This window comes from Pseudomonas sp. GV085 (assembly GCF_003050925.1).
Taxonomy (GTDB): domain Bacteria; phylum Pseudomonadota; class Gammaproteobacteria; order Pseudomonadales; family Pseudomonadaceae; genus Aquipseudomonas.
Window position 1 is genome coordinate 1 of the sequence record NZ_QAOV01000007.1, and the last position, 115343, is coordinate 115343.

A 115343-nucleotide genomic window follows, 5' to 3' on the forward strand; every position below is an offset into this window, starting at 1 on the left:
GGCTATGCCGGTCTGGACAACGAGCTGTTCTACCTGGACAAGACCATGATGGTGTTCGGTGACGCCAAGAAGGTCATCGAAGACATGGTCAAGGCCGTCGAGTAAAACCTGCCCAGCCCTTCCCCAAAACCCCGGCCATTGACAGGACGGGGTTAATGGGAGGGTGAAGCCCATCCACTCACCAGTGAAGTCTGCTCGACGACGCTTGCTATAAAAACCGCCGATCCCTCATTGCGGCCATTGTTCGAGCAGTATTGAAACGAATTTCTCCGCTGCGGGGGATAGTGATGCCCCCCGACGGTAAACCAATCCCAGCGATCGATTCACCACAGGCTCTATCAAAGGGACGCTTACCAGCGTTGGGTGATCCCCGGCAGGCATTGCCAGACTTGGCATCGCCGATACGCCGAGCCCAGCCTCTACCAGGCCCAGAGAAGTGGACAAGTGCTGTACCTCGTAGAACCACTGTGGGCGCCAGCTCAAGCCTGATAAAGCGTGATCCAGCAGCATACGGTTTCCGCTCAGGCGACCCACGCCGATAAGACGATAATCGCTGAGTTCAGACCAGGTCACCGAGCTACGTTCAGCCAACTCATGATCACGCCTGCAGGCCAACACAAAAGGTTCATTCACTAATGGCACGAACTCGATATCCGGGTGCTGGCCGCTCATCATATTGATGCCGAAATCGGCTTCGCCCCGCAGGACTGCCTCAAGGCCTTCATTCGCACTAAGGTCCAGCAATCGGATTCGAATTTTAGGATAGCGCTCGTTGTACAGGCGGATCACCGAAGGCAGAAAGTAGAATGCGGCAGTCGGAATACACGCCAGGGTCACCCTGCCAATTTGACGTTCCGCGAGCTCGCGGATATTGAGAATCGACTCATCGAAATCGTCCAGTAATCGCCGTGCCTTAGGCAGAAAATCTCTACCTACGCTGGTCAGGCTGACCTTGCGCGTTGTGCGATCGAGCAATGAGGTTCCCAACCCTTCTTCCAGCTTTTTGATTCGCCGGCTCAAGGCTGGCTGAGACAGATGCAGGGCATCAGCCGCTTCGTGAAAACTGCCCAGTTCGGCAATCTTCACGAAAGATCGTATGTCATTAAGCTCGTAGTCCATTTTTTGTCACGCCAGCAACGAGGATGGATAGCAATCTACCTCACTTTAATCATTCGTCAAACGCAATAATAGCGACGATATTTGCATTGGAAACATTTTTTAAAGCCTGACACTCTTGCCTCAAGAACATCAATTACCCCGATTGATCACCAAGAGTCTGTGTCATGCAAAGAATTCCCTGTGTGCTAATGCGTGGTGGTACCTCCAAAGGCCCGGTATTTCTCGCTTGGGATTTACCTGTAGCCATCGAAGCCCGTGACGAGCTGCTGCTCAACCTGATGGGCTCAGGTCATGAGCTGGAAATCGACGGCATCGGCGGCGGCAGCCCGCAAACCAGCAAAGTGGCTATTGTCAGCCCTTCGTTGCACCCAGATGCGGATGTCGACTATCTGTTCGTACAAGTGATGGTTTCACAACGTCGGGTGGATACCGCTCCCAACTGCGGCAACATGCTGTGCGCCGTGGGTCCATTTGCTATTGAACAGGGTCTGGTCAAGGCGTCCCGCGAGCGTACTCGCGTGCGCATTCGCAATTTGAACACAGGGACATTTGTCAATTCCGAAGTGCAGACCCCGGATGGCAAGGTCAGTTACGAGGGAGAGACTGCAATCGACGGCGTGCCGGGTACCGCTGCACCGGTGCAACTGACCTTCCTCGATGCCGCCGGCAGTAAGACTGGCAAACTCTTCCCTACAGGAAACACACAGGATGTGATCGATAACGTTCCTGTGACCTGCATCGACATGGCAATGCCAATGCTTCTTGTCGAAGCTGGCCAGTTGGGCAAACGTGGAGATGAAAGCCCGGCCGAACTGGACGCCGACAAGGAATTTTTGCGGCGCCTGGAGTCGTTGCGACTTCAAGCAGGCCTCGCAATGGGTCTGGGTGATGTCAGCGACAAGGTCATTCCCAAACCCGTATTGGTATCACCGGCCAAAGCCGGTGGCACGATTCAGGTTCGCTACTTCATGCCGCACAACTGCCACCGTGCCCTTGCCATTACTGGCTCCATCGGCCTGGCCACCGCTTGCGTCACTGAAGGCAGCGTAGTCGCGCAGATGCTGGGTGGAATCAGTACCCCTCGTCTGGAAAATGTTCGAATCGAGCATCCAAGCGGCGCAATTGACGTCGTGTTGTCCTACACCGGTGCCAAGGGTGAGACCATTCGCGCCTCAGTCGTACGCACGGCACGCAGGCTATTCGCCGGTTACGTTTACGCCACTGCCTCTGCGCGACTTGCCGGATAGACCCGGTAGTCGTTGGCATTTTTGCATCAGCACAATTCTAAAAATGGGTGATGCCATGAAAGTTGTTAAATCGCTCTATTTCCAGATTCTCTGCGCTGTCCTGCTGGGCGTAATCGTCGGGCATTTCTGGGCTCAGCAAGCTATCGCTCTCAAACCGCTCGGTGATGCCTTCATCAAGCTGATCAAGATGATGATTGCACCTGTCGTGTTCTGCACCATCGTTACTGGCATTGCCGGGATGAGTGACAAGCGTTCACTCGGTCGCTTGCTCAGCAAGACCATGTTGCTGTTTCTTGGGTTGACGGTGATCAGCCTGATCATCGGCCTGGTCGCGGTCTATGTGTTCAAGCCTGGCGCCGGCATGAACATTGATCCGAGTCAGTTGAGCACCAAGGGATTGACTCAATACACCGAGTCGGCTGCACAGCTTGGGGTGGTCGAGTTTTTCATGCACATCATCCCCGATACCTTTATCGGTGCATTCAGCAAGGGTGAAGTACTGCCGGTGCTGTTCATTGCGGTGTTGTCTGGCTTTGCCCTGTCCTCGCTTGGCGAGCGCGGCAAGCCGGTGCTTGACGTTCTTGAAGCAGCGTCGCACATGGTCTTCAAGATTTTCTCTTACCTGATGCGTTTTGCACCCATCGGCGCTTTCGGCGCGTTGGCGTTCACGGTAGGGCAGTACGGCATCACTTCGCTTGGTTCGCTGGCGAAATTGATCATGACGTTGTACATCGCCTGCGGTTTCTTTGTTTTCGTGGTGTTGGGAAGCATTTGTCGCGCTAATGGCTTCAGTCTCTGGAAGCTGTTGCGATACTTCCGTGAGGAGTTTCTGGTGGTGCTGGGGACTTCTTCCACTGAACCTGTGATGCCACGCATGCTGGAAAAACTCGAAGCCTTGGGTTGCAGGAAAGGCGTGGTGGGTCTGGTGCTGCCGACTGGTTATTCGTTCAACCTGGATGGCACTGCCATCTATCTGTCGCTGGCCGCCATTTTTATTGCCCAAGCCTGCAACATCGACCTCACCCTCACCCAGACCATCACCATGTTGGCGATCATGCTGTTGTCCTCAAAAGGAGCCGCCGGCGTGACCGGCAGCGGTTTTGTCGCACTGGCATCTACGCTGACCGTGATGCACGACATTCCGTTGGCCGGCTTGGCCTTGCTGATTGGCATCGATCGTTTCATGTCTGAGGCACGTGCACTGACCAGCCTGGCCAGCAATGCTGTGGCAACTGTCGTGATCTCTATCTCGGAAAATGCTTGCAACCGGGAAACGCTGATACAGACCCTGGACGGAAAACCTGTTCCGGCTGAGGCGCTGGCCAAGAAAGAATCCTGGGAAGACCTGGAAGTCGTCAAGAACGCCAAGATCGGATAGTTCCTACCCTACTCCTGACTTTACTCAAAACCCACCCGCCAGGCACCGTTGATCGTGTCGCTTAGCGGGTTGGGGGGCGTATGCCTCGGCGTCAGCCACTCTAACGATAACAACAAGAGAATCGTCCTATGCTCGCTTTCCTTGGCTTAGCCATGGTGGTCGTATTCACCTTCCTCATAATGACTAAGCGTTTGTCGCCCATTGTCGCACTGACTGTTGTGCCCATCGTATTTGCCGTCATTGGCGGATTTGGCGGTACCACCGGCAAGATGATGCTCGACGGCCTGAAAATGGTCGCCCCTTCAGCCGCACTCCTTTTATTCGCAATCCTGTTCTTTGGCTTGATGATCGACGCCGGCTTGTTCGATCCACTGATTCGCAAAATTTTGAAGCGAGTCAATGGTGACCCAATGAAGATCGCTGTTGGCACTGCCCTCCTCTCCTTGCTTGTAGCCTTGGACGGTGACGGCACAACCACGTACATGATTACTTGCGCGGCAATGCTGCCGCTGTACAAGCGCATCGGCATGAACCCGATGATATTAGCGACCATCGCTATGTTGTCACTTAGCATTATGAGTGGCATGACGCCATGGGGCGGCCCCGCGACTCGCGCGATCGCGGCATTGGGCCTGGATGCGGGTAAATACTTCGTGCCTTTGCTACCGACCATGATTGGTGGTGCGATGTGGGTAGTCTTTACCGCGTTTTTGCTGGGCCGTGCCGAGCGTAAGCGTATCGGCAATGTTCAGCTGCAAAGTGGTGGCGGCGATTGCTACATCGAGGCGATTCTTGAGGACACACCGCACAAGCGTCCCAAGCTTGCGTACATCAACCTGCTACTCGTAGCTGCAGTGATGGCGGCTCTCGTGATGGGGCTGATGCACTCCGCGATTCTGTTCCTGATCGGCTTCGTTCTGGCGCTGATGATCAACTATCCACAATTGGACATTCAGAAAGAACGCATCCTTGCCCATTCGGGCAACGCCATGACCGTCGTGTTACTGGTGTTTGCAGCCGGGATTTTTGCCGGGATTTTTTCGGGTACAAAAATGGTCGACGCCTTGGCCCAAACCCTCGTCGACTGGATTCCGCCGTCCTGGGGGCACCTGTTCCCACTGGTCGTTGCGATCACCAGCATGCCGCTGACTTTCGTGCTGTCTAACGACGCCTACTATTTTGGCGTATTGCCGATCCTGGCCAATGCGGCCGCAGCTTATGGCATTGATCCCGTGGAGATCGCCCGGGCGTCGATCCTCGGACAGCCTGTACACCTGATGAGCCCACTGGTCGCGTCTACTCTGTTGCTGGTGGGAATGGTCGACCGCGATATTGGCGACTTCCAGAAAGCCACCGTCAAATGGGCGGTGCTCACCTCCCTGGTGGTTACTGCACTGGCCTTGTTAACCGGGGCAATCAGCCTGTTCACCTGATTCACCCAAATCTTATGCCGTCGTCCAACGTGCCTCACCAGCGAGGCTCGCGCTGTCCTGCACTCTAAAAAACAACAATGAGTAATTTGCCATGAGCTTTTTGTATTCCCGTCAGGCTTTGTTTTGCGTTTTAGGTTTGTTGCCAATGGCCGGTGCCAGCGCCGAAGGCTTTATCGATGACAGCAAACTTAAACTGCAACTACGAAATGTGTATTTCAACGAAAACTTTCGTGACGAACACGGCATGAGCACACGAGCCGCGAGAACCGCAAAAAGTGAGCGAACCGAGTGGGCTCAAGGATTCTTGCTGGACTATCAGTCAGGATTTACACAAGGGACGATGGGGTTTGGCATTGATGCCCTTGGTCTGTTTGGGGTCAAGCTCGACTCAGGCCGTGGCCGCAGCGGTACCGGACTATTGCCGGTTCATGATGACGGTCGGGCGGCCGACGAGTTTGCCAGTGCCGGTGTTACAGCAAAAGCACGGCTTGCAAAGACCACCGTCAAATACGGCACCTTGCTGCCCAAGACCCCTGTGCTGATTTACAACGATGCGAGATTGTTGCCACAGACCTATCAAGGCACCCAAATAAGCAGCAGCGACATAGAAAACCTTACCGTCACCGGAGGATACCTGGACCGTTTCAAACTCCGGGACTCTACCGACAGCATGCCGATCGTACCTGACGGTTTCAGTGGGGATAAATCAGGAGATTTCAGCTACGCCGGTGCCGAATATAAATTGGGCAAGGACATCCGTCTGAGCTATTTCTATGGCGAGCTCGATAACTTTTATCGCCAGAACTTCGCAGGCATCCAACACGACCTGCCTTTGGCCGGTGGAGTGCTCACCAGTGACTTGCGCTACTTCCATAGCGCTGATACCGGATCTGCCTTCGACGGCAAAATCGACAACGACATGCTCAGTGGCCAACTATCGTATGCCATCGCGGGCCATACGATGGGGGGTGGCTATCAGACCCTTAGCGGCGATGCAGGCTTACCCTTCATCAGTGGTGCTACCGTCTATTCATTCAGTAACGCTGGCATTGGCAAATTCATTGAGGAAGACGAGAAGACCTGGATGCTTAATTACGGCTACAACTTCGCGGCCGCAGGCGTGCCTGGTTTGACCTTTTCCACGCGCTACCTGAGCGGCAATGACGGTAAATCCGACACCACCGTCAAGGAATGGGAGCGTGATACCGAGCTGGCTTACGTCGTTCAAGGAGGTTCTTTCAACGGCCTGGGCGTGCGCCTTCGCAACTATGTCTACCGCTCGGATTATTCCCGGGGGCGTGACAGCAACCGGATCTACCTTACCTACGACATTGTCCTTTGGTAGGACACGGATCACGACCGGATACCAAGGCTCGGGGTCGCGATCACGAGCCAATCCATTTGAACGAGCGATAAAAAGAACCTGCGCCTGAGGCCATTCGAACGATGGCTTGCGGATCTCCCCCCGACGCCGCAAAGCACAAAGCACAAAGCACAAAGCACAAAGCACCGCTCGTGGTAACCGACATCGTTGGCGGGGGAAGCATTTTTTTTGGTTCTTCACGCAATCCCGGGAAGAACCAAAAAAAAGTGGGCACGCTCCCTTGTAGGAGCTGCGGTGCGGCGATGGTCGATAACGATAACGCGTGTGAACCGGATAAACGCGGCGTACTTGAGTCCATCGCCGGCAAGCCGGCTCCTACAGTTTCCCGGAGTTCCGTGAAGAACCAAAAGAAACCCGCCATGCATGTCCCATAAAGAGCGGGTCGTGCCACCTCAAAAGCGGATAGATATCGCCTCGAATCCGGATAGATGCACCCCACAAAAAGGCTTTCAATCGGGGGGAGCCTAAAAACTACAAAAGGGTGTACCTGATGAACAACTCGAGAAGCATTGCCCAGTGGCAAGAATACATCCAGGGCTGCCTGGATTTCCGTCCGGCCGAAGGCATTTACCGCATCGCCCGTGACATGTTCACAGAGCCGGAACTGTTCGACCTGGAGATGGAACTGATCTTCGAGAAGAACTGGATCTACGCCTGCCACGAGAGTGAAATCGCCAACCCCAATGATTTCCTGACGATGCGTGCGGGTCGTCAGCCCATGATCATCACCCGCGATGGCAACCATCAGCTTCACGCGCTGATCAATGCTTGTCAGCATCGGGGCGCGACGCTGACTCGCGTCAGCAAAGGCAACCAGTCCACCTTCACCTGCCCGTTCCACGCCTGGTGTTACAAAAGTGACGGCCGCCTGGTCAAGGTCAAGGCCCCGGGGGAATACCCGGAAGGCTTCGACAAGGCCACCCGCGGCCTGAAGAAAGCCCGGATCGAAAGCTACAAGGGCTTCGTCTTCATCAGCCTGGACGTCAACGGCAGCGACTCGCTGGAAGACTACCTCGGCGATGCCAAAGTGTTCTTCGACATGATGGTCGCCCAGTCTCCTACCGGCGAGTTGGAAATACTGCCCGGCAAGTCGACCTATAGCTACGACGGCAACTGGAAACTGCAGCACGAAAATGGTCTGGACGGCTATCACGTCAGCACCGTGCACTACAACTACGTCTCCACGGTGCAACATCGCCAGCAAGTCAATGCCGCCAATGGCGGCGGCTCCGACACGCTGGACTACAGCAAACTGGGCGCCGGCGATGCCGAAACCGACGATGGCTGGTTCTCGTTCAAGAATGGCCACAGCCTCTTGTTCAGCGACATGCCCAACCCGACTGTGCGCGCCGGTTATGCCAGCGTCATGCCGCGCCTGGTCGAGGAATACGGCCAGCAGCAGGCTGAGTGGATGATGCACCGTCTGCGCAACCTAAACATCTACCCAAGCCTGTTCTTTATGGATCAGATCAGCTCGCAGCTGCGTATCGTGCGCCCGGTAGCCTGGAACAAGACAGAAATCACCAGCCAGTGCATCGGCGTCAAAGGTGAGTCCGACGCGGACCGGGAAAACCGCATTCGTCAGTTCGAAGACTTCTTCAACGTTTCTGGTATGGGAACCCCCGACGACCTGGTGGAGTTTCGTGAAGCCCAGCGCGGCTTCCAGGCACGCCTTGAGCGCTGGAACGAAGTGTCCCGCGGCAGTGAAAAATGGGTCGAAGGCCCTACTCCCAACAGCGAGGTCCTGGGCATCAACCCGGTATTGACCGGCACCGAGTTCACCCATGAGGGGCTCTACATCAATCAGCATGGATCCTGGCAGCGTTTCCTTCTGCAAGGTCTGGAACAAAAAGCCCTGAAGTTGAAGGAGGTGTGAAATGAGCGCACTACAACATTCCATCGAGCAATTCCTCTACCGCAAAGCCGAACTGTGCGATCAGCAGGATTGGGACGCCTACATCGCCCTCTTCGATGAGCAGAGTGAATTCCACCTGCCGCAATGGGAGTCGGAGCATGTGTACACCACCGACCCCAAGCGCGGCATGTCGCTGATTTACTACTCGAACCGCTCCGGCCTTGAAGACCGGGTGTTTCGTCTGCGCACGGGTAAATCGGCGGCGTCAAACCCGATGCCGCGCACCCTGCATCAGATCAGCAATGTGCGAATCAAGGAGCTCGATAACGGCTTGCTCGAGGTCAAGGCAGCCTGGGTCACCCTGTATACCCGACAGGGGTTGTCCGAGCAGTTCTACGGCCATGTGACTTACCACCTTAAAGCGGTCGCAGACAGCTGGAAGATCACTCGCAAGCACATCGTGCTGCTCAACGACACCATCAACTCAGTGCTTGATTTCTATCACCTGTGACCTGCGGAGCACGCTGTCATGAACCATAAAGTCGCTTTCAGCTTCGCCGACGGCAAGACCTCGTTCTTCGAGGTCAAGCCAAACGAGTTGTTGCTCGACGCTGCGCTACGCAATGGCGTGAACCTCCCGCTGGATTGTCGCGAAGGTGTCTGCGGCACCTGTCAGGGGCGCTGCGAATCAGGTCAATACACTCAAGATTATGTCGATGACGAGGCGTTGTCCGAACACGATCTGGAGCAACGCAAGATGCTCTCTTGCCAGACCCGAGTGCAATCGGATGCGTCGTTCTATTTCGATTTCGATTCGAGCTTGTGCAACGCTGGGGCAACTCAATTGTTGCAAGCGGTGATTACCCGTGTGGAGCAGGTTTCAGCCACTACCGCGATCCTTCATATCGACGCTAGCGCCAGCCCGCTGCAACTGGATTTTCTTCCGGGGCAATACGCACGACTGCATGTGCCTGGAACCAGTGAGTGGCGCTCCTATTCTTTTGCCAACCGACCCCATCCCACTAACCAGCTTCAATTTCTCATCCGCCTCCTGCCAGACGGCGTGATGAGCAACTTCATTCGTGAGCATTGCCAACCCGGTCAAATCATCGAGTTCGAAGCCCCCTTGGGTAGCTTTTATCTACGCCAGGTGACCAAGCCTCTGGTGCTGGTCGCAGGAGGAACCGGCCTGTCGGCTTTCCTTGGGATGCTGGATAACATCGCGGAAAAGGGTGGTTGTGGGCACCCGATCCAACTGTTCTATGGTGTCACTCAGGACAATGACCTGTGCGAAACCCAACGGCTGGCGGACTATCGCGAACGTATCGTGGATTTCGACTACCACCTCATCGTGTCGAAGCCATCGGAGCAGTGGAAAGGGAAAACCGGATGGATTCCTGATCACTTTGACCGAAATGCGTTTGAGGCTGATCCATTCGATATTTACCTGTGCGGCCCTCCGCCAATGGTGGAAGCGGTCAAGACCTGGTTCATCGAGCAGCGAATCGAAAAATTCCAGATGTTTTACGAGAAGTTCATCGAGAGCAACTCAAAACATTAAGAACCATGGGGAGTATCTGGAATCGACCAGGTACTCCCCCGTTTTTTATGGTTCTTCACGGAATCCCGGGGAACACCGATACCTGTAGAAGCTGCGGTGCGGCGATCCGACTTACCAGCGATGGCGACCTTACGGCCGAGCATTTTCTTCCTGGTGTACATATCCATTGCTGCGGTAACGGCCACTTAGGGTTCCGCCCTGACGGCGGGTCACTTGGAAAAACGGAACGCCGCCCGGCCTGTAGGAGCGAGCTTGCTCGCGATGGAGGTCAACGATGACGCGGGGAGCCTGACACCCCGCGGTGCTCTCAGGTTTTTCGCGAGCAAGCTCGCTCCTACAGGGCCCGCCGCCATCGGCCATCCATGGCCGGCGGCGGCTAACCCGGCATCCATGCCGGGTTGCCCACTGCGCAGAACCTGCGCTCGGCCTCACGAGGGGGCGTGCACCGCAACAGCACCGCGAGGCGAGCTAACGCTCGACCTCGTTGTTTGGTGGTGCACGCGTTCCCCTGTAGGAGCTGCCGAAGGCTGCGATCTTTTGATAACGCCTCGGTCTAGATCCTTACGCTGGCAAACGTCGACTCATTGCGCGCCTGGCTCAGCGCCGACAACGGTCCGGACAACGGCGACAGCACCAGCGCTTGCGGCAGCGGCGTCATCGCGACTTGTTGGGTGGTGTTGGACCCTACGCGCTCGTCACGCGGCGGAATACCGTAGTACTCGCGGTAGCACTTGGAGAAGTGCGGCGTGGACACGAAACCACAGACCGACGCCACTTCGATGATCGACATCGGCGTTTGCTTGAGCAATTGCCGCGCGCGGATCAGACGCAGCTTGAGGTAATAGCGCGACGGTGAGCAGTGCAGGTACTTCTGGAATAGCCGCTCCAGCTGACGTCGCGAAACGGCGACGTACACCGCCAGTTCGTCGAGGTCGATCGGCTCTTCAAGGTTGGCATCCATCAGCGCGACGATTTCCTGCAACTTCGGCTGGTTGGTGCCGAGCATGTGCTTGAGTGGCACACGCTGGTGATCCTGCTCGTTGCGGATGCGCTCGTAGACGAACATTTCCGAAATGGCGGCCGACAGTTCACGCCCATGATCACGGCTGATCAGGTGCAGCATCATGTCCAGCGGCGCAGTGCCGCCCGAGCTGGTGAAGCGGTTCCGGTCGAGGGTGAACAGCCGGGTGCTCATGGTCACCCGAGGAAAGGCTTCCTGCATCGCCGCCAGGCATTCCCAGTGCACACTGCAGTCGAACCCGTCCAGCAGGCCGGCACCAGCCAGCGCCCAACTGCCGGTGCACACCGCGCCCAGGCGTTTGGACTGACGTGCCTGGCTCTGCAGCCACGACACGTGCGCGCGGGTCACCGTGCGTTGAATGCCGATCCCGCCACAGACAATCACAATGTCGAGCGGCGGCGCTTTGTGCATGGCGGCGTCAGGCGTGATCTGCAGACCGTCACTGGCCCAGACTTGACCGCCATCGACGGTGAGCGTGGTCCAGCGATACAGCTCGCGGCCGGATAACTGATTCGCCATGCGCAGGGGTTCCACTGCGGACGCCAGGGAAATCAGCGTGAAATTGTCCAGCAGCAGAAAGCCGATGGATTGAGGCGCACGGTTCTGGGGTTGGGCCCCGGAGTTGAACGTCGTCATCGCGGTATCTCCTCACACAAAGCGGGTAAACGGCCTCAGGCGCAGGCTCTTTTTATTGCTCGTCCAGCGAGCTATCTGTATTTACCTGCAAAACTCACACCTGACTTCAATGAATCCTTCCATGCGTTCAAAAAACGACACTCCGATGTCTCTATCCCGATGGTCGCAAGGGGTAAGGTTAAAAGCGAAGGCGATGTGGTCAACCGCTCTACTCATTGGCAGTGAGCAATAAGGTAGCGTTTTTGGGAGGGAATGGCCGAAAACGGCAACTTGCTTGTTACCGACATGCACAGGTCGGTTTTCGAAAGGAACAGTGGGCGATGACGTTAGTGATTGCAGCAAGCTGAAGCATGCGCCGCGATGGTGCATGGCGACCTATACCCGGTCACGCCGCAGGTCCAAGGCATACCCGGGAACGCTTGTAATCAACCCTTTCCTGCAACTAACTGTTTTCAAGGGCTCATTACCGCCGATGACGGAGAGCAAGACCTTCTTGCACATTTTATAACGTATTCGAGATGATGGCTTTGAGATACTATCTAAAGGTCAGAGAGTCTTGCGACCGCATTGGAGTGGCGTATTTTACAATGACCATTTTTTACGGAAAGCAATGGTCTGAGCCCGCTCGTCCAATTTCAATATCAGGAATGATTGCGAACCAATATGCCCAAAAAACAATCGTCTTTAAAAATGAGTGGCCCAGGAGAAATCAGCACGAGTCCATTTCGCAGTCTCCCGCAAGTAGTTGATTTCATAGGTGGTTCCTCGCAAAGGGTATTCCAGAAAGCAGGCCTGAGTTTAGAGCAATTCGTCAGTGAAGACCGGCACCTCACCTATATGGACGCTGCTCACCTATTCAAAGCTGCATTCGAACACACCGATTGCCCCCATATTGGCTTACTGATAGGTGAGCGTTGTGCACTGGATGATTTGGGTCCGGTGGGCCAGCTCATGCGCCTCGCGACTTCACCAGGCGATGCATTAAACGACCTGGTCGGGCATGCAAGTCTCTATGATCGTGGCGCGACCCCACTCCTGCTTCCCTTGGCGGGCCAACACAGTCTGTTGGGATATGTCATTTATCGCCACGACCTGCCCAATCAATCATTACTTGTCGACACTGCCGTCATGGTTGGCCTGCAAATGTTGCGGACATTGTTAGGCGCTAACTGGACACCCGTTCGTGTGCAGTTTTCATATCGCAAGCCATCAGATATCACCCCGTACGTCAGAAAATTTCGCTGTGACATTCAGTTCAATGCAAGTATCTCCGGGCTTGTAATAAACAATCAGCAACTGCGGCAAATTCAATGCACGGCGAATCCACGCTTACACCATCTGCTTAAACTGGCTATTGCGACCGCCACGTCACCTTTGACGATGTCAGAACAAATAAAGAGCCAGGCATACGCTCTATTATTGAAAGGCCAGGCAAACTCCAAGTACATCGCCAGTCAATTCTCATTGAATGAAAGAACGCTGCGACGCCGGCTGGATGCGGAAGGTTCTCACCTTAAAGAACTGATCACCGATTCCAGAAGCAACTTCGCGCGGCAGCTCTTGAAAGATACGGATTTGCCGATATCCACAATCTCTCAGACCCTTCAATACCAGGATCCAAACGCCTTCTCCCGTGCATTCAAAACGTGGACCAATACGTCACCACAGCATTGGAGAGATGGACTGGAGTAGCCTCCATTGAGGGGGGATTCAACAATTTCCGTACCCCCGCGATACCGCGCGCACTGTCCGAAAATGCAAGGTGCCTTTCTGATGATTGCCGTAAAGTGAACGCAACAACGGGCTGATTGCAAAGCTGATCTTCGGTTTTTTGTGCTGTTCATGAGGCTGGCGATTAGTTGCACCTGCGGGTGGAGTTCCGCGCAGACACTCAAGAAGGCCACACGAGTAAAAGACGATGCCCTGGCCTTGGGGCGATCCAAGCGATATCGATTGAGTGATCTGGTAGAGAGGGATTTCATGCCGTTAAATAGAAGTGTGTTGTCGATTACTGTTCTTGGTGCGCTGACACTCTTGACCAGTGGCCGCAGTGTTGCCGGTGGCCTGATGTTGTACGAAATCGCCACCGACAACGTCGGACTGGCCAATGCCGGTGCAGCGGCCCGGGCACAAGGCCCTTCGACCATCGCCAGCAACCCCGCTGGCTTGAGCTACCTCAGCGGAACACAGATCTCCGCTGGCGCTCAGGTTCTTTTTGGTGACTTATCGTTCGATCGGGACAGTGAAACCAATACGCCGGGCGCTGGCAGCGGTAACGCGCTCGATCCCATACCGGGTGGCAGTTTCTTCATCAGCCATCAACTGGATGATCGGTGGTCCGTCGGTTTCGGCTCCTATGGCGATTTCGGCCTCGCTGAAAACTACGACAATGACTGGTCCGGCCGTTATTTCGTGCAGAACGCGAGCATTGCGGGACTGTCACTGGTACCCAGTGTCGCCTATCGCTTCAACGATCAATGGTCCGTCGGCGTCGGACTCAAAGCCATGTACGGGATGCTGAAGAGCGAAGCCGCCATCGATCAGGCGCCGCTCGGACTGACACAACGGGGTGACGGCCAATACAAATACCGGGACAGCACATGGGGTTATGGCGCCAATGCAGGCGTGATTTATGCCCCAAAGCCCGGCACACGGATTGGCCTGGCTTACACCAGTCAGGTTGACCTCGACTTCGAGGATCGCCTGGATGTGCAGAGCAGTGCTCCGTTGGTGAGCCGCCTCAACAACCTCAACACCAAAATCGACCTGAAAGTACCGCAAACGGCGACCCTCAGCCTGTACCAGCAACTGGATACGCAGTGGTCTATGCTGGCCACAGTCAATTGGCAGGATTGGTCGAAATTCGGCGACATCGGCATTGACGTAGACACTTCCAGAACCGGTTCAAGGGCCGCCTCAATCGATGCGCATTACAAGGACACGTATCAATTGGCGCTTGGCGCTCAATACCAGATGAACCAGGACTGGGCCTGGGATTTCGGTATCGCCTATGACACGTCCGCTGTGTCCGATGGTGATCGGACGCTCACCGTGCCAATGGGCGCCGCCTGGCGCTTCGCCACAGGCTTTACTTATTCGCTGAATAAAGAGACAGACGTGAGTTTCAGTTGGGTCACGGTGTGGATGGGGGACATGTCAGTCGATCAGCAAAAAACGCTGTCTGGCAATCGAGTATCAGGCGAGTTCGACAACGCCTGGATTCAAGCCCTGACCGCCAACATGACTTGGCGCTACTGAGAAAAATCCAAGAGTGCTTCAAGTGTCATGTCTGGTATTTAACCGTGGACATGAACACTCACGACGCCAGCTTGCACAAAACCAACGAGGTGAAAATGAACAGGATGTCAAACAAGGGCTGGACAATGGCGGCGGCGGTCGTCGTCGTGGGTTCAACGCTTTTCGCGGGGTGTGCGGGCAAGAACGATCCGATCGCGCAGGCCGACAAGGCGGATGTGGCCAAGGGCGTACCGGCACCGAGTCTGGAGCAGACCAAGGCGATCGCCGAGGAAGGCTTTATCTACGGCTTGCCGCTAGTCATGAACTACGCCGTGATGAACGAATTCGCGGCGGACCCCAAATCCAGCCAGTTCAAGGCCCCTTTCAATCAACTGCACAACGAGCATCGGGTCGCGACCCCCGCTGACACCGCCGTCATTACGCCCAACAGCGACACGCCGTACTCGATACTCTGGGCCGACCTGCGCGCCGAGCCGCTCGTGATCATCGTGCCGACCGTCTCCAAAAAGCGCTACTACTCGGTGCAACTGATCGACGGCAACACCTATAACTACGGTTACATCGGCAGCCGGGCAACCGCCAGCGCACCCGGGAGCTATCTGATTGCGGGCCCCGACTGGAAGGGTGCGACCCCTCCTGGCATCGACAAGGTGTTCAGCTCCACGACCCCTTTCGCACTGACGTTGATCCGCACCCAGTTGTTCAATCCAGCCGACATGCCGAATGTCGAGAAGCTGCAGGCGGGTTACAAGGTCCAGCCACTGTCCGCTTTCCTCCATCAACCCGCGCCGCCCGCTGCGCCGAAGATTGCTTTCGTGCCGGCCACGACAGAGGGCATCAAGGCCAACTTCTTCGAGTACCTGTCGGCCGCGTTGGAGTATGTGCCGCCATCGGCTGAGGACAAGGAGATCCGTGCCCGGCTGGCCAGCATCGGCGTAGGCCCCGGTCGCAGCTTCGAATTCAAAGACCTCTCGCTCGAGCACAAGGCCGTGGTCCTGCTCGGGATGAAGGCCGGCGACGAGAAGGTCGACAAGTTCCTCTCGAGCGGCTTGAAAAATATCAACGGCTGGAGCATCGGCGCGTTCTTCGGCGACCAGGCGTTCTACAAAGGCGACTGGCTGATGCGGGCTGGCGCCGCGAAGGCGGGTCTGTACGGTAATGACGCCACCGAGGCGATGTACCCCATTACGCGTACCGATGGCAACGGCCAGACGTTGAATACCGGCAAGCACAACTACACGCTCACCTTCCCCGCCGGCAAACTGCCGCCAGTCAATGCCTTCTGGTCGGTGACCATGTACGACGGCAAGAGCCAGCTGCTGATCAAGAACCCGATCAACCGCTACCTGATCAATTCGCCGATGCTGTCGACGATGAAGAAGAACGCGGATGGCTCACTGACCCTGTACATCCAGAAGGATTCGCCGGGCAAGGCCAAGGAGGCCAACTGGTTGCCGGCGCCTGACGACACGGCCTATCTGGTGATGCGCCTCTATTGGCCGAAGGCCACGGCGCCTTCGATTCTTCCCGCCGGCAGCGGCAGCTGGCAGCCGCCGGCAGTGATGGCGTCGAAGTAACGCGAATTTGCGGCTGCTTGCAGTTGGCAAGCAGTCGTTCGATTGCTCAGGCAGAGATCCAGCGGGCCTTATTGCCGAAAGGGCTGAGGCCACAGGGTCTGGCCTTGAATAAAAGACACCCAGGAACACATCCCTCAAGGAGTACCGTTACATGAACTTTTCGCACAAATGGATAACGGGTGCCGCACTGAGCAGCTTGTTATTGACCGGTTGCGTATCGAAAGTTACCGAGCAACAACAGTACTCCGGCTTTTTGAAGAGTTATGGCGGCCTGCAGGAAACCACCTCGCCAAGTGGCGTGGAGGTACTGCGCTGGGTGGCACCAGGATTCAAGCCTGCGGATTATTCCACGGTGGTCTTCGAGCGTTTGGAACTGTATCCGACGCCCAAGCCGGATGAACGCGTGGACCTGAAAACATTACAGGAATTGCAGGCCTACACCACTGAAAGCGCCAAGCAGGCATTGTCCCAGAATTACGTGGTCGTTCCAGACTCCAGAGATGTTCGCAAAGGCGAGCGAGCGCTGATCCTGCAGGCGGCAATCACTGGCGTGACAGCCACCAACGAAGGCATGAAATGGTACGAAGTGGTGCCGGTCGCGGCAGTCATAGGTGCAACTCAGGCCGCCACGGGGCATCGCGACCAGAATACCGAGCTGTACATCGAGGCGGACTTGATCGACGCCAAAACCGGTGCACCGGTCGCAAAAGCCGTGCGTAAAGTGTTTGGCGAGAACCTGAAGAACGCCAGCCAGAAAATCACCGCGAATGACTTCAAAGCGGCCATCAAGGGAATGACCAGCGACATGCAGACGTTACTCAAGTAATTGTCACTGCAGGTGCTCAAGCAGTTTCTGCCTATCGTTAGCGGGCTCCCCTTGATCGTCGAGGAGCCCGTGGCGATCCGCATTCAAGGATTTCAACATGTACAAGCGCATTGAACGGCTTTTGCTCGCACTTTCGGCTTTCGGTATATCCGTTTCCAGTCAGGCTGACGATCAGGCGGAACTGGCTAAACAGTCATTGAATCCAGTCGCTGCACTGTACAGCTTGCCCATCCAATACAACTGGAACCAGAAAATGGGGCCCTCCGGTAATGGAATCCAGAGCGTCACCAATATCCAGCCGGTATTACCCTTCACACTCAATGACGATTGGAATCTGATCTCTCGCACGATCCTCCCGGTCATTGATCAGCATGGACTGGCACCGAGGGGCATCGCCGATAAAAGCGGAGTGGGCGACACCTCGCAAAGCTTCTTTTTCTCTCCCAAAAAGCCCACCGAGGACGGTTGGATCTGGGGTGCAGGCCCCGCGCTGCTGTTACCGACCGGTAGTGATGAGCTACTGAGTAGCGAACAATGGGGGATTGGACCGACAGCGGTGGCGTTGAAGCAGGCCAACGGCTGGACGACCGGTATTCTGGCGAACCACATCTGGTCGCTGGACAACAACCCGGCCAATGACAAGGAGAAGGTCAATCAGACGTATCTGCAACCCTTTCTGGTCTACACCACAGCGTCGTACACCAGTATTGGCATCAATACAGAATCCACTTACGACTGGGAAGCCAGGGAGTGGAATGTGCCGATCAACCTGTTCGTGACGCAATTGTTCAAAGTCGGCAAGCAGCCCATGAGCCTTCAGGTGGGGCCGCGATACTGGGCGGACAGCCCTGAGGATGGTGCACACGGTTGGGGCTTTCGAGTGGCGTACACGCTACTCTTTCCCAAGTGAAGCGATCCGTAAGATGTGCGTTTAGCGCTCGAATGATTGATCGCCTGCGATTCGGTGAAATTCGAGAAGTTGCCTCCTTGATGGGCACAGATATGCATCAAGATCGTCAGGGGTTCCTGCCTTTGGGGAATATCGCCTGATTAGCAGTTAGCTGACCGACACCCCCATCTAATGCGAAAAATGGAGTTTCACATTCATGATAACCACACTACCGAGAACATTTGGCTGTGCGATGGTATTGCTCGCGTCCTTTGGATTGACGCACGCCCAGGCAGCGGACATCACTCCCACTGAGACGAAAGCCATCGCCGAGGAAGGCTACATCTACGGTCTGCCCATCGTGATGAACTACGCGATCATGTACGACTATGCCGTGGACAAGAGCTCCGGCCAGTACAAGGCGCCGTTCAACCACATTCACAGCATGCACAATGTCTTTAGTTACAAGGACACGGCCATCGTCTCGCCGAACAGCGACACGCCGTATTCCTTGATGTTCATGGACCTGCGTAGCGAGCCGATCGTGCTCTCGGTACCGACGGTGGAGAAACCGCGGTACTACTCGGTGCAGCTCATTGACAACAGCACCAACAACTTCGGTTACATCGGCAGCCGTACCACCGGCAGCGAAGCCGGCGATTACATGTTGGTCGGCCCAGACTGGAAGGGCGTGACCCCGCCAGGCATCAAGAGGGTGTTTCGTTCCAGCACACAACTCCCCTTCGTGATCTTTCGCACCCAGCTCTTCAATCCGGCGGACATGCCAAACGTCGAAAAGATCCAGTCCGGTTATGCGGCCCGGCCGTTATCGGCTTATCTCAAGCAACCCGCGCCGCCTGCCGCACCGGCGATCGACTTCCCGAAGATCGACAAGGCCCTGGTGAAGACCGATTTCTTCAAATATCTGGGCGTTGTGATGCAGCTTGCCCCTGCTACACCAGAGGAAGCGGCGATCCGCGCGAAGCTGGCCCGTCTGGGCATTGGCGCCGGCAAGGACTTCAACTTCCAGGATCTGTCCGCCGAGCAAAAGGCCGCAATGGTTGAGGGCATGCAGGCTGGGCATGCGAAGGTCCAGGATGCAGTCAATCATCTCGGCACGCAGGTCAATGGCTGGAACATCGTGAGCTCCGGCGGTAATGCCGCGTTCTATAAGGGTGATTGGCTAAAGCGCGCCGCCATCGCACAAGCGGGCATCTACGCCAACGACGCCGAAGAGGCCACGTATCCGATGGCCAAGATCCTGTCCGATGGTACGCCGCTTGACGGCAGCAAACACAACTACACCATCACCTTTCCCGCTGGACAGCTTCCGCCGGTCAATGCTTTCTGGTCGGTGACGATGTACGACGGCAAGAGCCAACTGCTGATCAAGAATCCGATCAATCGCTACCTCATCAACTCGCCGATGCTACCTGAAATGAAGAAAAATGCGGACGGCTCGCTGACGCTCTACGTCCAGAAGGACTCGCCCGGCGCGGACAAGGAAAGCAACTGGCTGCCCGCACCGAATGATCTGATCTACATGGTGATGCGCCTGTATTGGCCGAAGACGGAAAACCCTTCCGTCCTGCCTCCTGGCAAAGGCACCTGGGCTCCACCTGCGATCGTTAAAATCAATTGAGCAGCTAACGACCGGTTGCAGCGGACGGCGCTCGGGCGCCGCCGCTTAACCGGGACGTCAGGGTTTCGCAGAGACCCTGACGTCTGCTGTGATGATCCAAAGGCCGGCGGTGGCCGCAAACCGTAGATGTTGTTGTTTTGGCGTTATTTGCACGGCACTCCGTATGCCGCGATTCAACGCAAGTGGGTGGATACCCCTCCTCAAGAGGGGGGCGGTGTGAGCACAGCCTGTTCACGATGCTCTCGACGCACCGTGTAAATCCTTCCACCGTCCAACAGAGAACAACAAGCATGTTTTATGAAAACATCGACACCTCGTCCATCAACGACGAGGACCTGCCGTGGGTTCCGTTCGCACCTTACAGCGATGAAATCTTCATCAAATACATCAAATGCGACCCGGTTCGCGGGGAAACCATCACCCTGCTCAAGGCCCCGGCCGGGTCTTCTCTGCCCAAGCACCATCACTCCGGCACGGTCATCGTTTACACCGTCAAGGGTGGCTGGAAATACCTGGAGCACGACTGGATCTCAAAACCGGGCGGCGTGGTGTTCGAAACCGCAGGTTCCAGCCATACGCCGATCGTGCTGACTGAATATGGCGATGAACTGATCACCTTGAACATCACCCAGGGCGACCTGCTGTATTACGACGATAACAACAACATCGTGGCCGTCGAGAACTGGAAATCCAGCGTGGATCGTTACCTGGCGTTCTGCAAGGCCAACGATATCGAGCCCAAAGACATCACCAGCTTTGCGGTCTGACCAGCCCTCCAATCTCTCAGCCGTCCGGTGTTCGACCGGGCGGCTGCGCCGTTGCAATGAATAAAAAACGGAGACACCCATGTCCCAGAAGCTGCAACCCGCCGGACGTTTCACCCTGAAACTCTGCGCACTGTTGGCCAGCTCGGTCGCATCCGCACAAGACTCACTGCCCTTCCCGCCGACGCCTTCGGCCAGTGACGCCAAACCGACGCTGCAAGAATCGAAGCACCAGAAACGTCAGCATCAATCTCAGCTTCCTGCCGAGGCCCCCAATATTCTGGTGATCATGCTCGATGACGCCGGCTTCGCGCAGTCCGACACCGTCGGCGGTGCAGTCCATACGCCGACCCTGAGTCGAGTCGCCGACAGCGGCGTGCGCTACAACGCTTTTCATACCGCTGCCATCAGCTCCGCTACTCGCGCCGCATTGCTTACCGGACGCAACCATCACCGGGTTGGCAACGGCGTCATCGCAGAGCTGGCCACCGATTGGGAAGGCTACACCGGCAAGATACCCAAGAGCTCGGCGACCATGGCCGAGGTGCTCAAGCAATATGGCTACAGCACCGCCGCATTCGGCAAATGGCATAACACACCACCCCTGGACACCACGGCGGCCGGTCCTTTCGATACATGGCCGACGGCCTACGGCTTTGAACATTTCTACGGTTTCCTGGCCGGCGAAACCTCTCAGTACGAACCGCGTCTGTACCGCGACACAACGCCAATCGAACCGGCGCGAGATCCGAAATATCACCTCAGCGAAGATCTCGCCAATCAGGCCGTAAACTGGCTGCAAGACCATCAGACCTACGCGCCGGAAAAACCATTTTTCATGTATTGGACACCGGGTGCCGTACATGGCCCGCACCAGGTTAATGCGCAATGGGCCGATAAATACAAAGGCAAGTTCGACGGTGGCTGGGACGCCTATCGTGAGCAGACATTTGCTCGCCAGAAAGCGCTGGGCTTTATCCCGCAGGACGCCGTCCTCACCTCACGCCCGGCGGAGCTCCCAGCCTGGGACAGCTTGTCTTCCGAACAGAAGCAGTATCAGGCACGGTTGATGGAGGTGTACGCCGGCTTCCTGGAACATGCCGACACACAGGCTGGCAAGATCCTCGACGAACTGGAGCGTGAAGGTCAGCGCGACAACACGCTGATCTTTTATGTCTTCAGCGACAACGGCGCTTCTTCCGAGGGGATGGAAGGCACGATTAACGAGTTGCTGGCCCAAAACGGGATTCCAGTTCCCAAAGAGCAGCAGTTGAAAGTCCTCGACGAGATGTATGGCGGCTTGTCCGCGCTCGGCGGGCCCAAACTTGAAAGCATGTACAACGCCGCGTGGGCCTGGGCAGGTTCAGGGCCATTCACAGGCACTAAACTGGTCGCCGGCTACTTCGGCGGTACGCGCACGCCGCTGGCCGTTTCCTGGCCGAAACAGATCAAGGCCGACGCCAGGGTTCGCGCACAATTCCACCATGTCAACGACATTGCCCCGACGGTCTACGACGTGCTGTCGATCACGCCACCCAAAGAGGTCAACGGTATCGCTCAGGACCCAATGGATGGAGTCAGCCTGCGCTACACCTTCAACGACGCTCAGGTGAAGTCAAAAAAACCGGCGCAGTACTTCGAAGTCTTAGGCAGTCGCGGCGTCTACAAGGATGGCTGGATGGCCTCGGTTTTTGGCCCGCGCAAACCCTGGGTGCAAGGCTTTGCGCAGTTCATGGGCTGGAATCCGGCGAATGATCGATGGTCGCTCTACAACCTGCAAGACGACTACTCCCAGGCCAACGATGTAGCTGCGAGTAATCCGGAAAAACTTGCGGAGCTGAAGGCGGAGTTTGACGTGCAAGCCAAGGCTAACCATGTCTATCCGATTGGTGCCGGCCTCTACCCCTTCCTCGACCCGACTGCACGAATCTCCAGCAGCCAACGCGAATGGCATTTCAGTGATCGCGTCCATCGCTTTCCGGAATTTGCGGCCCCCAACCTGCGCAATCAGAACAGCAAAGTCGTCGTCGACGCCGACGTTCCAGCTAACGCCACCGGCGTGTTGTATGCCTTGGGCGGTATCGGTGGCGGGGTCAGCCTGTACATGGATGACGGTTTCCTGGTCTACGAGTACAACGCGCTGGCGATCTCTCGAGTCAAACTGCGTTCGGCCGAACGAGTACCCGCAGGCAAAGTCAGTATCGAAGTGCTGACGACCCTGTCGTCAGCCAAGCCCGGAGCGCCGGCCAATCTGAGCCTGCGACTTGACGGGCAGGAAGTCGCCCAAGGGGTGACGCCGTTTACTCCGGCACTGACGTTCACCGCCAGCGAAACCTTCGACGTCGCTCAAGACCTCGGTTCCCCCGTCACCCTGGACTATTTCGAGCGTGCGCCCTTCGCATTCAATGGCAAGGTCAAGGATGTACACGTGACGTATTTGCCTTGACCCTCAATGCCGCCCGGATAACCGGGCGGCAGATTGATGACTCCCGGACCCTGCCCCCATGCCTACCCACGAAACCCCGCCCCAGGGCTTGCATCTCATGGCCAAACCCGTCGGGCCGATCTGCAACCTCGATTGCAGTTACTGTTTCTACCTCGAAAAAGAACAGCTTTACCCGCCTCGGGAACGCTTCAGCATGACCGACGAGGTGCTGCGTCTGTATGTGCAGCGCTACATCGAGGCCCAGCCCACGCCTGAAGTCGAATTTACCTGGCAAGGCGGCGAACCGACTTTGCTGGGGTTGGATTTTTTCCAGCGCGCGGTCCTGTATCAACGCCAGTTCGCGGGCAACAAAGTCATTCGCAATACGTTGCAGACCAATGGCACGTTACTCAATGACGACTGGTGCGCATTCCTCGCCCGTGAACGATTCATGGTGGGGATCAGTCTCGATGGCCCGCGATTCGTCCACGACCTCTATCGCCCCGACAAGCGCGGACACTCCAGTTTCGATGACGTGATGCGCGGTCTGGAACTGCTCAAGCAGCATGGCGTCGACTTCAATGTGTTGGTGACCGTGGCGCGCGATGTCGCCAGATTTCCCCTGGAAATCTATCGATTCCTCAAGTCTGAAGGCGTTCGTCATATTCAGTTCAACCCCGTGGTGGAACGCGAGCCCAGCGCCTCACAGGTCAGTCTGGGTCTGCATTTCGCTATCCCGCCGGAGTTACGCTTGCACGTGGTGCCGGAGCCCGCGAAGGTGACGGAGCAAACGGTTGCCCCCGAGGCTTATGGCGATTTTCTCATCACGATTTTTGACGAGTGGGTGCGCCAGGATGTCGGGGAGGTTCATGTCATGAACTTCGAATGGGCACTGGCCTCATGGTGCCAGCTGCCGGCCTCGGTGTGCCTGTTCAGCCCGCGCTGCGGCAAAGCGGCGATCGTGGAACACGACGGCAACGTCTACTCCTGCGATCACTATATGTATCCCGAGTATTTGCTGGGCAACCTGAAGACCGATGATCCTGCCGTGCTACTCGCCTCTGCTGAGCAACAAGCCTTTGGCGCCGCCAAGGAAGAGACACTGCCGACGTATTGCCAGCAATGCGATTACCGTTTCGCCTGCCATGGCGAATGCCCGAAAAACCGCTTCATGAATGCGCCCGACGGCGAGCCGGGCCTGAACTACCTGTGTCCGAGCTACAAGAAATACTTTCGTCACCTGACGCCCTACATGAACGCCATGGCCCAACTGGTCAGCCACCAGCAACCCGTGGCATTGATCATGCAGGCCTTCGCCGGCCCGCTGATCGTGCCACTGGGTAAATAGCCTTTCAGGGTTGATCAAGGAGCACGACGGAGCAGGAAATGCGAGAGTGCCGGGATCAGCACCAGGGCGCCGACCATGTTCCAGATGAACATGAAGGTCAGCAGGATGCCCATGTCGGCCTGGAACTTGATCGGCGACCACGCCCAGGTGATCACGCCCGCCGCCAGGGTGATGCCGACCAGCGCCACCACTTTGCCGGTGAACGCCACGGAGTTTTTGTAGGCTTCGGTCAACGACAGACCGGCACGCTGCTGAGCCAACTGAACGCTGAGCAGGTACAGCGCGTAATCGACGCCAATGCCGACACCCAAGGCAATCACCGGCAAGGTCGCGACCTTCACGCCCATGCCCAGCCAGACCATCAACGCCTCGCAGAGAATCGACGTCAGCATCAACGGCACGACCGCCACCACCACCGCCCGCCAGCTGCGGAAGGTGATGAAGCACAGCACGATCACCGCGCCATACACGTAGAACAACATGGTGCGATTGGCGTCGCGCACGACGATATTGGTCGCCGCTTCGATCCCGGCGCTACCGGCGGCGAGCATGAACTGCCGATCGTCATTGCTGTGTTCGCGGGCGAACTGGTCGGCCACTTTCACCACGTGATCGAGGGTTTCGGCCTTGTGGTCGGAGAGATAAGCGATCACCGGCATCATCGAACAATCACTGTCGAACAGTTCCGGGTTGTTCACTGAGGCCTGTTGCGCGCCGTAGTTCAGCACATTCTGGTTGCGTGCGACGGTCAGCATTTTCGGGTTGCCTTCATAGGAACCCGCCGTGATCTGGCGCACAGCGTTGACCAGCGACACGGTCGTCTGCACGCCCGGTTGCTGTTGCAGCAGCCAGCCGAGACGATCGGCTTCCACCAGGGTTTCGTACTTCAGGCAACCTTCGCTGGCGGTTTTGACCATGACCGCAAACTGGTCGCTGGACAGCGAATAGTTGGCAGTGATGTAGGCGTTGTCGCGGTTGTAACGTGAGTCGGCGCGCAGTTCGGGTGCGCCCGGATCGAGATCACCGATCTTCAAATGCGTGCTGACCATGAAGCCACTTACCGCCAGCAACCCGGCCACCACCACCGCCACCGTCGCCCAACGACGCTCGGTAAAGCGGTCAAGCAGGCTCCACACATTGCCCAGCCCTGCCCCCTTCAGCTCCTGCCTTTCCTGGCGCAGGCTGCGCGCCGCCGCCTTGGGGCTGACACCCCAATAAGACAGCAGCACTGGCAGCAGCACCAGGTTGGTAAAGATCAAGACCGCCACACCAATGCTCGCGGTGACGGCCAGGTCCTGGATCACCGGAATGTCGATCAGCATCAGTACCGCAAAACCCACGGCATCGGCCAGCAATGCGGTCAGTCCGGCCAGGAACAGACGGCGGAAGGTGTAACGCGCGGCGATCAACTGATGGGTGCCGCGTCCGACGTCCTGCATGATCCCGTTCATTTTCTGCGCACCGTGGGACACGCCGATGGCGAACACCAGAAACGGCACCAGAATCGAAAACGGGTCGAGTACATAACCGAACAAGGTGATCAGGCCCAGTTGCCAGACCACCGCAACCACCGAGCACAGAATCACCAGCGCGGTGCTGCGCACGCAACGGGTAAAGCCAAAGATGATGGCAGTGGCAATCAGCGCGGCGGCGCCGAAGTACATCATGATCAGCATCAGGCCATCGATCAGATCGCCCACCAATTTGGCGAAACCGATCACGCGGATCTTGATCGGGCCTTTGCCCTCTTCACCGGCAAGGTGTACCGCGCTGCTGCCGGCAAACTCAAACTTGTTGCGCAGCTGCTCTTCAAGCGTCCGCGAAAAATGGTGATAGTCGATAGCGGCGCCCGTGACCGGATCCTTCTCCAGCAGCGGCACCACAATCATGCTCGATTTGAAATTATTGCCGACGAGACTGCCGATGATCCCGGAACGGGCGATGTTCAAGCGCAGTTGCTCGACCCCGCTGGCCGAGCCGTCGTAGGAGTCCGGCATGACCGGGCCACCACGGAAGCCCTCCTCCGTGACCTCGGTCCAGCGCACGGCAGGCGTCCACAATGACTTTATCCAGGCCCGGTCCACGCCCGGGGTCAGGAACAAGGTGTCATTGACCTGCTTGAGCACCTCCAGGTATTTCGGGTCGTAGATGTCGTCGTCGGTGTTTTCCACCACCACCCGAACCGTATTGCCCAGCCCGCGTAACGACTGGCGATTCTCAAGGTAGTTTTTGATGTACGGCTGACTCTGCGGAATCATCTTTTCGAAGCTGGCATTGAGCGTCAGCCCAGTGGCCGCGAAATAGCTCAGCACTACCGTCACGATCAGGCAGGTCAGCACCACCAGCAGGCGATGGTTGAAAATCAGGCGTTCAAGGACATTGCCGGAGCGTGCATCGAAGCCCTTCAGCTCTCGGATCACCGGCATCGTATCGAGGTTGTAGTTACCCATGAAGTGGCTCGTCTCTTTTTATTATGTGGGGTGGGCTCATTCGAAGGGCAACTGGCGCAAGCCCCGTGCGCCTGCGACCACCACGACGCCTGATGCGATGGCCTGCGCCGCAGCGGCGGGCCCCAGGCGGTCTTGTGGCTTTAGCGTGAAACTTGCGCCGTCGTCGGTGCTGACAAGCACATGCCCGGCCTGGCTGACCAGGATGATTCGGCCGTCGGCGGTGATCGTGCTCGCGGTGATGCTCGAGGACAGACCCAGTTCAACCTTGTCCCAGTTCGCGCCGTGATCGACGCTGCGATAGACATTGCCTCGCAGGCCATAAACGAGCACCGAGCCCGGCTTGCCGGTGATGCCGAAGTAGCTGCCGCTGTAGGGCGTCGGGATATTGATGAAGCGTTGCGTTGCCGGGTCCAGTTTCAATACCAGGCCTTGCTCGCCGACAATGAACAGGTCATCGCCGATTGCACGCATCCCGTAGAAATTCAGCGCCCCCGGATTGTCGGTGCGATCCATCAACGGAACCCAGCTCCGGCCGCCGTCTTCGGTGCGGAAAATCAGATTGAACGCGCCGACGATATATCCGGTTTTATCATTGGCGAACCAAACGTCCAGAAAAGGTTTGTCAGCCCCTTCATCGACCATTCGTTGAGCCTCAGCCAATAACGCATCATCGGGCGGTTGCCCTGCTTGCCTCTGATAATGTTCGAGCATGATCTGCCCCACCTGACGGCCATCGAGCTGACGCTTCCAGGTTTCACCATTGTTGTCGCTGTGCAACACAATGCCGTCGTGCCCGACCGCCCACCCCTGCGTCGGGCTCGGAAACTGCACGGCCACCAGATCGGAACTCACCGGCACTTGTGCCTGGTGCCAGCGGACGCCGTTATCATCGGAATAGAAAATATGGCCGCGTTGGCCCACGGCGACCAGGCGCTGACCTGCACGGGCCAACCCGGTGAACATCCCGCTGATCGCCTTTTCACTCTGAATCGCGGGGCTCGACAGCACGTCGACAAAATCGGCAGCGACGACGGCCCTGGTGAATGGCACAGCCAACGCCACAGTCAGCGCAGCGAGCGTAATCCATCTAAATGTATTCATGAGGTCTACTCGGCAAAAAAAGCCGCCGAACAGTGCGGTACACACTGTCGACGACAAAGAAAACACCTGCGTCATGGCTCAGCGAATACCCGTGCCGGCCAATGACTCAGGCGCCCATTGCGCTTTCGAAAGCGGGTCGATGTACTTGACGCCGCCATACGGGCCGTAGATGCCGGTGATGTTGTAGCTGCCAGAGACCAGGTCATAAATCATGTGGTTATCGGAGTTCGGCGCCTGCACGTCATAGCTGTATGCCAGGTGTGCAAAGGATCCGCGGTATAGCTTGCCGCTGGCGTCATACTCATCCGAAGCCAGGGCAATCCAGCTGTCTTCGTCGAGGTAGAAGGTGCGCTTGCTGTAGATGTGGCGTTTGCCCGGTTTCAGCGTGGCTTCGACCACCCACACGCGGTGCAACTCCCAGCGCATCAGGTCCGGATTGACGTGATGCGGCGTGGTGATATCCGCAGCGTCCTTGTGATAGTTCAACTTGTAAGTGTTGTAAGGAACGATCATTTCCTTCTTGCCGACGAGCTTGAAGTCGTAACGGTCCAGTGCACCGTTGAATACCCAGGCATCGTCATAGGTCGAAGCACCGGCCGAGCCAGGGTTTGGCGTGTCGTAGGCGATATCCGGTGCGAGTTTCACGCGGCGCTGACCTGGCAGGTATTGCCAGCCACGACGCTCCATTTTCAGAGGGTTGACGGCATCCTGCACCAGGATGGCTTCGCCTGCGCGACGGGCCGGGGCCTGGTAATAGAGTTTGGTCTTGAAGAACAGATCCGTCTCTTTCGCCGGTTCCGTACGCTTCGGATCGTACAGCGGGTACTCCAGATAGCCATTACCGGTCGTGGCCAGAATAGCCCGGCCGGAACTGTCGACGTTCCAGGAGTCATATTTGATATTGGTGGCATACCCCTGATAACGCAGCAGGTGATTCCACATGGCCTCATAGCCATCTTTCGGGATCGGGAACGGAACGCCCGGCAACGCGTTTTCCAGTGCTACCCCGCCTTCGAGTGTTTTGGTGCCGACGGCATTTTTTGCGGTGTTATCCAGCAACCGTTGAGGCAGCGCAACGCTGCGATGGGTCGGAAACACATCGACCCGAAACGTCGGGTAACGCTTGAGCAGCTCTTGCGTGGTCGCGGTCAGTTTGTCGGTGTATTGACTGACGTTTTTGCCATCGACGACGACGCGTGGCTTGTCGGCCTCGTAAGGGTCCGGACGGAACGAACTGCCCGGTTGAAAACTGGCCGGCGCCGTGGTGAGACCGCCGGTGTAGGACGGAATGGTGTTGTCGGCATTGCCGGCCTTTTCAGCGCCGACGCCTGTCAGGCTGTTGCCGAGTTTGCCCGCTTCATCGGGGGACACGGCTGCGTGTGCCGCACCCGCGATGGCAACGGTCAATGCAGTGAACAAAAGCGTGTTGACGATCTTCATGGAGTGACTCCTGCTATCAAGCAAAGACTTCGATCAAATGGTCGTTTTGAAGGTAAAAGTGACCATGCCCCGATCCTTGAGCTGAGGCTGAGTACCGCCGAAAGCAGTGGTCTGCCCCGGTACGCAGTTGTATTGGCCGTTCGCCCCTGGTGCGGCGCCCTGGCCCTGTGCACCTGCACCACCGGCTGAACCGCAGGTGTCGAACGGACCAAAGTTGTCCACGTACTTCAGGTCAAACCGGTACTGGTTGTGCACATCCATGCCTACGCCCACCGAGTAACTGCCGGAGTCCTTGTTACCCCCGAGCTGAACCGACGAGTTGCCCGCAAGGCCGACGCTGTAGTTGGCCGGCAGGTACATATCGATGCCGGGGAACACCTGATACCAGGTCGGGTTGAAGTTGACGCCCAGGACGTAGTTGTCCTTGGTGACCTTGTCGACACCGCGATACCAGTCTTCGCCTTTGAACAGCTGCTTGTTCTCGGTGACGTCCAGCCAGCGGCTGTAGGCGAGTTCAACCAGCAAGGTCGAGCTGTCCCAGACCGGTGTCGCACCGAACGTGGTCAAGCCGTTGAGCACCGCGTGCACGGTGTTGCCTCGGGCCACGCCGTTGTCACCATCAAAGCTGCTGCTGAAACCAGGCAAACCGGCAGCACCGGCGGCCGGACTGACCGTTGCCGGCACGCTGGCCAGCGGCATGTTGTGGCGATAGTTCAGGTCGAGACCGACGCTGACACCTTCGATGCTTTTCGACAGGCTGATGCCGTAGATATCGATGTCGTCGACATAGAACTGGTTGTAGCTGCCGGCATTGCCGGAGATCAGTTGTGCAGGGCCGACCGCCGTTGGCTGCAACACCAGGTTGGGCAGAATGTCGGAGGTTTTGCGGTAGTAGAAACCCAGCGTACCCTGCAGCCATTCCGGGCTCCACTTGGCCATCAGGCCGAAGTCGCCTTGATTGTCCGGGGTAAACGTATGCCCGTTGGTCAACCGTAAAAACTGGTTGGCTCCCAGTGGGCCCGGTGTGCCGAACAGCGGGTTTCGGCCGCCGATCAACGACAGGTTGTGCCCGCCATTTTGAATGCCGTCGTTGAACCCCAGATAAGTGCCCGACTCCGGCAACCGCGCGGCGTCCCAGTCCAGGAAGTACTGCGCGGCGAGGGTCAGTTCCGGGTTGATCGTGAAGCTGGTGGACAACTGATTACGCGGAATGAACAGTTCTTTGGCTTCTGTTCCCGGGACCGCCAGCGACTTGGAAATATCCAGGCCGGACTGGCCATAACTGTTGCCATGGGCAAAGGCGAGGATGCTTTCGCCCCAGTAAACGGTGTGCCTGCCGAGCTTGCCGCTGAGCAGTGATTCATCGCCGACTTCAGTGCTGCCAAACACGAAGGCATCAAGGATTTCCGAAGAAGGACCGTTGTAATACCGATCGGCGTAACCACTCTGGTGCCGGGAATCCGGCCGGCCGCTGTTGAGCTGGTTGGTCGAGGCGTTGTCGCTGCCAATATCGTCGTAGGCGTGGTCGTACCAGGTGTTGGCGCTGACACGGAATCCGGCTTTTTCTTTGTAAACCACGTCCAGTTCGGTCAGCACATCCAGTCGTTGAGAAACGGGACTGCCGGAGGAAAAGTTGCGATCCCCGTCATTGTTGTTCCATGAATTGGCCAACTTACTGTTGGGGGCTTCCACGCGCTGGGCATAGTTGAACTTCAGCGTGTTGTCGAAGCGAACCGCAAAGTCTTCATTCCCCGTATTGATCTCGACAGCCCCCACGGGCGCGATGCCCAGGCCGGTGAGAACGGCGGAGGCCAACAACCCTTTGCGAAGGTTTGCATGGCAGATCTTATTATTTTTGTTCATCTAGCTTGCCACCTGCTCTATGGTTTACGAAAAGTCATGGGTTGAATCACGGCGTAATGAGCCTCCTCTCAGGTGCGCTGCAAAAGGGTGACCGACACCGCCCGGCCCAGGGCGGTGCTATGTTGCAAAGCCGTGCGGGCACCAGCGATTTGCCTGCCGTCGGCCATGTCGCGCAGTTGCCAGACCAACTCGACCAGTTGCGCCAACCCGGTGGCACCCGGGGCGTGACCACGTCCCAGCAAGCCACCCGATGGGCACACCGCATTCATCTGTCCTTTCAGGCGGTGTCCTTGCTGCACGAATCGATCGATCTCGTCCTCCCGGCAAAAACCCAGTGCGGCGCTATTGATCATGAAGTCGCCGACGCTCTGGTCGTGCAGCTCAACCACGTCGATGTCTTCCGCACCGAGGCCCGCCTGCTGATAGGCCAGTTGCGCGACTCGCCGGGTGGTCACCCGACCGAGCACATCCAGCACGCACCCCGCTTCCTGCTCTGAAGCGCTGTCACTGCCCCTGACACTGGCCAGCACAGTGACGTCCGCCCGAGCGCCGAAGCGCAGGGCGAAGGCCGGGGTACAGAGCAGGATGGCCGCCGCACCGCAGGCGGGCGGGCACAGATAAGGCGCGAGACAGCCGTCGCGATCCGGCACGCGGTTCAACACGGCGTAGGGATTGCGCCCGGCCTGGGCCCGTGCCCGCTCAAGCACTTGATCGAAGCTGCTTTGAGCAATGCCCATGCGTGTCAATAACCAGCTGGTTTGGGCAGCGAACAGCAGCGCCGGTTGTTGTCGACGCTCGATGAAGCCGATGGGGTTCTCACCCTGCCCGACCTTTGCCGACTCATCGCGAGCGAGATCTTTCAAACCGAAAAACTCACGATTGGAAATGCCTGCCGGCATGCACTCGACACCCACCAACAGGACACATTCAGCCTGACCGCACAGCAGGCTATTGCGGGCCAACTGGAAAGCACTACTGGCCGACGCACAGCCATCGCCCAAGCTGAAAATCGGCATGCCCGAGTAGCCAATCTGCGACAACATCTGCTCGGCGATACCGGCTTCACCGTATACGCAGGAAGTAAACACCTGGTCGACCAGGTCATAGTCGATCCGCGCATCGGCCAGCGCCGCACGGATGGCTTGCCCCGCCAACGCCGCATGACTGTCAGAACCACCCAGCGGTAGAAACGGCACCATTGCTGCACCGGCGATCAGCACTTTTACAGACATGAACCTGCTCCCACTCGCCGATACGTCGGCGCTTTTGTGGGGTCAGACTATTGCGAAGTCGAAAAGCGCACCCCCCCATTGACTGGGGGGGCGATTGGATATCGGATGTGGGGGGGGATTGAAGGATGATCCGAACGGATCATCTCGGGTGGCGGGTTGGCATTAGCCCGCTGTCTCGAGAATTCCCAGCATGTATGCACGCGCGACTACATGCTGTCTTGTGCCGGCCTGGAATTTTCCAAACAGGTTTTTCAGGTGCCACTTCACGGTTTCCTCGCCGACATTCAGCGCCAGGGCGATTTGCTTGTTGGACAGGTTGCGAGCCAATAGCTGCAACACCTCGCGTTCCTTGGGCGTCAAGAGACGACTCGGGGACACGCTCAATGGAGTGGATTCGGGTCGCGCAACAGGTGCGGGCGTAGAGGTCGCCGCAAACAATGGGACCGTTTCACCCTGGAGCGTCTGCTCCCATTTGATCAGGTCCGGATGGGTGTCCTGCACCACGCGTAACATACCGTTTTCTTGCGCGAGGCTGACAGCCTCCAGCAAATGGTCAGTGCCGCCCTGTCCGGTTGCCCTGAGTGCCAGTGCCTTGAGCAGCTTGATCTGCACGATGTCTCGCCCACGACGCAGGTATTCGGCTGTTTCACTGACCTTGTCCAGCACCGCCAGCATAGCCTCCCAATCACGTTGGGCCAGTAAGGCATAAGCGTTGGCTACCCCGGCGAGCAAGTCCAGCTCCGGCCCCAGCAACCCTGCTCGCTCACGGGCAATGACCGGCGTGAAACTGTCCAGTCGTCGCCATAATGCCTGACAGGTATCGCTGCGTCCCTGCAAGGCATGCAGGCGTATTTGCTCTCCCAGGGAGGCAATGCAGAATCGTGGAATATTTCGCTCTTCTCCAAGGGCGAATAACGCCTCGAGCAGATCCTGCCCGCGATGCCCCTGCCCCTGGAGTGAGGCCAGTCGAGCGGCGGCGAGGAAACCCTGCACAATGGCATCGGGGGACGCCAATCGCTCAACGATATCCAGCCTGTTCGCCAGCACCATAGCGGATTCCTGAATTGCCCCCTGTTCCAGCAACACCGTCGCCAGAGCGCTCGCTAGAATGACCGCCACCGGACTACGCCGACCGATGTCCCGTTCGGCATGCAACAGGCTATCGTGCAGCGCAGTGCGCGCCGACACTATTCGACCCTCGTATAAATAAGCGAGACCGACCACCCACTCGCCATACCCGCGTATGGCATCAAGGCCAGGACTACCCGCGTAAATCGCTGCTCGCTGAAAGATTCGCCGGGCTTTCTCCGGTTGTCCCTGCAACAGCGTCAGCCGGGCGATCAGGTTCGCGACCAAGGCTTGCACCGTCATTGAGAATGAAGGCAATCGATCGACCCAAGGCATGATGAGCTCATGCGATTGATCCGGACGGTCCGCAAAGAAGGCGGCGGTGGCGGCGATGGCGGCCGCTTCACAACGTGTCGCCTCGTCGGCGGACGGATGCTGTTCAATCGCAGCAATCAATTGCGCCGCTTCTGCCTGACGCGCTCCCATTGCCAAAGTCCAGGCCGCCGCCAGGCAGATCCGCGGATGCGCCAACACGTCAGCGGAGCCAAGCTCCTCGACCCACTCCAGCACCCGGCTGAATTGCCCTTGCAACGCGACTTCGTACAGGCATTTGCCAATCAACGTATAGGCCGGCTGGGGCATGTCGGCCAACAGATATTGCCGGGCGGCCTGTTCCAGGAAACCGTGTTGTTCCAGCCACACGGCGCCGCGCCGGTGATAACCCTGACGTTCCTCCAACGGCAAGTCGGCAAAACGGCCGAGCAGAAATTCCCGCGCCAATGGATGGATGCGCACCCAGTCACTGTCGATACTTTCAACAAAAATCGGTGTCGAGGCACACAATTCCTTCAGCAATTCACCCGAGCGAGCGTTGCCCGTCAGTGCCTCGCATAACAGGGGCTGGACCATTTCCAACAAGGCAATGCCGGTCAGAAACCGAACCTGCTCCTCCCGAAGATGTGCGAGCAGACCGTCGACGAAATAGCGCTGGATATCACCCAGACAAGTCGACAATCCTTCGACTGCCGCACTCCGATTCGGGCTCTTCTCCAACGCCGAAATCGCTAATTGCAAGCCAAGCGGCCAGCCTTCGGTTATCTCGTGCAGGCGCATGCAGAGGTCGGCATCGACCCTTGCGCCGAAACGATCATTGAGGATGGCGACCGCCTCCTCCACATTCAGTCGTAAAGCCGCTGTCATGATCGTCGTGAAAAGCCCTCTTGCCGCGAGGTCCGCCACTTGCAGATTCAACCGTGTGCGAGAGGCCATGATGATGCGCAAATTGGCCGGCGCGTTGTGCAACAGGTACGTCAGGGAGTAACGGATCGTCAGCTCGGGCAGGGTATCCACTTCATCCAGAATCAATACGGTTTCGCTACCCAGATCGGCCACTTCCGCCAACCACTGCGTCAGCCCTTCCTGTTCGTCACGCCCCAATCCCGCAATAGGCTCGAATGCGCGGGCAAACGACGGCCGACCGCTGCCAATGGCCATGGCAACTCCCAGCCCCTGGACAAAACGCGCACCATCATCCTGTTCATCCAGCGTCATCCAGGCCACCACGGCGCCGTGAGACAAACATTCACGGCGCCATTGGGTCAGCAGAAAGGTTTTGCCGAAGCCTGCCGGCGCTTGAACGGCGATCACCACTTTGTCTGTCAGTTCCTGGGTATGAATACCCAGGCGGCTTCGCATCCGTGCTGATTTCTGACTACGCGGCGGCGTCGTTTTGAGGATCAGTTGGGGCTCTATGCAGTCCATTGTTTCAGACCTGAGTGGTTGAGAGACGCTTACCCAAGGAGCGTCTGAAGGTCCCTGGATACAGTTCCAAACGGCCGAACACTACCATGGAATAGTCCGAGGGCTTGAACTCCCGGTGCAATCCAACGCAAGCCGCTTGCGTACTTTCGGTGCAGTGACCTGCTCGCCACGCCAAAGCTCCGCTACCTTCCAGCCAGGGCTCTGTATTCGGCCGGTGTACTGGCGTGCGCAACCTTGAACGCTGCCGTCAGGTGGCTCTGAGAACTGAAGCCACACTCCAGTGCCACATGCAAAATAGGTAGATCGGTCTGCATGAGCAAATCACGTGCATGTTCCAGTCGTACATTCATCACATAGCGATGGGGCGGCATGCCCATGGCGCGCTGAAACAGCCGTCGGAAATGAGCCGGGCTGACACCCGCCTGGCCAGCCAGTGTGCTGATCGAGAGTTCCTGCCCCAGATGCTCGCGAATGAAGACCAGGACTGTATGCAGGCGCGCCAGATGAATATGCGGCGGATAAATACCTCTGCTCGCGTCAACGCGTAGCGCACGATACACCTGCTCAAGCATGACCATGGCCAACCTTGCCATGAACCCCTGATCAGCCCCTTTCCCAAGACTTAGCTCATCCATCAATTGCCGGGCCGCTGCGCTCACCAAACCATCACTGACGGGCAATGGTGCCTGCGCGCCAGCGCATAGCTCACGCAATTGTCGAAACACGCCATCAGTGCGCTCGGGCAGATAAAAAACCGCGAAATCAATGCTGCCGGAATAGTGCCATTGAGTGGCACAACCTGCAGGCAGCAGCATTGACAAGCGCGGCATCGATGTTGAGCGCAACTCGCCCCCTGCCCCCTCATCCGCCCGCGAGCCACCGAACTGGGTCAGCAGGGCCATGAAGTCAACGGGCGGGACGGTTAGATCAGTCGTATGCAGGAAATAGCGCTCCGCATACAAGGGGATGTCACTGCACACCAGGCCGCCCAGCAAGGGCAATCCCAGTGTTTCATGGACCTGTTGTTGCGGATTCATGGGCATCTCGGGATGAGCATATTTTGACAAATATGACCGCTTTTCAGGTGAGTTGTCGATGTCGGAAAGAACAATAATCAACCGAATTTCCGCCGCTCGCATCAGTGCGAGGCAGATCGATCACAACGCCAGGTGAGGCCTTCACAATGATCACATTGCACGAAACCCTGCGATTGCCTGCCGTCGGTCTGACTGGCTTTGAAACGCCGCTGACTGAAGAAGAGCGCGCCATACAGCAGGCGGTGCATCAGTTTGCCAAGCACGTACTACGCCCCATCGGCCACGAGCTCGACAAAATGAGTGCCGCCGACGTGTGCGCACCAGACTCACCATTCTGGTCGGTGTTTCAAGAGGCCGCCAAGCTCGGTATCGAGCCAACTTTCTTCTCTCAGTTCGAACCCCAGACCGCTGTTCGTCTTGAGTCACTGATCGGCGAGGAAATGGGCTGGGGCGATGCCGGCCTGGGGATTTCACTGGTTGTCTGCGGTGCGCCCTTGCAGATGGCCATGGCCGCCGGTAATCAGGAGCTCGTAGAGCTCTGCACCAACAAGATCGGCTGCTGGATGGTTACTCATCCAGACAAAGGCAGCGATCTGATGATCTACGACATGAAGCGCGAATGGCCGCCCGGGCAGGAAGGCAACAAGGGCAGCCTCTGCGCCAAAGTCGGCAAGGACGAGATCGTTATCAATGGCCAATGTTCGGCCTGGGTTTCAAACGGTGCCGTGGCGCAAGTCGCGCTGGCTCACATCACCGCTGACTATGGTGACGGCTACTTCGATGCCGATGGCCGACCCCACGGCGTCGCTGTGATCATCCCGCTCGACCTGCCCGGTATTTCACGCGGCAAGCCGCTGGACAAAATCGGCCAGCGCGCCCTGCCACAGGGTGAAATCTATTTCAGCAACGTGAAAATACCACGCCGCTTTGCCGTCGCCCTGAAAGATCAATATTACGGCAACCAATCCTCGGCCTGGTCCTACGCCGGTACGCACATGTCGCAGGTGTTCACCGGCGTTGCCCGCTCGGCCTTCGAAATGGCTTTGCAGTATTGCCATGAACGTAAACAGGGCGGCCAGTTGCTGATCGACCATCAGCTCACGCGCTACCGCCTGGGCGACATGATGCGACGCGTCGAACTGGCACGCGGCGTCGCTCGGCGGTCACTGGCCTATGCGCGTTTGTCACCGTGCGCGCACCCCTACGCGACAGCTTCAGCAAAGGTGACGGTCACCGAAGAGTGCATGAAGGTTGCCAACGAGGCGCTGCAGCTGTTCGGTGGCGCAGGTACCTCACGTGAGTACCCGATTGAAAAGATCTTCCGCGATGCCCGTTCTGCACTGATCGAGGATGGTGAGAACACCATCATCACGATGCGCGTTGGCCTCTTGTGCCAACAGCTCTATGCCGAAGGCTGGTCACAGAATTGATGTTTGCAGCTATCCAATAACCAAAAAACAAGAGACGCAAAAATGGCTAAATTCCCCGTAGTTGTCTATGGCGCCAGTGGCTACACCGGCATGCTGACCATGGACTGGCTGATCGACCAGAACATCCCCTTCACCGCTGTGGCGCGCGATGCCAAGCGTGCCCAGGAAATGATGGCGCAACGTGTGGTACGCCTGGAGTCCGCGACCTATGAAATCATCGAGGCCGAGCACAACGTCGAGTCGCTGAGCGCCGCCTTCAAGGGGGCCAAGGTTGTCTGCAACACCGTTGGGCCCTTCGTCAACTTCGGTCTGACCACCGTCGAGGCCGCGCTCAAGGCCGGCTGCCACCACATAGATACCACCGGCGAGCAAAGCTACGTACGTCAGGTTCGCGAGCAATTTGGCGAGCTCTATCGTCAGGCTGGCCTGCTGGTTTCGCCATCGCTGTCCTACATGTTCAGCTTCTCCGAGATCGCCGCCGAACTGGCGCTGGAAACCCCCGGCATCGACGTGCTGGAAACCGCCGCCCTGTGCCGCGGCCCGCGTGATGTCGCAGGGGTCAGCCTGGGCTCGGCGGCCTCGATTTTCGAATTGTTCCACAGGGAGCAGTTCTACCTGTGGGAAAACAAGCTGGTGCAGCACCCCGCTACCGCTTCGTTCAACATTGTCGACCCTAACTTCATGCAGCCGGTTTTCTGCCTGCCTTGGGGGGGAACCTCGCTGCCGATTTACTTCGAGCATGATCCGCGCGTGCGCGCCTGCACCTCCGCGGTCGGTTTCTACGACAACAACGTGATGCCGATGGTGCATGGTCTGAGCCAGAAGTGGGAAGCGGAATACAAGCACCTGTCCAAGGAGCAGCAGGACGCAGTGGTGAGGAGCCTGGTGGAGGCCACCACGCCGAGCATGCCGCCCCGCGAACGCACCACCTTGCAGCGCAGCGTCGACATCGCTATCGGCCGCGGCCACATGACTGCGGTGCGCGCTACCGTGCATGGCGTCACACCCTATATTTCCACCGGAGCCCTACAGGCCGCGGCGGCGGTCAAGCTGCTCGATGGCGACACCAACAAGGTCGGCTTCGCTTCCGGCTCCAAAGCTTTTGGACACCGCTATCTGCTCGGTTTCCTGGAAGAGCGCGGCCTGGCCCGTGCCACCGTTACCAAACTCTGATAACCGGCACAGGAACCACTTATGGCCATCATCGACTTTTACGACCGCGGCTGGGGCATCAACCCTGCCGGGGTCGCCTACATCCAGGGCGAGCGCTCTTACACCTTCAACGAAATCGGCGAGCTCTCGTGTCGCATCGCCAACAAGCTGCTCGCACTGGGCTTGCCGAAGGAAACCAAGGGTGCCGTCTGGTCAGGTAACGACGTCACCGCCTGGGCCTGCACACTGGGTCTATGGCGCGCCAACATGACCTGGATTCCAGTCAACGCGCGCAACTCCAGCGAAGAGAATCACTACATCCTCGACGCATTCGACTGCGAGGTGATGTTCTACCAGAACGACTTCGCGCCAATCATCACCGAACTACGGCCCAGGCTGCCGAAGATCAAACACTGGATCTGTATCGATGCCGATGCTGTCGATGCACCTTCGCTGGAGCTATGGAGCGCCGGTCAGCCGGCGAGCCGTCCCGAAGTCGCCTATGACATGGACGACGTGGTGGCGGTCTCGCCCACTGGTGGCACTACGGGCACGCCAAAGGGAGTGATGAACACCCACCGCAGCGTGCAGACGTTCATTGCCCACTTCATGCTGACCTGTGCTTATCGCAATGGTGAAAAGCCGGTGAATATGGCCGCTGCACCGATGACCCACACTGCCGGCCTGTTGGCCGTACCCTGCACGGCGCAAGGCGGCACTGTCGTGGTTATTACCAAACCCGATCCGGCATTGATGTTGAACGCCATTGCGCAGCACAAGGTCAGCGAGCTCTTTCTGCCGCCAACGGTGATCTACAGGCTGTTGGAAATTCCCGGTATCGAGAAACTGGACTTCTCCTCGGTGAAGTACCTGATGTATGGCGCTGCTCCGATGTCGGTAGACAAGCTGAAGAAAACTATCGAGATTTTCGGCCCGGTCATGACCGGCGGCTATGGTCAGACCGAAGCACCGGCCAGCATCGCCAACTTTCGTCCCGACGAGCATCTGGTGGGTGACCAATTCGCCGACGATGAACGCCTGTCCTCGGTCGGCCGCCCCAACCCGCTGGTGCGCGTCGAAGTGATGAGCGACACCCACCAGATCCTGGCGCGCGGTGAAACCGGTGAAATATGCGTGCGTGGCGACCTGATCATGAAGGGTTACTACAAGCAGCCGGAGAAGACCGCCGAGACCATCGTCGACGGTTGGCTGCATACCGGCGACATCGGCCATATCGATGCCGAAGGCTATCTGCACCTCACCGATCGCAAGAAGGACATGATCATTTCCGGCGGCTTCAACGTCTATCCCAGCCAGGTCGAGCAAGTGCTGTGGGGACATCCGGCCGTTCAGGACTGCGCCGTGATTGGCGTGCCCGATGAGAAATGGGGCGAGGCCGTCAAGGCCGTGGTCGAGCTCAACCCAGGCCAGGAAACCACCGAGCAGGAGCTTATCGAGCTGTGCAAAGCCAGGCTGGGCAGCGTGATGGCACCGAAGTCTGTCGACTTCACTACCAGCCTGCCACGCAGTCCGGTGGGCAAGGTGCTGAAAAAAGAACTGCGTCAGCCGTATTGGGAAAACGCAGCTCGCAAGATCTGACACAACCGGAGGGGTGCGAACTGGACACCGACCAACTGAATATAAGGAATTTTCAATGAGCAATATCTATATCGCCGGCATCGCCATGACCGTCTTCGGTCGCCACACCGAACGCAGCCTCGACGACTTGGCACGCGAAGCTTTCCAGGGCGCATTGAAGGACGCCCACTGCAGTGCCGCCGATCTCGATATCGCATTTTATGCCGGCATGACCAATGGCCCATTGCAAGGCCAGCTCTCGATCCCCGGTCAAGTCGTGTTCAGCAAGATCGGTATTCAAGGCATTCCTATCTATAACGTCGAGAATGCCTGCGCTTCGGGTAGCTCAGCCTTCAATCTGGCCGTGCAAAGTCTCAAGGCCGGTACGGCCAGTATCGCGCTGGCGTTGGGTGCGGAAAAGATGAACATCCCGGATAAACTGAAAGCCCTCTCGCTGTTCGAGGCTGGATGGGATGTTTCTCGCGCCGAAGAGAATTACCAGATATTGGTGAAAATGGGCGAAGGCGTGGTGCCGCCCGCCGGGTCGGAATCGGACAAGCCTTACAGCAAATTCATGGCCATCTATGCCGCATTATGCCGTCAGCATATGAAAACCTACGGCACCACGCAGCGTCAGATCGCAGCGGTGTCGGCGAAAAACCACACCCACTCGGTCCATAACCCTTACTCGCAATTTCGCAAAGCCTTCGGTATCGACGAAATCCTTGCCGCCCCTCCGATCACCTACCCACTGACCCTGCCGATGTGCGCGCCTCTGTCGGACGGTGCGGCAGCAGCCATCCTGTGCACCGAGGAAGGACTCGCACGCATCGGTGCCGACAGGAGCCGCTGCATCAAGGTAGCGGCCAGCGTCATCCGTAGCTTCAGCCACCGTCGGCTCGATCAGCCGGAACTGAACGTCGGTCACCTGGCAGCTAACCTGGCTTATGAACAGGCGGGCCTGGGGCCGCAAGACATGCATGTCGCCGAAGTCCATGACGCCTCGGCGATGGGCGAAATCATTCAGGTCGAAAACCTGGGCCTGGTCCCGTTCGGTCAGGGCGGACCTGCGGCTGAACGTGGCGAATTCACGCTGGGCGGGCGCATCCCTGTCAATACCTCAGGTGGCCTGGAATCGAAAGGACATCCACTCGGCGCTACCGGGATCGGCCAGCTCTACGAACTGGTGACGCAACTGCGCGGGGAGGCTGGCGCACGCCAGGTACATGGTGCACGCCACGCAATCCAGGAGAACGGCGGCGGTTTGCAGGGCATTGAGGAGGCAGCCGTCGCGATCCACATTCTCAGCAAATAGTGCTTGTCAGAAAAAATGTGTAGCGGCGAAACCAATCAAAACAAAAAGGATAAAAACATGTTCCAAGACAAAGTAGTCGTCATCACTGGCGCAGGATCCGGCATTGGTCGGGAGTTGGCTATCCAGATGGCGCAAGCTGGCGCACATGTCGCCCTGTCGGACATCAACCAGGTGGGTCTCGACAAAACCATGAAGCTATTGCCTGACGCCAGCAACGCGAAAGGTTACCTCCTGGACGTATCGTCCTGGGACGCCTTCCAGGCCCATGCTGACGAGGTGAAGCGCGATTTTGGCACGGCGCACTTCGTCATCAATAACGCAGGCGCCGCAGTCATCGGGACAGTTGCCAACACCTCCATCGATGAGTACGAGTGGCAACTCGGTATCAACCTGTGGGGCGTGTTGTACGGTACCAAAGCGTTCCTGCCGATGATGCAGGCCCAGCGAGAAGGCTGCATCGTCAACATTTCCAGCGTATTTGGCCTGGTGGGTTTCCCGATGCAAAGCGCCTACAACATGTCGAAGTTCGCCGTACGTGGTCTGACCGAAGCATTATGGTCGGAACTCGAAGGTAGCGGTGTACGCGCCGTGTGTGTGCACCCCGGAGGAATCCGAACCAATATCGAGAAGTCCGGACGACGTTGTAAAGCCGCCGGTAGTACAGAAGAAAAGTTCAAAGCGCTTGCCGACAAGATGCTGCTGACGCCGCCGCAGGATTGTGCCGGCGACATCATCAGGGGGCTGCGCAACGGAACCAAACGCATTATCACAGGGAACAAGTCGAGCACCTTGTTCTGGATAAGCAGGCTGTTCCCCAATAGCTATCCGGCATTGCTCAAGCTGCTTGGCTGAGACCCAAAAGTTGCAGGATGTCTCTGCGTGATGCGAGGCGTCACCACCTCTCAGGAACGATCCCATGACCGACAGTTATACCCGCAAGCTGTTTATTTCTGCCGCTTGTTTCAACGTACTCGCGGGCCTTCCACTACTCGTAGCCCTACAACCGGTAGCTGCACTGTTGGGGCTGCAAATTACCCCCACCTCAACCCTCTTCATTCAACTCACCACGTGCCTGGTTATCATATTCGGCTGGGCCTATTGGATGATCGCTCGCGATCCGCTGCACTATCGCCCCTACATCCTGCTCGGGATAATCCTGAAAGTACTGTTTGTCGTGGTGGTTTATGGCCACTGGCTGGCGGGCAGCATCCCGTGGCCATTGCCAGTAGCGGCATCGGGTGACATCGTCTATGCATTACTGTTCTGGCGCTATTACCAGCATGCCGAGCGTTGAACGGTTGCGGTAGGGACGGCAGTTACCTGCCGCCCCCCCGCTCAGATCCGTACGTGCGGAACTTACGTGCGGAACTACCGCATACGGCTCCTGCCTCGTGTATGTGACGCGGCTTCATCATCGACGCAAGTTACGAGGATGTCTGGCTATCCCACCTTGCGCGATCACACGACGTAACCGCACGTAGTCCGCTTCGGCATGTCGAATGGCGTAGCCTATGTTCTGAAATGGGTCGTATGGTCAATGAGTCGTTTAGGAGCTGTTCCCGTTGAAATCCGATTTAATTGACCCAGACACAAAGTATGCAAGCGCGGCAGACCCTGCCCTCGGCCATATTCCGAACGATCTGATAGCGGCTATCCAGAATGTGTACAAGCCGGCGGGAATGCAATTGACGGATCAGGCTCTGCGCGAGGCTGAGAGTGCCGAGTATGGTGCCTCCCGCTTTGGCCTCGACGGACACTCCATTGTCTTCCGTGTGGCTAAAACAACGCCGACGAAGATTGGACAGTTCGTCACAATATGGAAGCGCCCGACGTCAGGCAGCACCATTGCGCCTCTCGATGTCGATGACGGCGTAGCCTTTGTTGTGGTGAGTGTGTTCGATGCAACGCATCGCGGACAGTTTGTTTTCGACCAGAAGATACTGGTATCAAAGGGCATCATGGCGATTAACGGTAAAGGCGGTAAACGCGCCATCCGCGTTTATCCACCTTGGGTCAAACCCGTCGCCAAAGAGGCCGTTAGGACACAACAATGGCAACTACGATACTTCCTTCCTCTTGAACAAAGCGCAAGCGCCGATCCCGTGCAGGTGCGTCGGCTATTTGAAGTTCAAGATCCTTATCCGTCATTACCGGCAAAGGAGCAGTCATACCCGCAGGAATTACAGCACCCTGGGTCGGAGAAGACTGGGGGGCGCGCGTCATCCGTCGGCTAGTGCTCACCGGTAGCCGACCAACGCCATTGCGAATAGCTCGGAAATCAAACGGCTGCTTGCAATTGGCAAGCAGCCGCAAGTTCGCGTTACTTCGATGCCACCACTGCCGGTGGCTGCCAGCTACCGCTGCCTGCGGGAAGAATCGAAGGCGCCGTGGCCTTCGGCCAATAGAGGCGCATCACCAGATAGACCGTGTCGTCAGGCGCCGGCAACCAGTTGGCCTCCTTGGCCTTGCCCGGCGAATCCTTCTGGATGTACAGGGTCAGCGAGCCATCCGCGTTCTTCTTCATCGCCGACAGCATCGGCGAATTGATCAGGTAGCGGTTGAGCGGGTTCTTGATCAGCAGCTGGCTCTTGCCGTCGTACATGGTCACCGACCAGAAGGCATTGACCGGCGGCAGTTTGCCGGCCGGGAAGGTCAGCGTGTAGTTGCGCTTGCCGGTATCGAGCGTCTGGCCGCTGCCGTCGGTGCGCGTGTAGGGGTACGTCGCCTCGGTGGCGTCGTTGCCGTACAGACCGCCCTTCGCGGCGCCAGCCCGCATCAGCCAGTCGCTTTTGTAGAACGCCTGGTCGCCGAAGAACGCGCCGACGTTCCAGCCGTTGATGTTCTTCATGCCGCTCGCGAGGAACTTGTCGACCTGCTCGTCGCCGGCCTTCATCCCCAGCAGGATCGCGGCCTTGTGCTCGAGCGAGAGGTCCTTGAATTCGAAGCTGCGACCGGGGCCTACGCCGATGCTGGCCAGCTTCGCCCGGATCGCCTTGTCCTCAGCCGATGGCGGCACATACTCCAATGCGGCCGACAGGTACTCAAAGAAGTTGGCCTTGATGCCCTCCGTGGTGGCCGGCACGAAAGCGATTTTCGGCGCAGCGGGCGGCGCGGGTTGATGGAGGAAGGCGGACAGCGGCTGGATCTTGTAACCCGCCTGCAACTTCACGACATTCGGCATGTCGGCCGGATTGAACAGCTGGGTGCGGATCAGCGTCAGTGCGAAGGGCGTCGTGGAGCTGAACACCTTGTCGATGCCTGGCGGTGTCGCCCCCTTCCAGTCGGGACCTGCGATCAGATAGCTCCCGGCCGCGCTGGCCGTCGCCCGGCTGCCGATGTAACCGTAGTTATAGGTGTTGCCGTCGATCAACTGCACCGAGTAGTAACGTTTTTTGGAGACGGCCGGCACCGTGATCACCAGCGGCTCGGCGCGCAGGTCGGCCCAGAGTATCGAGTACGGGGTGTCGCTGTTGGGCGTAATGACGGCCGTATCGGCGGGAGTAGAAACCCGATGCTCGTTGTACAGCTGGTTGAAGGGGGCCTTGAACTGGCTGGAGCTGGCGTCCACCGCGAATTCGTTCATCACGGCGTAGTTCATGACCAGCGGCAAGCCGTAGATAAAGCCTTCCTCGGCGATCGCCTTGGTCTGCTCCAGACTCGGCGCGGCCACGCCCTTGGCCACATCCGCCTTGTCGGCCTGCGCGATCGGATCGTTCTTGCCCGCACACCCCGCGAAAAGCGTTGAACCCACGACGACGACCGCCGCAGCCATGGTCCAGCCCCTGTTAAACTTCCTGTTCATTTTCACCTCAATAGCCATGGGCGCATTGCTGTCGTGAGTAGTCATGTGGTCATGGCTTCGCTTATTGATATTTTTAATTCTTTAGCGTAAAGCGGCTTGTACCTGGGCCTCTCTTGATGGACCCATGTTTAAATACCGAGGCGTCTGCAAAACCCGAAGTGATTCGCACCGACCAGAGTTGCGCAGAAGCCCCAAATAACCTTAACTGCCTTGCGGTACTACTCGGGCATCATTGCCAGAACCTTCGATGTAAACGTTCATGCCTTTACCCAAGGACGGATTGATCGGCTGAGTCACCGATACCAACACGCCGTTTCTTACTCGCACGATGATCTGTTGTGCCTCTATCGGTTGGTCATACTTTTTCTTTTCTGCGTAATTACCGCCCGCAGCACCGGCGAGTGCACCGGCAACCATGGCGACATCACGGCCGGTGCCATGACCAATCAAGCTGCCGATAGCGAGACCACCGAGGCCGCCGAGTACGGCGCCGACGCCACTGTCATGATTGGTCTGCATCTGCGCCAACGATATCTGCTCGATCTTGCCTGAGCGGATCTCGGTTTCACCGGCACCGCCATCGGTTGATCCTACGACGGAGCAGGCACTGACCAGCACAGTCATCAACGTGACCGTCAACCTGAACAGGATTGATTTCATTGCGGTATACCTCGTTATTGGTGTTTAACTTGCGAAGTTGAATCGTTTCCATGTCACGAACCCACTGATCGTCCGGGCATCGACAGATGCACAAGCGCTTAACGCAAGTACACTGGCGAGCGATGCAAAAAGTAACGGTCTTTGCAATCTAAAGGGTCGAAGCGATGAATAGCGGCCCATGTCAGCAATCCTGTGCTTGAGCACTTTTGAACCGCCAATGGCTATTGGCGATTCAAACGAAACTTAACTGCGGATGAACGCCCAAAGATCGACGTTCAATTTGTCGATTGCAGCCTTGAAGTCCTTGGCGGTGACCTGCTGGCTTTCGTTTTCCAGTGTCGTGCCAAACACCTTGCGCACCATTTTGGCCACGGTCTGGTTGGTTTTCGCATCGATGAGCTCGGCCTCGATGAACAGGTTGGTGTCTTGGTCGCGGTGACCGGTGGCGGCCTGTGTCGCGCCGACAACGGCCGCAACGGGTACGACTTCATACCATTTCATGCCTTCGTTGGAGGCACTGACCCCGGTAATTGCCGCCCGCATGATCAGGGCCCGGGAACCCGCCGGGGCGGATGAGGAGTTGGACACTACACGGTATTTCTGACTCAACGTGGTATGAGCCTTGCTGCTCATGTAGTTCTGAATGTCGGTCAGCGTCTGTTGATTGACTCGCTCATTAGGCTTGGGCGCTGGGTAGAACTCCAGCTTGTTGAACACCACCGTGTCGTAAGCATTCGAACTCCAGGACGGACTGGTCCAGCGCATCACTGTTCCACCGCTGGGTGTTTTGACTTCCTGCAGGTTGTTGTAGTTGTCCAGGAAGCCGGAATACTGGGTTTGCTCAGTGACTTTCGAGGTACAACCGCTCAACAAGACGCCGGTCAGTGCAGCACCGATCAGCAAATTTCGGGATAGATTCATAGTGGTGTTTACTCCTTGGATGAAATCGTCGTTCTTTCGTTTAGAAGACATCAGAATCGCCAGGTCATGTTGCCGGCCAAGGCTTGAAGATGGTCGAGGGGCCTTGGGCACGGGCGGCGGCACCGGCGTTGGCGAGGCCGGCGTTATCGGTGCCGATTTCGTAGAGCATGATGCCGCCGGCCCAGGCTTGCTGGCAGCACAGGGCAAGTAGCGCAGAGGCGGGCAAAATCGCTGTTCTGGTATTCATGAATCATCCTTGATAGATACCACTTTGGATTAAGTGGTCGATCGCCCCCCCCCCCCCGGGGGCATCAATAAGCCGCCACGCGCAGTCTCAACCCCAACTAACCATAGACTAGTTGTGGCGGTTTATGGCCACTGGCTGGCGGACAGCATCCCTTGGCCATTGCCGGTGGCGGCATCGGGTGACATCGGGTGACATCGGGTGACATCGGGTGACATCGGGTGACATCGTCTAAGCATTACTGTTCTGGCGCTATTACCAGCGTGCCGAGCGTTGAACTACGCAGAGAAAAGAACACACCGATAAGCAATTGACCGAAAAGCAGCTTCCAGTTGTGGAGGTAGCTGCGGGATTGGAGGGGGCGTCCATTTCATGGCCAAAATCACAATCAAAGAACTCGAGTCGCTGACCATCAACGATGCCGGCCGCATCCTCCGGGAGGATGGCAATCTGGCCGCTCGAACCTCCTTGCGTAAGGACAGCGCGTCGGTCAGCCGTTTCTATCGCTATCGTTGAGGCGATCAGAACAAAGAGTACGCCCTCGGGTCCTGGCCGCGCTTTGCTCCCTTCCTCGCGGGTGGGGATTATCCACGCTGAGTCGAAGCAGATCCGACTCATCACCCACCGTGAGAGCCAAATCTTTTCTTGTGGGTAAAGTCCAGGTAACGAGCAGCACAGTGACAGCACCGGACAAGGCAATTACAATTTGATTAACATCTAGCGACTTGAGCGATTGAATACCCCCATGGAAAGCAAGACTGCGCGCCTCACTGTGCTCATTGATCCCGTCAAGAAAAAAGCTTTCGAGGAACTCTGTGCGGCACAAGACCTGACGTCTTCACAGGTTGTCCGCCAACTGATTCGTGACTACCTGGACACCCACGGTGCCAGCTATTCGACCAAGAGCAAGCATGCCGCCAGCACCAAGTCATGACCTGACACGGGCGGTAAGCCTTTAGAGGGTCGACGGACCCTCTGCAATACTGACCGCGCTAGCCAGCGCGGTGTTGAAGTCGGCGTGGTAATGCTCCGTGCCGATTGCTTGCAAGATACCCACCCTATCGAGTTTGTGGAGCACCTTCGCGTTCGCTTCGCAGAGTTTCACCACGATATTGCGCTTGTGCAGTTGCTGAATGACCTCCTCCAGCACCTGCAAGCCAGTGATATCCATGAACGGTACACGCTTCAAGCGAATGATCAGCAGACGTGGATCGGTATGGGTCTGTGCCAAGACACGCTCGAAGGTCTCTGCCGCGCCAAAGAACAATGGCCCTTCAATCGTATAAATCAATGTCCCTGGCGGCAGACGAGTGTGCCCATTGGCCCTCAGCTCTTCTTCCAGCTCGTGCTCGACTACCTGTTGCACCTCCACAGATGAGGCCATGCGGCGCAGGAAGTGCAGCATCGCAAGAATGACGCCTATATTCACGGCGATCACCAGGTCACTGAACACTGTGAGGCTGAACGTGATGAGCAGGATAGCTACGTCTGCGCGTGGGGCCCGCTGGATCATGCGCTTGAAGTGCTTCAACTCGCTCATGTTGTACGCGACCACGAAAAGAATGGCGGCCAGGGAGCACAGTGGGATGTTTGAGGCCAGAGGCGCCAGAAACAGAATGATAAGCACCAACGTGACCGCATGCGTAATGCCGGCCAGCGGGCTCGTGCCGCCGTTACGGATATTGGTTGCAGTACGGGCAATGGCTCCGGTCGCTGCGAAACCGCCAAACAATGGCGTGACCAGATTAGCCACTCCCTGACCGATCAGTTCCTGATTGGAGTCGTGCTTGGTGCCTGCCATGCCATCGGCCACCATTGCGGACAGCAGTGATTCGATTGCTCCAAGCATGGCGATAGTGAACGCCGGACCAATCAAGTCGATGACGCGAGACAACGTGATTTCAGGCAGGCTCAACGCTGGAAGGCCTTGAGGTATTCCCCCAAATGCGCTGCCGATCGTGGCTACCCCCTCGAAATGAAAGGTTGACTGTATCGCTGTAGCGACCGCCATTGCGACCAATGGGCCAGGTAGCCGTTTGAGTCCGGGGACTTTGGACGCGGTGATGACCAGGAAAAGACTAAGTACCGCCAGCAGGCTCGTGGCCATGTGAAGATCCGGGAGCGCCTGGAGCAAATGCCAGAGCTTTTCATGGAAATGCTCTCCACTGATCTTCGGTAAACCGAAAAAGTCTTTCCACTGTCCGACCCAGATGATCACGCCGATGCCCGCAGTGAATCCGACTATCACCGGGTCAGGGATAAACTTGATGATTGCACCGAGGCGGGCTATCCCCAGCAATAACAGCATGGCCCCCGCCATCATCGTGGCGATTTGCAAACCGTCAACACCGTGCTTGGCGGTGACCCCCGCCAAAATCACGATGAACGCACCTGTCGGCCCCGCAATCTGCAAGCGGCTTCCGCCAAAGAGTGAAACCAGCAGGCCACCGATGATTGCGGTGTAGACGCCTTGCTCAGGTTTGACCCCGGATGCAATGGCAAACGCCATGGCAAGGGGGAGCGCCACGACCCCGACGATCACGCCAGACACCAAATTGCGGAGCCAATGCTCTCGCCTCAACAACCCCGCCTTCCATGCCTCACCTATCGCAATCATGGCTAGCCCCTCAGTGGATGCATGTGCATAATATTAACATACAGTGATAATTGAAATGCCCTTGATCCACCGCTTCGTGCGGTTGGAGATGTCTATAGTTAACGTTCAGATGGAGCTGGGCGGGCATGCACTGCAAATAGAGAATCTTGAAAGCGCGTGTAGCGTGGTGACTGACATGAATCGTAAAGCTGTGAGAAGCAAACACGCCGAAGGCGTGACCTTTGACACCCATGTGATCGCGAATCCGACCAACCCCAAGGAGTGGATCGTGTTCTTCAAGAAGGACGCCGGGAGAAGTTATTTCCTGGTTGATGACAATGAGGAAGTCGAGTCTTTCGGGCATCTGGATGACCTGATCGCCGAGCTTCGAGACTTGGGCCTCAAGACCGCTGAAATCCATTTCTAAAAATCATGGCTGATCGGTACAGGCAGACTGAACCTCGCCCTCATACCTGCCTGTTTGTTCTACATGACGGATCCGATTGAACTCGGGACCTCCGGTAAAAAAGCCGGGCAACTCAATCGCCGGTCAGATAAGCGTGCAACTACACGGGAGTGGCTGCTTCTGGCCGATTCTGTTGAAAACAGTCGGCCTGCCCAAACTCCCTGATCTTTGACTGGTGAAGACGCTTTTTTTGCACACTGCTACGTGAAATCCGAGCCCGGAAGCCTCTGCCGAAAGTAAAGATTTCAATCTCGGACGCATACTTTTCTACTGCGCAAACCATGGTCGACTTTTCAACAGAATCGGCCAATAGCCGACGGTGACGGCAGGCAAAACTCGACCCTGATCGGCCAGTCGCGCATCGACGACATTGTGGGAAACTCCATGTTATTGAGCTCGTTTGACGACTACTCGTCCATTCATCCACGAAGGCTCTACTTCGACGGTCGTTAGAAAACAAAAAGAATTCATTAGGTTTTAATGCGGGCAAGCCTGTCCGCCCCCTCGATATTGGCAATGCCGGTGATAGGCTGCGACGGCGCCTAACAGTACCTCTCCAGCGGCAAGGACTCGAATCTGATAGAGGCTTACGTCTCTATTGCTTCTTCTAGCGCCCCCCCTTTGCGCCACGCATAGATCCTCGCCGATTGTTCGAGTGGCCTAATTGATACGGCAGCGAACCGGCAACTTTTTTGAAGGGAAAAGTTGCCCATAGCCGGCGCCATCACATCCAGGAAATTGGCACATTCGATGCCAGTTCTAATTACCGTAACGAGTGTTGCGTTAAATAGGCCTGGCTGCTAGGATCAATCTCACCTTAGTAAAATTTCGTGGGAGAAAGCCGCTATGCAAGACTCTCTGCGCAAGGCACTCCAGGAAGACGGAGCAGTCCTGATCAAAGGACTTCTGAGCGAGGAGCAACTAGCTCAGTGTCGGACTGCCTATGACTGGGCAGTCGAGAACCACGGCCCCAACGCGTTTCGAATGTTCGATGGGACCTTGCAGCAGTCGCACGTCGACAACGCCAATCCGCTCGCCAAGGAGCGCCTGGAGGAATTGGTGTCTTCCCTCCCCTTTGGCCAGTTGTTCGCACACCTCTGGGGTTCCGAAAACGTCTGGTATTTCGCCGAGGAAGTGTTCCTCAAGGCCGGCGGACGCGGTTCGCGCACACTCTGGCATCAGGACACCTCTTATTTGCCCTGGGCCGGCATGCATTGGGGCAATGCATGGATCAGCTTCGAATCCGTTCCCAAGCAGAATGCATTGGAGATCATTCGCGGCTCACACCGCGGAACGCGTTTTGATGGCACCACCTTCCTCGACCCGAACGACCCAACCCAACCCTTGCATGGAGGCGGCACGCTGCCACGCCTTCCCGATATCGAGGCTGAGCGCGAGCAGGCGCCCGATGCGTACGAAATTCTGTCGTGGGCAACGGAGCCCGGGGATGTGGTCGTGCTCCATCCCGGCTCGCTACACGGCGGCGCGCCGGTCGACGAAGTCTTCCCGGATCGCCACACCTTTGTCTTCCGCTTCTTTGGTGACGACGCAACCTTTAACCCCCTGCCGGACCACAGTGATGCGGGTTATCCGAAGGAAGGCGTTCTCTTCACCGAAGAATTGATGACCTTGAAGCCGGGAGAACCCTTCCGTCACCCCACCTTCCGCCAGCTCGTATGATCGGAGATCAAGCAATGAGTACCCAGAACCTGAAACGGCAAACCATCACCCCTCCCCAATCCCAAGTGTTCTACGATAACTATCACTTTCCGCAAGCGACGCGTGTCGGGGACATGATCTGGGTTTCCGGCCAGGTCGGAATCGACGCCACAATGACACCGGGCAACGGTATCGAAGAGCAGGCGCACCTAGCCTTCCAAGGCTTGAAAATCGCCCTTGAGGCGGCGGGCGCGACCCTGGCGGATGTTGTCGAGCTGATGACATTTCATACTGAGCTTCAAGCTGACACGCACGCATTCATCCAGGTCAAGCACCAGTACTTCCCCGACCGGTATCCGTCATGGACCGCCATCGGCATCTCGCAACTGGCCCTTCCCGGGCTTCGCGTGGAAATTCGCGCCGTTGCGGTCGTGGGTTGCGGCGAAAGCTGATTTCACAAAAACATCGCGCCTCAGGTTGCCGAGGCGCGCGTCATGCCCTCTCTACCCCATCACAACAAGAGCAAGGACTACCCATGGCTACCCTTATCGTGAGCTACCCCTTAACCGAAGATGCGAAATTCGACCGGGAGTACTACCTTTCCACCCACATCCCGCTTGCGCGCTCCGCATGGGGTGAGTTTGGACTGCAATCGGCCGAGATCCTGTTTCCGGCCGTCGGTCCGCAGCCCTTGGCAGGCCTGGTGATTCTGCGCTTCAACAATCAGACCGGAATCGATGCCGCGCTCACCTCCCCCAGGACGGCTGAGGTTCTCGGCGACATGGCGAATTTCACCAATATCGCTCCAGTGATCTTCCGCGCGGACGACTGATGCATCGCGCGGCTCTCCCGAAGGCCGCTGATGCGCCCTTCGGGAGAGCCCCGGTATCGAGTCTTGCATGGGTGCTTTCTTCTAATAAATTCCATATGCTGAGCCGCTAATAGCAGGTTGCAGCTTTTTCATTGCAACTGTTACTCCGATCAATTGAGCCAGCGAAAATTACCCATTTCCTATGCCTGATTCACGACCCCAGCCTCCCATGAACAGAAGCTCTCAAGCGATTGATAGCGAATCCGAACCGGTCTCCCGCCGGGGTCGGCCCGTAGGCGACCACAAGGCGAAACGGGCCGAGTTGCTGGCAGCGGCGATCGCGGTGATCGCACGCGAGGGCTATGCCGGAGCTTCGATGCGCAAAGTGGCGCAGCACGCCGGGTGCACGACGGGAGCGGTGACCTACTACTTCGCAAACAAGGAGGAGATGATCACCGCTGTCGCACAGAGCCTGTTCGACCAGATCGATACTTTGCTGGAGAACAACCAGGAGCGGATCGATATCAAGGCTCTCATCGAACAATGGCTCGACTGGACGAACACCGACGAGCCGGACGCATGGCTCGCATGGCTCCAATTGCTTGGCTACGCAAGGCACGAACCGGCTTTCGCCGGCGTCATCAAGCAACGATATGCAAGGTTCCGCCAGGTATTTACATCGGTACTGGAGAGAGGGCAAAGCCAAGGCATAATCCGCGACGATATCCCCGCCGAACTGCTCGCCGATCAGCTCAGCGCGATCAGCGATGGATGGATGATGATGTTGCCGATCGAACCTGAACGGTTCGGTTCGAGCCGAGGTCAATCCCTTCTCGATGCCCTCATGACCTTGATCACTCCACCCCAACCGCAAAAACCATCTTCCAAGAGAAAGGCAGTCGCCAAGTAAAGCAGTTGACGCGCGCAGCCGAGTTGGCCTTCACGGGCAGCGCGCTTCTCCAGAATCATCAGGTCAGGGCTGCGCACCGCGCTTTCTTGCAATGGCCATTAATTGGCACCGGCTGCCATGTTCTGACCGCCCTATCCAGCAGGCCACCTGCCCTTATCATGCCGCGGCCCACCCCACCGGCGCCAAGGCCTGCGTCGTCCTCCACCCTCCTTAAAACCAAACGCCTTCTATTCTGCTTTGCACGGTTTCAAATGTGCTGTATTTTTACATAACAACTGTTATGTAAAAATACACAATAGATATGACAGAGGCGAAGATGGATTCAGATAACGATGAATTGTCGCTGCCAGCGCGCCAGCGACGCTTGCTGCTTCAGGCGATTGGAAGCGCCACCTTGATCGGAGGGATCGCGCTGAGCGGGCGGGCCACGGCTCAGGTGCTACATGCTGGCCAGGACGACATCCTTGACGTAGCCATCATCGGGGCAGGACTGGCCGGCCTGACTTCGGCGCGGGACCTGCGCCGCGCTGGCTGCGAGTCCTTCGTCGTACTTGAGGCCCGGGACCGTGTCGGTGGGCGCACCTACAACCACGACCTGGGCAAAGGCGTTGTGTCGGAAGCCGGCGGCGAGTGGATCGGCCCCGGCCAGACGGCCATCTTCGACCTGGCCCGTGAACTCGAGATCGACACCTTCCCGACCTGGTACCAGGGCAAAAACGTCTACCTGGTGGGTGACGCCAAATTCGAGCAGGACCTGACCAAAGGCCAGAACTCCAATGCCTCGATAGTCGAGAAGCTGAATGAACTGGCACGGGGAGTGCCTAGCAAGGAGCCATGGACCGCGACGGATGCGGCCGCCCTGGACAAACTGTCGGTCGGGGAGTGGCTTGCGCAGCAGGGAGTCAGCAATGAGAGCAAGCTCGGCTTCGATACCTCCATCGGCCTGACAACGGGTACCCCTCCCTCAGTCCTGGCGCTGTTGCACTACTTGTCCCTCATCAATTCCGCCGATTGCCGCATGGAAAAACTCGAGGGGTTCAAGGGCGGCGCCCAGGAAACTCGCTTCGTCGGCGGCTCACAGATCCTCAGTATCAAGATGGCGGAGGCACTGGGTGACAAGGTCAAATTGTCCTGCCCGGTGCGCAAGATCGTCGGCTGGGACCAAGATGTGGTCGAACTGCATACCGACCAGGGCGTCATTCGCGCCCGACAGGTCATTGCTGCGCTGCACCCGGCCTTGTGCAACCAGATCAGCTTCGATCCGCCCCTCCCCGACGGGCGGGCGCAGTTACAGCGCCGCTGGCCGTCCCATGCCCCCATGCGCAAGACCGTGCATGTCTACGAGCGTCCGTTCTGGCGGGACAAGGGCCTGAACGGCCAGATCACGCAAGCCGACGGACCGCTGATCCTGTCCTATGACAACTCGCCCCCGGATGGCAGCGTCGGTGTCCTCAGCGCCTTCGTCAGAAGCGGCCAATTGCCCCACGATGCCAACGCCGCCCAAAGCACCCTGTCAGCCATCTATGCGCGAGCAATGGGCGATGAGGCGCTGCACCCCATCCAGTTCCACGACCACGACTGGGGCAAAGTCGATCCCTGGACCCTCACCTGCGTTGCGTCGATACCACCCGGTTTTCTGACCAAATGGGGTCAGTACCTGAAACCGTCGGCCGGCCGTCTGATCTGGTCGGGCACTGAAACGGCCGATCTCTGGGCCAGCTCGATGGATGGTGCTATCCGTGCCGGCCACCGGGCAGCACTCGAGGCGCTCCAGGCGCTGGTTCAACGCCGGAGGCGCGTGTGATGAAGCGAGCATTTGTGATTGGGGCGGTCGTAACTGTGGCGGCCCTGGCGGTATCGAGCGTGATATATGGCCCGGAGATGGTGGCGGGCTATCGCTTCATGGACGCCCTCGACCAGCATTATGCCAACTACGAGGCCAATGGCGGTGCCTGGCCACAGATCCAGGATTCCTGCGCACTTTGCCACGGCGCCAATGGCCAGCCCCGGGACGCGCAGTATGCTTCCCTGGCCGGTCTACCCGCGCCATATATCGAAGCCCAGTTGCACGCCTTCGCCGAAGGGCGTCGACACAGCCCGCAAATGAGCCCGCTCGCGGCCAATCTGACTGCAGATCAAATCAAGTCCCTGGCGGACTATTTCGCGCGTCAGCAGCCGGAAGGGACAGAGGCCCCCAGCCGCGATGAACCGCTGGAACAACGCGGACAAGCCACAGTCGCGACCAGGGGATGCGCCGCCTGCCATGGCGAGGGTCTGTCGGGCGGCCCGCTCGCTCCCCGCATTGCGGGCCAGGGCGAACGCTACTTGATAGACCAGCTCACCGCCTTCAAACAGGGGCAACGCAAGGACCCCAGCCAGGTCATGAACGCCATGACCAGCACACTCTCGGAGGAGGAGATCAGGGCCACGGCCCACTTCCTGGCCAACCAGACGCCAACTTCGCCCCCGAGAGCCAAGTAATCCGTTGTTCGTGAAGGTGGGCATGGACGCTCACCTGCCCCACATTCCCATTCGAAAGACAGAACTCCCCCGGACCTACAGAGAGGCCGGAGTAAAAGAATGAGCCGCCAGAAAATGGCGGCTCATTCCATGCAGCTCGCAAATCGGTCAGCGGGCCTGCACAAGCGATCGAGACGAACCTCCCATCGCGCGCGCCAGCGCGCCATAGGCGTAATACAGTTGGACCATGGTGTAAGACCAAGTGGTCAAGGCAAAGGTCATGAACACCATTTTGGTGTCGTCACCCGGGATCGGGAAGAAGTCATAGACGAGAGCCACGACCAGGGCGACCGCAGCACCCACCGCCGTGGCCAGGGCGTGCAGGTTCTCTCCGGCACAAACCAGTTGCCAGGTGAAATAGGCGAGATAAATCGTGTAGCCCGACCACATGATCACATAGAAGTACGGGAGCGGCTCGCGAACGAAGTCAGCCAGAACGAGCACGAAGGTGGCAGCGAATGAAGCCGCGAATATCACGACATCCTTGGAGACCGATGGTTTGTAATTATGGGTGACCGCCATCAGGCCAAGAGTGGCAACAATTGGTACACCGAACCCGCGGGAAAAGGCATCGAGAAAGAATGAGATGCTGTAGTTAATCTTCCACTCAGTGAGGAGGTATATCAGAAGATTCGACCCGGAGAAGGCAACGATCAGCCACTCGAAACCGAGCAGATAATTCTGTTTTTTAAGAAACTTGATCCCGTAAGTCACTCCGCAAAGCACCAACAGAGCGCAAGCAAGCAACGCAAAGGTATCCCTGATTTCCATAGTAATAGCCTCTATCAAATACTGAACGTAATACGTCACTTCGCCACAGGGGCGAGCGCCGCGAGATAATGGGCAAGTGCTTTGCGATCATCCGCGGACAACGTCGTGACAATGGCGGTCATCGCGCCTGACGGATCCTTGCGGCGACCCAGCGCAAAAGCATTCAGCTGCGCCAGCAGGTAGTCATGCCCCTGCCCGGCCAACCGCGGGAATTGGTCGTGCCCCATCAGACCTTCACCATGACAAGCGGCGCAGCCCCCGCTCGCCACCAGCTTCTGGCCCTTCTCCTGCAGAGCGGGATCAGGCTTGAACGACCCGTTTTGAGCAGCAGGGTGCTTGGCGAAGTACTCCGACAGGAGCTGAATGTCAGCCTCACTCAGGCTCAATGCCAGCGGGCCCATGTTCGGGTTGGCTCGCTCGCCGCTGGCGAAGTGGCGCAACTGAGCCGCCAGGTAGGGAGCCGGCTGACCCGCGAGACTCGGGTAACCCTGATGCAGCGAGTTGCCCCGGGCGCCATGACAACCGACACATGCATCGGTCAGGCGTGGCCACGGCCCACCATCAGTCTGCCGCGCCTCGCTGGACGTGCTGATGTGAGTCAGCAGGCGATAGAGATCGAGCAGGTCCCTGCCGTAAACAGTCAGCAGGCCGGCAACGACCGTAACAAATCCCAGCAAAATCCACTTCTTCATATTCACCTCCTATGCCCGACGCAGGGCGTTAAGGGCCTGCAGGGCACTCTGGTGGCCCGAGCGTACGGCGCCATCCATGTAGCCGGCCCAGATATCGGCGGTCTCGGTACCGGACCAGATCAGGTTGCCGCAGGCCGGCCGCAGCGCCTCGCCATGGGTGGTCCAGAATCCCGGAGGTATGGCCGAAATGCAGGTGATCGACCACGGATCGTCACGCCCCCAATCCTGATCGTGATAGGCCACGGGCTGCAGCGCTTTGTCCCCCCAGGCGCGCGCGTAGAGTTCCGTCAGGATGCGCTTCGCCGTTGCAGGGTCCGAGGGCAGATTGGCGTTGGATATGAAGGCATTGATGACGCCCACGTCCCCATTGGGTGGCGAGTTATCCCAGGCCCAGATAATGGGACCGTTGAGCATGATGATGTGCCCATTCAGGCCCTTGTCGCGCCAGAACGGCCGGGAATACACCATGGCCGTCTTGCGCGCCGGGGAGTGCGCTGGCCAGGCACGCTGCAGAGCGGCACGCGCTGGCGGCAGGGGCGGATCGAACTGCACCTGGTTGCAGAGGGCTGGATGGATGGCCACGATAACCTTGCGCGCACGCACCAGCCCCTGGTCCGTGTGTAGCGTGACAACCTCGCGATCCCAGTCGGCAATCCTGCGGACCGGGCACTGCAAGCGCACCTTGTCCCCCAGTTGCCCGGCCATTCTGGTGCTGAGAATCTGCGAGCCGCCGACAAACCGAGTACCTTGGGCGCTGTCCTTGATCGAGTCGAGCTTTTCGTAATCACAGCTGGCTGAGTTGATCATGGACAGGAAATGCAAGAGCCCCATTTTGGCCGGGGTTACACCTCCGCTCAGCGTCATGCTGGCATCCCAGCCTGGCTGATCCTCGGGTTTGATGTTTTGCCGGGCCAGCCAATCGCCAACCGAAAGCTTGTCCAGCTCCGCTGCCTTCGGCGAATTCCAGGGCGCCCCCGAGGGCACATCGCGCGAAAGCTCGCTGAGCTTTCCAGCGACGGTCATATCAGTGCCGAAGGTTCCCTTGAGATCGACCTCAAGGCGGCCGTCGCCGCCGAGAATGACTGTGCTGCCTTCGTAGAAGCTCGGGAAGGTTCCCACCTCCAACTGCCGCGCGAGATCCTCGACAGCGGTCTGGCCCGGCCCGATCCACTGGCCACCGACCTCGGAAACATGGCCGTTGCCCATGTCGAAATTGAGGGTTCGACCTCCCACGCGGTCCCGTGCCTCGAGGACCACGAAGGACTGGCTGCCGGCCAGCTGCAGGTCCCGGGCGGCAGTCAATCCAGCCAGGCCGGCGCCTATGATGGCGACATCCAGAACATCGCCCGCCTCGCCAGTGGCTGCACCGGCATGCGCCAGCCCCACGTTCAGGCCGAAACCTCCTACGGCCACGGAGGCTCCGGCGAGTTTCAGAAATTGTCTACGTTTTGAATCGAGTCCGGTATCGGAGGTAGGCCTCTTGGCCATGGCTAATGCCTCGCGCAGCGGTTAATCGAGATCACTGACCAACAGGTATTTCGCTGCGCAACATTGGCGAAGCGAACATGATCAGTCACATGGGAAACATCAGAACAACGATGATCAGCTGCGCCGCTGCAGGGCCCTCCAGTTCGTCCACTCATCAAGCGCTTTGGCCGCCACAAGGCCAACATTCATGGCGCACCACTGCAGGGGTTCGGGAAGCATTGAAGGCGTCTTGTGGTGCAACGCCTCCATTAGCGGATTCTCGACACCACCGATTCGCTCGGCGAGTAGCAGCCCCATGAGCGATTGGGTAGCAACACCGTGTCCCGCACACCCAGCCGTGTAGAGGATGTTTTGCTGGGCCCCGGTTGCGCCCACCACCGGCAGAGCGTCGTACGCCATGCTGACGTAACCGCTCCAGCAAGATTGGATGCCAAGGCCGCGCAGGGTCGGGAAGCGCTCGTGCAGCGCCTGCCCCAATGCGCGATAGGCGCTGGCGTCCGGCACGTTGGGCGTCTTCGAGCCATAGACGTAACTGAGCTGCTTGGTGGTCAGCACCAGCGTGTTACGTGCAGTCAGGCGGTGACTCTCCATGGTTATATGCGGCGTCACAATGCCTTCGCGTCCTCGCCAGCCGAGCGACGACAACTGCGTCGCGGACAGCGGCCGGGTTTCGATCGCAGAAACCCGGAACGGCGCGACCTTATTGCGCAGCAGGCCCAGTTGTGGGGTAAAGGCGTTGGTGGCCAGCACCATGATTGGCGCACTCGCGCTACCGTGCGAGGTCTTGCAGGTGATGGTTCGCCCCTCGCTATAGGACAGCAGCGGAGTTTGCTCGTACAGCTTCACGCCCGCCTGAATCGCTGCACGGCGCAGCCCCAGTACGTATTTGCCCGGATCCAGCGTGCCGCCGCGCTGGGTGCAACCGAACAGGAAGGCTGGCGGAATCCCGCGTGCACGCATCTCGGCCTGATCCACGAAGCGCGTGACCGAACCCAGATCGAGCCCGACTTCCATGCTCTTGCGCAGTCGCTTTTCCTGAGAGGGATGAACGACGGCGCGGATGAGCCCGGAAGGGTTGTAGTCGCAGTCGATGCCCAGCTCGATCAACCGCTTTTCCACATAGGGGACGCCTGCATCGTAGAAACGGACGATCTGCTTCGCCCGCTCGCGCCCCACTCGACTGACGAACAATTCGAACTCAAGCCCCATGCTGCCGGCAAGGTAGCCCGCATTGCGCCCACTGGCGCCAAAGCCGGCAAATTCTTGCTCGAGGACGATGACTTTGGCCCCGCGAGCCGTCAGCTCCAATGCGGTGGACAATCCAGCGAAGCCGGCACCGACCACTATCACGTCGGCACTGACATCGTCCTGTAGCTGCGGTTGCAGATCGTCCGGCTTATCCATCCACCCACCGAAGCGTCGAAACTGCCCCGGATCGGTAAGGGTTATTTGGTTTTCGTTGCGATGGTGGGTAGACATGGCGAGTTCTCCTAACGACTCAGAATATGGACAGCCACAGCGCCTTCCTCGATGCCGATCAGTCCCCCTCCGTTTTCCTGGATCGCATGGCGTGCGCCCTGGACCTGGCGAGCCCCTGCTTCGCCCCGCAGTTGGGTGGTCAGCTCGAACAACTGGCCAATGCCCGTTGCGCCGAGCGGGTGACCTTTGGATTCCAGGCCGCCAGAGGGATTGATCGGTATCCGACCGCCCACGGTGAAATCACCGCGCTCGGCACAGATCCCGCCTTGCCCCAGGGGCGCCAGGCCGAGATTTTCCGATTGAATGATCTCGCCCATCGCGGAGGCGTCATGGACCTCGGCGACATGCATGTCCTGCGGGCCTAGCCCGGCGATCTCGTAGGCCTGAAGCGCGGCCAGGTGACTGACATGCTTCTCAGGTTCGGCCATGTCGCGCAGGGTGAAACTGCGAATCACGCTGGCGGCGATCCGCACGCAACGTTTGGGGTCGGCACCTATGCGCTTCAGGCCCGCCTCGGTGCAGATGATCGCGGCTGCAGCGCCGTCGGTCATCGGGGCGCACATCGGCAGGGTGATCGGATAGGTGATCGGCGGCGCGGCCAGCACCTCTTCGATGGTGAAGGGCTTGCGAAACTGCGAATAGGGGTTGTGCACCGAGTGATTGTGGTTCTTGGCGCACACCGCGGCGATCTGGCGCTGGGTGGTGCCGTAGGTCTTCATGTGCCAACGGCACATGGCCGCGTAGATGGCCATGAACTTGCTGTACGGCCGATCGGACTCGGAGCCCGCCGGAAGGACGATGCCCTCCCCCATCCTCACTAGCGTCGCGTAGTTCTCCTCGGCGGTGGAGACGTCCCAGCCAGCCTCGAACAGGGAAAGGGTTTTCATCTTGTCGGGTACGACCATCTTCTCGGCGCCCAGGGCCAGCGCCACGTCGGTGGCGCCGGCGCGCAGGCTCTGCACCGCCAGATGAACGGCGGTACTGCCCGAGGCGCAAGCGTTTTCGACGTTGTAGATCGGCACCCCTTCAATGCCGATCTTGCTGCACACCACCTGCCCGGGGATCGACAGTTGCCCCTGCAATTGGCCGTTGGTGATGCCGGCGTAGAAGACGGCACCGATATCGGAGCGCTGGGCGCGGGCATCCGCCAGCGCACCATTGAGTGCCTCCAGGGCCATGTCCTGGAGGCTGCGGTCCGGATGGCGCCCGAACTCGGTCATGGCGATGCCGGCAATATAGATTGGTTCCATCAGAGGACTCCTGGACTTCAGATTTGCCGTTTGGCGTCTTGCCAATAACGGGCACGCAGGTCTTTCTTCAGCACCTTGCCGACCGGGCTGCGCGGGAGGGACAGCACTATGTCCACCGTCTTGGGTGCCTTCACCGAGCCCAGCTGTTCCTTGCACAGGGCAATCAGCGTTTGCGCGTCGACGGTTTGACCCTCGTTCAACTCGATGACGGCCTTGACTGCCTCGCCCCACGTCTCGTCCGGCACACCGATCACTGCACAGTCGCGCACAGCGGGATGCCCCCAGATCACCTGCTCGACCTCGCTCGGATAGACGTTAAAGCCACCCGAAATGATCATGTCCTTCTTGCGGTCGGTGATATGCAGATAGCCATCAGCGTCGAGATGACCGATATCGCCGGTATGCAGCCAGCCATCGATGATGGCTTCGGCGGTCTTCTGCGGATCCTTGTAATAGCCTTTCATGATGAGATCGCCGCGTACGCAGATCTCACCGGTTTCTCCCTGCGGCAGAATCACGTTGTCGTCGTTCATGATCTCGACGCGAACCAGGGGATTGGGTCGGCCGACGGAGGACAGCCGCTCATCACCCGCAACATGTCCATCTACAAAGTGCTCGCCCGGTGTCAGATGCGCGATGGCGCCTGGTGCTTCGGTCTGCCCGTAGCCTTCCATCATGACTGGCCCGAAGACCTCGATCGCCTGGCGCAGCTTCTCGACCGACATCGGCGCCGCACCGTAGAGGAAGTAGCGTAGTGACGAGAAGTCGACCTTCTTGTTCAGATCGGGAATGTCGAGCAGCCGATAGATGACGGTCGGCGGCAGGAAGAATTCCGTCACCTTGTACTGCGCGATTGCTGCGAGCAGCTGTTGCGGTTCCGGCTTGGTGATCACGACAACCGTACCGCCCCTGGCCGTGCAGGGCATCGACAGCATGCCGGCGGTGTGGGTCATCGGCGCCGCCGCCAGATTCACCGGCCTGGCGTTGGCCGGATAAGGGGTATTGATCATGAAGTGCGCAAAGCTGGTCTGCACGCTGCGATGCGTGTTCATGACGCCCTTGGGCAAGCCCGTCGTACCGCCCGTGGGACCAACCCAGATTACGTCTTCCGGATCAACGTCCACCTGCGGGTCGGTTGCCGGCTGCTGCGCGACGAAGTGCTGAAGAGACTCGGCACCTTCCACCTCGCCGTCGATGCAGATCCACCGGCGTATCTTGGGCAGCTGCGGCCGCAGGGCAACAATCACCTCGGTAAACTCGCGCTGAAAGAACAGGATCTCGCAGTCGAAGGCGTCCAGCACGTAACGGTTTTCCTCGGGCGCGTTGCGCGCGCCCACCGGAATCCAGCACAGATTGGCGCGCCACAGGCCCAGCGCACAGAGCCAGGCCGTCACATCGTTGGCCGCCCAGACCGCGCCCTTGACTCCGGACGCGAACCCCTGCGTGAGGAGCGCGTTGGCGATGCGGCAGGACAGTTCCCCCGCTTCAGTAAAGGTCGTGACCTTGCCGTCCTGGATGTATGCCGCGCCGTGCGGATTGATCCGCCAGCCACGATCGAAAAAATCAATAATCGCCATCTTCGTCACTTCACAGTTGGGTAATGGTGGCGCGTGCCAGGCCGCGCTGCTCGAGGAAGCCGAGCATGTAGCGGTGACCGAATGCCTTGGAGGACGAGGCGAAACCCACCTTGGCGACGTCGTTGTCCAGCAGCTTGGCCACTGCCGCCGCTTGCAGGGCGCCGGTGGCGATGTAGGGGGTGATGCCGTGCACGGTCGCACGGACTGCCGCCAGTTGACCGCGGCCGATCGCGAAGTCCACTGTGCGCTGCAGGGTGCTGCGCTCACGAGGCGGCATGCTCGGCGTGGTCGAATCCACCAGACTCTGGATCACCTCATCCTGCTGTTCTTTCGGCAGGTGCTTGTATTCGGCTTCCCACTTCTGCCCCAGCGCGTGGACGCTCTTCATCACAGGGTTGTCGTAGAAGCCGACGCAGGACATGCAGCTGCGCACACGCGCATCCTGCTCGAAATACACTGGCAGCGAGGTTCCGCCCCAGGGCAGGCAGAACACCGATTCCATCAGATTGGGGCAAACGATGTTGAAGCTGGCGTTGGGCGCATAGGGAACCAGCGCCTTGTCCCACAGATAGGAGCCCTGATGGCGAAATCCTTCGAAGATGGTGGCGGTGGAGCCCACGGTCACACCGGCGGCACCGACACGCGGCCCACGGGTCAGAGTCGCGGTTTCCAGGGAGTCCACGCCGGGGGTTTCCAGGGCCAGCTCGGCAGCGATCTCGGCGAAGGTGTACATGTAGGCGAGCGACGGCGACAGCAGCAGGCCGGCCTGGCGGAACAACTCGCCGAACTCATCACGCAGTGCACGAATGTGCTCCTGCTCACCGGCAGGGTCCAGGTAGTGACAGCCCGCCTTGAGCGCGGCCTCGACCGTCACCTTGCCGAAATTGACGAACGGGCCGACGGTGTTGCAGACCACGCGCGCGCCCTTGAACACCTTTACAAGCGCTTCGACCTCGTGCGGGCACTCGATGATTTCATATTTGGCAGACTCCAGGCCGACGACGCGTTGCGCCATCATTTCCTGGGCACGACCGGCGTTGCGCGCCACAGCAGTGAAAGGAATGTTCTGGTCGATCAGCCAGTCCATGGTCAGCATGCCGGTGTAACCACTGGCGCCATAGACAACGACAGGATATTTGGCCATCTCGTGCTCCTCGCTTTCTTATTGGATGATTTTTGTTGGGTGTTTTGGTCGGCTCAGCCCTGGGCCCAACCTTCGGCATAGAGCTGCTGGGCCAGCAGCCCCAGGCGCATGGTCAGGACACGGTTTTCCCCGTCCTCGATCAAAGCGGCCTGTGTGTCTCGCAACAGCTTTTCGATCGGGTATTCGCGCGTGGTCCCGTTACCCCCGAACAAGCGGAAGGCTTCCTCGACAACGGCCAACGCCTCTTCAGTCACCGTGACCTTGGCGGAGGCAGTGGCGTAAGGGTGGGTTTGCGGCGACAGACGAGCAAAGCTCAGCGAACGACGAGCCACGGCGCGGGCGATCTCTACGCGGCGCAGCATTTCGCCCAGACGCAGGCGCGTCATCTGGTGGTCAATCAACATCCGACCGCCCTGGCGACGCTCATGGCAGTATTGCAGCGCATACTCGAAGGCTGCCCGAGCGACGCCTGTGAAGACTTGGCTCATGTGAGTACCGGCATAGGACCAGGACGAGCTGACGGCGCCGTAGTAGGCATCCCGCTCGGCGATGGCAAAGCGCCGAGGTACCCGCACACTGTCAAAATAGATCTCACCCTGAGGCAAGGAACGCTGCCCGATCTTGTCCAGCGGCTTGCCCTTGGAAACCCCCTTGAGGTCCAGCGGGATGACCACGGCGATGCCATGGGGCAGTCCGTTGCTATCGAAAAAGCCGTCACCGTAGTCGGCGCACATCAGGCCAAAAGCGACCTGCGCTACTGCGCCATTGGACACCCAGGCCGAGCTCTGTCCATTGATGATGATCTCGTCGCCGACGACCTTTGCAGTCAGGTTGCCGATGTTAGCCTGCTGCCCCGCAGGCCAATCGCGCGCTATATCGAAGAGTTGATTGTCGCTCCCTCGATCAGGCTGGGTGGCCATCCAGCAACCGATTCGGCCCTGACAAAGCTCCACCAGTTCAGCATTGCCGGCAGCGGCCGCCATCTGTAGCGGGAAACCGGCACAGCCGAGAGAAACCGCCAGACCTGCATCACCCCAGCCAAGCTCTTCACCAATCAGGGATTCGATCCGCACCGCCATTTCAGGCGGCAGCTCCGCCAGCAGCGCGGGATCCAATCCCAGCTTGGCGTACTCACTGAAGAGTGAGTAATAAGGCGAGCCAGGAGCGATGACCTCCTCCGCTTTCATCCGGTCCAGTTCCCGACCCAGCGGCCGCAGCACCTCCTTAGAGAAACGGTGTACCGAGGCCTGGATCGCTGCTTCCTCTTCGCTCAGGGGGGGCTCGAAACCGGACAATCCGGCAGCCGGCAACGTCATGGTGGGTTTGAGCGTAATCATCAGAGCACCCTCGCCGGAACCGGCACGCAAGTCATTGGCTGGCGACCGCCCAGGCAGTTGAGTTCGATAGTGGATGGGGCCTTTGGCGTTTCGCCCAGAAAGCCTCTGGCAACGGCCAAGCCGTTGTTCGGACAGGAACCAGCCTTGGAATTTTTCATGTTCGACCTCCTGGGGGCCTTTTGTTGTTTTGTCGACTTTAACAAGGAGTTTTATTTTACGCAACGACTGTTATGTTAATAATAATCGGGCACAAGACTTTCCCTGAAAGCGAGCCCTTATGGTTCGCCAGTCGTTCAACCGGGAGATGGAAGACCCAGCGCAGGCACCACCTGACAACGGGCCAAAAAGTACGAGGTGCCCTGCTCATCCAGAGGGTTCCTGACATGCAGGTCGTGGGAGCAACGGACACTTGTGCACAGATAAATCCGCTATGCAGGGTGCCCCGACAGGACACCCTCTCAGATGGCTAACGCGCCTTTGAAGAGAGCATTTCCTGAATCGTCTGAGTGGCTTCTCGAGTTCTGCCCGCGAGCTTCTTCACTTCATCTGCCACTACGGAAAATCCGCGCCCCGCATCACCGGCTCGTGCCGCTTCGATTGCTGCATTGAGGGCGAGCATGTTGATCTGGTCAGTGATGCTCTTGATCACGTTCACGATCTGCGAAATCTGTTCGTAAGTCGCCTGCATGCCAGCCAACTCGCGCGCGCGTATCGTTTGGGCAAGCTTTTCGTCCGAGATATCACGTACTGCCCCGATGATGCGGCGGAGCCTGCCACTGCGATCCATCACGCCCTGGCCCCTTTCGCGGTACCAGATCTCGCCTTTGAATTTGTGCCTCATTCGGTACTCGACCGTATAACCTGAGGAAGGGTCTGCGGCATTGAGGTATTGCGTCACCACCTTCACGACATGCTTCAGATCATCCGGATGGACGATTGAAAAGTACCCCTCCCAATCATCCTTGAAATCCTGTTCCGAGTAGCCCACGAGTTCGCGGAACTGCTTCGACCAGCGAAGCTGGTTTTCAGGGTGATCCGGATTTCCGTCAACAATAAACAGCTCCCAGCAAACCTCTGTGAGCGCATTCTTGGTCACTTCCCAGACCTGTTCCTTTTCCCTGTATGAAACCAACTGCTCATTCAGATCGGACAGCTTCAGGTTGCTCTCCTTGATCTCACATTGAAGCTCGTGCATTTCATCCCGAGCGGCTTGCAGAGAGCTTTTCAGATCACTGACCAGGGCACTCTCAGAGTCATCTGGTCTCTGACCAGCACTGTCATGCTGCTGATGGTTGAGCCGCTGCTCCAGCCCATCGAAGCTGTCAGCCAACCATGGATATTTGTTGATCAACCCCCCTTGGAAATGGGGGGCTGGCTGACCACTCAACAGCGACGATATTCGCGAGCTGACCTCTTCAGCCAGACGCTTGAGCTTTCTTCCGGAAAACATTGGTCCTCCTTAAAAACAGTCGAATTCATGATTGGCTGATTTCAAAAAAAAGGGACCGGACGCCGGATCCGACGAGGTCCCTCAAAGGGAGGAATCAAAATCAGCTAAGGGGTCAAAGAACAGAGTCAACAACTCGCCGTTCCAGCGACGTCTCGAGAGATGCCTTTACTTGATTTGTACCGGCACCACACCACGTCGAGAAAACAGAACGGGATAGTCATTGCCGCTGAGTAATGCAGCCGTCAGCGAAACGCCATCGGACGTCTTCTGCTCCTGGAAACTCCCTCCTCCATCACTGCTGCGTACCATCAGCCCATCCAGACCGACCACGACTACCTGCTCTCCTGACACCGCGATGGCCGTGATCGAACTCTTGCTCTCCAAGGGCACGCGTTGCCAAACCTGTCCGTCCGCGGTGCCATGCAGCAGTGTGCCGCGTTGGCCACCGACCAGCAGGGTGCCATCGGCCAACACGGCTCCCGACCAAAGCGTGCCCTCATAGCCGGTATCCAGATAGCTCCAGCTTTTCCCAAAGTCATCGGAACGCAACACCTGGCCTCGTTCGGCAGCGGCATACACGCTGCCGCGAGCGTCGACGAAAAGCCCCATCAAGTTGAGATCGGCACGGCTAGATCCTGGTGGAGCTTTAAGCTTCTGCTCATCCCAGGTTTTTCCGCCGTCATCGGTCGTCAACACCAGTGACCAAAGGCCGACGGCGACACCTTGTTCGGCGTTGAAAAAATGTACAGCGAACAGTGGCCGATCCTCATTGCTGGACAGTCGTTGAATCTGCCAGGAGTCACCGCCGTCGTTGCTGGCCAGAATTGCCCCCCAGTGACCAACCGCCCAACCTTGCCTGGAATCGACGAATGAAACACCGGTCAGTGGCGAGGACAACGGTACCGAGCTTGCCTGATGGAAGCTTTTCCCTTGATCATCGGAAAGCAACACCATGCCATGATCGCCAACGGCGACCACACGATCCTTTGCCCATGCGGCATCCAGCAAGGTGGCCTGCGTGGCGTTGCTCGAAGGGACTGCCGGCACAGCTTCCAGTGCAGATGCCTGAAGTGTGAACAGTGGCAGCACCGCAGCGAGTAAAGTCCCCATGAATGAAATCATGTATCGCATGTTGCTTTTCTCCTCAGTGCGCCAGTGCGCCGACCATGCGCACAGGGCGCTTACGCGGGAACACCCGCTCGAGCCAGACTGCGAAAGCCGGTAACACGGTCATGGCCATGACCATGTTGACCATGAACATGAAGGCGAGCAGCTTGCCCATATCGGCCTGGAACTTGAGGTCGGAGAACGCCCAGGTGGCGACGCCGACTGCCAGAGTAATTGCGGTAAAGATGGTTGCCACACCGACTTCGAGCAAGGCGTGCTCGACAGCCTTGTCGATCGGCAGGCCCAGGGACTGATGCAGTTGCATGCGGTTGTAGATGTAGAAGGCGTAGTCCACACCGATGCCAACCGCCAATACCATCACGGGCAGCGTCGCGATAGTCAGACCGATCTGTAGTTCCTTCATGAACCAATAGCCAATAAAGGTGCCAATGGTCAGAGGAAGGCAGCACACCAGCACAGCGCGCAGATCCCGATAAACGACAAACACCAGCAGCGCGATTGCGGCATAGACATACAGCATCATTGGCGTCTCACTTTTTTCAACTTCGTCGTTGATGGCTGCGATCACCCCCGCATTGCCCGAGGCCAGTCGCACCGTCACCCCTGGCATCGGGAATTCGCGACGAAAGGCCTTGGCAGCTTCGATCACCTTGTTGATAGTCGTTGCCTTGTGGTCCGCCAGATACAGGTGTACGGCGGCCATGCTGCAGTCAGAACGCATGATTCCCGGAATACGAGCCACTTCGGTAGCCAACGAGGAGTAGTTCGCCGGATCGATGGGCACCGCATTCATTTTCGGATTGCCCTCGTTATAACCCTCGTTGAACTGGCGCATGCTGGTGGAAAATGCGGCAACCGACACCACTCCGGGTACGCCTTCCATTGCCCACACAAAGCGATCCTGGTACTGACCCAAGGCGACCTCTTCGCAGGCGACTGAAGCGCCTTCACCAGACTTGCCCGGATTGACCTCGAAGACGACGCTTAGCCAATCCAGGCCAATGTCGTAGTTGCTGGCGATGGCTACTGCATCACGGTTGAAGCGAGAATCCTCACGCAATTCCGGTGCACCTGCCTGCAGGGAGCCAACGACTCGGTCATGGCTTTGCCAGACCGCCGCGAGAAAGACGAGCAAAGCAACACAAAGCACCCATTTGGCATTACGCCATTCGGTGAGCCTGACCAGTCCATGCAACCAACGGGCACGGCGTTGACGGGAGGTCTCCTCGGTCGCGGCGTAGTCACCGTCGACCCGCAGCATCGACGCCACCAGCGGCAACATCACCAGATTGGTGATGATCTTGAAGGACACACCGAACGACGCGGTGATGGCCAACTCGCGTACCATCGGAATCGGGATCAGCACCAACGTTACAAAGGAAACAAAAGCGGTCACCAGTGCCAGCGTGCCGGGGATCAGCAAACCGCTGAAGCTGGAACGCGCCGCCTCCTCGACGCACTTGCCATGGGCGATTTCCCGCACGATGAAATTTATCTGCTGCACGCCATGGGACACGCCGATGGCGAACACCAGAAAGGGCACCAACACGGCAAGCGGGTCGAGGCCATAGCCAAGCAGCCTTAGACTGCCAAACTGCCAGACCAGCGACGCCAATGAACACCCCAGTGCCAGCAGAGTGAAACGTACGGAGTGGCAGTACCAGTACACCGCAGCGGCCGTCAGCAGCAATGCCAGCAGGCAAAACTCCAATACTGCAGACGCGCCATCGGCAATATCGCCGATCTGCTTCGCAAAGCCGATGATCTGAATTTCGAAATCACCGTCCTCGAACTGCTGACGAATTTGCTTTTCCAGGACCTGGTTGTAGGCCACATAGTCCAGACGCGCGCCAGTGGCATCAAACTCGTTGAGTTCGACGGTGATCATCGCGCTGCTCTGATCCCGCGAGACCAGCGTGCCGATAAAGCCACCCTGAGCCGTCGAATCGGCGATCCTGGCAATGGTTTCATCATCGAGGCGTTCGGGGGTTACCGTACCCGGTACAAGTGGATCTGCACGGAAGCCCTCCTCGGTTATCTCGTTGACGAAAGCGTTCGGCGTCCACAACGAACGCACGCTGCTACGCGAAACATTGGGTAGAAAGGTGACTGCCTGAGTGACGTCATACAGACGCTTGAGAGCCGTCTCGCTCCAGATCTTGCCTGCGCGAGCCTTGACCACGATGGTCAGGCGATTCGCCCCCAACAGGTCATTGCGGTACGCCTCGAACGTTTCTACATATTCATGGCCGATGGGCAGCTGCTTTTCAAAGCCGGCATCCATACGCAACTGAACAGCAAACCAGGCCATGATCAGAGTGAAGATGACCAGACTCGCCAGTACTGGCCGGCGATGCCCGAAAAGCCAGCTTTCGATGCGAGGCAGCACGCCACGCCCCCGTTTGACGGGCACTTTTACAGAAGTATTCACGACATGCCTCACAGAGTGCGCGAAATCACGAAACCGGCATAGTCGCGATCACCCAACAATTGATCGTAGGGGGTATCGCCTCCCATGAATTTCGCGTAGTTGAAAGAGACCTGCCAACTTGCGGGGTTACGCACGAAGTTCAAATACAGGTTCATGCTGCTGGCACCCTCGGTGAAGGTTGCAGACAGATTGGGTGTCCGTCCGCCCAGGGAGCGCGAATAGAAGATCCCAGGCGTAACCTGCCAACCCGGAAGCAACGTCCCGTCATAAGTGAGGCTGAAATCCACATTGACGCCCGATGAGGTTTTGTTGCCCTTGGCCGTCGGCGGGGTCGATGGATCCAGCTGCCAGGTGTTCAAACCCGCGGAAATCAGCTCACCGTGGACGCTGTCATGCAGATCGGGATACTTCACGACCACCAATTCAGACAGCAGGGTGCCCGTACTGGCGCCGGTGAAGTCAAGCAGTCCGGGGGAGTTGGAGGGTGTCAGGCTGTATAGGCCGGTCAGGTGCCACTGGAATTTTTTCTGGTCGTCCCAGCATTTGCCGCCATTGTTTGCACAGAGATCGAGAACGGGGTTGAGTGGCACCGCATCCTTGGGACGGTAGGACAACTCCGTGCCGACAGCCCAGTCGCCAATCGGCATGTTGGCGCTGATGCCATAGAGCATACGGTCTTCCGGATATACCCACTTTTGCGAAAGGGCGAAGGTCTCCGGATCGAGCACCTGCACCGTCAGTGACGGCAGCTTTTCGTGATAGCGCATCACGTAAAGGCCGAGATTGAGATCGGTGTCGTCCGGTTGCCAACGCAGCGAGATGCCCCACTGTCCGCTATCCCGAGCACCCTTATCGTCGAACCCGTAGGATTGCATGCCCTCACCGAGTCCGTGAGTGGTCGACCAGTAACTGCCAACGGGCGGCAGCTCGCTCTTGTTCCAGCCGAACTGATAGTAGGCCTCAATGTTCAGACCGGAACCCAGACCCGAAGCGAGGCTGAGCATCGGGGCCGGCAGCACGGCTTCCTTGAGCTGGACACCAGGACGCGCGAGGGCCTGGTAATCGTAAGCGTTGGTGTTGTTGATGCCACCCACCACGAACAGGCTTTCGCCCCAGTTGATCACCTGATTGCCCAAGCGAGCCCGTACGCGCTGATCGCCGACATCGAAGCTCTTGCTCACCCACAGGTCGAGCAGGCGAGCCTTGAATTCGAGGTCGTCACGCGCATCATTGGTAAGACCGTCGCTGCCAACGCCCGCAGGTGTGTTGAAAGACAGGGCGCCGGTGGTATCGGTGGCGGCGAAGTCACGAATCCAGCTTCCACGCGCCATGAAGGTGAAGTCCTCCGGTAACTTCAGCAGCAACTCATGGGAGCCTTTGATGTAGTTGGTGAACAGGTCACCCTTGTCGTAGTTCAAGTTGCCCTGATCACCAATGCCAGAGGTTTGTGCCAGGCAACCACTGGGCGGGTTGTGTCCGGTAGCGCCGGTGTTGACCAGATTGCAAGATTGCGAATCGGTGCGCAGGCCCATGCCCACGGCGATGGTGGAATCGAATGAACCACGGATGTTCTCGGTTTCAAACGTGAACGCCATTGCCAAAGGGGTTGCACACGCGATGACAAGGCCTGATGCTTTTGTGATTATTTTTTTCATGATGGCTCTCGATCGATCGCTTTTTAGCGTTCGCTGATGGCACGCAAGTTGTCGGAGGTGTAGAAGTCACGCTTCAGGCGGGGGTTGCCGGTACTCTCGGTGAGCCAGCGGTGATCGTTCTTGCCCACTCCGACAGACGTCATGTCGTACAGGTAGCGACCGTCAACCAGGTTGTACTGCGCCTGTGCCTCCATATCGCAGGTGCCTGTCTCGTAGACCGGGATCGTATAGCCTTCGCGAACCTTCCAGATTTGCCCTTGCTTGTCGTAGTCGACAGCCATCAGCGCGTTCCAGCTATCTTCATCGATGTAGAAGAGTCGCTTCGGAGCCTGGTGGCGCATGCCCTGGCGAACCGTGGCCTCGACGACCCAGACACGATGCAATTCATAGCGGCGTGATTCGGGCGCGATGTAATCATGCTTGGCCACATTCTCAATGTTGGCAGAGGCGTCATAGGCCCCGAAGGCGTTGTAGGGCACCAACAACTCCTGCTTGCCGACCAGCTTCCAGTCGAAGCGGTCCATCGGCCCGAAGAACACGTTCGACTCATCGATGGTGTACTGATTGTCGAGACCAATTTGCGGAGAGTCGTAGGAGTAGGCGGGCATGCGACGCACACGACGCTGGCCGGGGAAGTAATAGAACGTGGTCGCCTGTTCGCCAGCCTTGGTAGTCACCACACCGGCCTGTCCGGCAAGGGCAGCAGGATCCAGATAGGAGAAATAAGTGGCGACTTCCAGGCGATCGAAGGAAGAGAACAACGCACTGCCCTTTTCTCCCCATGGGGTATACATGAACCAGTCCGTCGAAGTGCGCAGCCAGTCGTTCCCCCCCTTGCGCGGCGATATCCCGGAAACGGTCTTGGACATATCGAAACCAACGCCGCGGTAGCGCATTTTCATGTTCCACATCACCTCGGCACCGGTGCTCGGCATAGGGAATGGAATACCGGGTACGTGAGCTTCTTTCAGGGCCAGACCATCGGCATCCAATGTGGCGAATCCGACGTTCTTCCTGGTGTTATCAGCGACGAAGTCGGGCACACCGCAGCTACGACGGGTCGGATACACATCCATGCGATAGCCCGGGATTTTCTTGAACAGTTCCACCTGACCGGGTGAAAGCTTGTCCGCATATTGCGAGACATTGTTGGAGTCGATACTGAAAAGCGGTTTGTCGTTCTTGAATTTCCAGGATTGACCACGCACCTGGCCATAACTCCAGCCACCGCCCTGCGGACCGGGTGGCGTCCAGGCCGGGATGACCCCATCAGAACTTGCCGCGACCTCCCCTCCCAGCGGCGTTAGCTTCGTACCGAGCAGCGCAGGATCCTTCTGTGCAGCTTGAACAGTGCCGATAGCAGCCATTGCTGCCAATGCCACGATCAGATGCCTGACTCCACTTCTGGTGGAAATGCCGGCGCATGGCCGCTCAATAACTTCATTCATTGGAAGATCCTCATGGGGCTGAAACCGGCGGCGCGACCTTCCTGGAGGGAAGACTCGGGCTGTGCCACACTCTCTAATCAATTGACTTGATCATTTGACCAAGTCAATTGACTACAAAGCAAACCACATGCCAAACCATGGAGGTAAAATGAATTTGCTTAGTTATCAATGTGTTAGAAATTTGATCAATCGGCCAGGCAACACTGCTTACTCACCGACGCACCCGCTTGTTTCAGCAGGCCGCACCAATCTGGGAATTTACGAAACAGTTGTTACGCATTATCACCGCATTGGAATGAGCTATTCACGTGTGCCATTGGCAACAAAACCCATGCGCCGCTCCACGCCGGCTCATGACTCGCAGACCCGTCATGCTGTAGCATCCGCCGGCGTTGACGCCGCCCCCCAGGCAGGCGCTACTGCAGTAACAAAGGAGATTGCTTGACTATGGCCAGAGTGGGCGCTGAATTGCGTAGACAGGACTTCGTGGAAGCCACTGTCAAAGTGATTGCAGAACATGGGGTTGCCAATGCAACGACTCGACGTATCGCCGCTGCCGCAGGCTGTCCTCTCGCGTCGCTGCACTACGTGTTTCATACAAAAGACGACCTCCTCTATGCAGTCTATGAGTCTCTTTTCAACTTGCCACACCAGGCCCTGACGAACGTGCCTGCGGGGACTACCGCAGCTGAAACGACAGCGGAAATGCTTCGCCAATTAGTCACGTGGTTCTCCACCAACCCCGACATCGCCAAGGCACAAACCGAGCTTTTCTTCTGGGCCATGCGCAACAACCCCGAGATGGCGAGCAGAATCTACGCGGTAGCGATAGAAGCAACGGAACAGGCCATGGAAAAAGCCATCGGTACGCAATTCGACAAGGCCTTCTTGAAGGCCACAAGTCGACTGCTGGTTCATCTTGTGGATGGTCTGATCATCGCCTGGTCCGCTCATGGAGACTTGGCACGGCTGGAGGCAGAAACTGAAACGGCCTGCGAAGCGGTAGCGCTATTAGTGGCTAGCCGCTGAACATTTTGATCCGTATCTACCTGACGATCATCAACCTGTACCCCGTTGGGTGATCGCCGGGGCCTGAGTGATTTGTTGAGCTGTGGCGGATTTAGCTGTTGGAGGTGCCGGTGAAGTATGGCAAGTCAGTGCTCAACCAGATCATGGTTGCAGCTGGCGACTCTGTCTGAGCACAAGCCTTGTCATCGAACTTGCTTACAAGCTACTGACCAATTGACCTCCATCCACAGCCATAACGCTGCCGGTCATGAACGCACCGGCATCGCTGGCGAGTAGTAGAAACGGCCCCTCCAGCTCGTGGAGTTCGCCTAATCGGCGCATGGGAATCAGCTCACGTATGTAGTTGATGCCCTTGTCACTATCGAAAAAAGCTTCATTCATTTCCGTCTTGAAGTAGCCCGGGGCTAAGGCGTTGACGCGAATCTTGTAGCGCGCGAGCTCCAGCGCCAGCGACTTGGTCAGTTGCACCACGCCTGCTTTGGCGGCGCAGTAATGGCTATAGACCAAGTATCGAAGGCGCCAGTGATCAGCACCGTTCGGCCGGCCAAGGAGAAGCGCTAGGCGAAGTCGCGATCCATCAATACACCTCGACTGCGGTACAGATGACGCACAGGGTCAACTGGCTGGCCCAACGCTGCCTGGCGCAAGAGGGCACATCCTTCCAGCGGCCCTTACTTTTCCCACTCGGCCTTGGGAATCATCAAGCCGTGGTTACCGTTGTAAGCGGCGCGCTCAGGCTGTTTCCAACCCTCCAGCAGCGAATTGTCGAGACGGTAGATTTCCACACCGAGAGGACGGCAAACCTCCAGCGGATCCTCGGCGTCGGGGCCCCACATCGGCAATGACAAGTCACCGCCCGGACAGGTGGACAGCGCGCAAAGCAGGTCGATTTCCGCGAAGAACTCCAGGTAGTCGCCCTGCTTCGCCGGGCACGCCTTCATGAAGTACATGTCGTCGTGATTGAGGCCAGTGCACTGAAAAATGTTCAACACATCGTGCACGTCGAACTCGGTCAGGCCGTGCGGCAACACCGCGCGGGTCAGGTTGGAGTGGCAATGGTGATGGAAATCCTCGCCGGTGAGCATCTTGTTCACGTAAGGATCGCAGCGGGTGCCGAGCAGGTCGTGCAAACGGCCGCCATGTTCGTCGATGCCGTAGCCGGCCAGGCTGTCGTCGGTGATGGTGACCATCGGTCGCAGGAACGGCAGGTTCGACCACAAGCGGTCGTAGGTGGTGACGTGCGCGCCTTGCAACTGACGGGTTCGGGCCGCCCACATGCGTTCGCGGGGATCGTTGGCGCTCCACACGTTGAAGTCGCCGACCTGCGGCCCCACAGGCGTGGTCACGCGAAACACATGCCCCGCCGGCACCTTCCAGGCGCGGCCGGTGCGAATCGGCACTTCGAATTGCTCGACCAGCGTGCGGCCTTCCTTGCTTTCGCGCACGCGGTCATAGAACGCTTTGTCTACCTGCAATGCGGCGCCCTTGCTGACTTGGTAGGCCGCTGGATAATCCTTGTACATGATGGGTCCTCTCTTCAGTGTTTTGGTCGGCTGCTCAGAATGTCCAGCAGCACGAGTTCGGAGTCGTTGAGATAGCTGCTCATGGCTTCCTCGGCTTCCTTCTTGCGGCCGTCGCCCAGCAGATCGTGAATATGCCGGTCGCGTTCAAGCCAGGGTTTCTGGAACGATTCCTCGCTGGGAGCGTTGGAAAACACCAGGCGCGTCTGGGCCGCCACGTGGGTGAAGAATTCGTCGAACAGCGGGCTGCGCATCAGGCCGACGATATGTTGGTGAAACCGCAGGCTGTGGGTACCGAAGGCTTGCCAGTTCTCGCGATCCTGGGCCAGTTGTGCCGCCTCGATGGCATCGAACATCAGATCGGACTGGTACTCGCGTAACGGCTTGCTCGCGGCGATCGCCTGCAATTCGAGCGTGCGGCGGACCTTGAAGATGTCGCGCACATCGTCGATACCCATTCGGCGCACCATCACGCCTTTGTTGCGCACATAGCTGGTCAGGCCTTCGCGACCCAACTGGTGTAGCGCCTCGCGTACGGTGTTGCGCGAGGCGTTGTAGGCGTTGACCAGCTCGCTTTCCACCAGTGGCGTGCCTGGCAACAGGCGCCCGCCAATGATGTCTTCGCGCAGCTCGATGGCGACCTGGTCCGGCAGCGACAGGCTTTTTTCCTTGGGTTGACTCACCGTTGCACTCCCTCCGTTCACGCGAGGTTGCGCGTGGTTTTCTTGCCCATCAGACCTTTTCGCACGTTCGTATCCTCGGTAGGTGGAAGCAGTAAGGGCGGCAATGATTGTTCAACAATCACTTGATTACATATCTGCTAATACTATGCCAATTACCGAATTCAAGACCTGTTTGAAAGTTTTTTGTCCGGGAGCGAGCCTGCTCCGGGCGGCGATCCGACGATAGCGGTCTGCCTGCCAATATCTCCGCTGGATGCGCCTTACATTTCCTCCCATACAGCTTCATGTTCCCCGGGTCGAACTCGTCGTACACATGACCACTCATTGCCCGCGATGACACTCCGTCGTTCTGGCCGTCGATGCTGCCGGGACATCAAGGATTGAGCCAGGAAAGCCGGCGTCCTGAATCTCACACTTTGTTACCGCATACCCCATTCGTGTGTAAAAACCTGCTTTGGTAACAGCCTCGCAGGCTGCCTCCCTCCCTGCGCTAACTTGCCTGCAAAGCCCATCCCAGAGCGCTGTACGCGCTTTCTCAGATGCAAAATCCGCGAATTGGCCGGGTGATTGCATATGCTTGTCTGTACAAGTATCTGCGTGTGCATAAGACATATTGCCAAGCAGTACCCGTGTTCTTGCGTCACAAGCGCTTTCGATGGTCCCAGGGAATAAAACAATGAAAAAAGCATTTCTCACCCTTTCTGCATTGGCTTTGTGTGTGGCTGCCGGTTCTGCGCTGGCCAAGGAGTACAAGGAGTTGCGCTTTGGCGTCGACCCTTCTTATGCGCCGTTCGAATCCAAGGCCGCCGATGGCAGCCTGGTGGGCTTCGATATCGATCTGGGTAACGCGATCTGCGCGCAGCTGAAGGTCAAGTGCAAGTGGGTCGAAAGCGACTTCGACGGCATGATTCCCGGCCTCAAGGCCAACAAGTTCGACGGCGTGATCTCTTCCATGACCGTCACGCCAGCACGCGAGAAAGTCATCGACTTCTCAAACGAGCTGTTCTCTGGCCCGACCGCGCTGGTATTCAAGAAAGGCGTGGCCATCGGCACCGACCCGGCCTCCCTCAAGGGCAAGAAAGTCGGCTACGAGCAAGGCTCCATCCAGGAAGCCTACGCCAAGGCCGTGCTGGACAAGGCCGGGGTAGAGACCCAGGCCTACGCCAACCAGGACCAGGTGTACGCTGACCTGATCTCCGGACGTCTCGATGCAGGGATCCAGGACATGCTGCAAGCCGAACTGGGCTTCCTGAAGTCGCCGCCAGGCGCCGACTTCCAGGTCAGCGAGCCGGTCGAAAGCCCCCTGCTGCCAGCCAAAACCGCGGTGGGCCTGACCAAAGGCAACGCCGAGCTCCAGGCCTTGCTGAACAAAGGTATCCAGGCACTGCACGACAATGGCACCTATGCGGCCGTCCAGCGCAAGCACTTTGGCGACCTGAATCTCTACAGCGGCAAATAATCACCCTGCGCCCATTTCCGGATGGGCACTTTTTTGATCGATGTAGGGCTGCCCAATGCTAGAAAACCTCTTGATGATTCTGGGGCTGTCAGGCTTCAGCCTTAAAGGCTTCGGCCCGCTGTTGCTGCAAGGCTCCTGGATGACTGTCAAATTATCCTTTCTGTGCTTGCTGGTGAGCGTTGGCCTGGGCCTGATCGGCGCCAGCGCCAAGCTTTCGAAATCGGCACTGCTGCGCGTCCCTGCGCAGGCCTACACCACGCTGATCCGCGGGGTGCCGGACCTGGTGCTGATGCTGCTGATCTTCTACAGCCTGCAAACCTGGCTGACCTCGTTTACCGATTTCATGGAATGGGAATACATCGAAATCAACCCGTTCAGCGCCGGGGTCATTACCCTGGGCTTCATCTACGGGGCTTATTTCACCGAAACCTTCCGTGGCGCGATTCTCGCCGTACCGCGAGGGCAGATGGAAGCGGCTACCGCCTACGGCCTGACCCGCGCTCAGCGCTTTCGCCTGGTGGTGTTCCCGCAAATGATGCGTTTTGCCCTGCCGGGCATCGGTAATAACTGGATGGTGATCCTCAAGGCCACCGCGCTGGTGTCGATCATTGGCCTGGCCGATCTGGTCAAGGTGGCCCAGGACGCGGGCAAGAGCTCCTATCAGCTGTTCTTCTTCCTGATTCTGGCCGCCTTGATCTATCTGGTGATCACCACCGTTTCGAACTACGTCTTGCGCCGGATGGAAATCTTCTACGCCGCAGGCACCCGGGAGGCCGTGCGATGATCGAACTACTGCAGGAATACTGGAAACCTTTCCTGTTCCAGGACGGCACTCACATCACCGGGCTGGCCATGACCCTCTGGCTGCTCAGTGCCTCGATCTTCTTCGGCTTCGTGATGTCGATCCCGCTGTCGATTGCCCGGGTCTCGAGCAATGTCTGGGTGCGCTGGCCGGTGCAGTTCTACACCTATCTGTTTCGGGGTACTCCACTCTATATTCAGCTGCTGATCTGTTACACCGGCATTTACAGCCTGGCCGCGGTGCGTGCCCAGCCTGTGCTGGACGCGTTCTTTCGCGATGCGATGAACTGCACCATCCTGGCCTTCGCCCTGAACACCTGCGCCTACACCACGGAGATTTTCGCCGGGGCAATCCGCAGCATGGCCCACGGTGAAGTCGAAGCGGCCAAGGCTTACGGACTGACCGGCTGGAAGCTGTATGCCTACGTGATCATGCCATCGGCCTTGCGTCGCTCGTTGCCGTACTACAGCAACGAAGTGATCCTGATGCTGCACTCGACCACCGTGGCCTTCACCGCGACCATCCCGGACATCCTGAAAGTCGCACGGGACGCCAACTCGGCGACCTTCCTGACCTTCCAGTCGTTCGGCATCGCCGCGTTGATCTACCTGGCAGTCACTTTCTCTCTGGTCGGTCTGTTCCGCCTGGCTGAACGCCGTTGGTTGTCTTTCCTCGGCCCGGCTCACTAATTCAGGATGCTTGTTCATGTACAAACTGACCGTTGAAAACCTGCACAAAAGTTATGGCAACCATGAAGTCCTCAAGGGCGTTTCGCTAAACGCCAAGACCGGCGATGTGATCAGCCTGATTGGCGCCAGTGGTTCGGGCAAGAGCACCTTTCTGCGTTGCATCAACTTCCTGGAAACGCCCAATGACGGCGCCATGAGCCTGGACAACCAGCCGATTCAAATGGTCCATGACCGCCACGGCATGCGCGTGGCCGACGCCAATGAACTGCAACGCATCCGCACTCGCCTGGCGATGGTGTTCCAGCACTTCAACCTGTGGAGCCACATGACCGTGCTCGAGAACATCACCATGGCCCCACGCCGGGTGCTGGGCGTCAGCAAGAAGGACGCAGAGGATCGCGCCCGGCGCTACCTGGACAAGGTCGGTTTGCCGGCACGGGTGGCCGATCAATACCCGGCGTTTCTCTCGGGTGGTCAGCAGCAACGGGTCGCCATTGCTCGCGCCTTGAGCATGGAGCCGGAGATCATGCTGTTCGACGAGCCGACTTCGGCCCTGGACCCGGAACTGGTGGGCGAAGTGCTCAAGGTGATCCAGGGGCTGGCCGAAGAAGGCCGCACCATGATCATGGTGACCCACGAAATGAGCTTCGCGCGCAAAGTATCGAACCAGGTGCTGTTCCTGCACCAGGGGCGAGTCGAAGAACAGGGTGCGCCCGAGGACGTATTGGGCAACCCTAAAAGTGAGCGTCTGCAGCAGTTCCTCAGCGGCAACCTGAAGTAACCAGAGCGCCTTCGAGCAACCGCAGGGTCGCTCGAAGGCGCTGGCTCCCTCAAAGGCCACTCAATAGCCGCCCTCGGAAAACCCTAAACTACGTCGTCAAGTAGCGACACAGAATGCTTGGGCAGACCTATGGAAATCAAGGCTGCGAGCAGTACGAACGCGCTCGATAGCCACAAGCACGCCCCCAGCCCATACACCTGATAAACCCAACCGGAAAGCACCGTGCCGATCAGGCGCCCCATGGCGTTGGACATGTAATAAAACCCCACATCCAGCGACACACCATCTTCCTTGGCGTAGGACACGATCAGGTAGCTGTGGAGCGACGAATTCACTGCGAACAACGCACCAAAAACCATTAATCCGCCGAGCAGCACCCCCTGTTGCGACAGCCCGGTGTTCAGCCCGAGAGCAATGGCCGCCGGCAGACCGGCCAGTGCCAGCGCCCACAGAAATGCCGCACGACCATCCGGTACGTGTCCACGCTTCTTGCCGGTGATGTGGGGTGCGAAGGACTGCACGATGCCGTAGCCAATCACCCAGGCCGCCAGGAAGCCGCCAACCTGCCAGAAGTCCCAGCCGAAGACACCGCTCAGGTACACCGGCAAGGCCACCACGAACCAGACATCGCGGGCACCGAACAGGAACATCCGCGCCGCCGAGAGGATATTGATCGCCCGGCTCTTGGACAGGATGTCGCGAAACTTTGGCTTGGCTTTCGCTTTGCCCAGATCCTTCTTCAACAGGATCAAACTGCTGATCCAGGTCAGCGCCAGGACACCGGCCATGGCCAGCAAGGCGCCCTTGAAGCCGATCAAGGCCAGCAAGGCTGCACCAAGAAAGAAGCCGACACCCTTGAGCGCGTTCTTCGAGCCGGTGAGGATTGCCACCCACTGGTAGAGCTTGCCCTGCTGCCCATCCGGAACCAGAAGCTTGATCGAGCTTTTCGCGCTCATCTTGTTCAGGTCTTTGGCAATCCCCGACAGCGCCTGCGCGCCCATCACCCATGGGATGGTCAGCGAGGCCACCGGAACCGTCAGCATCAGCAGCGCCGCGACCTGGAGGCCCAGCCCGATGTTCATGGTTCGGTTCAGCCCCAGCCGGGCGCCGAGGTAGCCACCCACCAGGTTGGTGATCACGCCAAAGAGTTCGTAGAACAGAAACAACGCCGCGATTTGCAGTGGGCTGTAGCCCAACGCGTGAAAGTGCAGCACCACCAACATGCGCAAGGCGCCGTCGGTGAGGGTGAAGGCCCAGTAGTTGCCTGTCACGAGCAGGTACTGCCGCACTTGCGGAGCGAGGGCTGACAACGCTTTCATGACCGCTCCTCAGACCGCTAGACCGACCATTTTCGCCAGTTCGACAGTGCGGTTGGCATAACCCCACTCGTTGTCGTACCAGGCATAAAGTTTGACCTGGGTGCCGTTGATGACCATGGTCGACAGCGCATCGATGATCGATGAGCGCGGGTCGGTACGGTAGTCGATGGACACCAGCGGACGCACCTCGAAACCGAGGATGCCTTTGAGCTCGTTCTCGGAAGCGTCCTTGAGCAACTGATTCACTTCTTCCACAGTGGTGGCACGCTCGACTTCAAAGACACAATCGGTCAGCGATGCATTGGCCAGTGGCACCCGTACCGCGTGACCATTCAGGCGTCCGCGCAACTCCGGGAAGATTTCGGCAATGGCGGTGGCCGAGCCGGTGCTGGTTGGAATCAAACTCATCCCGGACGCACGCGCACGGCGCAGATCCTTGTGCGGCTGATCGAGGATGCTCTGGGTGTTGGTCAGGTCGTGGATGGTGGTGATCGAACCGTGGCGAATGCCCAGCTTTTCGTGGATGACTTTCACCACTGGCGCCAGGCAATTGGTGGTGCAGGAGGCGGCGGTCACAATGCGGTGCTGCGCTGGGTCGAACAGGTGCTGGTTGACGCCCATCACCACGTTCAAGGCGCCCTGCTCCTTGACCGGTGCACAGACCACCACACGCTTCACGCCTTGGTCCAGGTAGGCCTGCAACACCGCCACGGTTTTCATCTTGCCGCTGGCTTCAATCACCAGATCGCAGCCCGACCAGTCGGTGTCGGCAATCGCCTTGTTGGCCGTGACCTTGATGCGCTTATTGTCGATGACGACGCTGTCGCCTTCGGTGCTGGCTTCATTGTGCCAACGGCCATGCACCGAGTCGAAGTTGATCAGGTGCGCATGGGTCGCCGCGTCCCCTGCCGGATCGTTGATCTGCACGAATTCAAACTCTGGCCAGCTCCAGGCGGCCCGCAGCGCGAGGCGACCGATCCGGCCAAAACCATTGATGCCAACTTTGATAGTCATGTTGTTGTGCTCTGTATTTGTTGTCAGTGGGCGTTCGACTGGATCTCGAACTGGCCGATGTAGTCGACCTGGCTTTAACAACAGGCGAGTGCCCTTTCAGGACGGTCGCCCATCTCTTCAAGGCGTTTGGCATCAGGACTTAACCAGTGCTTGTTGCTTTCGAGCACCGTTGTCAGCACTTGATGAACCCAATCCGGGAGATTCGGGTGCAGTCGGTAATAGACCCATTGGCCTTGCCGGCGGTCCGACAACAGGCCACAAGTTCTCAGTTGTGCGAGGTGCCTGGAGATTTTTGGCTGACTCTCGTTCAGCGCGCAGGTCAGCTCGCAAACACATAACTCTCCTTCACGGGTGATGAGCATCATCGTGCGCACCCGAGTGTCGTCAGCCAGGCATTTGAAAACAGTGGTCGGTGTCAGATGGTCAGCCATATCGGTTCTCAGTGCTTGTTTTTGACCAAGACGAACATCTTGATGCGCTCATGAATTTCGTGAAGGAGGACACGGGCTTTGCCGGTCATTGTGAAGCCTCGGCTCATATACGGTTTATCGCATATATGGATTACCGTATGCAACGTAAAGAGACAACTGCAAACCAATACATCAAAGCGATTGGACTTCGTACCACTGCATGCGCCTCGACATCGACGCCCTGATGGACTGCGACACCGTGGCCACGCTCCCTGGCTGGGCGCATTCGAAAGGCGCACGACTGGAAGTGCTGATCGCCGACCGCCTCGGCATGACGGTTGTGAATGACCAGGATCCGGTATCGATGGGGTGACTGTCGGTCTCACCTTTTGTCGTAAGCCGATTGACTGACAGAGACCTTTGGAGCCCAGTGATCAGCTGGCTAAACCTGATCAGGAGAGGAACACCATGTCGAAGATAACGGTGATATCCGGTGACTTTCTGACAGGTGATGCTGAATTTCAATCTGGACTGTTCATTTTGAAATCCGCAGTAAAACCTTCCCTTAAAATAAAGATACCCCTTTCAAAACTGGAAACTTTAGAAACAGCAACCGAGGAAATAGTTAATAAGAAAGGCAGCGTTATTCGATGGAGCCTGGCTGGAGCATTGCTTTTAGGTCCGGTTGGACTGGCTGCGGGCTGGTGGCTATGTGACAAAGAAAAGGAAATAACTTTCTACGCAAAATTCAAGGATGGCCGCTGCCTTCTTGCCACAACTGATGTCGACACTTACTCTAAAATCTCTGCGTCTGCCCTCAAGTAACGCCATTCCCCCCTCCCCTTCAAAGTCAGCCGCTATAGTATTCACGGCTGAACTGCGATGGACTTTCATAGCCGACCTTGAAAGCCGCACTGGATACGTCCTGGTGTGTTGGCACCGATGCCGAATTGACCCAGTCGCCGAGATGTCACTGAGCCTGTCTGTTCCTCTCGAACCTTTTCCTATGCGGGATTTGTGCAGATTTAGAGGTGAGTCAGTCTTGACTCGGCACGTGGGTCAATTCGGCGTCGGCGTCAACAGGACGTGTCGGCGCAGAGGTAAATTGACCCGTTCAGAACTCTCGAAATGAGCGCGATACGCTTATGCTGCGCTCTTAGAGAAGTGGAATGCTGTAGCTCACAAACACCCGGTTCTGGTCTTGATCACGGGCGGCTTCGCTATTGGATTTACCATTGCGCCAGCCGAAACCCACGTTTTTAAGTGCACCGGATTGAACGACGTAGTCCAGAAAGATATCCCTTTCCCATTCTTTCTGATTGTCGCCGGTTCTCGTCTTGATATTGTCCCCGGAGAGGTACATGACCGAGGCTTTCAGGCCAGGGACACCCAGGGCGGCAAAGTCATAGGCGTACTGACCGAATGACGTACGTTCCCCTGCGCGGGTGAAGCTCTGGATCAGACGGTCTGTGTACAGGTACAAGCTGCTGCCTGCGGCGCCTTTATCCACCAAACTACCCTGGTTGAGCTGGGTGAAGCTGCTACCCTCCGAAACGCTTTGGTAGCCCGCAGTAAATGCGTGGGCGCCAAGGCTGTAAATCAATGCAGCACTCCAGAGACGGTTGTCGATCACGCCATCACCGTTTTCGGTGAAGCCACTGATTCTGTAACCTGATGTACCGGAGCTGTTTTCACCTGACGAGTCAGTTTTGAAGTAACGCAGGTCGGTTTTCAGGGATTGATTGTCCGAGAACGCAAGCGTGTGAATCAGTCCGAAAAACTGCTGGTTATAGTAGTTCTCGAGATGGGCATAGTAGTACTGAGCCGTCAGATCCCTGGTGACTTTCCAGTCGCCCCCGACGAAGTCGAACTGGTTGCTTTCACGCGTACCGCCCATAGCGGCCAGCCCCGTCTGATCCGTTGAACCGCGACCTGTTGCATGTTCAATTCGCCCACCCGTCAGGGTCAGATCCTTGAACTCGCTCGAGGTGATTTGGCCGCCCTCGAAGGTTTGTGGAAGCACCCTCCCATCGTTGGCGACCAGAATCGGAAGTTTCGGAATCAAGGTGCCGTAGCGCAGTTCAGTCTTCGACATTTTGACTTTTCCGGTCAGCCCCAGCCGGCTCCACTCGTCGACGGCGCGGTTGTCACTGTCCGAGGGAATCATAGAGCTGCCGACGTGTCGTCCCTTGCCAGTGTCCAGGGTAATGCCCAGCAACCCCAGGGCATCAACACCAAAACCAACGGTACCCTCGGTATATCCCGACTTGAAGTCCAACATGAAACCTTGCGCCCACTCTTCGGTTTTCGAAGGTGCAGCGGTGCCATCACGGTTGTCGTTATTGAAGTAGAAGCTCCTCATTCCCAAGGCAGCTTTGCTATCACTCAGGAAGTCAGCAAACGCCTGGCTACTCAGGGCAATGCTGCCAAACAGCAAAGTTGCAGAAACTTTCTTTACGCTCACTTATAACGCTCCGATTTTTTTATATTTGTAAGTAACAGAAGCAACAAGGAAATCTTCCAGGCCAACGCAACACACACGAATCCCACGCAGAGTTCGCTCACGCGAATTCATCAACTGAATATGCGCAAATTGCTCAACCCTTCAGGCAACTTTTGTTTGTTTGCAGTGCGTATGATTTTTGACTACCTAATTGGCAGCACCGTGCGAGTTATATCTGCGAACCAAAGTTTTCATCCATACTAAACAATTCAGTTCCCCTTGGGGTGAGCTGAACACGCCTTAGCAATTTGAAGCCAAACGGACAATTGCATCGCGACTGCCTGCTTGCTCTCGAAGTAAAAACTTCTGGATTTTCCCGGTTGCGGTTTTTGGCAACTCTGTAAAAATCACTCTGCGAGGGCATTTGAATCGAGCAAGACGGCTCTGGCAGAACACAATTATTTCTGCCTCGGTGGGAAGCTCAATACCACTTTTTAGTTCGACAAACGCGCACGGGACTTCCCCCCATTTGTCATCAGGCTGAGCGACGACTGCAGCATGTAAAACAGCTGGATGACAATGGATGGTTTCTTCGATCTCTACGGACGAGATATTCTCCCCTCCAGAAATAATGACGTCCTTGCAACGGTCGGTAATTTGTACATAACCGTTGGGGTGCACAACGGCTACATCACCAGTATGAAACCAGCCGCCTTCAAAGGCTTTTCGGGTTGCGCTTTCATTCTTCAGATAACCCATCATAACGGTGTTGCCCTTGAGCAGCAGCTCACCCGTTGTTTGGCCGTCCTTTGGAACTGGCTGCATCGTTTCGGAGTCAGCGACCATCAAGCCTTCGAAGGCTGCTGCACGAGCCCCTTGGCGCACACGAAAAGCGCCCTGCTCACTCGGTGTCAAATCGTCCCAACCGTCTTGCCATACGCAGCTGATCGGGGTGCCGGAAACTTCAGTAATTCCATAAACGTGGTCAACGTCGAAGCCTCGTGAGACTACGGCGTTGAGTACGCTGGCCGGAGGTGGGGAACCGGCAGTCAGCACTCGTACCGGCGTTTTAAGCGCAGGACGGTCTGCGGCGTTCGCAATCATGGCCATAACAATAGGCGCCGCACAGAAGTGGTCGACGCCATGGTTATCTATCGACTCAAACACCGTCTCTGCGGAAACCTTTCTCAGGCACACATGCGTGCCGGCCGCCGCAGTGATCGCCCAGGTAAAACACCATCCGTTAGCGTGGAACATAGGGAGTGTCCACAGGTAACGAGGAGCCCGAGAAAGCGGCCAGTTAGTCATCTGCAGCATACTCATGAGGTAAGTGCCGCGATGGCTGGCGACGACACCCTTCGGATCGCCGGTTGTACCTGAGGTGTAGTTGAGCGCTATCGGCTGCCACTCATCGCTTGGCCAAACCCCTTCGAAATCTGGACTACCGCTACAAATCAAGGTCTCGTAATCGATGTCTCCAATGCTTTTGCAAATGGGCGCCAGGTGGTCATTGATGTCGATGACCAACGGACGGTGCTCCAGGAGTTCAAGCGCGGCATCGGCCAGTGCTGCAAACTCTCGATCTACCAAGAGGAGCTTGCATTCCCCATGGCGAAGTATGAATGCCACGCCTTCTGCATCCAGGCGGTAGTTAACTGTATTCAGTACCGCGCCACAGAGAGGGATCCCAAAATGGGCTTCGAGCATGGCAGGAGTATTGGGAGACAGAATTGAAATGGTGTCTCCCGCACCCATGCCTTTTTTGGAAAGTGCTGAGGCGAGTCGATAGCACCGCTCGCGAGTTTCACTCCAGGTTCTGCGAAGTTCTCCATGAACTACCGCTATCCGATCCGGGTGCACAAGTGCTGCCCGATCCAGAAATCCAAGGGGAGTCAGGGGCAAATAGTTTGCCTTGCAGTGATCAAGCCCATTCTCATAAGCACCAGGCTTCATGGTGTTGTCTCCTTATTATTGTGATGAAAGGTGGAAAACGCGCTCACCGGCTCCCGATCAGTAACCAAGGTGTTCTCAATACTGGTCTCGTCGGCGTATCCAAGACTCATTCCGCAAACCAGCATTTGATCAGCGGGGATCGCAAGGGATTGCGAGATAACGCGGTGATATTTCAAAAAGGCGGCTTGCGGGCAGGTGTGCAACTTCCTCCCTCGTGCTGCCACCATCACGGCCTGCAGAAACATTCCGTAGTCGAGGAGACTCCCTTCCTTTAGCACTCGATCAATGGTGAAGATCAAGCCGACTGGCGCGTCAAAGAAACGGTAATTGCGGCCGTGTTGCGCATGCATTCGCTGCTTGTCACCCTTCTCGATTCCCAGCAATCCGTAGAGCTCCCAGCCTACTTGCCTTCTCCGATCCACGTAGGGTGAAGTCCATTCGCGTGGGTAATATTCGTATGCGTCTTCAAGGTGGTTGCTGAGTGACGGATCGTTGTCAATTTCCGCGATGGCGCATGAAAGACGAGTCTTTGCTTCTCCAGTGACAACATGGACGCGCCAAGGCTGCATGTTCACTCCCGTTGCGCAGAATCGAGCGATATCAAGGATCGATTCAATTTCTTCGCGTGGTACAGGCGTGGGCAAAAAAGCCCGAATGCTGCGTCGTGAAGCTATCGCCCAATCAACCGTTTGGCTAAGCAGTTCAGACGATACTGGCGGTTGGGATAAGCGATTCATTTTCATGCGTTAGAGTCCACGGATTCAGTTACAGACGGATGCATCATGGTATTAACTAGACAGGGCTGGGGCCTTTCTGACTTGAGTCGAGTCTGCGCGGGACTGGTTAATCATGGTGACTGCGGCAGCGCCAATAAGACCAGCAAGGCTGATGGCCATGAAGTTTTTCTCAAGCGGAAGGTTTAGTGATACCAGCCAACCGATGAGGACGGGGGCGACGATAGCGCCAATTCTTCCTACACCAGACGCGAAACCCACGCCGGTTGAACGAATCGATGACGGGTAGAAATCCCCGGCGTACGCATAGGCCAACAGTTGGGTACCAAGAGTCGATGCCCCGACAGTGAACACCACTGGAAACAGCAAAGTTGTTGAGCGCGTATAGCCCAAGATTGTTAGAGCCATTGCTCCGACGATATAAAAGCAGACCAGCACGTGTTTGATGTTTAGCTTGTCGCTCAACCATCCTCCGCCAATTGCACCGGCGATGGCCCCCACATTGAAAACAATCACAAAGTTCAACGCAGAGCCAAGACTGAATCCAGCCATCGCCATAAGCTTGGTCAACCAGGAGTTAAGGGCGTACACCATGAACAGCCCCGTCATGAACGCCGCCCAAATCATTACGGTGCTAAAGCCTCGACCCTCCTTGAACAAGTTACGAACTGGCGCTTCCTGTTTATCCAATACACTGGCGTTTCCGGTCATCACCGTGTTTTTGTCGATCATGAGAGTAGGGTCTATCTTGCGAGCAATAGCCCGTAGCTCATCGTGACGTCCGTTTTTCAGCAGATAGCCTATGGACTCAGGCATGGTCTTTAGGATCATAGGAATCAGAAGCACTGGCAGCAGTGCCACATAAAACACCCACTGCCAGCCGTGACTTTCAATGAGTTGCTTGCCAGTTAGTGCAACCAAAATACCGCCCACGGAGTACCCCGCGAAAACGAGGGTCACCAGGCGCGTACGGAGTTTGAGTGGAGAAAACTCACCCATCTGAGCGGTGCAAATTGGCAGTACGCCGCCGATGCCAAGGCCCGCGATGAAGCGAGAAATGCTGAAGCTAATCGGGTCACTGGTGAGACCAGCCCCAGCAGTGAAAATACTGAACAAGGCCACACAGATTGCGATCATCTTGGGACGCCCAATACGGTCAGCTAGCGTCCCAAGAAATATCGCTCCGAGCATCGTTCCGAAGAGCGCTGAACCAGCCATGATGCCGGCGCTGGTTGGATCAATGTTCATTTCCTTCATGATCGCCGGAAGGGCTGCACCGACTACAGCAAGGTCATAGCCATCAATTATCAGAATGAGGACACACCAAAATAGAATGAGCCCATGGAAGCGGTTGAACTTCGATTCAACCGCGAGTGCATAAACGTTTACCGGCTGCATATCGCGTCTCCTTCGATCTTGTTTTTGTTTGTGAAATGCTAGGCGCCTAGTCTTGGAGGCATATCGAGGAGGAGAACGCACCGGTTGAAGACTCGGTGGTCTGCTTGAGATGCGACACTTGGGCTACCTGCGTCGCATCGTAGGAGTTGGGCTTGCTGTGGCCTATGCCCTACGACATCGTTCTGTTTGACCGATTTGGACACCCATAGCTGGCCAGAAACCACCAGTGTGATCTTGGGGAAGAGCTGTCCATCGGCATTTTGGCGGGTGCAACGGGTTGCAGATCTCAGTACGAAATCTGGCGGGGGAAGTAGTGCTCTTGTTCCGCAAGTAAGGCTTTTAGCTTTCGCCCGGATCTTGCGCATTGGAGCGGCGATAAGCGCCAGGGCTCACTCCCGTCCACTTCTTGAAGGCGCGGTGAAAGGCACTGCTTTCCTGGAAGCCTGTGAGCGCAGCTACTTCGGTGACTGTCATATTTGGCTGGCACAGCAGGTTGATCGCCATGTCGCGGCGCAGATTGTCTTTCAAACGCTGATAGCTAACCCCCTCGGCTTGGAGCCTTCGCTGAAGCGTCGAATATGACATGCCGAGCACTTTTGCCACCTTATCTAGCTCTGGCCATTCCTCCGGATCCAGGCATCTCAATCTCATTCGGATCTGGGCGCTGATGCTGTCCTCATTACGGTATTTTACCAGCAGACTAGCAGGCGACTCTTTCAAGAACGTCGATAGGCTCGCCTTGTTTTGCACGACCTTGAGGCTTAGAAAAATACGGTCAAAACGCATCATCGTAACGGGAGCGCCAAACTGAATTTCTTCACAAAAGCGCATCCGATAGTCGCTATCGTCGAGCGGTCGATTCGGTCTGAAGCAGAGTTCCTTTATCGGAATGCGCCTGTTACCCAGCCAGCAAAGCAATCCATGTACCAGGATCAGCCATGTTCCGTAGCTAAAGAGGCGACGCTCAATTCCTTTGTCATGGATAACGATGACGGCGGAGTCATCTTCAAGCCTCAGCTCACCGTGAATGTCGTCCAACACAAGGCGTAGAAATTTCAGAATCCGCCGCAACGCTTGCTCTAACGACTCGCAGTCAATCGAAGCCTGGCACATCAATCGGAAGCTACCTCGTCGCATTGGATGGCTATCGATTCCGAAAAACTCATCGTCGAGTAGATCTGAAAGAGCGACCCATAGGCGAGAAAATGCAGCAGCCGAAACCCTGGCCTGGGGAGAAGTGAGGAGCTCCGGATCTATACGTGCTTGCTGCAATGCGATGGATGTGTCCAGTTGGCGTCGCAATGCGCCATCGAGGGCTTCGTGCACCAATCCAATCGAAGTAGTTCCCTTGTCCTGGATGAGCATGCTTATTCCTCTGCGCAGTTGATATCTGACTTGATGCTGATCTTCAAATCTCTACGGCAGGTCTGCTTTGAGCAACCTGACGAGCCTGAATTGTTTATCTACGTTCCGGCTTCACAGCATCGCATGTCAACCCGAAGGTTTTGTTATCAGGGAACGCTTTTGCAACCCCTCCTCCTGGCCCTCGATGCCTGGCCTCGATTATCCAAAGCATTCAACCAAGCTGAGGCGTTTGAGCATTGTCGAGGCCACTGATCACCGACAATATCCGTCCAAGAATCTCCAGCGCGGCTTACACCTGAAGTAAACCGGCGGCCGGAACCGATCTGGCCGTTGGGCCTTTTACATGTCAAATAACCGCGTATGCGGCACTGCCAAATTGTGAGGAAACATCATGCGCATCGAAAACTCAGTCTTCCTGATTACTGGCGCAGGTTCTGGACTCGGGCTGGCTTCGGCGCGTGAGTTGGTGGGCCGAGGTGCAAACGTGGTGCTGGTCGATGTGAACGAAGCCGCTGGTGTAGCTCGCGCTGACGAGCTAGGAAAACGTGCGATTTTCGTGCGAGCAGACATCACCTGTGAAAGTGATTGCCGTACAGCCATTGCCTCTGCAGTAGGCGTCTTTGGCGCGTTGCAAGGGGTGATCAACTGCGCGGGTATTGCGCCAGCCGAACGGGTTTTAGGCCGTAATGGCGCACATGGGCTTGAGAGTTTTCGCCGAACTATCGAAATCAATTTGATCGGTAGCTTCAACATGGTTCGCCTTGCTGCTGAAGCTATGGCGGGAGGAGAGCCCGATGAAGAAGGTGAGCGCGGCGTAGTCATAAATACGGCCTCTGTCGCAGCTTTTGACGGTCAGACGGGCCAAGCCGCTTACGCCGCGTCCAAAGGTGGAGTTGCTGCCATGACATTGCCATTGGCTCGCGACCTGGCTCGTTCAGGCATCCGTGTCATGTGCATTGCACCCGGAATATTCGAGACCCCGATGATGGCGGGAATGCCTCGGGACGTGCAGGCATCATTGGCAGCCAATGTGCCGTTCCCTCCACGGCTGGGACGGCCTTCCGAGTACGCAGCGCTGGCAGCGCACATCATCGAAAACTCCATGCTCAATGGTGAGGTGATTCGTTTGGATGGTGCTTTGAGAATGGCCGCTAAATAGATCGAGCTAAAAGTCTGTGATCGGGCACAAGCCCCCCCAACATGAAACAGAGGATTCAGTTATGAGCCATACCGACCCTATCGTCATTGTCAGTGCTGTCCGAACTCCGTTAGGAGGCTTTCTTGGGAACTTCAAGGAAGTCACCGCTGCGCAGCTGGGTGCGGTTGCAATTCGTGCCGCCGTGGAACGAGCCAGCCTGCAGCCCAGTGACATTGGCGAGGTCATCATGGGATGCGTGCTACAAGCTGGGCAAGGCCAGGCTCCGGCTCGCCAAGCTGCCCTGTTGGCGAATCTTGCGGAGCAAGTGGTGTGCTCAACAGTCAACAAGATGTGCGGCTCTGGCATGAAAGCGCTGATGTTCGGCCACGACCTTCTCCATGCCGGGAGCGCGGAGGTGGTGGTTGCCGGAGGTATGGAAAGCATGTCAAACGCTCCCTACCTGTTGGAGCGAGCTCGCTCAGGCTATCGAATGGGCCACAGCAAGATCATTGATCATATGTTTCTCGATGGGTTGGAAGATGCCTACGAGAAAGGCCGGCTCATGGGCACATACGCCGAAGACTGTGCTCAGAGTTATGGATTCACTCGAGGCCAGCAGGATGAGTTTGCGATCAGCTCGTTGACCCGAGCTCAGAAGGCAATCACCGAAGGGCGTTTCCAGGACGAGATTGTCCCTGTGCAGGCTTCGTCTGGCCGTGAGACGGTTTCGATCGAAAGCGATGAACAGCCGGGTAAGGCCCGGATCGACAAAATTCCTACGTTGAAACCTGCGTTTCGCGAAGGCGGGACGGTGACTGCGGCGAACTCCAGTTCTATCTCGGATGGCTCGGCTGCCCTCGTGCTGATGCGCTTGTCTGAAGCCGAGCGTAGAGGCCTTACACCGTTGGCCCGGATAGCAGGTCATGCATCCTACGCGCACGCTCCCGGCCTCTTTGCCTGCGCTCCGGTCGGTGCGATTAAACGCTTGCTGGAGCGAACCAACTGGTCAATGCAGGATGTTGATCTCTTTGAGATCAATGAGGCCTTTGCCGTGGTTCCCATGGTTGTTATCCGAGACTTGAACGTCGGACATGAGCAGTTAAATGTCCACGGTGGGGCATGCGCTTTGGGGCACCCGATTGGCGCGTCAGGCGCGCGTGTTGTTGTTACGTTGATAAATGCCTTGAGGCAGAACACGCTAAAGCGTGGCATCGCCTCTGTGTGCATTGGTGGCGGCGAGTCGACCGCGATTGCTATCGAACTCCTCTCATAGAGGAGCGTTGACTGGCTGCAATAAGTCTCTCGCTGCGCCTCGGAAATTTTTTGCGCAAAGGATTTGTCTGTGAACTACCGGCCCCGAAAGGGGTTGGCTTGATCACGCGCTGAATACGGTCAACACAACGCCTGGCCAGAAAGAAGGGATGCGAGCATTTGTGGAGAATCGCGCAGCCAGGTTTTGAGCGTCGGTGTTGCGAGTTTAACGCTGCAGAATCCAGGAGATACCGTGGCAGAGAAAGAACTGGGGACTGTCAGATTTTTTGTGTGCGGGCCGGTAACGGCCTGCCGCTAGGCAGGCTCTGATTTTCACCAGGTCAGCCCCCACGCAGAATCAGCGCATCCGCGCCATCCCACTCGGCGAAGATTTTTTGCCCGCAGTGCACGCCAAGCAAGTTGTAATCGGCATGCCGTTTCTGCACCTGTAACTCAAGCCCGCCGCTGGCTTCGAGATAGATGTTGACCATCGAGCCGATGAACTCTTCACCGACCACGGTGCAGTTCAGCCGGTTGCGTCGCATAGGCTGCGCGGTCAGGTCGATATGCTCGGCGCTTACGCAGACTGTAACGCGCTCAGCGGGAACAACCGTTTTACCCTCAGGCAGCCGCGCCAGGAATCCACCATGCTGCGAATCGAGGCAAACCAACCCGCTATCGTCGAAGCCAACGACAATACAGTTAAGAATGTTTTTACCGCCAACGAACTCGGCAACGAAGCGGTTGTGAGGCTCAAGGAAAACTTCCTGCGGCGAGCCGATCTGTTCGACCCGGCCTCGACTCATGATCACTACACGATCGGCCATTGCAAAGGCTTCGGATTGACTGTGAGTGACGTAGACAAAGGTGATACCCAGGTCCTTCTGCAGTCCAGTCAGCACGCCTTGCATGCGCACACTCAGATGAGCATCCAGGGCGCTCAGGGGCTCGTCGAGCAGCAGGATCGGCGGTTCGGTGACCAACGAGCGCGCCAACGCCACGCGTTGCCGCTGGCCACCGGAGAGCAGGCTTATATCGCGAGTGGCGAACTCCTCCAATCCGAGCCGCTCAAGCCACAGTAGCGCCTTCTTGCGTCGCTCAGCCTTGGCCATCCCTCTCATTCGCAGACCGAACTCGACATTCTCCAGCACGTCAAGAAACGGGAACAGTGCCAGGTTTTGCCAAACCAACGGCGTCTCCCGTTCCCAGGAGTAGAGATCATTGATGCGCTCACCGTTAAGACGAATTTCGCCTTCACTGGGTTTATCCAGCCCTGCGAGCATGCGCAGCGTTGTGGTTTTACCGCAGCCGCTCGACCCCATGATCGCGACGAACTCACCTTTGTAAATCTCCAGGTTCATACGCTCGACAGCCTGATAGCTACCGAAATGTTTAACCACGTTGTCGAATACCACCAACGGTTGAGTCATGGCTGAATCCTTCGTGTTCGGATGATTGTCAGGGTGGTATCAGGCACTGGCGGGCTTACGCCGCCGCATCAACAGCAGTTGCGCGAGGATCACCAGGGTCATGGTCGTGATAAAGACGATGGTGCCGATCGCGTTGATGGTCGGGCTCACCTGCCCTTGCAGCGTATTGAGGATGCGCACAGGCACCGTTTCGTTAAGCCCCGACACGAACCAGGCGACAGCGAACTCATCGAAGGAAACGGCCATGGTCACGAACAGCGCGGCGAAAATGCTCGGCGCCGTGAATGGCAGGATCACATGACGCATGGCCTTCCACTGGTTGGCTCCCAGGTTCCAGGCCGCCGCCTCAATGTTCGGATCCATCTGCGCCAGGCGCATCCTGATGACCGCCATTGCGAACGGAGCGCACATCACGATATGGCTGATCATCACCGCGTAGATCTCGCCGGAAAGCCCGACCCGCGACAGGAAAGCCAGCATCGCCAGCCCCATGATCACCACCGGAATGGTGGGCGGCAGTAGCGCGAGCGCCATGTAGATTGACTTGCCGAAGAACGGGTAACGGAAGTCTGTGTAAGCCGCCGTAAACCCAAGCAGGGTTGATACCAGCGACACGACCACACCCACCGTCAGGCTGTTCCTGAATGCCTGCCAGACCGCCGGATCGCTGGCGATCAGTTCGTACCAGTGCAAACTGAAACCGCCCAGTGGCAAGGAAGGGAAACGGTCAATGTTGAACGAGAACACGAAGCTGCCGGCAATCGGCATAAAAATGAAGAGGAACACCAGTACGACAAAGCTGCGCAGCAAGAAGTTAATCAACCGATGCTCGTTCATGTGCGCCTCCGGTAAGCGAAGCGAACCGCACCAAAAGCCGCGATGAGCAACGTCACAATCATCATCGTTGCGATCACCGCCGCGCGTGGCCATTGCTGGCCCGACTTGGTGGTGTCAGTGATCAGCGTACTCAAGGTCGGCGGCTGACCACCGCCCAGGTAGAGCGGGCTGACAAAGTCGCCGAAGCTCAGGATGAAACAAAACAGTGCCGCGACGACAATGCCGATCCGCGCCGACGGCACCACCACCAGCAGCACCGTTCGCAATCGTCCGCAGCCGAGGTTGTGCGCGGCCTCGATCAACGAACGATCGATGTACATCAAGCTGAACAGTTGCAGCAAAACCACCAATGGCAGGCACAGCGTGAAATAACCGACATAAGTACCGAACGCCGAATTCAACATGGCAAACGGCTCTATCCCAAGCAGACCAAGCGCGGCATTGAAGATGCCGTTATCGCTGAGGAACACCTGCCATGAATAAGTGCGCACCAGGTAGCTGGTGAAGAACGGAGTGACCAGCAGCAACACCAGCAGCTGCTTTGCCGACTCGCGAAACTTGAAGGCGATTGCATAAGCGCAGGGAAAGGCCACCAGGCTGACCAGCACAGTGGCACCTGCCGCCATGGCGAGTGTATGGACGTAGGCGTCCCAAAAAAAGGCGCGACTGAGCATATAGCTCCAGTTGAGCCATTCGAACGTCGGCACCATCCGGAAGTTACGTACAAGCCAAAAGCTGATGGCCACCAGAAACGCCAGCGGGAATACGAAGAACATCAATTGCCAGATCAGGATAGGCATCGAGAAACAGAGGCCAAACCAGGGCAAGCGCCACACCCTCCTTGAACGGCGCTCTGTTCGGGCACCGGCATTACCGGAGAGTACCGACGGCGAAGCCTTCAATTTGTCTGAAATCATAGCGACCACCTCCACTCGTCTCGTCAAGCACCCTTGTATTGCGACCAGAAGTCATTCCACTCATCCAGACTCTGCCGGACCGGGAGTTCGCGGTACTTGATACGACCATCGCGGATGTCATCCATGACGTTGCGCTGACCGAGCAGCATGCCTTGGCGCTTCGCCTCGGCGAGATCGGTCTGGTTCAGCAGTTCCCAGCCCTTTTTGCTCGGGATCAGCGCGGGATAAGCGGCCATCTTCGCCGACTTGACCTGGCCTTCAGGTGAGGTGATGTATTGGATGAACTTCTTCGCCAGCTCCGGGCTGTGTGCTTTTTTAGCGATGCAGTAAGACTCCGTCCATTGCAACCCGCCCTCCTTGGGCAATACGGTTTTCACCGGTGCGCCGGCACGTTGCAAGACACCGGTGATCCAGTCGCCGATGCCGCACATGGCATGGATCTGACCATTCTTCAGAGAAGAAAAGGTTCCGCCGTAATCGAAGAAGCCACCGATTTGCGCACGCAAGCTCATCATCTTCTGCTGCACCGTTTGCCAGTGCGCGGTATCGATGTCGTACGGGCGCGCGTTGCCATTCATCAAGCTGATCTGTCCGAGATTCGGCAGGTGCCAGTCGAAGTGTCCAACCTTGCCCTTGAGGCTTTCGTCCCAGAACACGTCATAGCTGTGCACCTTGGTTTCGGGAACGAGTCGGGTGTTGTAGGCGATGCCGAGGAAGCCAAAGCGAATCAGGACCGAGTAGAGCTTGTCCCCCTGCCAGTGGCCGGGAAAATGCTGGAACTCCGGGTAGAAGTCATCGAAGGGGTAGTCAGCGGGGTCAAGTTGCTCGATGTACTCGGCGGCATTGAGTTGCTGGACGTATTCGGCGTCGGACAGGATCAGGTCGAAAGTGCCGGGCGGGGACTGTGAGATCAACCCCAGCATGTTGTCGCCGCCGGTGTAGTACTTGGCCCGGACCTTGACCCCATATTGGCGCTCGAAATCAGCGACGATGTCCGGCTCTGCGTGTCCGGCCCATGCGAGTATGACCAGTTCTTTTTCCGCTGCGGCGAAGCTTCTCAAGGGCAGCAAACCAGAAAGCGCTGCGGTGCCTGCCAGGATGCTGGAGGTCTTGAGGAATGTACGGCGTGAAAGGTCGATGCGATTTTTCATTATTGTCTCGCCTGGTGATGGAAAGTGGCTCAGGTGAAAAGCGCTCCTGTCCGTCTCATCCTTTTGCTCTTGCCTGCTGCCTGCTATCGCTGCCAACCACAGCATCATTCGCCGGCTGGATGCATTGCAGCAGGTCGCCATCACCCGTTTTTGTGCGCGCTCGACCTGGACTTTGTCAGATCCGACTCATGCCCCTTCTCACGTAAAAGCGACGAGCCCCAATCCGATAACCGGACAGAAATGACAAATCAGAGGGTGTTTTGTCATTTACGGGTCGGATTTAGACAATTCTGCACCCTCCCCCTCTGATCGAATTGATCCATGCGCCGCCTTCGATTCCTGCAATCTGGAAGGTCGGTCAGACGATAGGCAAACGCCCCCAACCACCGGTTGAAAATCACCAACGGTCAAACACTTTCAGAGGGTGTGCAGATGAACAACAGTGTCGTTATTGGGGAACTCACCTGGCCTGCGTATGCAGAGAAGGTCGCTGCCGGCAGCCCGATCTTTCTGCCCGTGGGTGCACTGGAACAGCATGGACATCACATGTGCATGGAAGTCGATGTGCTGCTGCCTACCGCGATATGCAAGGCGGTAGCGCAGAATGTCAGCGGCCTGGTCTTGCCTGCCCTTGCCTATGGCTACAAGTCTCAGCAGAAATCAGGCGGCGGCAACCACTTCCCGGGAACAACCAGCCTCGATGGCGCCACGCTGACCCATACCGTGCAGGACATCATCAGAGAACTTGCCCGCCATGGCGCACGCAAACTGGTGATGATGAACGGGCACTTTGAAAACTCGATGTTCATTGTCGAGGGCATAGACCTTGCCCTTCGGGAACTTCGCTACGGTGGCATCAGTGACTTCAAGGTCGTCGTGCTGTCCTATTGGGACTTCGTCAACGACCCTGCCGTCATCGAAAAGTTATATCCCGAGGGATTTCTCGGCTGGGATATCGAGCATGGCGGTATTTTCGAAACCTCTTTGATGCTGGCCCTGCACCCCGACAAGGTCGATCTGAGTCGTGCGGTTGATCATCCTCCCGCGACCTTCCCGCCTTACGACGTCTTTCCCATCATTGCCGAGCGCACGCCGGCCTGCGGAACACTGTCATCCCCTAAAGGTTCCAGTCGCGAGAAAGGCGAGCTGATTCTCGAAGTCTGTGTCTCTGGCATCAGCGCCGCTGTGCGCGAGGCTTTTGATCTGGACACCTGAAGAACACACGGACGTGCCCAAACGAGTACTCACGGTTATTGCTTCACCCTCCCCAAATAAAATAAAAAGGGTAAGTCTCATGTCCAGCAGCTCAACCTTGGCCCCAGGCCTCAAGCAGCGTCACGTCACCATGCTTTCCATTGCCGGTGCCATTGGCGCCGGCCTGTTCATCGGTTCAGGACACGCCATCGCCTCGGCGGGGCCGGCCGCCATCCTGGCGTACATTTTTTCCGGCACCCTGGTCGTGCTGGTGATGCGCATGCTGGGAGAGATGGCCGTAGCGTCGCCCGATACAGGATCGTTTTCGACCTACGCCGAGCGGGCGATGGGACGCAGCGCCGGCTTCACCATCGGCTGGCTGTACTGGTGGTTCTGGGTACTGGTCATTCCGATTGAAGCCATCGCCGCTGCCGCCATCCTGCACGCCTGGTTTCCCGCCATTCAGACCTGGGAGTTCGCCATAGCGGTCACCGGCCTGCTGACATTGACCAACCTGTTCAGTGTCGCCCGGTACGGGGAGTTCGAGTTCTGGTTCGCCATGCTCAAAGTCATCGCGGTTCTGGGGTTTATCGCGCTTGGCGCGCTTGCCCTGGTGGGCGGATTACCGGATACGACGGTGAGTGGAGTCGTTCAACTAAGTCATGAGTTCGGAGGTTTCATGCCCAATGGCATGACCGCCGTCATCGGCGCGATGCTCACCACCGTGTTCAGCTTCATGGGCACGGAAATCGTCACCATTGCCGCTGCCGAATCGCAAAACCCCGCCAAACAGATCACCCGCGCGACCAACTCCGTCGTCTGGCGAATGGGGATTTTCTATATCGTCTCGGTATTCCTCATCATCTCCATCGTCCCCTGGAACGACCCCATGCTCATGGAAGTCGGCTCTTATCAGAGGGCGCTCGAGTTGATGAACATTCCACACGCGAAAATGATCGTCGATATCGTCGTGCTGATTGCTGTCGCCAGCTGCCTCAACTCAGCCATCTATACCGCGTCACGCATGGTCTACTCCCTGAGCAAACGCGGTGATGGTCCTCGAGTACTGCAGAAGACGTCGACTTCAGGGGTGCCTTATATCGCGGTGCTGGCCAGCACCGCGGTCGGTTTTCTGACCACGGCGCTCAATTACTTTGCACCCAACGAAGTCTTCTCCTTCCTCCTGGCCAGCTCCGGTGCCGTTGCGCTGCTGGTCTATCTGGTCATCGCTGTTTCGCAACTGGTACTGCGCAAGAAGATGAATGCTTCGGGGCAACCGATCGCGTTCAAGATGTGGTTTTTCCCCTGGCTCAGCTACCTGGTCATTGCCTGCATCTTGAGCATCCTGGTGGTCATGCTGATCTTGCCGCAGCATCGCATGGAAGTTGTAGCGACAGGTGCGCTGACACTGTCCATCGTCTGTATGGGCGCAATCTTCAACTCCAGGAGGAAGACAGTGCAAGCCGTCGACATCGCACGAACCGAAAACGCTTGAAGCGCTATCCACGATAGCAACACTCATCCTCATTCACCTCTTTCCGGCCGCTCTCCACCACGGAGCTGGCCGGTTTTTTTGTTGATCACTCATGCCTGACTCCCCACGTTTTCTACGCCCCCCTTCGGCCAATCGAGACTCATGACATCTTGCGTGCGTATTCCTTTCGTCACGGTCCATTGACCGGACACACACAGTAAAATCCTGAAGCCTGTAAACAGGGCTTACAATCACAAAAACGAGATGATGTTGCCCGTATCGGCAGCTTGCCGCGGCGCATGTCACTGATGCAGTTGAGGAGCGGTAATAATGGCGAAACTCCAGGTGGTGAAACCCGCCGCAGGACGTTCGGCGAATGAACAACGACCGGTGAAAACCGTGGGTTTCCTGGTCATCCCCAACTTCACCACCATCGGCTTCGCCTCCGCCGTGGAAACACTGCGCATGGCCAACCTGGCCGCGCGCAAACCGATGTTCCGCACGATAATCATCGCCGCCAGCCTGGATCCGGTGACAGCCAGCAACGGCATGCGCATCCTGCCTGACCATACCATCACCGATGCACCCAGACTCGACATGCTGTTCGTTGTCGGATCAAACCCGATCGTCTCCAATCACGGCAGCCGACCACTACTCAATTGGCTACGCAAGCTGGCGCATGATCAGGTACCACTGGGTGGGATCTGCACCGGCAGCCACTTGTTGGCGCGCGCCGATCTGCTCAAGGGCTATCGCTGCACGATTCACTGGGAAGACATCGAAGCACTGAAAGAGCGTTTTCCGGGGATCATCATTTCCAACCAGTTGTTCGAGCTGGACCGTGATCGCTACACCTGCTCCGGTGGCGTGGCCTCCATGGACATGACCCTGCAGTTGATCGCCCGCGAACCGGGTGGTCGCGATATCGCAGCCCATGCGGCCGAGTTGTTGTTGTGTGATCGGGTACGCAATGCACAGGAACAACAGCGTGTGCCATTGCGGCAAAAGCTGGGCACCTCGCAGCCCAAGCTCAGCCAGATGGTGGCGATCATGGAAGCCAATCTCGAGGAGCCGGTGGGCCTTGAGGAACTCGCGCGGTTGAACGAGGTGTCGGTGCGCCAGCTCGAACGCCTGTTTCACAAGCATCTGCAGCGCACGCCGAGTCAGTATTACCTTGAATTGCGTCTTGCACGGGCACGTCAATTATTGCTGCGCAGCGAATCGCAGGTACGTGATATCGCCCTCGCCTGCGGCTTCGTTTCGCCTGCGCATTTCTCCAAATGCTACAGCCGTTTCTTTGGCGTATCGCCGATGGGTGAGCGCAAGCAGGTAGCGGCGGTGCATTGATTGAATGACCTCATCGCGAGCGGGCTCGCTCCCACGGTTGACCGTGTTGTCCAGGCGGACGCGGTTCAATGTGGGAGCGAGCCCGCTCGCGAAGGCATCTATGAAATCACCGGATGGAGATCAGTCCTGCAACGCCTTATGCGCCGTTTCCCGGCTCGCCAGCATGGCAATCAATGCCACCGCCGCTGCCGCCAGCAGATACCAGGCCGGGGCCATTTTGTTGCCGGTCAGTTGAATCAGCCAGGTCGCGATAAACGGCGCGGTGCCACCAAACACCGCGTTGGCGATGTTGAAACTGAAGGCAAAACCACTGAAGCGGACGCGGGTGGGAAATATCTCGGCGAGGAAGCACGGCAAGGTGCCGTCGTTCATCGCCAGGATCGCGCCGAAAGCAATCTGGATCATCAGAATCACCATCAGCGGCTGATTCTCCAACATCCCGAACAGAGGAAATGTCAGCGCCAGGAACAATATTGAAGCGCTCAGCAGCATGGTTTTGCGTCCGAACCGATCCGACAGTTTGCCCATCAGAAAGATCAGCCCGATGTAAGTCGCCAGCGATACCGTGGATGCCAGGAACGAATCACTTTCGCTCATGCCCATTTCGGTGGACAGGTAGGTCGGCATGTAGCTGAGCAACAAGTAGAACGCCACCGCATTCAGGCAGGTCGCGCCGATCCCGATCATCACACTGCGTCGGTGCACGGTCAGCAATTCGCGAACCGGAGCGTGGGTTGCGCATTCCTTTGCTTCAAGGCGTTTTTCCATCTCCAGGAACTTGGGCGTGTCTTGCAGACTCATGCGGATGTAACGCCCCACGAGCCCAAATGGCGCTGCCAGCAGAAAGGGTAAACGCCAGCCCCAGCTGTGCAGATCCTCGACACTCATCCACGCATGCAGGCCGGCGACAAAGACCGCGCCGAAGAGCAAACCTGCCGCCGTACTCGCCGGGACAATGCTGGTGTACAAACCGCGTTTACCCTCGGGCGCATACTCGGCGAGAAAGGCCGAGGCCCCGGCGTATTCACCTGAAGCGGAAAAGCCCTGGAACAAGCGAATCAGCAACAGCAAGGCCGGTGCCCACAGGCCGATATGGTTGTAGGTCGGCAGGATGCCGATGCAAAAGGTCGAGATCGACATGATCAGAATCGACCAGGACAGCGCACTACGCCGCCCGTATTTGTCACCGAAGTGGCCCCAGACCAGTCCCCCCAGCGGGCGGACGATAAACGACAGCGCAAACACGGCGAACGTCGCCAGTAGCGCGGTCGTCTTGTCGGTTTGCGGAAAAAACGTGAGCGCGATGACGGTTGCCAGGTAGCCGTAGGCCGCATAGTCGAACCACTCGACGAAATTGCCCATGAAGCTGGCACTGGCCGCGCGCCGCAGGGCCTTGCGCTCGGCGGTCTGTTCAAGTTTCTGCGCCAGGGTCGGCGTCAGGCTTGCGCTTTGGGTGCTCATTGGGCACCTCCGGTGTCAGAGGTGTGGTGATCGAAACGAAGAGTCGAGGCGTAGAACATGACAAAACCCTCTATTGTTTTACTTGGCAGGGTCAAGGCTCGGTAAATGCTGCGCGCTATTTAGTGCGCATGCATTGTTTTGTTCCGGTTTATCTCAGCCACCGGGAAGATTTTTCGCCACTCGTCAAAGCAAAACGCCGCACAGGTTCACTGTGCGGCGCGGGATCTTACTTCTTGATGATGTTGTGTTCCGGGCCATACGGGAACTTGGTGATGTTTTCCCCACCCTGTTCGTTGACAATCAGGATGTCGTGTTCACGATACCCGCCGGCACCCGGAAGGCCCTCGGGCAGCATGATCATCGGTTCGATGGACACCACCATCCCTGGCTCCAGCACCGTGTCGATGTCTTCGCGCAATTCCAGCCCGGCTTCGCGCCCGTAGTAATGGCTCAGCGTACCGAAGGAGTGGCCGTAGCCGAAGGTGCGGTATTGCAGCAGATCGTGTTCCAGGAAAATCTCGTTCAGTTGCAGCGCGATATCGCAGCAGCGCATGCCTGGCTTGATCAGCTTCAGACCCGCCTCGTGCACTTTGACGTTAACTTCCCATAAGCGCAGATGCTCATCGGAGCAGTGGTCCAGGAACAAGGTACGTTCCAGTGCGGTGTAGTAACCGGCAATCATCGGGAAGCAGTTAAGGCTGAGGATGTCACCCTTGTTGACCTTGCGCGACGTGACCGGGTTATGCGCACCATCGGTGTTGATACCGGACTGGAACCAGGTCCAGGTGTCCATCAGTTCGGAATCCGGGAAAGTGCGAGCGATTTCACGCACCATCGCCTGAGTGGCATGCAGGGCAACTTCGTATTCTGGCACCTGATCACGCAAGGCTTCGACGATGGCCGCACCGCCGATGTCCGCGATGCGCGCGCCATGGCGAATGATCGCGTGTTCTTCGGCGGACTTGATCATGCGCATACGCATGCACGGTGCGGCGATATCCACCAGCTCAGCCTGCGGATAGCGGCTGGCGAGTTTATCGCGATTGAGCAAGTTCAGATGATCGAACTCGATGCCGATGCGCCCGGCCTTGGGCAAGGCCTGCTGGATTGCGACGAAGTAGTTGTCGCGCTGCCAGTCGGTGTAGACGATGTTTTCAGTGCCGACGGTACGGCGCCATGGCTGACCGCCATCGATGTTGGCGCTGATGGTCACGGCGCTGTCCTGGGTCACGACCAGCGCGTACTGACGCCCGAAGGAGCAGTACAGGAAATCGCTGTAGTAGTTGATGTTGTGATAAGACGTGAAGACTGCCGCGTCAATATTGTTCTGCGCCAGATAAGCCCGCAATTTGGCCTGGCGGTTGGCATATTCCTGAGCCGAGAACGTCGGATTCACTTTTTCGCCGTTCTTGATCTGGATGGTTTTCGGCATTTGCATGTCATTTATCCTTGTCATTGTTTGAGCAACAGAAGGCGCCAATCTGGCGAGCCGCTGAAGATCATTCGAACAGATGCAAGGTGAGGTTTTTTGTGCGAATCCGACCTGTAGTTGGTCATACCCGCTGTTTGCGAATGTGGTTGCCGAGCCCCCTGGCAGAAACAAAAATGCCCCCGGCAAGCGCGGTAAAAGCCGCTTGGCGGGGGCATTGGCAAAGGACAACGCAGTCAGTGCGCGAGCGTGCTTGCTCGCGATGTGGCCGGTGCGTTCAACATTGCTACCCGCTGATTCTGCGCCTTCGTGAGCAAGCTCGCGCCCATATGATCGCGAGGGTGTGCTCCGAAGTATTGGCGATAGCAGCGCGAGAAATGTTGCACCGAGACGAAACCGCACTCCCCGGCGACATCTGACAAGGAATGTTCACCGGCCCGCAACAACTGGCGCGCCTGTTGCAGCCGCAAGTCCAGGTAGTGTCGGGACGGCGAACAACCCAGACTGCGCTTGAACAGCCGTTCCAGATGTCGCCGGGAAATGCCCATGGTGTCGGCCAGTTCGTCGATACCCAGCGTTCGGCGCAAGTGCTCGTTCATCAATGCCAGTGTTGCTTGAAGTTTTTCCGGGGCGTCATGCAAGGGAAGTAGCGGCCGGGCCTGGCGTGCTGCATGTTTTTCCATCCGCAGTATCAGACCACGACCGTGGGTCCGGGCGAGAAGCTCGTGCATCAACCCTTGAACGGCCTGCGGGCCGACGCAGGTCAGACGTTGGCGATCGACACAGAACGGTGCCGCTACCGGCGTCAACTCGCGCAAAGCAGCAAAAGTCAGTGTTGGGGTGGGCTGCGGCAAGCTGCAACGGAAACCATCCAGCGCGCCAATCTGCGCCAGTAGCCAACCGGCCTTACCCAACGCCCCCAGGCTGATCGGTTGCCTCGCCCAGTGGTTCAGCTGCTGGAGCAAGTCTGGATTTTCAGTTTGAAGTTGCAGGTTATCCCCACCGCAGAGGATTAATACATCGAACGTTTGTGCCTGATCCAGTCGTGCGGTGGCGGTTGCGATGCCGTTGCTGGCGTTCAGTTGCTGTCCGTCCAGGCTAAGCATTTGCCATTGGCAAACATTGCACCCCGCCAACTGATTGGCCTGGCGCAATGGCTCCAGCGCATTGGCAAGGGCATACAAATCGAAGGCTTCCATCAACCAGAAACCAATACGCAGCATCGGCGGTTGTGGCCGGCCAGACTCGGTCAATTGCAGCATGTTCCACTCCCCCGCAGGTCAAGATACTCGACAAACAAAGCCCCGGCACGCATCGGGCCGACGGTATGGGAGATGGAGGGGCCGACACCCATCTTGAACAAGTCAAAAACACTGATAGCCATCGTCGATCTCCGCGCCGCATCAAAGGTGTCAGGAATTCACCCGATTGTCGGCGTCAGGAATCATCAAGGCGTGTCAGATATCGACTCCTAAGTGTTCGTCACTACCAAGGGCGAACTGGATGTGTTGCTCGCACTAGCCTTGCAGACAAACTTACCTGAACTGACCCTCAATTTTTTCCACCACGCGGCTCATCGACGGCAAGACATCATCGATCCGATAGATCTTCGCTCGCATTCCTTGTATTACTTAACCAGCTTCAAACTTTCAGCATCAGACTTGACTGTTTCAATGCCGTCCATTTCCCGGGCAACGAGATCCTCGTAGCGCTCTCTCTGGCGCACGACTTGATAGTGCTCGCCCATGACCACCACTTCAGCCGGACGAACTTTCGAGTTGTACTGGCTGGCCATGCTCATCGCGTAGGCACCCGCTGAAAAAATGGCCAGGGTGTCATGTTCCGAAAGCGTCGGCAGCGGACGCGACAACGCGAAAAAATCCCCTGTTTCACAAATCGGCCCAACCACATCCACCGGCGACAATGCCCCGTCTGGCCAGGGTTGCGAAGGATTGGTCGCGTGCGTCCAGTGTCCGTTGAAGTGGCCGTATCGGATCGGCCACATGGCATGGTGGGCACCGTACAGTGTGGGCCTGAGCAAAATGTTCATGCCGGCATCGACAATGACAATCTGACGGTCCCAGCCATCCTTGATGTATTCGACGCCAGTCAACAGCACGCCGGCATTGGCGCTGATCGAGCGACCGGGTTCGATCACGAACCGCAGGCCGCGCGCCTTGAGTCCCTTAAGCCGGTGAGAAATGACGCGGCCCATTTCCTGCAACGAAATGCTATCGGAATGGGAGGCCTCGTATATGGCTGGAAAACCACCACCGATATTGATCGTATCGACTGTGCCGCCCGCCTGTTCCACCTCATCCAACAACGTCTCGATGACCTCAATGCAAGCCAGGTAAGAAGCGCTGTCATGGATAGGCGAGCCAATGTGCGCATGGATTCCGACAACGTCGACGTTGCTGTACAAACCCTTTGCGTAAAGCCGCGCCGAACGCGTCACCGGAATGCCGAATTTGGTTTGGCGTCCACCTGTAGATGTTTTTTGTGGGGTATCACGGTCAGCAACGTCGGGATTGATCCGAATAGAAACCCTGGGCCTGCAGCCGCACTGACCCGCAATAGCATCGATCCTTGCCAGTTCCCCCTCAGACTCGACATTGAACTGATAGACGCCTGCCTCCAGTGCATATTTGATTTCTTGCGCAGACTTGCCCACCCCGGCAAATACAATGGTTTCGGGGCGAGCACCGGCCAGCAGGGCTCGATAGATTTCGCCACCACTGACGACGTCCAGACCCGCGCCGTGCTCCACCAGAAACTTCAGGATGCTCAAGTTGCTGCAGCTTTTGACTGAAAAACAAATCAGCGGGTCAATCAGAAAAAAAGCATCACGCATGTTTTGCAAGTGCGACGCCAAGGTACTCAATGAATAAACAAACAAGGGTGTACCCAACTTTTCAGCCAGGCTGTCCAGGTTCACCCCTTCGGCATGCAGAACACCTTGTTTGTAGCTGAAACCGTCCATTCGAACCTCTCTGAAAAACCCGGCAGTAAAATAGTCATTGCATGTTTTTTAATGTCAGTCATGCGGGAGGCGTCGCCAATTCAATTCAACCTGCCGCTCTCGTACAAATAAGCACCAATAATCCAGAGCATTTGCTTAAGTGCTGAACTTGCTTGCTGGCTATTATCTGCAACGTACATTCAGATTAAAAATATCAATTTACTCATAATCGATTCATATCTGATATGGTTAACCCCTCCCCATCACCGAGGCAAGGATCGCCATGGCAACGCTGAACTTCAGGCATATCGAGATATTCTGGGCGGTCATGACGACAGGTAGCGCGACAGCCGCCGCAGCCCTGCTGCGCACCTCACAGCCGACAATCAGCCGAGAACTGGGCAGGCTTGAGTCGGTGACCCAGTTGACGTTGTTCAAACGCGCCAATGCCAAATTGATCCCGACCGAACAAGCGCTGATGCTCTTTGACGAAGTCAAAAGGGCTTATTTTGGCCTTGAGCGGATAGCCAAAGCGGCTGACGCCATTCGCCAGTACAAGCACGGGCAGATCACCATCGTTTGCCTGCCTGCTTTCTCCCAGGCCGTGGCGCCCACTGTCTGTAAACATTTCCTCGATCAATACCCCAGCGTGGGAGTCAGCATCACTCCCCAGGACTCTCCCCTGCTCAACGAGTGGCTTTCTTCACAGCGCTTTGATCTGGGGCTTATCGAGGACACTATTGCCCCTCGCGGCACAGACCTGGAGACCATCTTCACGTCGGACATTGTCTGCATCTTGCCCACCGACCACCGACTGTGTGAAAAAGCCGTCCTGTTCCCCGAGGACTTTGAAGGCGAACACTTTATTTCTCTGGCAACCAACGACCCCTATCGCAACAAGATCGACAGTTTTTTCGACAGCCTCGGAATCAACAGACAGTTGGTGGTTGAAACGCACAGCGCAGCGGCAGTCTGCGCGACGGTGGCCCTAGGGGTCGGCATTGCAATCATCAACCCGCTCACAGCACTGGCCTACGCCAAACTTGGGCTGAAAATTCGCGGGCTGTCACTTTCCATTCCGTACACCGTCAGTGTTGTTCGCCCGCAGCACCGCCCCTATTCGCCGCTGGTCGACAACTTCATCAGCTCATTGAGGCATTGCTGCCAGGTGCTGACCCGTCAGCTCCAATCAATCACTGACAGCGCAAACAGACCGCACCCAGACCAGTGACAACTCACCCGGTCATATCGAAGCGAGCCTTGGAGAAAACCGGGGCGGCATGGGGTCGCGCACCGTCGCGGAGTTCGTCACCAACTGCGGCTGGGACTGCGTATTGAACTGCCTGGATCGCGGGATCAGCAGGCTGCCGCATGAAGCAGATCTGCCTCAGCCAGCCAATGTTCCCTGGATGGCTGTGGAGCGCAAGACAGTCGCCTGCCCAGCTCTATCTCGTCCGAGCGACTACAACGCTCAAGACTGGAGCAGCGCCCTCAGTTGCTCTGGAACCTCAATCACTTCCCTGGTGACCGGCGAGATGCAAACGTGTGTAAGGCTAGAAGTAAATGCCATGACATCTGGCGCTACATTACCCTCGACTAGAAATGTGAACGAGTGAAGCCCAATACTGGAAACACTTACCTTCATGGAAAGTTCGTCATCCCAAGTGACCGGATGAAGAAACTCTAGCGAGAAGGCCCTTGCTGGAGGCAGTAGGTTAAAACCTAGCAGGGTTCTTAATCCGGGACCGGAAAGCCAGACCGTAAGGGCATCATGAATGGCCTCGACAACGAAATACGAAAACCTGGGTGTATAGACAATCCCCTCCGGATCACAGTCGCCGAACAATACCTTTCTCTTAATAGTCACTGAGTTCGGCACAAGATCAATCCTTAATATTGAGTGACAGAGCTCAAACAACCACGTCGCAGCGCCTGTTTGTCCGGGGTAGACGATACCTCCCTCTCATCTCTAATGCATAGCCGCTATAGCGGCAAGGATGAAGTCATGCCTGAATAAAGGAACGGCCGATCTTGTTCTCGGCCCCGGAGAACGGTTCTCTTTAAAGCCATCACGCCGTTTCATCGGCTTTGGATACGCAACTTAAATCTTTTTACATAACTGAAAGAAATAAACGATCTAACCAGTACCGACTTATTTCTCTTCTCCGCCGGGAGACGGACCATACGCCCCCCTATTATGTAAAAACTCGAGAGACTTCAACGTCTCTTGCTTCTCCGTAATCACCGACAGCCTGGTAATCCCCGCCCCCGCGCTCGTATTCGCGCAGAATCCGGACGGCCGAGAACACCAACACAAGGAGCAGGGCTGGCAGCGCGCCAGAACCCAATTCGACGAACATGGATCAACCTCCTCGCGGTGGCGTTTCATCCGATGCAATGACCTCCAGCATCAAACCCGTGCGCGCCACCACCCGGACCTGTTGGCCCAGGTGCAGGGGCGAGCGGCTCTGAACTTGCCATCTTTCGCCCTGCAGTTGCACCCAGCCGCTCATCGGCAGACCCGGCAGCAGCCCCGTCACCGTAGCCAGGCTGCCGACCAAGCCCGCATCGCCGCTGACCAGGGCACGGCGTCGGGCCTTGAGCGCCATGCCGACCAGAGTCATCAGCAACAGGGCGCTGATCAGTGCCATGCTGATGATCAGCGCCAACGGAATGCCGAAACCCGGTACATCGGTGTCCATCAAAATCACTGCGCCGACTACAAAGGCAACCACCCCACCCAAGCCGATTACACCGAAACTCGGTAGAAACGCCTCGGCGATCATGAAGGCGATCCCCAGCAGAATCAGTCCGACCCCGGCGTAATTCACGGGCAACAGTTGCAGGGCATACAGCCCCAGCAACAGGCAGATGCCACCGAGTACCCCTCCGACGCCTGATCCCGGGCTCATGAATTCGAATATCAGGCCATAGACCCCGAACATGATCAGCAGCAATGCCACGCTGGGGTTTGTGATCACCACCAACAGTTGTGTGCGCCAATCAGGCGCTTGGTCGATGAGCGTAGCCCCGGCGGTGTTCAGCCTCAACGTTTGACCGGCGACATTCAGGTTCTTACCGTCCAGCTGCTTGAGCAGGTCTGCCACGTCATTGGCCACATAATCGACCACCTTGAGTTTGAGCGCTTCGTCGGCCGACAAGCTGAGCGATTCACGTACCGCTTGTTCGGCCCAGTCGGCATTGCGTCCGCGCAATTGCGCAAGACCACGGATGTAAGCCGCCGCATCATTGATCTGTTTTCGAGTCATGGTGTCTCGTAGCTCAGGCGGAGAATTCTTGTCAGTGGTGGGTGAGCGAGGTGGTTCGGGTGCGGTCCCGGGTAGGCCGCCGATCTGCACCGGCGTAGCGGCGCCCAGGTTGGTACCCGGGGTCATGGCGGCAATGTGGCTGGCATACAAAATATAGGTGCCGGCGCTGGCCGCGCGTGCGCCACTAGGGGCAACGAAACTGGCCACTGGCAGGGGGCTGGCCAGAATCGCCTTGATGATCGAGCGCATCGAAGTGTCCAGCCCGCCGGGGGTGTCGAGGTTGATGACCACCAACTGTGCGCCCTCGGTCACCGCACGTATCAAGCCGCGTTCCACGTAGTCGGCACTGGCCGGACCAATAGCATCGTTGACGGTCAGAATCACGACACTGCCCGCAGCCGACACCGTCGTCGAAACCGTCGGTAGCCAGACCAGCATCATTACCAAAAGCAGGCGGCGCCACCAGTGACTGTTCACGGGACCCTCCCAGGAGCGGGTTCGGCAGTCTTCAGCCTTCACTTAAAGCGTAGTTGAGTCAGCCATAGGCGATACAGGCGCGGCGGTCAATGCAGGGCACGTGCCAGAACTGTTCGCCAGGATCTCATGTCACCCTACTGTGCCTCTTGGAGGGAAAATGGTGTACCAAAACAATCTGGACTCTACGGGCTGAACTGGATGTTGCGTAGGAGCGTGTTTTTCGCGCCGACTTTGATTGCCGCATCTGCACGAAAGTGTTTTTACACAGCCTCGGCCAGTAGCGGACGGTCACTGTGAGCCGGTAAACACCGCTTGCCAGTCAACGTCATTCCGCGAGGACCATGATGAAGTGGACGACAACATTGGAAATATAAAGAGCGAGGGATCAACGCAACTTCAGCGGATCGACCATCTGCGCCGCGATGGCCATGCCCACCAGTTCCGGCAACGTGTTGGCCTGCATGCGTTTCATGACGCGCGCGCGATACAGATCAACGGTTTTTGCGCTCACGCCCAGTTGCTCCGCGATTTCGCGGGTGGTGTACCCCTGCACCAGCGGTAACATGACATCGCGCTCGCGCGGGGTCATGCTCAGCAAGCGCGCCTGCAAGGCTTCGTGACCCTGGTTGCCCGAACGGTTGGCGGCACAGTTGCTGAGCGCCTGTTGCACGCTGTCCAGCAACAGCTGCTCGTTGTAGGGCTTCTCGATAAAGTCATGGGCACCGGCCTTGAACGCGCGCACTACGATCGGCACATCCGCATGCCCGCTGACGAAGATGATCGGCAGGTTCAGTTGGCGCACACGCATTTCCTCCTGCACGTTCAAGCCGCCCATACCGGGCATGCGCACGTCGAGCAACACGCAGGCATCGAGGCTTGCATCGCAGGCATCGAGGAACGCGACGCCACTGGTAAACGGCAAAGCCTTGAGGCCGACCGACTCCAACAACCAGACCGTCGATTCGAGCATGCCCTGGTCATCATCGACCACGTACACAACCTGCTCCGTTACACCTGCCATTACCTGATTCCTATTGTTGTTGTTTTGTCGGGCCGGCCAGCGGCAAGCGGCAACACATCAGCAGCCCGACGGGCTGACGCCGGGCATTCAGTTCGCCACCGAAACCTTCGATAATGCTGCGGCTCATGGACAGACCGAGCCCCAGACCATCGGCCTTGCTGGTGTAGAACGGGGTAAATATCTGTTCCAGTTCCGGCTCGCTGACGCCTGGCCCCTGGTCTCGCACACGGATTTCCACGCAGGCGCCACTGCCCTGCTCCACGGTCATCACGATCTGCGAAGGTAGCCCGGGATGTTGCTCACGGTTGGCGTCGATGGCATTGCGCAACAAATTGAGCAGAACCTGTTCCAGCAACACGCGGTCGGCATAAACGGGTGGCAGATTATCCGGCAGTCGATCCTCGATTGTCACTTGGCAATTACTCGCCTCCCAGGCACACAAGCGCACGGCTTCGCGGGCGACGTCAGTCAAGTTCAGCGCCTGCATGCGCCGCTGTCCCTTGCGCAAAAAGGAGCGCAAACGCCGGATCACTTCGGAGGCGTGGGTGGCGTGATGGGTAATGCGTTCCAGGCCCTGGGTCACTCTGGCAGCGGCCTGGGGATTGGAATCCAGTGTCTGTAGATAGCGCTGGCTCGCATTCGCATAATTGACCACGGCAGCCAGCGGCTGGTTGATTTCGTGGGCGATCCCCGAGGCCAGTTCACCGAGGGTAACCAACCGTGCGGTGTGTGCCAGCTCATCCTGATGACGGCGCTGTTGCACTTCCCGCAGCTCGCGTTCAGTCATGTCGCGCGCGACCAATGAGTAATATCGCTCGCCCCCGGCGGAACGGTGCGCCAGCAGTACCAGCGACACCGGCACCGATGTGCCGCCACCCGGTGGTTGCAACCGCGCATCGGTGCTCCAGACACCGTCGCGCTCGGCGCTCTGCCAGCCATCGCGTTGCAGACGCGCAAGGTCGCCGCTGGCGAACAACGCGGCCAGGGACGGCATGGGTTGTTGCTCATCAATCCCGAGGATCCGGCGCGCGGCTGGATTGAGGTAAGTGACCTGGCCCTCGGGGGCGATGAACAACACCGGATCGATGTTGGCCTCGACCACTTCGGCCAGGCGTCGCTTGTTCTCCTCGGCCTGCACTCGGGCGGTGATGTCCCGGGATACGCTGACGACTTCTACCACCGTCCCGGTGTAGGTTTCCCGGATCGCCCGGCTGGCAGTTTCGAACCACAGGTAATGGCCGTCGCGATGGCGGATGCGATAAGTCATGGTGTGATAGCCATCCTGCTCCAGCGCATCACGCGCGCGCTGCACCAGACCGGCCAGATCCTGGCCATGAAACAGGCCCTGGGCCAATTGCCCGCGCAACTCTTCGGGCCAGTAACCAAGCAAGGTCCAGGATGCCGGGGACGCATCGATAACGTGCCCATCCGGCGTGTGACGGGAAATCAGGTCGGTCGTGTTTTCGATGATCAGCCGGTACAGCCGCCGTGCGGTGGCCGCTTCACGCTCCGCCAGCACTTGGGCCGTGGCGTCGCGGCAACGGGCGAGCACTCGGTTGTCCTGGGGGTCGGGGATGAACGTCCAGATCAGGATCTGCGCTTCAAACTGAGCCTCGACGCCTTCGATGGCGCGTTGCTGGTCCAGGCAGGCACGCACCAGCACCCGATGATTGACCGGTAAAAAACCCAACACATCGGTCAGCGATTTCTCGGCGAGCAGTGCCATCAGTGCCGCGTTGAACTCCAGCGGTCGACCTTGTGCATCGAGCAACAGGCTCGGTTGTGGATCGTGGCCCAGCAGCGGCGAACCACGCAGCATGCCGTTGACGCTGCTCAGCAGCGTCGTCAGCAAATCCTGCACCCAGCCCAGCCAATCGAGACTCACGCCCTCGCACACCTGCACCAGCAACAACCCCGGCTGCCCCGGCTGCAAGGCCAGATCGAATACCTGGCCATGGCTGATCGCGGCCCGCCGCAACCGGCCGGACAACCAGCAATCGAGTTGACGGACTTGAGACAGGTCCAGGCGCCCTGCCTCGACCAGATGCTCGAAGAGCAACTGGTCGCTGGCCTGCGCCGGGTCGCCAAGTCCCGGCGGAAAATGCTGGGCGGTGCCCTCGTGGCTGTAGATCCGCGCATTGGGCTGCCAACTCAGGT

At 57.6% G+C, this 115343-nt stretch carries 96 protein-coding genes and 4 pseudogenes (1 of these 100 running past the window's edge); 47 read left to right on the top strand and 53 right to left on the bottom strand.

Features of this window, described 5'->3' with window-relative positions:
* A partial coding sequence (locus C8K63_RS15920; RefSeq protein ID WP_146176392.1) for an NAD(P)(+) transhydrogenase (Re/Si-specific) subunit beta occupies positions 1-105 on the top strand: 105 nt, incomplete at its 5' end.
* Positions 106-228: 123 nt separating this feature from the next.
* Here the strand turns inward: C8K63_RS15920 and C8K63_RS15925 are convergent.
* Positions 229-1119 carry a LysR family transcriptional regulator gene (locus tag C8K63_RS15925; RefSeq protein WP_095946308.1) on the bottom strand — a complete coding sequence of 297 codons (891 nt, stop codon included), beginning with the start codon at positions 1117-1119 and terminating at the stop codon, positions 229-231.
* Between the two features lie 164 nt (positions 1120-1283).
* Between C8K63_RS15925 and C8K63_RS15930 the strand changes: the two genes are divergently transcribed.
* The 7 genes from C8K63_RS15930 to antC all read left to right on the top strand — a co-directional run bounded on the left by C8K63_RS15930 (position 1284) and on the right by antC (position 9977).
* On the top strand, positions 1284-2366 hold the full coding sequence (locus C8K63_RS15930; protein WP_108217591.1) for a 4-oxalomesaconate tautomerase: 1083 nt from the start codon (positions 1284-1286) through the stop codon (positions 2364-2366).
* Between the two features lie 43 nt (positions 2367-2409).
* Entirely contained in the window at positions 2410-3744 is a 1335-nt protein-coding gene (locus C8K63_RS15935) for a dicarboxylate/amino acid:cation symporter (RefSeq protein WP_108217592.1), read from the top strand.
* 128 nt (positions 3745-3872) lie between these two features.
* Positions 3873-5177 (top strand): CitMHS family transporter, encoded by a 1305-nt coding sequence (locus C8K63_RS15940; protein ID WP_108217593.1) that lies wholly within the window; start codon positions 3873-3875, stop codon positions 5175-5177.
* Positions 5178-5268: 91 nt separating this feature from the next.
* Positions 5269-6522: an OprD family porin gene (locus C8K63_RS15945; protein ID WP_108217594.1), complete on the top strand. Its 1254-nt coding sequence runs from the start codon at positions 5269-5271 to the stop codon at positions 6520-6522.
* 529 nt (positions 6523-7051) lie between these two features.
* Entirely contained in the window at positions 7052-8437 is a 1386-nt protein-coding gene (antA, locus tag C8K63_RS15950) for an anthranilate 1,2-dioxygenase large subunit (RefSeq protein WP_108217595.1), read from the top strand.
* 1 nt (position 8438) lies between these two features.
* A complete protein-coding gene (gene antB / locus C8K63_RS15955) occupies positions 8439-8927 on the top strand; it encodes an anthranilate 1,2-dioxygenase small subunit (protein WP_108217596.1) in 489 nt (162 codons plus the stop codon).
* A gap of 18 nt (positions 8928-8945) precedes the next feature.
* The gene (gene antC / locus C8K63_RS15960) at positions 8946-9977 is read left to right on the top strand and encodes an anthranilate 1,2-dioxygenase electron transfer component AntC (protein ID WP_108217597.1); all 1032 of its coding nucleotides are present in this window, start codon (positions 8946-8948) and stop codon (positions 9975-9977) included.
* Positions 9978-10530: 553 nt separating this feature from the next.
* On the opposite strand, the gene C8K63_RS15965 is transcribed toward antC, so the two are convergent.
* Complete coding sequence (locus C8K63_RS15965; protein ID WP_108217598.1) at positions 10531-11634, bottom strand: GlxA family transcriptional regulator; 1104 nt, start codon at positions 11632-11634, stop codon at positions 10531-10533.
* A 663-nt stretch (positions 11635-12297) separates the two neighbouring features.
* On the opposite strand from C8K63_RS15965, the gene C8K63_RS15970 reads away from it, so the two are divergent.
* The 9 genes from C8K63_RS15970 to C8K63_RS16010 all read left to right on the top strand — a co-directional run bounded on the left by C8K63_RS15970 (position 12298) and on the right by C8K63_RS16010 (position 24363).
* On the top strand, positions 12298-13326 hold the full coding sequence (locus C8K63_RS15970) for an AraC family transcriptional regulator (protein WP_108217599.1): 1029 nt from the start codon (positions 12298-12300) through the stop codon (positions 13324-13326).
* A gap of 288 nt (positions 13327-13614) precedes the next feature.
* Entirely contained in the window at positions 13615-14892 is a 1278-nt protein-coding gene (locus C8K63_RS15975) for an OmpP1/FadL family transporter (RefSeq protein ID WP_108217600.1), read from the top strand.
* Positions 14893-14996: 104 nt separating this feature from the next.
* A complete protein-coding gene (locus tag C8K63_RS15980) occupies positions 14997-16469 on the top strand; it encodes a DUF1254 domain-containing protein (RefSeq protein WP_218279801.1) in 1473 nt (490 codons plus the stop codon).
* Positions 16470-16620: 151 nt separating this feature from the next.
* Entirely contained in the window at positions 16621-17295 is a 675-nt protein-coding gene (locus tag C8K63_RS15985; RefSeq protein WP_108217601.1) for a DUF3313 domain-containing protein, read from the top strand.
* Between the two features lie 97 nt (positions 17296-17392).
* The gene (locus C8K63_RS15990) at positions 17393-18205 is read left to right on the top strand and encodes a hypothetical protein (RefSeq protein ID WP_108217602.1); all 813 of its coding nucleotides are present in this window, start codon (positions 17393-17395) and stop codon (positions 18203-18205) included.
* A gap of 196 nt (positions 18206-18401) precedes the next feature.
* Positions 18402-19826, top strand: a complete 1425-nt coding sequence (locus C8K63_RS15995) for a DUF1254 domain-containing protein (protein ID WP_108217603.1) — start codon at positions 18402-18404, stop codon at positions 19824-19826.
* A 290-nt stretch (positions 19827-20116) separates the two neighbouring features.
* Entirely contained in the window at positions 20117-20593 is a 477-nt protein-coding gene (locus tag C8K63_RS16000; protein ID WP_108217604.1) for a 2,4'-dihydroxyacetophenone dioxygenase family protein, read from the top strand.
* 79 nt (positions 20594-20672) lie between these two features.
* On the top strand, positions 20673-23036 hold the full coding sequence (locus C8K63_RS16005; RefSeq protein ID WP_108217605.1) for an arylsulfatase: 2364 nt from the start codon (positions 20673-20675) through the stop codon (positions 23034-23036).
* Between the two features lie 58 nt (positions 23037-23094).
* Positions 23095-24363, top strand: coding sequence for an anaerobic sulfatase maturase (locus C8K63_RS16010; RefSeq protein ID WP_108217606.1), 1269 nt, complete (start codon positions 23095-23097; stop codon positions 24361-24363).
* Positions 24364-24377: 14 nt separating this feature from the next.
* On the opposite strand, the gene C8K63_RS16015 is transcribed toward C8K63_RS16010, so the two are convergent.
* The 7 genes from C8K63_RS16015 to C8K63_RS16045 all read right to left on the bottom strand — a co-directional run bounded on the left by C8K63_RS16015 (position 24378) and on the right by C8K63_RS16045 (position 36396).
* On the bottom strand, positions 24378-26813 hold the full coding sequence (locus C8K63_RS16015; RefSeq protein ID WP_108217607.1) for an RND family transporter: 2436 nt from the start codon (positions 26811-26813) through the stop codon (positions 24378-24380).
* Between the two features lie 36 nt (positions 26814-26849).
* Complete coding sequence (locus C8K63_RS16020; RefSeq protein WP_108217608.1) at positions 26850-27914, bottom strand: YCF48-related protein; 1065 nt, start codon at positions 27912-27914, stop codon at positions 26850-26852.
* A 78-nt stretch (positions 27915-27992) separates the two neighbouring features.
* Positions 27993-29354: a DUF1329 domain-containing protein gene (locus C8K63_RS16025; RefSeq protein WP_108217609.1), complete on the bottom strand. Its 1362-nt coding sequence runs from the start codon at positions 29352-29354 to the stop codon at positions 27993-27995.
* Positions 29355-29387: 33 nt separating this feature from the next.
* A complete protein-coding gene (locus tag C8K63_RS16030; RefSeq protein WP_108217610.1) occupies positions 29388-31217 on the bottom strand; it encodes a DUF1302 domain-containing protein in 1830 nt (609 codons plus the stop codon).
* 68 nt (positions 31218-31285) lie between these two features.
* Positions 31286-32449: an acetyl-CoA acetyltransferase gene (locus C8K63_RS16035; RefSeq protein WP_108217611.1), complete on the bottom strand. Its 1164-nt coding sequence runs from the start codon at positions 32447-32449 to the stop codon at positions 31286-31288.
* Positions 32450-32611: 162 nt separating this feature from the next.
* Positions 32612-35212: a LuxR C-terminal-related transcriptional regulator gene (locus tag C8K63_RS16040; RefSeq protein WP_256594956.1), complete on the bottom strand. Its 2601-nt coding sequence runs from the start codon at positions 35210-35212 to the stop codon at positions 32612-32614.
* A gap of 248 nt (positions 35213-35460) precedes the next feature.
* The gene (locus C8K63_RS16045) at positions 35461-36396 is read right to left on the bottom strand and encodes a helix-turn-helix domain-containing protein (protein ID WP_223531352.1); all 936 of its coding nucleotides are present in this window, start codon (positions 36394-36396) and stop codon (positions 35461-35463) included.
* A 65-nt stretch (positions 36397-36461) separates the two neighbouring features.
* On the opposite strand from C8K63_RS16045, the gene C8K63_RS16050 reads away from it, so the two are divergent.
* From C8K63_RS16050 to C8K63_RS16080, 7 genes are all read left to right on the top strand, one after another.
* Positions 36462-37745 carry an acyl-CoA dehydrogenase family protein gene (locus C8K63_RS16050; protein ID WP_108217613.1) on the top strand — a complete coding sequence of 428 codons (1284 nt, stop codon included), beginning with the start codon at positions 36462-36464 and terminating at the stop codon, positions 37743-37745.
* Positions 37746-37787: 42 nt separating this feature from the next.
* The gene (locus tag C8K63_RS16055) at positions 37788-38918 is read left to right on the top strand and encodes a trans-acting enoyl reductase family protein (RefSeq protein ID WP_108217614.1); all 1131 of its coding nucleotides are present in this window, start codon (positions 37788-37790) and stop codon (positions 38916-38918) included.
* A gap of 21 nt (positions 38919-38939) precedes the next feature.
* Positions 38940-40496, top strand: coding sequence for a class I adenylate-forming enzyme family protein (locus tag C8K63_RS16060; RefSeq protein WP_108217615.1), 1557 nt, complete (start codon positions 38940-38942; stop codon positions 40494-40496).
* A 55-nt stretch (positions 40497-40551) separates the two neighbouring features.
* Positions 40552-41790 carry a thiolase family protein gene (locus C8K63_RS16065; RefSeq protein ID WP_108217616.1) on the top strand — a complete coding sequence of 413 codons (1239 nt, stop codon included), beginning with the start codon at positions 40552-40554 and terminating at the stop codon, positions 41788-41790.
* Positions 41791-41847: 57 nt separating this feature from the next.
* A complete protein-coding gene (locus tag C8K63_RS16070) occupies positions 41848-42642 on the top strand; it encodes an SDR family oxidoreductase (protein WP_108217617.1) in 795 nt (264 codons plus the stop codon).
* A 64-nt stretch (positions 42643-42706) separates the two neighbouring features.
* Positions 42707-43084, top strand: coding sequence for a hypothetical protein (locus C8K63_RS16075; RefSeq protein WP_108217618.1), 378 nt, complete (start codon positions 42707-42709; stop codon positions 43082-43084).
* A 268-nt stretch (positions 43085-43352) separates the two neighbouring features.
* A complete protein-coding gene (locus tag C8K63_RS16080) occupies positions 43353-44024 on the top strand; it encodes a MepB family protein (protein WP_108217619.1) in 672 nt (223 codons plus the stop codon).
* 86 nt (positions 44025-44110) lie between these two features.
* Here C8K63_RS16080 and C8K63_RS16085 read toward each other — a convergent pair whose 3' ends face one another.
* The 4 genes and pseudogenes from C8K63_RS16085 to C8K63_RS16100 form a co-directional block, all read right to left on the bottom strand.
* Positions 44111-45592 (bottom strand): DUF1254 domain-containing protein, encoded by a 1482-nt coding sequence (locus C8K63_RS16085; protein ID WP_371920767.1) that lies wholly within the window; start codon positions 45590-45592, stop codon positions 44111-44113.
* Between the two features lie 201 nt (positions 45593-45793).
* Positions 45794-46252, bottom strand: a complete 459-nt coding sequence (locus tag C8K63_RS16090; RefSeq protein WP_108217621.1) for a glycine zipper 2TM domain-containing protein — start codon at positions 46250-46252, stop codon at positions 45794-45796.
* A 243-nt stretch (positions 46253-46495) separates the two neighbouring features.
* On the bottom strand, positions 46496-47173 hold the full coding sequence (locus C8K63_RS16095) for a DUF3313 domain-containing protein (protein ID WP_108217622.1): 678 nt from the start codon (positions 47171-47173) through the stop codon (positions 46496-46498).
* A gap of 88 nt (positions 47174-47261) precedes the next feature.
* Positions 47262-47420 (bottom strand): annotated as a pseudogene (locus C8K63_RS16100) (transporter); the annotation flags it as partial.
* A gap of 369 nt (positions 47421-47789) precedes the next feature.
* On the opposite strand from C8K63_RS16100, the pseudogene C8K63_RS30485 reads away from it, so the two are divergent.
* A pseudogene (locus tag C8K63_RS30485) lies at positions 47790-47930 on the top strand (integrase); the annotation flags it as partial.
* Positions 47931-48162: 232 nt separating this feature from the next.
* On the top strand, positions 48163-48351 hold the full coding sequence (locus C8K63_RS16105; RefSeq protein ID WP_095077032.1) for a ribbon-helix-helix protein, CopG family: 189 nt from the start codon (positions 48163-48165) through the stop codon (positions 48349-48351).
* Positions 48352-48372: 21 nt separating this feature from the next.
* Here C8K63_RS16105 and C8K63_RS16110 read toward each other — a convergent pair whose 3' ends face one another.
* The gene (locus C8K63_RS16110; RefSeq protein WP_108217623.1) at positions 48373-50034 is read right to left on the bottom strand and encodes a SulP family inorganic anion transporter; all 1662 of its coding nucleotides are present in this window, start codon (positions 50032-50034) and stop codon (positions 48373-48375) included.
* A gap of 175 nt (positions 50035-50209) precedes the next feature.
* Here C8K63_RS16110 and C8K63_RS16115 point away from each other — a divergent pair, with 175 nt between their 5' ends.
* The 7 genes from C8K63_RS16115 (at position 50210) to C8K63_RS16150 (ending at position 56340) form a co-directional block, all read left to right on the top strand.
* The gene (locus tag C8K63_RS16115) at positions 50210-50440 is read left to right on the top strand and encodes a hypothetical protein (RefSeq protein ID WP_177413253.1); all 231 of its coding nucleotides are present in this window, start codon (positions 50210-50212) and stop codon (positions 50438-50440) included.
* A gap of 885 nt (positions 50441-51325) precedes the next feature.
* Positions 51326-52159, top strand: coding sequence for a phytanoyl-CoA dioxygenase family protein (locus C8K63_RS16125; protein ID WP_108217626.1), 834 nt, complete (start codon positions 51326-51328; stop codon positions 52157-52159).
* A 14-nt stretch (positions 52160-52173) separates the two neighbouring features.
* The gene (locus C8K63_RS16130) at positions 52174-52590 is read left to right on the top strand and encodes a RidA family protein (protein ID WP_108217836.1); all 417 of its coding nucleotides are present in this window, start codon (positions 52174-52176) and stop codon (positions 52588-52590) included.
* 83 nt (positions 52591-52673) lie between these two features.
* Positions 52674-52970 carry an EthD family reductase gene (locus C8K63_RS16135; protein ID WP_108217627.1) on the top strand — a complete coding sequence of 99 codons (297 nt, stop codon included), beginning with the start codon at positions 52674-52676 and terminating at the stop codon, positions 52968-52970.
* Between the two features lie 208 nt (positions 52971-53178).
* Entirely contained in the window at positions 53179-53859 is a 681-nt protein-coding gene (locus tag C8K63_RS16140) for a TetR/AcrR family transcriptional regulator (protein WP_223531332.1), read from the top strand.
* A gap of 316 nt (positions 53860-54175) precedes the next feature.
* Entirely contained in the window at positions 54176-55663 is a 1488-nt protein-coding gene (locus C8K63_RS16145) for an FAD-dependent oxidoreductase (protein ID WP_108217629.1), read from the top strand.
* Complete coding sequence (locus C8K63_RS16150; protein WP_108217630.1) at positions 55663-56340, top strand: c-type cytochrome; 678 nt, start codon at positions 55663-55665, stop codon at positions 56338-56340. The genes C8K63_RS16145 and C8K63_RS16150 overlap by 1 nt, the downstream gene beginning before the upstream one ends.
* Positions 56341-56487: 147 nt before the next feature.
* On the opposite strand, the gene C8K63_RS16155 is transcribed toward C8K63_RS16150, so the two are convergent.
* From C8K63_RS16155 to C8K63_RS16220, 14 genes are all read right to left on the bottom strand, one after another.
* The gene (locus tag C8K63_RS16155) at positions 56488-57150 is read right to left on the bottom strand and encodes a hypothetical protein (protein ID WP_108217631.1); all 663 of its coding nucleotides are present in this window, start codon (positions 57148-57150) and stop codon (positions 56488-56490) included.
* 35 nt (positions 57151-57185) lie between these two features.
* Positions 57186-57842, bottom strand: coding sequence for a c-type cytochrome (locus C8K63_RS16160; protein ID WP_108217632.1), 657 nt, complete (start codon positions 57840-57842; stop codon positions 57186-57188).
* A gap of 9 nt (positions 57843-57851) precedes the next feature.
* Positions 57852-59330, bottom strand: coding sequence for an FAD-dependent oxidoreductase (locus C8K63_RS16165; RefSeq protein WP_108217633.1), 1479 nt, complete (start codon positions 59328-59330; stop codon positions 57852-57854).
* 114 nt (positions 59331-59444) lie between these two features.
* On the bottom strand, positions 59445-60809 hold the full coding sequence (locus C8K63_RS16170) for an FAD-binding oxidoreductase (protein WP_108217634.1): 1365 nt from the start codon (positions 60807-60809) through the stop codon (positions 59445-59447).
* A gap of 11 nt (positions 60810-60820) precedes the next feature.
* Positions 60821-62059: a thiolase family protein gene (locus C8K63_RS16175; RefSeq protein WP_108217635.1), complete on the bottom strand. Its 1239-nt coding sequence runs from the start codon at positions 62057-62059 to the stop codon at positions 60821-60823.
* Between the two features lie 17 nt (positions 62060-62076).
* On the bottom strand, positions 62077-63636 hold the full coding sequence (locus C8K63_RS16180; protein WP_108217636.1) for an AMP-binding protein: 1560 nt from the start codon (positions 63634-63636) through the stop codon (positions 62077-62079).
* 10 nt (positions 63637-63646) lie between these two features.
* A complete protein-coding gene (locus C8K63_RS16185; protein WP_108217637.1) occupies positions 63647-64780 on the bottom strand; it encodes a trans-acting enoyl reductase family protein in 1134 nt (377 codons plus the stop codon).
* A 53-nt stretch (positions 64781-64833) separates the two neighbouring features.
* Positions 64834-66117 (bottom strand): acyl-CoA dehydrogenase family protein, encoded by a 1284-nt coding sequence (locus tag C8K63_RS16190; RefSeq protein ID WP_108217638.1) that lies wholly within the window; start codon positions 66115-66117, stop codon positions 64834-64836.
* The gene (locus tag C8K63_RS30355) at positions 66117-66275 is read right to left on the bottom strand and encodes a hypothetical protein (RefSeq protein WP_158273948.1); all 159 of its coding nucleotides are present in this window, start codon (positions 66273-66275) and stop codon (positions 66117-66119) included. The genes C8K63_RS16190 and C8K63_RS30355 overlap by 1 nt, the downstream gene beginning before the upstream one ends.
* A 308-nt stretch (positions 66276-66583) precedes the next feature.
* Complete coding sequence (locus tag C8K63_RS31105) at positions 66584-67567, bottom strand: PAS domain-containing methyl-accepting chemotaxis protein (protein ID WP_108217640.1); 984 nt, start codon at positions 67565-67567, stop codon at positions 66584-66586.
* A 165-nt stretch (positions 67568-67732) separates the two neighbouring features.
* On the bottom strand, positions 67733-68698 hold the full coding sequence (locus C8K63_RS16205; protein ID WP_108217641.1) for a YCF48-related protein: 966 nt from the start codon (positions 68696-68698) through the stop codon (positions 67733-67735).
* A 13-nt stretch (positions 68699-68711) separates the two neighbouring features.
* Positions 68712-71126 (bottom strand): RND family transporter, encoded by a 2415-nt coding sequence (locus C8K63_RS16210; protein ID WP_108217642.1) that lies wholly within the window; start codon positions 71124-71126, stop codon positions 68712-68714.
* A gap of 8 nt (positions 71127-71134) precedes the next feature.
* Positions 71135-72781: a DUF1302 domain-containing protein gene (locus C8K63_RS16215; RefSeq protein WP_371920768.1), complete on the bottom strand. Its 1647-nt coding sequence runs from the start codon at positions 72779-72781 to the stop codon at positions 71135-71137.
* 23 nt (positions 72782-72804) lie between these two features.
* Positions 72805-74229, bottom strand: a complete 1425-nt coding sequence (locus tag C8K63_RS16220; protein ID WP_108217644.1) for a DUF1329 domain-containing protein — start codon at positions 74227-74229, stop codon at positions 72805-72807.
* Positions 74230-74377: 148 nt separating this feature from the next.
* Here C8K63_RS16220 and C8K63_RS30145 point away from each other — a divergent pair, with 148 nt between their 5' ends.
* Both C8K63_RS30145 and C8K63_RS16225 read left to right on the top strand, forming a co-directional pair.
* Positions 74378-74674: a hypothetical protein gene (locus tag C8K63_RS30145; RefSeq protein ID WP_146176394.1), complete on the top strand. Its 297-nt coding sequence runs from the start codon at positions 74378-74380 to the stop codon at positions 74672-74674.
* A 2-nt stretch (positions 74675-74676) separates the two neighbouring features.
* On the top strand, positions 74677-75258 hold the full coding sequence (locus C8K63_RS16225) for a TetR/AcrR family transcriptional regulator (RefSeq protein ID WP_177413257.1): 582 nt from the start codon (positions 74677-74679) through the stop codon (positions 75256-75258).
* 195 nt (positions 75259-75453) lie between these two features.
* Here the strand turns inward: C8K63_RS16225 and C8K63_RS16230 are convergent.
* From C8K63_RS16230 to C8K63_RS16240, 3 genes and pseudogenes are all read right to left on the bottom strand, one after another.
* A pseudogene (locus C8K63_RS16230) lies at positions 75454-75834 on the bottom strand (SDR family NAD(P)-dependent oxidoreductase); the annotation flags it as partial.
* Positions 75835-75929: 95 nt separating this feature from the next.
* Positions 75930-76781: a DUF1989 domain-containing protein gene (locus tag C8K63_RS16235; protein WP_108217645.1), complete on the bottom strand. Its 852-nt coding sequence runs from the start codon at positions 76779-76781 to the stop codon at positions 75930-75932.
* A gap of 14 nt (positions 76782-76795) precedes the next feature.
* Positions 76796-77461 (bottom strand): GntR family transcriptional regulator, encoded by a 666-nt coding sequence (locus tag C8K63_RS16240; RefSeq protein WP_108217646.1) that lies wholly within the window; start codon positions 77459-77461, stop codon positions 76796-76798.
* 676 nt (positions 77462-78137) lie between these two features.
* On the opposite strand from C8K63_RS16240, the gene C8K63_RS16245 reads away from it, so the two are divergent.
* From C8K63_RS16245 to C8K63_RS16260, 4 genes are read left to right on the top strand one after another with little or no spacing between them, the layout of a single operon-like run.
* Positions 78138-78920 carry a transporter substrate-binding domain-containing protein gene (locus C8K63_RS16245; protein ID WP_108217647.1) on the top strand — a complete coding sequence of 261 codons (783 nt, stop codon included), beginning with the start codon at positions 78138-78140 and terminating at the stop codon, positions 78918-78920.
* A gap of 55 nt (positions 78921-78975) precedes the next feature.
* Positions 78976-79704 carry an ABC transporter permease gene (locus C8K63_RS16250; protein WP_108217648.1) on the top strand — a complete coding sequence of 243 codons (729 nt, stop codon included), beginning with the start codon at positions 78976-78978 and terminating at the stop codon, positions 79702-79704.
* Positions 79701-80411 carry an ABC transporter permease gene (locus C8K63_RS16255; RefSeq protein ID WP_108217649.1) on the top strand — a complete coding sequence of 237 codons (711 nt, stop codon included), beginning with the start codon at positions 79701-79703 and terminating at the stop codon, positions 80409-80411. Before C8K63_RS16250 ends, C8K63_RS16255 begins: the two co-directional genes overlap by 4 nt.
* A 16-nt stretch (positions 80412-80427) precedes the next feature.
* A complete protein-coding gene (locus tag C8K63_RS16260) occupies positions 80428-81192 on the top strand; it encodes an ABC transporter ATP-binding protein (protein ID WP_046031503.1) in 765 nt (254 codons plus the stop codon).
* An 83-nt stretch (positions 81193-81275) separates the two neighbouring features.
* Here the strand turns inward: C8K63_RS16260 and arsJ are convergent, their stop codons facing one another.
* From arsJ to C8K63_RS16275, 3 genes are all read right to left on the bottom strand, one after another.
* Complete coding sequence (gene arsJ / locus C8K63_RS16265) at positions 81276-82511, bottom strand: organoarsenical effux MFS transporter ArsJ (protein ID WP_108217650.1); 1236 nt, start codon at positions 82509-82511, stop codon at positions 81276-81278.
* A gap of 9 nt (positions 82512-82520) precedes the next feature.
* A complete protein-coding gene (locus C8K63_RS16270; RefSeq protein WP_108217651.1) occupies positions 82521-83525 on the bottom strand; it encodes an ArsJ-associated glyceraldehyde-3-phosphate dehydrogenase in 1005 nt (334 codons plus the stop codon).
* A 74-nt stretch (positions 83526-83599) separates the two neighbouring features.
* Positions 83600-83956, bottom strand: a complete 357-nt coding sequence (locus tag C8K63_RS16275; protein WP_108217652.1) for a metalloregulator ArsR/SmtB family transcription factor — start codon at positions 83954-83956, stop codon at positions 83600-83602.
* A gap of 199 nt (positions 83957-84155) precedes the next feature.
* On the opposite strand from C8K63_RS16275, the gene C8K63_RS16280 reads away from it, so the two are divergent.
* Both C8K63_RS16280 and C8K63_RS16285 read left to right on the top strand, forming a co-directional pair.
* Positions 84156-84308 (top strand): DUF4406 domain-containing protein, encoded by a 153-nt coding sequence (locus C8K63_RS16280; RefSeq protein ID WP_108217653.1) that lies wholly within the window; start codon positions 84156-84158, stop codon positions 84306-84308.
* Positions 84309-84403: 95 nt separating this feature from the next.
* Entirely contained in the window at positions 84404-84760 is a 357-nt protein-coding gene (locus C8K63_RS16285) for a hypothetical protein (protein ID WP_108217654.1), read from the top strand.
* Positions 84761-85091: 331 nt separating this feature from the next.
* Here the strand turns inward: C8K63_RS16285 and C8K63_RS16290 are convergent, their stop codons facing one another.
* The 5 genes from C8K63_RS16290 to C8K63_RS16310 all read right to left on the bottom strand — a co-directional run bounded on the left by C8K63_RS16290 (position 85092) and on the right by C8K63_RS16310 (position 91828).
* Positions 85092-86399, bottom strand: coding sequence for an OprD family porin (locus C8K63_RS16290; RefSeq protein WP_108217655.1), 1308 nt, complete (start codon positions 86397-86399; stop codon positions 85092-85094).
* Between the two features lie 279 nt (positions 86400-86678).
* Positions 86679-88331: an AMP-binding protein gene (locus C8K63_RS16295; protein WP_108217656.1), complete on the bottom strand. Its 1653-nt coding sequence runs from the start codon at positions 88329-88331 to the stop codon at positions 86679-86681.
* Positions 88328-89074 carry a nitroreductase gene (locus C8K63_RS16300; protein ID WP_177413252.1) on the bottom strand — a complete coding sequence of 249 codons (747 nt, stop codon included), beginning with the start codon at positions 89072-89074 and terminating at the stop codon, positions 88328-88330. The genes C8K63_RS16295 and C8K63_RS16300 overlap by 4 nt, the downstream gene beginning before the upstream one ends.
* Positions 89075-89119: 45 nt before the next feature.
* Positions 89120-90463: an MFS transporter gene (locus C8K63_RS16305; RefSeq protein WP_108217657.1), complete on the bottom strand. Its 1344-nt coding sequence runs from the start codon at positions 90461-90463 to the stop codon at positions 89120-89122.
* Between the two features lie 339 nt (positions 90464-90802).
* Entirely contained in the window at positions 90803-91828 is a 1026-nt protein-coding gene (locus tag C8K63_RS16310; protein ID WP_108217658.1) for an AraC family transcriptional regulator, read from the bottom strand.
* 391 nt (positions 91829-92219) lie between these two features.
* Here C8K63_RS16310 and C8K63_RS16315 point away from each other — a divergent pair, with 391 nt between their 5' ends.
* A complete protein-coding gene (locus tag C8K63_RS16315; RefSeq protein ID WP_108217659.1) occupies positions 92220-92987 on the top strand; it encodes a 3-hydroxyacyl-CoA dehydrogenase in 768 nt (255 codons plus the stop codon).
* 61 nt (positions 92988-93048) lie between these two features.
* Entirely contained in the window at positions 93049-94239 is a 1191-nt protein-coding gene (locus tag C8K63_RS16320; protein ID WP_108217660.1) for an acetyl-CoA C-acyltransferase, read from the top strand.
* A gap of 319 nt (positions 94240-94558) precedes the next feature.
* Here the strand turns inward: C8K63_RS16320 and C8K63_RS16325 are convergent, their stop codons facing one another.
* Genes C8K63_RS16325 through C8K63_RS16340 form a run of 4 tightly spaced genes read right to left on the bottom strand, consistent with a single transcriptional unit; the run spans position 94559 to position 98552 of the window.
* Positions 94559-95647 carry an ABC transporter ATP-binding protein gene (locus C8K63_RS16325; protein ID WP_108217661.1) on the bottom strand — a complete coding sequence of 363 codons (1089 nt, stop codon included), beginning with the start codon at positions 95645-95647 and terminating at the stop codon, positions 94559-94561.
* Between the two features lie 39 nt (positions 95648-95686).
* Entirely contained in the window at positions 95687-96484 is a 798-nt protein-coding gene (locus C8K63_RS16330; RefSeq protein ID WP_108217662.1) for an ABC transporter permease, read from the bottom strand.
* The gene (locus C8K63_RS16335; RefSeq protein WP_108217663.1) at positions 96481-97401 is read right to left on the bottom strand and encodes an ABC transporter permease; all 921 of its coding nucleotides are present in this window, start codon (positions 97399-97401) and stop codon (positions 96481-96483) included. The genes C8K63_RS16330 and C8K63_RS16335 overlap by 4 nt, the downstream gene beginning before the upstream one ends.
* Positions 97402-97424: 23 nt before the next feature.
* Entirely contained in the window at positions 97425-98552 is a 1128-nt protein-coding gene (locus tag C8K63_RS16340; protein ID WP_108217664.1) for an extracellular solute-binding protein, read from the bottom strand.
* A gap of 432 nt (positions 98553-98984) precedes the next feature.
* Here C8K63_RS16340 and C8K63_RS16345 point away from each other — a divergent pair, with 432 nt between their 5' ends.
* From C8K63_RS16345 to C8K63_RS16355, 3 genes are all read left to right on the top strand, one after another.
* The gene (locus C8K63_RS16345; protein ID WP_108217665.1) at positions 98985-99767 is read left to right on the top strand and encodes a creatininase; all 783 of its coding nucleotides are present in this window, start codon (positions 98985-98987) and stop codon (positions 99765-99767) included.
* Between the two features lie 79 nt (positions 99768-99846).
* Positions 99847-101241: a GABA permease gene (gene gabP / locus C8K63_RS16350; protein WP_108217666.1), complete on the top strand. Its 1395-nt coding sequence runs from the start codon at positions 99847-99849 to the stop codon at positions 101239-101241.
* Positions 101242-101550: 309 nt separating this feature from the next.
* Positions 101551-102567 carry a GlxA family transcriptional regulator gene (locus tag C8K63_RS16355; RefSeq protein ID WP_108217667.1) on the top strand — a complete coding sequence of 339 codons (1017 nt, stop codon included), beginning with the start codon at positions 101551-101553 and terminating at the stop codon, positions 102565-102567.
* A 120-nt stretch (positions 102568-102687) separates the two neighbouring features.
* On the opposite strand, the gene C8K63_RS16360 is transcribed toward C8K63_RS16355, so the two are convergent.
* The 5 genes and pseudogenes from C8K63_RS16360 to lysA all read right to left on the bottom strand — a co-directional run bounded on the left by C8K63_RS16360 (position 102688) and on the right by lysA (position 108440).
* A complete protein-coding gene (locus C8K63_RS16360; protein ID WP_108217668.1) occupies positions 102688-104028 on the bottom strand; it encodes an MFS transporter in 1341 nt (446 codons plus the stop codon).
* A gap of 226 nt (positions 104029-104254) precedes the next feature.
* Positions 104255-105466, bottom strand: a complete 1212-nt coding sequence (locus C8K63_RS16365; RefSeq protein WP_108217669.1) for a M24 family metallopeptidase — start codon at positions 105464-105466, stop codon at positions 104255-104257.
* 227 nt (positions 105467-105693) lie between these two features.
* Positions 105694-106719: a GlxA family transcriptional regulator gene (locus tag C8K63_RS16370; RefSeq protein ID WP_108217670.1), complete on the bottom strand. Its 1026-nt coding sequence runs from the start codon at positions 106717-106719 to the stop codon at positions 105694-105696.
* A gap of 11 nt (positions 106720-106730) precedes the next feature.
* Positions 106731-106841, bottom strand: a pseudogene (locus tag C8K63_RS16375) (serine dehydratase beta chain); the annotation flags it as partial.
* Between the two features lie 243 nt (positions 106842-107084).
* Entirely contained in the window at positions 107085-108440 is a 1356-nt protein-coding gene (gene lysA, locus C8K63_RS16380; protein WP_108217671.1) for a diaminopimelate decarboxylase, read from the bottom strand.
* Between the two features lie 262 nt (positions 108441-108702).
* Here lysA and C8K63_RS16385 point away from each other — a divergent pair, with 262 nt between their 5' ends.
* Positions 108703-109650, top strand: coding sequence for a LysR family transcriptional regulator (locus C8K63_RS16385; RefSeq protein ID WP_108217672.1), 948 nt, complete (start codon positions 108703-108705; stop codon positions 109648-109650).
* Positions 109651-109890: 240 nt separating this feature from the next.
* Here the strand turns inward: C8K63_RS16385 and C8K63_RS16390 are convergent, their stop codons facing one another.
* From C8K63_RS16390 to C8K63_RS16405, 5 genes are all read right to left on the bottom strand, one after another.
* Entirely contained in the window at positions 109891-110298 is a 408-nt protein-coding gene (locus C8K63_RS16390) for a thioesterase family protein (protein ID WP_108217673.1), read from the bottom strand.
* A 316-nt stretch (positions 110299-110614) separates the two neighbouring features.
* Entirely contained in the window at positions 110615-110779 is a 165-nt protein-coding gene (locus C8K63_RS31110; RefSeq protein WP_305889177.1) for a hypothetical protein, read from the bottom strand.
* 3 nt (positions 110780-110782) lie between these two features.
* A complete protein-coding gene (locus C8K63_RS16395; protein ID WP_108217674.1) occupies positions 110783-112165 on the bottom strand; it encodes a nodulation protein NfeD in 1383 nt (460 codons plus the stop codon).
* Positions 112166-112550: 385 nt separating this feature from the next.
* Positions 112551-113186, bottom strand: coding sequence for a response regulator transcription factor (locus C8K63_RS16400; protein WP_108217675.1), 636 nt, complete (start codon positions 113184-113186; stop codon positions 112551-112553).
* A 10-nt stretch (positions 113187-113196) separates the two neighbouring features.
* Positions 113197-115343: the 3' portion of a PAS domain S-box protein gene (locus C8K63_RS16405; protein ID WP_108217676.1), read on the bottom strand. Its footprint extends 127 nt past the window's final position; only the last 2147 of its 2274 coding nucleotides appear in the window; its start codon lies off the right edge, out of view; its stop codon occupies positions 113197-113199.

Excerpts from the sequence above, each read along its gene's own strand:
- C8K63_RS16030 (WP_108217610.1), bottom strand. The coding sequence starts at position 31,217 with ATGAACAAAAATAATAAGATCTGCCATGCAAACCTTCGCAAAGGGTTG.
- C8K63_RS16280 (WP_108217653.1), top strand. The coding sequence starts at position 84,156 with ATGCGCCTCGACATCGACGCCCTGATGGACTGCGACACCGTGGCCACG.
- C8K63_RS16260 (WP_046031503.1), top strand. The coding sequence starts at position 80,428 with ATGTACAAACTGACCGTTGAAAACCTGCACAAAAGTTATGGCAACCAT.
- C8K63_RS16180 (WP_108217636.1), bottom strand. The coding sequence starts at position 63,636 with ATGGCGATTATTGATTTTTTCGATCGTGGCTGGCGGATCAATCCGCAC.
- C8K63_RS16190 (WP_108217638.1), bottom strand. The coding sequence starts at position 66,117 with ATGATTACGCTCAAACCCACCATGACGTTGCCGGCTGCCGGATTGTCC.
- C8K63_RS16315 (WP_108217659.1), top strand. The coding sequence starts at position 92,220 with ATGCGCATCGAAAACTCAGTCTTCCTGATTACTGGCGCAGGTTCTGGA.
- antC (WP_108217597.1), top strand. The coding sequence starts at position 8,946 with ATGAACCATAAAGTCGCTTTCAGCTTCGCCGACGGCAAGACCTCGTTC.
- C8K63_RS16055 (WP_108217614.1), top strand. The coding sequence starts at position 37,788 with ATGGCTAAATTCCCCGTAGTTGTCTATGGCGCCAGTGGCTACACCGGC.
- C8K63_RS16345 (WP_108217665.1), top strand. The coding sequence starts at position 98,985 with ATGAACAACAGTGTCGTTATTGGGGAACTCACCTGGCCTGCGTATGCA.
- C8K63_RS16085 (WP_371920767.1), bottom strand. The coding sequence starts at position 45,592 with ATGAACAGGAAGTTTAACAGGGGCTGGACCATGGCTGCGGCGGTCGTC.
- C8K63_RS16365 (WP_108217669.1), bottom strand. The coding sequence starts at position 105,466 with ATGCAAATGCCGAAAACCATCCAGATCAAGAACGGCGAAAAAGTGAAT.
- C8K63_RS16160 (WP_108217632.1), bottom strand. The coding sequence starts at position 57,842 with ATGAAGAAGTGGATTTTGCTGGGATTTGTTACGGTCGTTGCCGGCCTG.
- C8K63_RS16250 (WP_108217648.1), top strand. The coding sequence starts at position 78,976 with ATGCTAGAAAACCTCTTGATGATTCTGGGGCTGTCAGGCTTCAGCCTT.
- C8K63_RS16225 (WP_177413257.1), top strand. The coding sequence starts at position 74,677 with ATGGCCAGAGTGGGCGCTGAATTGCGTAGACAGGACTTCGTGGAAGCC.
- C8K63_RS16040 (WP_256594956.1), bottom strand. The coding sequence starts at position 35,212 with ATGCGAAGCCGCCTGGGTATTCATACCCAGGAACTGACAGACAAAGTG.
- C8K63_RS16320 (WP_108217660.1), top strand. The coding sequence starts at position 93,049 with ATGAGCCATACCGACCCTATCGTCATTGTCAGTGCTGTCCGAACTCCG.
- C8K63_RS16270 (WP_108217651.1), bottom strand. The coding sequence starts at position 83,525 with ATGACTATCAAAGTTGGCATCAATGGTTTTGGCCGGATCGGTCGCCTC.
- C8K63_RS16125 (WP_108217626.1), top strand. The coding sequence starts at position 51,326 with ATGCAAGACTCTCTGCGCAAGGCACTCCAGGAAGACGGAGCAGTCCTG.
- arsJ (WP_108217650.1), bottom strand. The coding sequence starts at position 82,511 with ATGAAAGCGTTGTCAGCCCTCGCTCCGCAAGTGCGGCAGTACCTGCTC.
- C8K63_RS16255 (WP_108217649.1), top strand. The coding sequence starts at position 79,701 with ATGATCGAACTACTGCAGGAATACTGGAAACCTTTCCTGTTCCAGGAC.
- C8K63_RS16135 (WP_108217627.1), top strand. The coding sequence starts at position 52,674 with ATGGCTACCCTTATCGTGAGCTACCCCTTAACCGAAGATGCGAAATTC.
- C8K63_RS16370 (WP_108217670.1), bottom strand. The coding sequence starts at position 106,719 with ATGCTGCAATTGACCGAGTCTGGCCGGCCACAACCGCCGATGCTGCGT.
- C8K63_RS16115 (WP_177413253.1), top strand. The coding sequence starts at position 50,210 with ATGAATCGTAAAGCTGTGAGAAGCAAACACGCCGAAGGCGTGACCTTT.
- C8K63_RS16285 (WP_108217654.1), top strand. The coding sequence starts at position 84,404 with ATGTCGAAGATAACGGTGATATCCGGTGACTTTCTGACAGGTGATGCT.
- C8K63_RS16385 (WP_108217672.1), top strand. The coding sequence starts at position 108,703 with ATGGCAACGCTGAACTTCAGGCATATCGAGATATTCTGGGCGGTCATG.
- C8K63_RS16150 (WP_108217630.1), top strand. The coding sequence starts at position 55,663 with ATGAAGCGAGCATTTGTGATTGGGGCGGTCGTAACTGTGGCGGCCCTG.
- C8K63_RS15980 (WP_218279801.1), top strand. The coding sequence starts at position 14,997 with ATGTCAAACAAGGGCTGGACAATGGCGGCGGCGGTCGTCGTCGTGGGT.
- C8K63_RS16325 (WP_108217661.1), bottom strand. The coding sequence starts at position 95,647 with ATGACTCAACCGTTGGTGGTATTCGACAACGTGGTTAAACATTTCGGT.
- C8K63_RS16170 (WP_108217634.1), bottom strand. The coding sequence starts at position 60,809 with ATGTCTACCCACCATCGCAACGAAAACCAAATAACCCTTACCGATCCG.
- C8K63_RS16220 (WP_108217644.1), bottom strand. The coding sequence starts at position 74,229 with ATGAATGAAGTTATTGAGCGGCCATGCGCCGGCATTTCCACCAGAAGT.
- C8K63_RS15990 (WP_108217602.1), top strand. The coding sequence starts at position 17,393 with ATGTACAAGCGCATTGAACGGCTTTTGCTCGCACTTTCGGCTTTCGGT.
- C8K63_RS16275 (WP_108217652.1), bottom strand. The coding sequence starts at position 83,956 with ATGGCTGACCATCTGACACCGACCACTGTTTTCAAATGCCTGGCTGAC.
- C8K63_RS15970 (WP_108217599.1), top strand. The coding sequence starts at position 12,298 with ATGCCCAAAAAACAATCGTCTTTAAAAATGAGTGGCCCAGGAGAAATC.
- C8K63_RS15945 (WP_108217594.1), top strand. The coding sequence starts at position 5,269 with ATGAGCTTTTTGTATTCCCGTCAGGCTTTGTTTTGCGTTTTAGGTTTG.
- antA (WP_108217595.1), top strand. The coding sequence starts at position 7,052 with ATGAACAACTCGAGAAGCATTGCCCAGTGGCAAGAATACATCCAGGGC.
- C8K63_RS16060 (WP_108217615.1), top strand. The coding sequence starts at position 38,940 with ATGGCCATCATCGACTTTTACGACCGCGGCTGGGGCATCAACCCTGCC.
- C8K63_RS16335 (WP_108217663.1), bottom strand. The coding sequence starts at position 97,401 with ATGATTTCAGACAAATTGAAGGCTTCGCCGTCGGTACTCTCCGGTAAT.
- C8K63_RS16035 (WP_108217611.1), bottom strand. The coding sequence starts at position 32,449 with ATGTCTGTAAAAGTGCTGATCGCCGGTGCAGCAATGGTGCCGTTTCTA.
- C8K63_RS15995 (WP_108217603.1), top strand. The coding sequence starts at position 18,402 with ATGATAACCACACTACCGAGAACATTTGGCTGTGCGATGGTATTGCTC.
- C8K63_RS16005 (WP_108217605.1), top strand. The coding sequence starts at position 20,673 with ATGTCCCAGAAGCTGCAACCCGCCGGACGTTTCACCCTGAAACTCTGC.
- C8K63_RS16175 (WP_108217635.1), bottom strand. The coding sequence starts at position 62,059 with ATGGAACCAATCTATATTGCCGGCATCGCCATGACCGAGTTCGGGCGC.
- C8K63_RS15975 (WP_108217600.1), top strand. The coding sequence starts at position 13,615 with ATGCCGTTAAATAGAAGTGTGTTGTCGATTACTGTTCTTGGTGCGCTG.
- C8K63_RS31110 (WP_305889177.1), bottom strand. The coding sequence starts at position 110,779 with ATGTTCGTCGAATTGGGTTCTGGCGCGCTGCCAGCCCTGCTCCTTGTG.
- C8K63_RS16165 (WP_108217633.1), bottom strand. The coding sequence starts at position 59,330 with ATGGCCAAGAGGCCTACCTCCGATACCGGACTCGATTCAAAACGTAGA.
- C8K63_RS15930 (WP_108217591.1), top strand. The coding sequence starts at position 1,284 with ATGCAAAGAATTCCCTGTGTGCTAATGCGTGGTGGTACCTCCAAAGGC.
- C8K63_RS16355 (WP_108217667.1), top strand. The coding sequence starts at position 101,551 with ATGGCGAAACTCCAGGTGGTGAAACCCGCCGCAGGACGTTCGGCGAAT.
- C8K63_RS16245 (WP_108217647.1), top strand. The coding sequence starts at position 78,138 with ATGAAAAAAGCATTTCTCACCCTTTCTGCATTGGCTTTGTGTGTGGCT.
- C8K63_RS30145 (WP_146176394.1), top strand. The coding sequence starts at position 74,378 with ATGAATTTGCTTAGTTATCAATGTGTTAGAAATTTGATCAATCGGCCA.
- C8K63_RS16235 (WP_108217645.1), bottom strand. The coding sequence starts at position 76,781 with ATGTACAAGGATTATCCAGCGGCCTACCAAGTCAGCAAGGGCGCCGCA.
- C8K63_RS16360 (WP_108217668.1), bottom strand. The coding sequence starts at position 104,028 with ATGAGCACCCAAAGCGCAAGCCTGACGCCGACCCTGGCGCAGAAACTT.
- C8K63_RS16050 (WP_108217613.1), top strand. The coding sequence starts at position 36,462 with ATGATCACATTGCACGAAACCCTGCGATTGCCTGCCGTCGGTCTGACT.
- C8K63_RS16105 (WP_095077032.1), top strand. The coding sequence starts at position 48,163 with ATGGAAAGCAAGACTGCGCGCCTCACTGTGCTCATTGATCCCGTCAAG.
- C8K63_RS16155 (WP_108217631.1), bottom strand. The coding sequence starts at position 57,150 with ATGGAAATCAGGGATACCTTTGCGTTGCTTGCTTGCGCTCTGTTGGTG.
- C8K63_RS16300 (WP_177413252.1), bottom strand. The coding sequence starts at position 89,074 with ATGAAAATGAATCGCTTATCCCAACCGCCAGTATCGTCTGAACTGCTT.
- C8K63_RS16010 (WP_108217606.1), top strand. The coding sequence starts at position 23,095 with ATGCCTACCCACGAAACCCCGCCCCAGGGCTTGCATCTCATGGCCAAA.
- C8K63_RS16025 (WP_108217609.1), bottom strand. The coding sequence starts at position 29,354 with ATGAAGATCGTCAACACGCTTTTGTTCACTGCATTGACCGTTGCCATC.
- C8K63_RS31105 (WP_108217640.1), bottom strand. The coding sequence starts at position 67,567 with ATGTTTTCCGGAAGAAAGCTCAAGCGTCTGGCTGAAGAGGTCAGCTCG.
- C8K63_RS16295 (WP_108217656.1), bottom strand. The coding sequence starts at position 88,331 with ATGAAGCCTGGTGCTTATGAGAATGGGCTTGATCACTGCAAGGCAAAC.
- C8K63_RS16400 (WP_108217675.1), bottom strand. The coding sequence starts at position 113,186 with ATGGCAGGTGTAACGGAGCAGGTTGTGTACGTGGTCGATGATGACCAG.
- C8K63_RS16075 (WP_108217618.1), top strand. The coding sequence starts at position 42,707 with ATGACCGACAGTTATACCCGCAAGCTGTTTATTTCTGCCGCTTGTTTC.
- C8K63_RS16205 (WP_108217641.1), bottom strand. The coding sequence starts at position 68,698 with ATGCGATACATGATTTCATTCATGGGGACTTTACTCGCTGCGGTGCTG.
- lysA (WP_108217671.1), bottom strand. The coding sequence starts at position 108,440 with ATGGACGGTTTCAGCTACAAACAAGGTGTTCTGCATGCCGAAGGGGTG.
- C8K63_RS30355 (WP_158273948.1), bottom strand. The coding sequence starts at position 66,275 with ATGAAAAATTCCAAGGCTGGTTCCTGTCCGAACAACGGCTTGGCCGTT.
- C8K63_RS16330 (WP_108217662.1), bottom strand. The coding sequence starts at position 96,484 with ATGAACGAGCATCGGTTGATTAACTTCTTGCTGCGCAGCTTTGTCGTA.
- C8K63_RS16020 (WP_108217608.1), bottom strand. The coding sequence starts at position 27,914 with ATGAATACATTTAGATGGATTACGCTCGCTGCGCTGACTGTGGCGTTG.
- C8K63_RS16090 (WP_108217621.1), bottom strand. The coding sequence starts at position 46,252 with ATGAAATCAATCCTGTTCAGGTTGACGGTCACGTTGATGACTGTGCTG.
- C8K63_RS16185 (WP_108217637.1), bottom strand. The coding sequence starts at position 64,780 with ATGGCCAAATATCCTGTCGTTGTCTATGGCGCCAGTGGTTACACCGGC.
- C8K63_RS16015 (WP_108217607.1), bottom strand. The coding sequence starts at position 26,813 with ATGGGTAACTACAACCTCGATACGATGCCGGTGATCCGAGAGCTGAAG.
- C8K63_RS15965 (WP_108217598.1), bottom strand. The coding sequence starts at position 11,634 with ATGACGACGTTCAACTCCGGGGCCCAACCCCAGAACCGTGCGCCTCAA.
- gabP (WP_108217666.1), top strand. The coding sequence starts at position 99,847 with ATGTCCAGCAGCTCAACCTTGGCCCCAGGCCTCAAGCAGCGTCACGTC.
- C8K63_RS16110 (WP_108217623.1), bottom strand. The coding sequence starts at position 50,034 with ATGATTGCGATAGGTGAGGCATGGAAGGCGGGGTTGTTGAGGCGAGAG.
- C8K63_RS16215 (WP_371920768.1), bottom strand. The coding sequence starts at position 72,781 with ATGAAAAAAATAATCACAAAAGCATCAGGCCTTGTCATCGCGTGTGCA.
- C8K63_RS16145 (WP_108217629.1), top strand. The coding sequence starts at position 54,176 with ATGGATTCAGATAACGATGAATTGTCGCTGCCAGCGCGCCAGCGACGC.
- C8K63_RS16095 (WP_108217622.1), bottom strand. The coding sequence starts at position 47,173 with ATGAATCTATCCCGAAATTTGCTGATCGGTGCTGCACTGACCGGCGTC.
- C8K63_RS16070 (WP_108217617.1), top strand. The coding sequence starts at position 41,848 with ATGTTCCAAGACAAAGTAGTCGTCATCACTGGCGCAGGATCCGGCATT.
- C8K63_RS16000 (WP_108217604.1), top strand. The coding sequence starts at position 20,117 with ATGTTTTATGAAAACATCGACACCTCGTCCATCAACGACGAGGACCTG.
- C8K63_RS16340 (WP_108217664.1), bottom strand. The coding sequence starts at position 98,552 with ATGAAAAATCGCATCGACCTTTCACGCCGTACATTCCTCAAGACCTCC.
- C8K63_RS15940 (WP_108217593.1), top strand. The coding sequence starts at position 3,873 with ATGCTCGCTTTCCTTGGCTTAGCCATGGTGGTCGTATTCACCTTCCTC.
- C8K63_RS16305 (WP_108217657.1), bottom strand. The coding sequence starts at position 90,463 with ATGCAGCCGGTAAACGTTTATGCACTCGCGGTTGAATCGAAGTTCAAC.
- C8K63_RS16310 (WP_108217658.1), bottom strand. The coding sequence starts at position 91,828 with ATGCTCATCCAGGACAAGGGAACTACTTCGATTGGATTGGTGCACGAA.
- C8K63_RS15935 (WP_108217592.1), top strand. The coding sequence starts at position 2,410 with ATGGGTGATGCCATGAAAGTTGTTAAATCGCTCTATTTCCAGATTCTC.
- antB (WP_108217596.1), top strand. The coding sequence starts at position 8,439 with ATGAGCGCACTACAACATTCCATCGAGCAATTCCTCTACCGCAAAGCC.
- C8K63_RS16065 (WP_108217616.1), top strand. The coding sequence starts at position 40,552 with ATGAGCAATATCTATATCGCCGGCATCGCCATGACCGTCTTCGGTCGC.
- C8K63_RS16130 (WP_108217836.1), top strand. The coding sequence starts at position 52,174 with ATGAGTACCCAGAACCTGAAACGGCAAACCATCACCCCTCCCCAATCC.
- C8K63_RS16140 (WP_223531332.1), top strand. The coding sequence starts at position 53,179 with ATGAACAGAAGCTCTCAAGCGATTGATAGCGAATCCGAACCGGTCTCC.
- C8K63_RS15985 (WP_108217601.1), top strand. The coding sequence starts at position 16,621 with ATGAACTTTTCGCACAAATGGATAACGGGTGCCGCACTGAGCAGCTTG.
- C8K63_RS15925 (WP_095946308.1), bottom strand. The coding sequence starts at position 1,119 with ATGGACTACGAGCTTAATGACATACGATCTTTCGTGAAGATTGCCGAA.